This window comes from Bradyrhizobium sp. ISRA442, assembly GCF_038085055.1.
Lineage (GTDB): Bacteria > Pseudomonadota > Alphaproteobacteria > Rhizobiales > Xanthobacteraceae > Bradyrhizobium.
The window spans coordinates 1-113,273 of sequence record NZ_JALGCN010000001.1; the positions used below are offsets into that span (position 1 = coordinate 1).

103 protein-coding genes, 1 tRNA gene, 1 other RNA gene and 2 pseudogenes (1 of these 107 running past the window's edge) are annotated in these 113,273 nt (G+C 63.9%); 35 read left to right on the plus strand and 72 right to left on the minus strand.

Annotated features, from left to right (window positions below):
- Nucleotides 1-944 precede the first annotated feature (944 nt).
- The 5 genes from MTR72_RS00005 to MTR72_RS00025 form a co-directional block, all read right to left on the minus strand.
- Nucleotides 945-1,020: transfer RNA gene (locus MTR72_RS00005), tRNA-Lys, on the minus strand.
- 178 nt (nt 1,021-1,198) lie between these two features.
- Nucleotides 1,199-1,813 carry a Spy/CpxP family protein refolding chaperone gene (locus MTR72_RS00010; protein WP_280965683.1) on the minus strand — a complete coding sequence of 205 codons (615 nt, stop codon included), beginning with the start codon at nt 1,811-1,813 and terminating at the stop codon, nt 1,199-1,201.
- 181 nt (nt 1,814-1,994) lie between these two features.
- Entirely contained in the window at nt 1,995-2,996 is a 1,002-nt protein-coding gene (locus MTR72_RS00015; RefSeq protein ID WP_341509879.1) for a TRAP transporter substrate-binding protein, read from the minus strand.
- 220 nt (nt 2,997-3,216) lie between these two features.
- A complete protein-coding gene (locus MTR72_RS00020) occupies nt 3,217-4,779 on the minus strand; it encodes a 2-isopropylmalate synthase (protein ID WP_280965685.1) in 1,563 nt (520 codons plus the stop codon).
- A 1,422-nt stretch (nt 4,780-6,201) separates the two neighbouring features.
- Entirely contained in the window at nt 6,202-6,444 is a 243-nt protein-coding gene (locus tag MTR72_RS00025; protein WP_341509880.1) for a hypothetical protein, read from the minus strand.
- Between the two features lie 332 nt (nt 6,445-6,776).
- Here MTR72_RS00025 and MTR72_RS00030 point away from each other — a divergent pair, with 332 nt between their 5' ends.
- The gene (locus MTR72_RS00030; RefSeq protein ID WP_341509881.1) at nt 6,777-8,000 is read left to right on the plus strand and encodes an SMP-30/gluconolactonase/LRE family protein; all 1,224 of its coding nucleotides are present in this window, start codon (nt 6,777-6,779) and stop codon (nt 7,998-8,000) included.
- A gap of 69 nt (nt 8,001-8,069) precedes the next feature.
- Here MTR72_RS00030 and MTR72_RS00035 read toward each other — a convergent pair whose 3' ends face one another.
- Complete coding sequence (locus MTR72_RS00035; RefSeq protein ID WP_341509882.1) at nt 8,070-8,873, minus strand: isocitrate lyase/PEP mutase family protein; 804 nt, start codon at nt 8,871-8,873, stop codon at nt 8,070-8,072.
- A 69-nt stretch (nt 8,874-8,942) separates the two neighbouring features.
- Nucleotides 8,943-9,842, minus strand: a complete 900-nt coding sequence (locus MTR72_RS00040; RefSeq protein ID WP_341509883.1) for an alpha/beta fold hydrolase — start codon at nt 9,840-9,842, stop codon at nt 8,943-8,945.
- 226 nt (nt 9,843-10,068) lie between these two features.
- Between MTR72_RS00040 and MTR72_RS00045 the strand changes: the two genes are divergently transcribed.
- Together MTR72_RS00045 and MTR72_RS00050 are read left to right on the plus strand one after the other, a co-directional pair.
- Complete coding sequence (locus tag MTR72_RS00045; RefSeq protein WP_341509884.1) at nt 10,069-10,530, plus strand: MarR family winged helix-turn-helix transcriptional regulator; 462 nt, start codon at nt 10,069-10,071, stop codon at nt 10,528-10,530.
- Between the two features lie 94 nt (nt 10,531-10,624).
- A complete protein-coding gene (locus MTR72_RS00050) occupies nt 10,625-11,725 on the plus strand; it encodes an NAD(P)/FAD-dependent oxidoreductase (RefSeq protein WP_341509885.1) in 1,101 nt (366 codons plus the stop codon).
- Here MTR72_RS00050 and MTR72_RS00055 read toward each other — a convergent pair.
- Complete coding sequence (locus MTR72_RS00055) at nt 11,722-12,714, minus strand: ribonuclease Z (protein ID WP_341509886.1); 993 nt, start codon at nt 12,712-12,714, stop codon at nt 11,722-11,724. The two genes, MTR72_RS00050 and MTR72_RS00055, sit on opposite strands and share 4 nt — an antisense overlap.
- A gap of 348 nt (nt 12,715-13,062) precedes the next feature.
- Between MTR72_RS00055 and MTR72_RS00060 the strand changes: the two genes are divergently transcribed.
- The 6 genes from MTR72_RS00060 to MTR72_RS00085 all read left to right on the plus strand — a co-directional run bounded on the left by MTR72_RS00060 (nt 13,063) and on the right by MTR72_RS00085 (nt 20,481).
- Nucleotides 13,063-14,310, plus strand: coding sequence for an ABC transporter substrate-binding protein (locus MTR72_RS00060; protein WP_280965693.1), 1,248 nt, complete (start codon nt 13,063-13,065; stop codon nt 14,308-14,310).
- A 98-nt stretch (nt 14,311-14,408) separates the two neighbouring features.
- A complete protein-coding gene (locus MTR72_RS00065; protein ID WP_280965694.1) occupies nt 14,409-15,284 on the plus strand; it encodes a branched-chain amino acid ABC transporter permease in 876 nt (291 codons plus the stop codon).
- Nucleotide 15,285: 1 nt separating this feature from the next.
- On the plus strand, nt 15,286-16,212 hold the full coding sequence (locus MTR72_RS00070) for a branched-chain amino acid ABC transporter permease (RefSeq protein WP_280965695.1): 927 nt from the start codon (nt 15,286-15,288) through the stop codon (nt 16,210-16,212).
- Entirely contained in the window at nt 16,212-17,693 is a 1,482-nt protein-coding gene (locus MTR72_RS00075; protein ID WP_341509887.1) for an ATP-binding cassette domain-containing protein, read from the plus strand. The genes MTR72_RS00070 and MTR72_RS00075 overlap by 1 nt, the downstream gene beginning before the upstream one ends.
- Nucleotides 17,694-17,737: 44 nt before the next feature.
- A complete protein-coding gene (locus tag MTR72_RS00080; protein ID WP_280965697.1) occupies nt 17,738-18,979 on the plus strand; it encodes an ABC transporter substrate-binding protein in 1,242 nt (413 codons plus the stop codon).
- A 191-nt stretch (nt 18,980-19,170) separates the two neighbouring features.
- Nucleotides 19,171-20,481, plus strand: a complete 1,311-nt coding sequence (locus MTR72_RS00085) for an ABC transporter substrate-binding protein (protein WP_341509888.1) — start codon at nt 19,171-19,173, stop codon at nt 20,479-20,481.
- A 1,134-nt stretch (nt 20,482-21,615) separates the two neighbouring features.
- Here MTR72_RS00085 and MTR72_RS00090 read toward each other — a convergent pair.
- From MTR72_RS00090 to MTR72_RS00100, 3 genes are all read right to left on the minus strand, one after another.
- Nucleotides 21,616-22,785: a Gfo/Idh/MocA family protein gene (locus tag MTR72_RS00090; protein WP_341509889.1), complete on the minus strand. Its 1,170-nt coding sequence runs from the start codon at nt 22,783-22,785 to the stop codon at nt 21,616-21,618.
- A gap of 252 nt (nt 22,786-23,037) precedes the next feature.
- Nucleotides 23,038-23,349, minus strand: a complete 312-nt coding sequence (locus MTR72_RS00095; RefSeq protein ID WP_341509890.1) for a septal ring lytic transglycosylase RlpA family protein — start codon at nt 23,347-23,349, stop codon at nt 23,038-23,040.
- 103 nt (nt 23,350-23,452) lie between these two features.
- Nucleotides 23,453-24,298 carry a CmcJ/NvfI family oxidoreductase gene (locus MTR72_RS00100; RefSeq protein WP_341509891.1) on the minus strand — a complete coding sequence of 282 codons (846 nt, stop codon included), beginning with the start codon at nt 24,296-24,298 and terminating at the stop codon, nt 23,453-23,455.
- A gap of 623 nt (nt 24,299-24,921) precedes the next feature.
- Between MTR72_RS00100 and MTR72_RS00105 the strand changes: the two genes are divergently transcribed.
- Nucleotides 24,922-26,019, plus strand: coding sequence for a catalase family protein (locus MTR72_RS00105; protein WP_341509892.1), 1,098 nt, complete (start codon nt 24,922-24,924; stop codon nt 26,017-26,019).
- 6 nt (nt 26,020-26,025) lie between these two features.
- Here the strand turns inward: MTR72_RS00105 and MTR72_RS00110 are convergent, their stop codons facing one another.
- The gene (locus tag MTR72_RS00110; protein ID WP_341509893.1) at nt 26,026-29,097 is read right to left on the minus strand and encodes an AAA family ATPase; all 3,072 of its coding nucleotides are present in this window, start codon (nt 29,095-29,097) and stop codon (nt 26,026-26,028) included.
- A 99-nt stretch (nt 29,098-29,196) separates the two neighbouring features.
- On the opposite strand from MTR72_RS00110, the gene MTR72_RS00115 reads away from it, so the two are divergent.
- Entirely contained in the window at nt 29,197-29,481 is a 285-nt protein-coding gene (locus tag MTR72_RS00115) for a hypothetical protein (protein WP_280965704.1), read from the plus strand.
- Complete coding sequence (locus MTR72_RS00120; protein ID WP_341509894.1) at nt 29,478-29,681, plus strand: hypothetical protein; 204 nt, start codon at nt 29,478-29,480, stop codon at nt 29,679-29,681. Before MTR72_RS00115 ends, MTR72_RS00120 begins: the two co-directional genes overlap by 4 nt.
- A gap of 27 nt (nt 29,682-29,708) precedes the next feature.
- Here the strand turns inward: MTR72_RS00120 and MTR72_RS00125 are convergent, their stop codons facing one another.
- On the minus strand, nt 29,709-30,149 hold the full coding sequence (locus MTR72_RS00125; RefSeq protein ID WP_280965705.1) for a hypothetical protein: 441 nt from the start codon (nt 30,147-30,149) through the stop codon (nt 29,709-29,711).
- Between the two features lie 384 nt (nt 30,150-30,533).
- On the opposite strand from MTR72_RS00125, the gene glgC reads away from it, so the two are divergent.
- From glgC to MTR72_RS00140, 3 genes are read left to right on the plus strand one after another with little or no spacing between them, the layout of a single operon-like run.
- Nucleotides 30,534-31,793: a glucose-1-phosphate adenylyltransferase gene (glgC, locus tag MTR72_RS00130; RefSeq protein WP_341509895.1), complete on the plus strand. Its 1,260-nt coding sequence runs from the start codon at nt 30,534-30,536 to the stop codon at nt 31,791-31,793.
- The gene (glgA, locus tag MTR72_RS00135) at nt 31,790-33,247 is read left to right on the plus strand and encodes a glycogen synthase GlgA (protein WP_341509896.1); all 1,458 of its coding nucleotides are present in this window, start codon (nt 31,790-31,792) and stop codon (nt 33,245-33,247) included. The genes glgC and glgA overlap by 4 nt, the downstream gene beginning before the upstream one ends.
- A 52-nt stretch (nt 33,248-33,299) precedes the next feature.
- Nucleotides 33,300-33,560 (plus strand): SemiSWEET transporter, encoded by a 261-nt coding sequence (locus MTR72_RS00140; RefSeq protein WP_279375809.1) that lies wholly within the window; start codon nt 33,300-33,302, stop codon nt 33,558-33,560.
- Nucleotides 33,561-33,776: 216 nt separating this feature from the next.
- On the opposite strand, the gene MTR72_RS00145 is transcribed toward MTR72_RS00140, so the two are convergent.
- Nucleotides 33,777-34,571 (minus strand): DODA-type extradiol aromatic ring-opening family dioxygenase, encoded by a 795-nt coding sequence (locus tag MTR72_RS00145; RefSeq protein WP_341509897.1) that lies wholly within the window; start codon nt 34,569-34,571, stop codon nt 33,777-33,779.
- A 159-nt stretch (nt 34,572-34,730) separates the two neighbouring features.
- Here MTR72_RS00145 and MTR72_RS00150 point away from each other — a divergent pair, with 159 nt between their 5' ends.
- Nucleotides 34,731-34,910 (plus strand): hypothetical protein, encoded by a 180-nt coding sequence (locus MTR72_RS00150; protein ID WP_280965709.1) that lies wholly within the window; start codon nt 34,731-34,733, stop codon nt 34,908-34,910.
- A 22-nt stretch (nt 34,911-34,932) separates the two neighbouring features.
- On the opposite strand, the gene MTR72_RS00155 is transcribed toward MTR72_RS00150, so the two are convergent.
- Both MTR72_RS00155 and MTR72_RS00160 read right to left on the minus strand, forming a co-directional pair.
- The gene (locus tag MTR72_RS00155) at nt 34,933-36,402 is read right to left on the minus strand and encodes a carboxylesterase/lipase family protein (protein ID WP_341509898.1); all 1,470 of its coding nucleotides are present in this window, start codon (nt 36,400-36,402) and stop codon (nt 34,933-34,935) included.
- A gap of 86 nt (nt 36,403-36,488) precedes the next feature.
- Nucleotides 36,489-36,698: a hypothetical protein gene (locus tag MTR72_RS00160; protein WP_280965711.1), complete on the minus strand. Its 210-nt coding sequence runs from the start codon at nt 36,696-36,698 to the stop codon at nt 36,489-36,491.
- A gap of 238 nt (nt 36,699-36,936) precedes the next feature.
- On the opposite strand from MTR72_RS00160, the gene MTR72_RS00165 reads away from it, so the two are divergent.
- The 3 genes from MTR72_RS00165 (at nt 36,937) to MTR72_RS00175 (ending at nt 40,447) form a co-directional block, all read left to right on the plus strand.
- Nucleotides 36,937-39,627: a flavin-containing monooxygenase gene (locus MTR72_RS00165; RefSeq protein WP_341509899.1), complete on the plus strand. Its 2,691-nt coding sequence runs from the start codon at nt 36,937-36,939 to the stop codon at nt 39,625-39,627.
- 137 nt (nt 39,628-39,764) lie between these two features.
- Nucleotides 39,765-40,040: a hypothetical protein gene (locus tag MTR72_RS00170; RefSeq protein WP_341509900.1), complete on the plus strand. Its 276-nt coding sequence runs from the start codon at nt 39,765-39,767 to the stop codon at nt 40,038-40,040.
- Nucleotides 40,041-40,141: 101 nt separating this feature from the next.
- Nucleotides 40,142-40,447, plus strand: a complete 306-nt coding sequence (locus tag MTR72_RS00175; protein WP_280965714.1) for a hypothetical protein — start codon at nt 40,142-40,144, stop codon at nt 40,445-40,447.
- Between the two features lie 78 nt (nt 40,448-40,525).
- Here the strand turns inward: MTR72_RS00175 and MTR72_RS00180 are convergent, their stop codons facing one another.
- The 11 genes from MTR72_RS00180 to MTR72_RS00230 all read right to left on the minus strand — a co-directional run bounded on the left by MTR72_RS00180 (nt 40,526) and on the right by MTR72_RS00230 (nt 56,991).
- Nucleotides 40,526-40,681 carry a hypothetical protein gene (locus MTR72_RS00180; RefSeq protein WP_198024679.1) on the minus strand — a complete coding sequence of 52 codons (156 nt, stop codon included), beginning with the start codon at nt 40,679-40,681 and terminating at the stop codon, nt 40,526-40,528.
- Nucleotides 40,682-40,782: 101 nt separating this feature from the next.
- Nucleotides 40,783-41,322, minus strand: a complete 540-nt coding sequence (locus MTR72_RS00185; protein ID WP_341509901.1) for a septal ring lytic transglycosylase RlpA family protein — start codon at nt 41,320-41,322, stop codon at nt 40,783-40,785.
- A 162-nt stretch (nt 41,323-41,484) separates the two neighbouring features.
- Nucleotides 41,485-41,649 (minus strand): hypothetical protein, encoded by a 165-nt coding sequence (locus tag MTR72_RS00190; RefSeq protein ID WP_341509902.1) that lies wholly within the window; start codon nt 41,647-41,649, stop codon nt 41,485-41,487.
- A gap of 33 nt (nt 41,650-41,682) precedes the next feature.
- The gene (locus MTR72_RS00195; RefSeq protein WP_341509903.1) at nt 41,683-42,930 is read right to left on the minus strand and encodes a DUF1501 domain-containing protein; all 1,248 of its coding nucleotides are present in this window, start codon (nt 42,928-42,930) and stop codon (nt 41,683-41,685) included.
- A 2-nt stretch (nt 42,931-42,932) separates the two neighbouring features.
- Nucleotides 42,933-44,420 carry a DUF1800 domain-containing protein gene (locus MTR72_RS00200; RefSeq protein ID WP_341509904.1) on the minus strand — a complete coding sequence of 496 codons (1,488 nt, stop codon included), beginning with the start codon at nt 44,418-44,420 and terminating at the stop codon, nt 42,933-42,935.
- A gap of 180 nt (nt 44,421-44,600) precedes the next feature.
- The gene (locus MTR72_RS00205) at nt 44,601-47,123 is read right to left on the minus strand and encodes a M56 family metallopeptidase (RefSeq protein WP_341509905.1); all 2,523 of its coding nucleotides are present in this window, start codon (nt 47,121-47,123) and stop codon (nt 44,601-44,603) included.
- Nucleotides 47,120-47,512: a BlaI/MecI/CopY family transcriptional regulator gene (locus MTR72_RS00210; protein ID WP_063704958.1), complete on the minus strand. Its 393-nt coding sequence runs from the start codon at nt 47,510-47,512 to the stop codon at nt 47,120-47,122. Before MTR72_RS00210 ends, MTR72_RS00205 begins: the two co-directional genes overlap by 4 nt.
- Before the next feature lie 413 nt (nt 47,513-47,925).
- Complete coding sequence (locus MTR72_RS00215; RefSeq protein WP_341509906.1) at nt 47,926-49,587, minus strand: NAD-dependent malic enzyme; 1,662 nt, start codon at nt 49,585-49,587, stop codon at nt 47,926-47,928.
- A 723-nt stretch (nt 49,588-50,310) separates the two neighbouring features.
- Nucleotides 50,311-53,061, minus strand: coding sequence for a hypothetical protein (locus tag MTR72_RS00220; RefSeq protein WP_341509907.1), 2,751 nt, complete (start codon nt 53,059-53,061; stop codon nt 50,311-50,313).
- A gap of 474 nt (nt 53,062-53,535) precedes the next feature.
- Nucleotides 53,536-54,549: a tripartite tricarboxylate transporter substrate-binding protein gene (locus MTR72_RS00225; protein ID WP_341509908.1), complete on the minus strand. Its 1,014-nt coding sequence runs from the start codon at nt 54,547-54,549 to the stop codon at nt 53,536-53,538.
- A gap of 102 nt (nt 54,550-54,651) precedes the next feature.
- On the minus strand, nt 54,652-56,991 hold the full coding sequence (locus MTR72_RS00230) for a mechanosensitive ion channel domain-containing protein (protein ID WP_341509909.1): 2,340 nt from the start codon (nt 56,989-56,991) through the stop codon (nt 54,652-54,654).
- Nucleotides 56,992-57,712: 721 nt separating this feature from the next.
- Here MTR72_RS00230 and MTR72_RS00235 point away from each other — a divergent pair.
- Nucleotides 57,713-58,603: an MBL fold metallo-hydrolase gene (locus tag MTR72_RS00235; protein WP_341509910.1), complete on the plus strand. Its 891-nt coding sequence runs from the start codon at nt 57,713-57,715 to the stop codon at nt 58,601-58,603.
- Here MTR72_RS00235 and MTR72_RS00240 read toward each other — a convergent pair.
- The 12 genes and pseudogenes from MTR72_RS00240 to MTR72_RS00295 all read right to left on the minus strand — a co-directional run bounded on the left by MTR72_RS00240 (nt 58,579) and on the right by MTR72_RS00295 (nt 69,089).
- Entirely contained in the window at nt 58,579-58,860 is a 282-nt protein-coding gene (locus tag MTR72_RS00240) for a DUF3551 domain-containing protein (RefSeq protein ID WP_341509911.1), read from the minus strand. The genes MTR72_RS00235 and MTR72_RS00240 overlap by 25 nt on opposite strands.
- Nucleotides 58,861-58,873: 13 nt before the next feature.
- Entirely contained in the window at nt 58,874-59,911 is a 1,038-nt protein-coding gene (locus MTR72_RS00245) for a patatin-like phospholipase family protein (RefSeq protein ID WP_341509912.1), read from the minus strand.
- Nucleotides 59,908-60,837: a polyphosphate kinase 2 family protein gene (locus MTR72_RS00250; RefSeq protein WP_341509913.1), complete on the minus strand. Its 930-nt coding sequence runs from the start codon at nt 60,835-60,837 to the stop codon at nt 59,908-59,910. Before MTR72_RS00250 ends, MTR72_RS00245 begins: the two co-directional genes overlap by 4 nt.
- Nucleotides 60,770-61,817, minus strand: a pseudogene (locus MTR72_RS00255) (branched-chain amino acid ABC transporter permease). The gene MTR72_RS00250 and the pseudogene MTR72_RS00255 overlap by 68 nt, the downstream one beginning before the upstream one ends.
- Nucleotides 61,814-62,695, minus strand: a complete 882-nt coding sequence (locus MTR72_RS00260; protein ID WP_280965728.1) for a branched-chain amino acid ABC transporter permease — start codon at nt 62,693-62,695, stop codon at nt 61,814-61,816. The pseudogene MTR72_RS00255 and the gene MTR72_RS00260 overlap by 4 nt, the downstream one beginning before the upstream one ends.
- Nucleotides 62,696-62,710: 15 nt before the next feature.
- Nucleotides 62,711-63,415 carry an ABC transporter ATP-binding protein gene (locus tag MTR72_RS00265; protein WP_341509914.1) on the minus strand — a complete coding sequence of 235 codons (705 nt, stop codon included), beginning with the start codon at nt 63,413-63,415 and terminating at the stop codon, nt 62,711-62,713.
- Nucleotides 63,416-63,419: 4 nt separating this feature from the next.
- Nucleotides 63,420-64,187 carry an ABC transporter ATP-binding protein gene (locus tag MTR72_RS00270; protein ID WP_341509915.1) on the minus strand — a complete coding sequence of 256 codons (768 nt, stop codon included), beginning with the start codon at nt 64,185-64,187 and terminating at the stop codon, nt 63,420-63,422.
- A gap of 15 nt (nt 64,188-64,202) precedes the next feature.
- The gene (locus MTR72_RS00275) at nt 64,203-65,513 is read right to left on the minus strand and encodes an ABC transporter substrate-binding protein (RefSeq protein WP_341509916.1); all 1,311 of its coding nucleotides are present in this window, start codon (nt 65,511-65,513) and stop codon (nt 64,203-64,205) included.
- Nucleotides 65,514-65,607: 94 nt separating this feature from the next.
- Nucleotides 65,608-66,312 carry an NUDIX hydrolase gene (locus MTR72_RS00280; protein WP_341509917.1) on the minus strand — a complete coding sequence of 235 codons (705 nt, stop codon included), beginning with the start codon at nt 66,310-66,312 and terminating at the stop codon, nt 65,608-65,610.
- A gap of 30 nt (nt 66,313-66,342) precedes the next feature.
- A complete protein-coding gene (locus MTR72_RS00285; protein WP_341509918.1) occupies nt 66,343-67,371 on the minus strand; it encodes an ABC transporter substrate-binding protein in 1,029 nt (342 codons plus the stop codon).
- Between the two features lie 111 nt (nt 67,372-67,482).
- Nucleotides 67,483-68,271 carry an ABC transporter permease gene (locus tag MTR72_RS00290; RefSeq protein ID WP_280965734.1) on the minus strand — a complete coding sequence of 263 codons (789 nt, stop codon included), beginning with the start codon at nt 68,269-68,271 and terminating at the stop codon, nt 67,483-67,485.
- Nucleotides 68,271-69,089 (minus strand): ABC transporter ATP-binding protein, encoded by an 819-nt coding sequence (locus tag MTR72_RS00295; RefSeq protein ID WP_341509919.1) that lies wholly within the window; start codon nt 69,087-69,089, stop codon nt 68,271-68,273. The genes MTR72_RS00290 and MTR72_RS00295 overlap by 1 nt, the downstream gene beginning before the upstream one ends.
- 133 nt (nt 69,090-69,222) lie before the next feature.
- Between MTR72_RS00295 and MTR72_RS00300 the strand changes: the two genes are divergently transcribed.
- Together MTR72_RS00300 and MTR72_RS00305 are read left to right on the plus strand one after the other, a co-directional pair.
- Nucleotides 69,223-70,005: an ATP-binding cassette domain-containing protein gene (locus tag MTR72_RS00300; protein ID WP_280965736.1), complete on the plus strand. Its 783-nt coding sequence runs from the start codon at nt 69,223-69,225 to the stop codon at nt 70,003-70,005.
- Nucleotides 70,002-71,561 (plus strand): glycine betaine ABC transporter substrate-binding protein, encoded by a 1,560-nt coding sequence (locus MTR72_RS00305; RefSeq protein WP_341509920.1) that lies wholly within the window; start codon nt 70,002-70,004, stop codon nt 71,559-71,561. The genes MTR72_RS00300 and MTR72_RS00305 overlap by 4 nt, the downstream gene beginning before the upstream one ends.
- A 136-nt stretch (nt 71,562-71,697) precedes the next feature.
- Here MTR72_RS00305 and MTR72_RS00310 read toward each other — a convergent pair whose 3' ends face one another.
- The 13 genes and pseudogenes from MTR72_RS00310 to miaA all read right to left on the minus strand — a co-directional run bounded on the left by MTR72_RS00310 (nt 71,698) and on the right by miaA (nt 86,290).
- Nucleotides 71,698-72,660 carry an ABC transporter permease gene (locus MTR72_RS00310; protein WP_341509921.1) on the minus strand — a complete coding sequence of 321 codons (963 nt, stop codon included), beginning with the start codon at nt 72,658-72,660 and terminating at the stop codon, nt 71,698-71,700.
- Complete coding sequence (locus MTR72_RS00315) at nt 72,650-73,636, minus strand: ABC transporter ATP-binding protein (RefSeq protein ID WP_341509922.1); 987 nt, start codon at nt 73,634-73,636, stop codon at nt 72,650-72,652. The genes MTR72_RS00310 and MTR72_RS00315 overlap by 11 nt, the downstream gene beginning before the upstream one ends.
- On the minus strand, nt 73,633-74,799 hold the full coding sequence (locus MTR72_RS00320) for a COG1470 family protein (protein ID WP_280965740.1): 1,167 nt from the start codon (nt 74,797-74,799) through the stop codon (nt 73,633-73,635). Before MTR72_RS00320 ends, MTR72_RS00315 begins: the two co-directional genes overlap by 4 nt.
- A gap of 241 nt (nt 74,800-75,040) precedes the next feature.
- Nucleotides 75,041-76,753, minus strand: a complete 1,713-nt coding sequence (locus MTR72_RS00325) for a sulfatase-like hydrolase/transferase (protein ID WP_341509923.1) — start codon at nt 76,751-76,753, stop codon at nt 75,041-75,043.
- A 355-nt stretch (nt 76,754-77,108) separates the two neighbouring features.
- Nucleotides 77,109-77,294 (minus strand): annotated as a pseudogene (locus MTR72_RS00330) (oxidoreductase); the annotation flags it as partial.
- 547 nt (nt 77,295-77,841) lie between these two features.
- Nucleotides 77,842-78,861: a ketol-acid reductoisomerase gene (gene ilvC, locus MTR72_RS00335; RefSeq protein ID WP_063705004.1), complete on the minus strand. Its 1,020-nt coding sequence runs from the start codon at nt 78,859-78,861 to the stop codon at nt 77,842-77,844.
- A 132-nt stretch (nt 78,862-78,993) separates the two neighbouring features.
- Nucleotides 78,994-79,596 (minus strand): LysE family translocator, encoded by a 603-nt coding sequence (locus MTR72_RS00340; protein WP_341509924.1) that lies wholly within the window; start codon nt 79,594-79,596, stop codon nt 78,994-78,996.
- 7 nt (nt 79,597-79,603) lie between these two features.
- Nucleotides 79,604-80,479, minus strand: coding sequence for an EamA family transporter (locus tag MTR72_RS00345; RefSeq protein WP_341509925.1), 876 nt, complete (start codon nt 80,477-80,479; stop codon nt 79,604-79,606).
- 61 nt (nt 80,480-80,540) lie between these two features.
- On the minus strand, nt 80,541-81,230 hold the full coding sequence (locus tag MTR72_RS00350) for a class I SAM-dependent methyltransferase (protein WP_341509926.1): 690 nt from the start codon (nt 81,228-81,230) through the stop codon (nt 80,541-80,543).
- 3 nt (nt 81,231-81,233) lie between these two features.
- The gene (ilvN, locus tag MTR72_RS00355; protein WP_014493064.1) at nt 81,234-81,776 is read right to left on the minus strand and encodes an acetolactate synthase small subunit; all 543 of its coding nucleotides are present in this window, start codon (nt 81,774-81,776) and stop codon (nt 81,234-81,236) included.
- Nucleotides 81,777-81,928: 152 nt separating this feature from the next.
- Nucleotides 81,929-82,912, minus strand: coding sequence for a threonine dehydratase (locus MTR72_RS00360; protein WP_341509927.1), 984 nt, complete (start codon nt 82,910-82,912; stop codon nt 81,929-81,931).
- Between the two features lie 153 nt (nt 82,913-83,065).
- Nucleotides 83,066-84,841 carry an acetolactate synthase 3 large subunit gene (locus tag MTR72_RS00365; RefSeq protein ID WP_341509928.1) on the minus strand — a complete coding sequence of 592 codons (1,776 nt, stop codon included), beginning with the start codon at nt 84,839-84,841 and terminating at the stop codon, nt 83,066-83,068.
- 507 nt (nt 84,842-85,348) lie between these two features.
- Complete coding sequence (miaA, locus tag MTR72_RS00370; protein ID WP_341509929.1) at nt 85,349-86,290, minus strand: tRNA (adenosine(37)-N6)-dimethylallyltransferase MiaA; 942 nt, start codon at nt 86,288-86,290, stop codon at nt 85,349-85,351.
- Nucleotides 86,291-86,301: 11 nt separating this feature from the next.
- Between miaA and serB the strand changes: the two genes are divergently transcribed.
- Complete coding sequence (gene serB, locus MTR72_RS00375) at nt 86,302-87,207, plus strand: phosphoserine phosphatase SerB (RefSeq protein ID WP_280965748.1); 906 nt, start codon at nt 86,302-86,304, stop codon at nt 87,205-87,207.
- A 138-nt stretch (nt 87,208-87,345) separates the two neighbouring features.
- Here serB and MTR72_RS00380 read toward each other — a convergent pair whose 3' ends face one another.
- The 12 genes from MTR72_RS00380 to MTR72_RS00435 all read right to left on the minus strand — a co-directional run bounded on the left by MTR72_RS00380 (nt 87,346) and on the right by MTR72_RS00435 (nt 98,042).
- On the minus strand, nt 87,346-88,857 hold the full coding sequence (locus MTR72_RS00380; RefSeq protein ID WP_341509930.1) for a Do family serine endopeptidase: 1,512 nt from the start codon (nt 88,855-88,857) through the stop codon (nt 87,346-87,348).
- A 141-nt stretch (nt 88,858-88,998) separates the two neighbouring features.
- Entirely contained in the window at nt 88,999-89,205 is a 207-nt protein-coding gene (locus MTR72_RS00385; protein ID WP_279375764.1) for a DUF2065 domain-containing protein, read from the minus strand.
- A gap of 78 nt (nt 89,206-89,283) precedes the next feature.
- On the minus strand, nt 89,284-90,186 hold the full coding sequence (gene hflC / locus MTR72_RS00390; protein WP_280965750.1) for a protease modulator HflC: 903 nt from the start codon (nt 90,184-90,186) through the stop codon (nt 89,284-89,286).
- Nucleotides 90,183-91,319 (minus strand): FtsH protease activity modulator HflK, encoded by a 1,137-nt coding sequence (hflK, locus tag MTR72_RS00395; RefSeq protein WP_341509931.1) that lies wholly within the window; start codon nt 91,317-91,319, stop codon nt 90,183-90,185. Before hflK ends, hflC begins: the two co-directional genes overlap by 4 nt.
- Nucleotides 91,320-91,479: 160 nt before the next feature.
- Complete coding sequence (locus MTR72_RS00400; protein WP_280971073.1) at nt 91,480-91,989, minus strand: dihydrofolate reductase; 510 nt, start codon at nt 91,987-91,989, stop codon at nt 91,480-91,482.
- The gene (locus tag MTR72_RS00405; protein WP_341509932.1) at nt 91,989-92,474 is read right to left on the minus strand and encodes a GNAT family N-acetyltransferase; all 486 of its coding nucleotides are present in this window, start codon (nt 92,472-92,474) and stop codon (nt 91,989-91,991) included. The genes MTR72_RS00400 and MTR72_RS00405 overlap by 1 nt, the downstream gene beginning before the upstream one ends.
- Nucleotides 92,475-92,479: 5 nt before the next feature.
- Nucleotides 92,480-93,274, minus strand: a complete 795-nt coding sequence (locus tag MTR72_RS00410; protein WP_280965753.1) for a thymidylate synthase — start codon at nt 93,272-93,274, stop codon at nt 92,480-92,482.
- Nucleotides 93,275-93,443: 169 nt separating this feature from the next.
- Nucleotides 93,444-94,424, minus strand: a complete 981-nt coding sequence (locus MTR72_RS00415; protein ID WP_280965754.1) for a tripartite tricarboxylate transporter substrate-binding protein — start codon at nt 94,422-94,424, stop codon at nt 93,444-93,446.
- Between the two features lie 122 nt (nt 94,425-94,546).
- A complete protein-coding gene (locus MTR72_RS00420; protein ID WP_280965755.1) occupies nt 94,547-96,061 on the minus strand; it encodes a tripartite tricarboxylate transporter permease in 1,515 nt (504 codons plus the stop codon).
- A gap of 7 nt (nt 96,062-96,068) precedes the next feature.
- Entirely contained in the window at nt 96,069-96,818 is a 750-nt protein-coding gene (locus tag MTR72_RS00425; RefSeq protein WP_280965756.1) for a tripartite tricarboxylate transporter TctB family protein, read from the minus strand.
- A gap of 94 nt (nt 96,819-96,912) precedes the next feature.
- Entirely contained in the window at nt 96,913-97,443 is a 531-nt protein-coding gene (locus MTR72_RS00430) for a chromate transporter (protein ID WP_341509933.1), read from the minus strand.
- A complete protein-coding gene (locus MTR72_RS00435) occupies nt 97,440-98,042 on the minus strand; it encodes a chromate transporter (RefSeq protein WP_341509934.1) in 603 nt (200 codons plus the stop codon). Before MTR72_RS00435 ends, MTR72_RS00430 begins: the two co-directional genes overlap by 4 nt.
- 84 nt (nt 98,043-98,126) lie before the next feature.
- On the opposite strand from MTR72_RS00435, the gene ssrA reads away from it, so the two are divergent.
- The 11 genes from ssrA to MTR72_RS00490 all read left to right on the plus strand — a co-directional run bounded on the left by ssrA (nt 98,127) and on the right by MTR72_RS00490 (nt 106,447).
- Nucleotides 98,127-98,506, plus strand: a transfer-messenger RNA (tmRNA) gene (ssrA, locus tag MTR72_RS00440).
- Between the two features lie 118 nt (nt 98,507-98,624).
- Nucleotides 98,625-99,143: an SspB family protein gene (locus MTR72_RS00445; protein ID WP_280965759.1), complete on the plus strand. Its 519-nt coding sequence runs from the start codon at nt 98,625-98,627 to the stop codon at nt 99,141-99,143.
- Nucleotides 99,144-99,243: 100 nt separating this feature from the next.
- The gene (fumC, locus tag MTR72_RS00450) at nt 99,244-100,662 is read left to right on the plus strand and encodes a class II fumarate hydratase (RefSeq protein ID WP_445819534.1); all 1,419 of its coding nucleotides are present in this window, start codon (nt 99,244-99,246) and stop codon (nt 100,660-100,662) included.
- A gap of 281 nt (nt 100,663-100,943) precedes the next feature.
- Nucleotides 100,944-101,132 (plus strand): DUF4169 family protein, encoded by a 189-nt coding sequence (locus tag MTR72_RS00455; RefSeq protein ID WP_280965761.1) that lies wholly within the window; start codon nt 100,944-100,946, stop codon nt 101,130-101,132.
- A complete protein-coding gene (locus tag MTR72_RS00460) occupies nt 101,129-101,383 on the plus strand; it encodes a ribbon-helix-helix domain-containing protein (RefSeq protein WP_280965762.1) in 255 nt (84 codons plus the stop codon). The genes MTR72_RS00455 and MTR72_RS00460 overlap by 4 nt, the downstream gene beginning before the upstream one ends.
- 116 nt (nt 101,384-101,499) lie before the next feature.
- The gene (locus tag MTR72_RS00465; RefSeq protein ID WP_280965763.1) at nt 101,500-101,775 is read left to right on the plus strand and encodes a FeoA family protein; all 276 of its coding nucleotides are present in this window, start codon (nt 101,500-101,502) and stop codon (nt 101,773-101,775) included.
- Nucleotides 101,776-101,796: 21 nt separating this feature from the next.
- Nucleotides 101,797-103,665, plus strand: a complete 1,869-nt coding sequence (gene feoB, locus MTR72_RS00470) for a ferrous iron transporter B (RefSeq protein WP_341509936.1) — start codon at nt 101,797-101,799, stop codon at nt 103,663-103,665.
- 309 nt (nt 103,666-103,974) lie between these two features.
- Nucleotides 103,975-104,406, plus strand: a complete 432-nt coding sequence (locus MTR72_RS00475) for a hypothetical protein (RefSeq protein ID WP_341509937.1) — start codon at nt 103,975-103,977, stop codon at nt 104,404-104,406.
- A gap of 156 nt (nt 104,407-104,562) precedes the next feature.
- Nucleotides 104,563-105,228: an HAD hydrolase-like protein gene (locus tag MTR72_RS00480; protein WP_341509938.1), complete on the plus strand. Its 666-nt coding sequence runs from the start codon at nt 104,563-104,565 to the stop codon at nt 105,226-105,228.
- Nucleotides 105,229-105,416: 188 nt separating this feature from the next.
- The gene (locus tag MTR72_RS00485) at nt 105,417-105,899 is read left to right on the plus strand and encodes a hypothetical protein (protein WP_341509939.1); all 483 of its coding nucleotides are present in this window, start codon (nt 105,417-105,419) and stop codon (nt 105,897-105,899) included.
- Between the two features lie 188 nt (nt 105,900-106,087).
- Entirely contained in the window at nt 106,088-106,447 is a 360-nt protein-coding gene (locus MTR72_RS00490) for a hypothetical protein (protein ID WP_341509940.1), read from the plus strand.
- An 80-nt stretch (nt 106,448-106,527) separates the two neighbouring features.
- On the opposite strand, the gene MTR72_RS00495 is transcribed toward MTR72_RS00490, so the two are convergent.
- The 6 genes from MTR72_RS00495 to MTR72_RS00520 all read right to left on the minus strand — a co-directional run bounded on the left by MTR72_RS00495 (nt 106,528) and on the right by MTR72_RS00520 (nt 112,120).
- Nucleotides 106,528-107,223: an ABC transporter ATP-binding protein gene (locus MTR72_RS00495; protein WP_341509941.1), complete on the minus strand. Its 696-nt coding sequence runs from the start codon at nt 107,221-107,223 to the stop codon at nt 106,528-106,530.
- Nucleotides 107,223-107,972: an ABC transporter ATP-binding protein gene (locus MTR72_RS00500; protein WP_341509942.1), complete on the minus strand. Its 750-nt coding sequence runs from the start codon at nt 107,970-107,972 to the stop codon at nt 107,223-107,225. The genes MTR72_RS00495 and MTR72_RS00500 overlap by 1 nt, the downstream gene beginning before the upstream one ends.
- Nucleotides 107,969-109,267, minus strand: coding sequence for a branched-chain amino acid ABC transporter permease (locus tag MTR72_RS00505; RefSeq protein WP_280965771.1), 1,299 nt, complete (start codon nt 109,265-109,267; stop codon nt 107,969-107,971). Before MTR72_RS00505 ends, MTR72_RS00500 begins: the two co-directional genes overlap by 4 nt.
- Complete coding sequence (locus MTR72_RS00510) at nt 109,264-110,211, minus strand: branched-chain amino acid ABC transporter permease (RefSeq protein ID WP_341509943.1); 948 nt, start codon at nt 110,209-110,211, stop codon at nt 109,264-109,266. The genes MTR72_RS00505 and MTR72_RS00510 overlap by 4 nt, the downstream gene beginning before the upstream one ends.
- 123 nt (nt 110,212-110,334) lie before the next feature.
- Complete coding sequence (locus tag MTR72_RS00515; RefSeq protein WP_341509944.1) at nt 110,335-111,567, minus strand: branched-chain amino acid ABC transporter substrate-binding protein; 1,233 nt, start codon at nt 111,565-111,567, stop codon at nt 110,335-110,337.
- Nucleotides 111,568-111,892: 325 nt separating this feature from the next.
- Nucleotides 111,893-112,120 (minus strand): hypothetical protein, encoded by a 228-nt coding sequence (locus MTR72_RS00520; protein ID WP_280965774.1) that lies wholly within the window; start codon nt 112,118-112,120, stop codon nt 111,893-111,895.
- A 195-nt stretch (nt 112,121-112,315) separates the two neighbouring features.
- On the opposite strand from MTR72_RS00520, the gene MTR72_RS00525 reads away from it, so the two are divergent.
- The gene (locus MTR72_RS00525) at nt 112,316-112,561 is read left to right on the plus strand and encodes a hypothetical protein (RefSeq protein ID WP_280965775.1); all 246 of its coding nucleotides are present in this window, start codon (nt 112,316-112,318) and stop codon (nt 112,559-112,561) included.
- A gap of 110 nt (nt 112,562-112,671) precedes the next feature.
- On the opposite strand, the gene MTR72_RS00530 is transcribed toward MTR72_RS00525, so the two are convergent.
- Together MTR72_RS00530 and MTR72_RS00535 are read right to left on the minus strand one after the other, a co-directional pair.
- Entirely contained in the window at nt 112,672-112,908 is a 237-nt protein-coding gene (locus MTR72_RS00530; protein WP_280965776.1) for a hypothetical protein, read from the minus strand.
- A 35-nt stretch (nt 112,909-112,943) separates the two neighbouring features.
- Nucleotides 112,944-113,273, minus strand: partial view of a DUF2336 domain-containing protein gene (locus tag MTR72_RS00535; protein WP_280965777.1) — the final stretch only. The gene runs 795 nt beyond the window's last position; the window shows 330 of its 1,125 coding nt (coding positions 796-1,125); its start codon lies beyond the right edge, outside the window; the stop codon is at nt 112,944-112,946.

Here is a 113,273-nt window from a genome sequence, read left to right on the forward strand (position 1 = left end):
GGTTATGAGTCTGAACGTTGGGCTTCAACCGCACCATTTTCGCACCAGAAACAACGCGAACGAATGGCATAAACACAATCGAACTCCAACAAAAATGCAGCAGAAATCAACCTATCTGATCGATAGTCTGCCGCTCATAACGGTCCGATGGCAGGCTTGAATCCGTTGGAACGTTGGTGAAATCAGCAGACTGTCGCAACGCCGATCGTGGCCACCGCACCAGGTAACAGTCGGACTCCTGCTTCCCTTTCGTCTCATATTCATTACGCACGGACCGGTCCGATTCCGCTCCACACCAGCCGATTTCGCTATGCCCCGCCTTCTCCCCTTGTCGTGCGTTTTCGGTCTCGATCAATAAGAGTGCTGCCGAAACGCGGCATCAATCAGAGTATCGGCAGTGGGAGCACCGATGATCGAGCCCCGTGGCATGTCGAGAAAACAAGCTGCGGCTTACGCAGGATGCGAGTCGCTTTCAGCGTTTAACAATTGGGTTCGACGCGGGATCATGCCGAAGTCGATTCCGACGGTCGCGAAGGACCACGGTAAGATTGCTGCTGCTCAGTGCCTGAGATCGCCGCGATTACCGGACACTCCATGGCCACGGTGCAGCAGATACTCGATGCACACTATCTTGGTGGGCGTGTTGAACTTGCGGAGTCAGCAATCAAGAAGCTGAGCGTGGTCTACGGTTAGGAGCAGAAATGGGGATTTGGGATGTGGATTGTTCCAGGTGAAGACGTTCACCGGTCTCGCCAAGGCTTTTGCGTGCGAGAATGCTCCACGCCGCCGGGAACGAGATAGCCGCTGCGGTAACGCGCAGCCATCCCGAGAATCGTCGGGTAGATGGCCCGTCGATGAGCACGGAAATTGAACAAGAACTCCCAACTGACCTCCCAACTGAAAGGTCCGTTCTACGCGAGGTCTGGCCAAGTCTTTGAAAAGCTTGGTGGGCGCACCAGGGCTCGAACCTGGGACCCGCTGATTAAGAGTCAGCTGCTCTACCAACTGAGCTATGCGCCCGAAAGGCGGTCAAAGCCTTGCGAGGCCGGTCGTTTAGCAAAGCAGTTCGGGGATGGCAAGCGATGCGGCGAAGGTTTTCCAAGGCTTCGTCCAGAGCCCCCAAAAGGCGAAAAGCCGCTGGATTCCAGCGGCTTCGCGACGGCCAATTTCCGGGAATTCCCGGGAAATCCCGGGCCGCTCAGAGGCGGCCCTCCCGATCGCTGTCCGGCCCGCCGTCCCGGTCGAAACGATCGCCGCCATGGAAGCGGTCCATACCGTGTTCCATCATCCGGTCCATGCCGCGTTCCATGAAGCGATGGTGCCAGCCCCCCTCGCCGCCGCCGAATGGGCCCCGGTGGCGGGTCAGGACGGCGAGGCGCCGCTTCTGGCCCTCATCCAGCGTCTTGTAGAGCGGATCGGCGGCATCGGCGATCTTCTTCAGCGCCGCCGAGGTCGCACCCATGTCCTCGGCGCGCTGGCGCAGTCGGGCAACCGGATCCTCCGGCGTAGCGGTCTCCTTGGCGGCATCGCCCGGCCCGGCATTCATCCGCGCGTTGGCGCGGTCGATGCGCAGCTTGGCGAGCTCCCGCACGGCGGCCTCGACCGGCGGCCACAGCTTCTCCTGATCGGCGTTCAGCTTCAGCCCGGCATGGACGGCGGCAATCCGCGCGTCGACGAAGGCGGCGCGGTCTTCCGGGTTCATACGCATGTGGCGCATGTGCTCGGACATCCACGGGCGATGGAATTGGGCATAGACCGCGCCCGAACCGGCGATGCTGAGCACGGCGATGGCGGCGATGGTGAACTTCCTCATACGAACCTCCTCTGGAAGGATGCCCGTGAAGATGAGCGCCGCCCGACCCGCGCGCAACTTACAACTTGGACAGGGAGGCGCTCTCTGCGCGATGTAATGTGCAATCAGAAATCATTAGCAACAATGACAAAGGGCTCCCGCGCGATCAGCGTGGAAGCCCTTCATTCATGCGTCATTCATGCTAGTTCGTCGCGCTCTTCGCTTCCTTCTGGAACTCGTCGATCAGCGACTGGCCGACGCGGCTTGCGGCGTCCTTGTAGACCGGCTCCATCGCCTTGCGCATCGCCGCGTCCTGCTCCGGCGTGAGCTTGATGATCTCGCTCTTGCCGCTCTTCTTGATCTCGGCGAGCGCGTCGTCATTCTCCTTCTGCGACTGCGCGTTGTTGAAGTCGGTCGCTTCCTTCATCGCCTTCGAAAGCTGGTCGCGGATGTCGGCCGGCAGATCGTCCCAGAACTTCTTGTTCACGATCACGACGTAGCCGATGTAGCCGTGGTTGGTCTCGGTGATGTACTTCTGCACCTCGTGCATCTTCTGGGTGTAGATGTTCGACCAGGTGTTCTCCTGGCCGTCGACCACGCCGGTCTGGAGCGCCTGGTAAACTTCCGAGAACGCCATCACCTGCGGCAGCGAGCCAAGCGCCTTGAACTGGGCCTGGAGCACGCGCGATGACTGGATGCGGAACTTCACGCCCTGATAGTCGCCCGGCGCGACCAGCTTCTTGTTGGCGCTCATCTCCTTGAAGCCGTTGTCCCAATAAGCAAGGCCGGTGATGCCCTTGGGCTCGAGCAGCTTGAGCAGCCTGGCGCCGAGCGGCCCCTCCGTCACCTTTCGGAGCGTCTTCAGGTCGGGAAGGATGTAGGGCAGATCGAACACCTCGAACTCGCGGATGCCGAGCGGGCCGAATTTCGAGTTGGACGGCGCCAGCATCTGCACGCTGCTGAGCTGAAGCGCCTCGAGCTCTTCCTTGTCCTTGTAGAGCGACGAGTTCGGATAGACCTCGATCTTGACCTTGCCGCCGGTATACTTCTCGGCGAGCTCCTTGAACTTCTCGGCCGCCTTGCCTTTCGGCGTGTCGGTAGCGACGACGTGGCTGAACTTGATGATGATCGGCGATTGCGCCAATGCCGGCCCGGCGAACGCCAGCGCCATGATCGATGCCGCAGCCCAAACAACTTTTCGCATGCTTCCTCCCGCACGTCCCTAAGGGGGCACGGACCGCCGGCCCCGAGACTTTAAATTGAAGACTTGGACGCAGCATTATAGGGAAGACCGCCTCGGCGCTATTGCCTGTTAGCAGGGGTCCTCCTGCAAAAATGCGGTATCGGGTTTGATCGTCGTCCCTGCCAAACAAAAACGCGGCGCCGCGGGCGCCGCGTTCACTTGATGCCTCGAAGGGCCAGCCTCAGCTCGCCGCTGCCGTCGTCACCGTGTCGCGCTGGCGCTTCATGACGATTTTGTTGAGCGCGCCGAGATAGGCCTTTGCCGAAGCCACCAGCGTATCCGGATCTGCCGCACGCGCCGTCATCGAACGGCCGTCATGCGACAGCCGGACCGAGACCTCGGCCTGCGCGTCGGTGCCTTCGGTGACGGCGTGGACCTGATACAGCTCGAGCTTGGCCTCGTGCGGTACCAGGCGCTTGATGCAGTTGAACACGGCGTCCACCGGACCGTTGCCCTCGGCCTCCTCGATTCTAATCTGGCCGTCGACGTCGAGCTTCATCGTCGCGCGCTGCGGCCCATGGGTGCCGGCGATCACGGTCAGCGAGGTCAGCTTGATGCGGTCGTGCGCGGCAGCGATCTCCTCGTCGAGCAGCGCCTCGATGTCCTCGTCGTAGATATCCTTCTTGCGGTCGGCCAGCGCCTTCATCCGCGTGAAGGCATCTTCGAGCTGGTTCGGACCGAGCTTGTAGCCCATCTCCTCCAGCTTGTGCACGAAGGCGTGGCGGCCGGAGTGCTTGCCGAGCACAAGCGAGGACTGCTTCAAGCCGACCATCTCGGGCCGCATGATCTCGTAGGTCGAGGCATCCTTCAGCACGCCGTCCTGGTGGATGCCGCTCTCATGCGCGAAAGCGTTCCGGCCGACGATCGCCTTGTTGTACTGCACCGGGAACGAAGTCGCCGCCGACACCAGCTTCGAGGCGCGGGTGAGCTGCGTCGTGTCGATCTTGTTCCAGTACGGGAATTTGTCGTTGCGCACGTTGATCGCCATCACGATCTCTTCGAGAGCGGCATTGCCGGCGCGCTCGCCGATGCCGTTGATGGTGCACTCGACCTGGCGCGCACCGCCGACGATGCCGGCCAGCGAGTTCGCTACGGCCATGCCAAGATCGTTATGGCAATGCACGGAGAACACCGCCTTGTCCGAGTTCGGCACGCGCTCGATCAGCGTCTTCATGAAGTGGGTGTATTCCTCCGGGACCGTGTAGCCGACGGTGTCGGGGATGTTCACCGTGGTGGCGCCGGCCTTGATCACGGCCTCGACGATGCGGCAGAGGAAATCCATCTCGCTGCGGGTGCCGTCCTCGGCCGACCATTCGACGTCGTCGATCTGGTTGCGCGCACGTGCGACCATCGCAACCGAGGTCTCGATCACCTGCTCGGGGGTCTTGTTCAACTTCACCCGCATATGCAGCGGCGAAGTCGCGATCACGGTGTGGACGCGACCACGCTTGGCGAATTTCACGGCCTCGGCGCAACGGTCGATGTCGGCCGGATGCGCGCGCGACAGGCCGGCGATCACCGAGTTCTTGGAGCGGCGGGCGATCTCACTGACCGCCTGGAAGTCGCCCTCCGAGGTGATGGGGAAGCCGGCCTCGATGACGTCGACGCCCATGTCGTCCAAGAGCTCGGCGACCTCGAGCTTCTCCTCGAAGGTCATGGTGGCGCCGGGGCACTGCTCGCCGTCGCGCAGCGTGGTGTCGAAAATGATGACGCGGTCCTTCTCGGACTTGTTCACGGGGGCCATTTCAAATTTCCTTTTGAGCTTTCGCGCCGTTCAGGCCAGTTCTGGGCGCTTGAGGTGTCCGGTGATCTCGTACAACAACCCCTGAGTGCCCAGGCGCGTGGCGCCCAGCCGGCCCTCAGGGGCAGGTAAGAAGAAGCCCGTCAATAAGGAGGGTGGGCAGGCGCGCGGCCGGGATCGTGGCGGCGGCCGGAGCCACCTCCCCCGAAATCCCATCGATTTGGCCGCGAATCAGCATTGCCAGACCCTTTTGAGCCCAGGAATCCTCGGCCAAAACCATTGACGGTTCGTTGCCGGGTGGCTCGATGGGGCGTTTCTAGACGAGAAACGGCAGCAACTGCAACGCCAAAAGATGGTCAAGAGGACTGACCTAGTTGCCTCGGTGCCGGGGCTGGTGTCCCCTTGTGGTGAAATCAGGACCATAGGCCCTAGGGCGGAGTTTGGCGAACGTTCGTCACCTCGGCGCCGGCACCGTGCACACGATTGCGCGGCGTGGGTCCTGATCGTGGCCACGACGACTCTTGTGGCGGCATTTGGAATGCTGCTTCCCCAAACTCATCATTGCCAGCGCAGCGAAGCAATCCAGACTGCCGCCGAGGAGGGATTCTGGATTGCTTCGCTGCGCTCGCAATGACGGAGTGTGGGCACACGCATTGCTTTTTCAATTCGCATTTCCCTTGCAGACACACCATCGCATTCTCGCGGCGCATTTCGCCCGAGCTATGCTCTTTCCTTCACACCCTCTCCAAGGAAAGGGCGCAGGGAAGACCGGGCGCCGGCCGGCACCCATGAGCCTCTGTGCGATCAAATGCGCACACGCAAATGCACAGAGGAACGACAGGTGAAGCCGAAAACACCCGGCCTTCCCTGCGCTGTGGCTCTACGGCTTATGCCGCGCTCTCCCCGGAGCCGAGTTCTTCTGGCCTCCGTCACCCCGCAGAATGCACGAAACGTCGCCCCTGTTGAAGCAAACATCCGCCTCCGCAAAGGGCTTGACCGTAGCAACGACGGCCAGGACCACACGGTTTCGCCGTACGCAATCAGCGCCGTTCGTCATGCACGGCCTGCGATGCACTCACGAGGTCCAACTCGCCCTGCACGCCACAGCCCGCATCGACGCCACTCGCGTCCACCGCAGCCCGCCCACGATCCGTACGACTCGCGAACCGTCCCTTTCGTCGGGCGGGATGGACCTAAAATACGACAAATCCGAATTTCTGTAAAGGCGAATATTTGAGGCGAGCCGATTGACCCAGGGCTGGCGTGTTTTGCCCGACGGGCAACGCAAGGACTTGGGGATGCGTAGGGTAAGTTAGCGCAAGCGTAACCCACCACTTTTGTGGCCACAGAAGAGGTGGATTACGCCTTCGGCTAACCCACCCTACAAAGGACGAAAGCTGTTTTGCCTATCGGACAGTCTGGCCGCTATCCGGTGCGGCGGGCGCGGGCCCTGCTCTCCCAGCGGTTCAGCATCTGGCCAAGCTCGCCGACCGGCTGAGGCGCGGCTTCGTTGGTGTTGGCGTGTGCCGCGGTCCGCAGCCAGTCCGGCTGGGTATAGTCGCGCCAGCGGCGGGCTTCCGCGCGCCGTTTGCGCGACATGTATTCGCGCGTGAAATAGCCGGCCGCGTACGCGATCGCGAGCAATATGACGAGTATGACACCACCCACATTGAGCTCCGGCTTTAGGCCCCGGGCGAAGTTCTGCCAGCATCGCGCGCAAGGTCAAGGCTTGACATACACCGGACGCGTTGTCGTTTGAGGCTTTGCCGCAGGCAATTTTTGTTTGAGCGCGCGGAACATTCTTTGGCTTTGGTAACGACGCAATTTGCACACAACCGCGCCGCGGCAACCAATCGGCACGCATGCGAACGTGACCGGATTGCGACGCGACATCACGCGCAGGATGCGATTCCGCCTCTCGCAACCGGCCGCGGACCGCATTAACCTGCTTCCTTGCTGGGCCGGATCAACCGGCCAGCGAACATGATCGGGAGGACGCGATGACACGCCACGAGCAGCGTGACCAAGATGCTGCGCTTTCACGACGAACGCTTGTTCAGGGGCTCGCGCTCGGCGCAGCCGCCACCATGGCCGGAGCAGGTCCCTCACTGGCCCAGACCGGACCTGCCGCGCCGCCGACCACGATCACCACGCCGCCGCGCGATTTCGGCCCGAACGGCGCGCCGACCACCTATTTCTGGGACCCCGACATCATCGCGGTCGATCCGTCCTTCAACGACCTCGCCCAACCAAACACCGCGATCAAGCGACTCTATACCGGCGTGTTGTGGGCCGAAGGTCCGGCCTGGAGCGCCCAGGGCCGGTACCTCTTATGGAGCGACATTCCCAACAACCGGCAGATGCGCTGGAGCGAGGACGACGGCCGTGTCAGCGTGTTTCGCTCGCCGTCCAACAACTCCAACGGAAACTCCTTCGACTTCCAGGGCCGCCAGCTCTCCTGCGAGCATCTGACCCGGCGGGTGACGCGCTACGAGCACGACGGCACCGCAACCGTGCTTGCAGATTCCTACAACGGCAAGAAGCTGAACTCGCCGAACGACGTCGTCGCGCATCCCGACGGCAGCTACTGGTTCACCGATCCGCCCTATGGCGGCCAGCTCTATGAAGGCGAGCCCGACGGTCCGGGCGGCCCGAGCAATGCAGGCGGCAAGCTCAATCCGCGGATCGGACAGCCGGCCGGCTTCACGCCGGGCAAGCGCGAGCTACCGACCAACTGCTATCGCATCGATCCTTCCGGCCGCATCGATCTCGTGGTCAGCGAGGATCAGGTGCCCGACCCCAATGGTCTGTGCTTCTCGCCGGACTTCAAGAAACTCTACGTCGTCTCGACCGGCAAGGGGCCCGGCGACACCGGACCGGGCGGCAAGGGCGAGATCTTCGTGTTCGACGTCGGCAGCGACAACAAATTGTCCAACCAGAAGCGCTTTTCCGATTGCGTGATCGACGGCGTGAAGTGCGGACCGGACGGCGTGCGCTGTGACGTCAACGGCAACGTCTGGGCCTCCAGCAATGCCGGCCGCTCGGTCGGCTATAGTGGCGCGACGGTGTGGTCGCCGGAGGGCAAGCTGCTTGGCCGCATCCGCCTGCCCGAGGTGTGCGGCAACATCTGCTTCGGAGGTCCCAAGCGCAACCGCCTGTTCATGGCCGCGAGCCAGTCGCTCTATGCCGTCTTCACAGCGACGCAGGGCGCAGGGCCGGGCTGAAGCAGCGCAAGGCGCAACACGATAAGGCGCCGGCGTGCCCCGCCGGCGCCTTCCGTCTCTTCGTGACGCTCAGGCGTTCGGTTGCAGGAACGCACCGTACTGCTTGCTCGCGGCGACCTCGGCGGCGGCCTCACCAATGACACGCATCGCCGCGATCATGGGCCACGGCCCGAGACTCACCCGCCGAACGCCGATGCAGGCAAGATCGGAGATTTCGGGTACACCTTGCGTCACCATGATGTTGACGGGCAGAGGTGTGAGTTCAACGAACTTTTCGATGAGGGCGAGGTCGGTGAGGCCGGGTACAAAAATTCCATCAGCGCCGGCATCGGCATAGGCCCTCGCGCGCCTTGCCGCTTCGTTCAGGCATTCCTCCGGCGATCCGAATTTCAGCAGAAACGGATCAGTTCGCGCATTGATGAATAGATGAATTTCGAGTTCTTGCGCAGCGTCCCGCACTGCTCTGATCTTCGCTGCGTGCTGCTCGGGACTGACGAGTTGCCGCCTTCCCCCGGAGAGCCCGTCTTCGATATTGATGCCAATGGCGCCGGCTTTCAGCATCCTGGTCGCTGACTTCGCGGCGGCGTCCGGGGTGTCGCCATATCCTGCCTCCAGATCAATTGACACCGGGACCGACACAGAAGCGGTCATCCGTGACACCAGACCTGTCACCACATCAAGCGGTGCATTTTCTCCGTCCGCGTACCCAAGTGCGGACGCGACCGCCCCGCTGCTGGTCGCGATGGCCGGCGATGTCTTCGCAATGGCCTTGGCGGTGGCGACGTCCCAGGCGTTGAACAGGACGAGCGGATCGCCCTTCTTGTGAAGACCGTGAAACGTCTCGGCGTATTGCTGCTGCGTCTTGGCGTCCATCGCCCACACTCCTGGTCAGAGAACCTGAAAAATGTCGTACCCAAATGCGGCCGCTTGGTTGCGGCACATTCAATTAGGTGCGTGCGTCTTGAAACAGTTCATGATCAGACCGGTGACTTCGGCCTCACGCTCGAGGTGCGGGAAGTGGCCTACATCGGGCAGGACAACCCGCTCATGCGGCCCCTTGAAGAGCGGCTCCTCCTTCACCGAATACCTCGCTGTCGGGTCGTTGCTGCCATAAATCGTCAGCGTCGGCGTATGCATCTCATTTCTCGGCAGCCGCCCCGCACGTCCCGATTCGAACAGGCCGGCATAGTATTTGAGCGCCGCCGCCATGGTGCCAGGAGAGCTGAGCGTCTGCTTGATCGAGCGGAGATGCTCGTCATTCCTGAATGTCGGCGACCACAGCTTCCAGAGATAATCGACGAAGGGCAGTCCCTCGATATTGACCGCCGAGTCAGCGCCGGGGAGCTGGAAGAAATAGAAATGAAAGATCGATCGAACGGCCTCGGGATCCCTCCTGATGCTTGAAAATGTGATCGGGTGCGCGGTGTTCATGACCACGGCCGCCTTGATCGCCGATGGCGCCGTGGCGAGCGCCTGGAAGGTCGACGTGCCGCCCCAATCCATGCCGACGACGCGTGCCTGCCCGTCATCGCTCAGCGCCGCGATGAGCGCTGCGAGATCCTTGCCCAGTGCGATGGGGTCGAAAACCCCGTCCGCCGGAATCTCGGTTGGCGCATAGCCACGCAAGAACGGCGAGACCGCGCGATACCCCGCATCCGCGAAGACCTGCATTTGCTTTCGATATGACCAGGCATTGTCGGGAAAGCCATGCATGAACATGACAAGAGGCCCGCTCCCCTGTTCGAGATAGGCAAACCGGACGCCGTTGGCCTGCACATATTTCAGGACGGGTTCGCCCCCGACGGCATTCGGCGTTGTCGGTGCAGTGCTTCGCGTATTCATCGCTATTCTCCATGTCTCTTCGTGCTCAGGCGCGCATGGCGGGCTCAGTCACGAACCACCGTTTTGGCCTCGCCCTGCCCTGGCGTGAGGCGTCGTCGCTGACCTTGGCTAAATATGTGCGTAGCGCACATATCTGGTCAAGTTGTTTTTTGTGCGCTCCGCACATATCATTCATCGCATGGACACCGGAATCGCAAATTTGCTGGGGGCGCTTTCGCTCGCCGTCATGGATCGTATCGAGCAAGGCGCACGCGAGGTCGTCGGCCGCGGCGGCGAGACGCCTGCAGCGCTCATCGTCATTGGCTATGGCCAGGGAATGACCAACGACACGCTCCGGCGGATCCTTGGCCTATCGCATTCCGGAACTGTCCGGCTGGTGGACCGTCTGGTTTCGGATCAGCTTGTCGAACGCCGGCCAGGCAAGGACGGCAGGGAGGTCGCCTTGCACCTGACGGCCAGGGGCGCCGCAAGCCGGAACGATCTGTTGGCCTCCCGCATTTCAGCCGTTGGGTCGCTTCTGGATGTGCTGTCGCCGGCTGAAACCAAGCGACTTGGAACGCTGATACGCGAGTTGCTGGCAAGGCAGGACACGTCCGAACTGGATCGCTTCACGATCTGCCGGATGTGCGACGACAGGTGCTGCACGAATTGCCCATTGCCCACAAGCAAGAGCAAACTCGATCGCTAGCGCCGAGTGGTGCCTTGCCGGCGCGACGCAGCGGGCGAGACTGGATAGCCTCTGACGTCCTCGGATTGCAGAAGGGATCATCAAGGAAGAAGCCATGCGCGTTGTCATCTGCGGCGGTGGCGTGATCGGCGCCTGCACCGCTTATTTCCTCCGCCGCCGCGGCATCGACGTCACCGTCGTCGAGCGGACCGAGGTGGCTGCAGCCGCATCGGGCAAGGCCGGCGGCTTCCTCGCCCTCGACTGGTGCGCCGGCACGCCGCTCGACGCGCTGGCGCGGCGCAGCTTTGCGCTTCATGCGCGGCTGCCGGACGAGATCGCCAGCGATTGGGGCTATCGCCGCATGACCGCGTATAGCGGCTTTGTCGTATCCGACACTGACGCGCGCCGTGATGCGCCGGCCGCACTCGATTGGCTGGCGAACGGTGTCGCCATCGCACACCGCCTCGGCACCACCGAGACCACCGCGATCGTTCATCCCCGCAAGTTCACTTCCGCGGTGATGAACGCGGCGCTGGCGCAAGGCGCCGAGCTTCGAACCGGACGCGTCACAAGCATCATGCGCGATGCGAACGGCACTGCTCGCGGCGTCGAGATCGACGGCCGCACTCTCGAGGCGGATGCCGTGGTGGTCGCGATGGGGCCGTGGTCGCTGCTCGCCGCACAATGGATGAGCCTGCCCGCCGTCTACGGCCAGCGCAGCCCGAGCATCGTCTACGACACCGGCACGGACGTGCCTGCAGATGCGCTGTTTCTGGAGTATCAAGAGAACGGCAGCGCAATGTCGATCGAAGTTTTTCCGCGCGCGGACGGCAGCACGCACATCACCGCCTTCTCCGACGTCGCGCCGCTGCCGCTGGATCCGGCCGCCGTGACACCCGACCAGGACGCCATCGACCGCCTGCAGGCGACCTCCGAACGGCTGTCGCCCGCCTTTCGCGCCGACAGGATCATCGCGCGGCAGGCCTGCTTCCGCCCGGTCACGCAGGACGGCTTGCCGCTGATCGGCAAGGTGCCGGGAAGCCAGGGTCTCTACGTTGCGACCGGACACAATGTCTGGGGCATCCTCAATGCGCCCGCGACCGGCGAAGCGCTGGCCCAATTGATCGCGGATGGCTCAGCAGGCGATATCGACCTGTCACCGTTCGATCCCGCCCGGCTGCGTCCGCTCGATCCATCGCTGCTAACGGCGCGCTAAGCCGCGCCGGAAAACGCGGCCTCCGCCTCGCTGCGCAGCCGGTCCGGTGTTTCGAGATAGCGCGGCGAATAGTGAAACGTCGTCATCCGCTTCACACAAGCTGCGCGAGCGAGCTCGCCGGCTTGCGTGGCCGTCAGGTGGCGGCGCGCTTTGGCGATCTCGACATCGTCGCCGGCAAAGGCCGCCTCGATGAAGAGATGATCGACACCGCGCGCGAGCGCGATAATGCGCTCGGCATTTTCCGGCGTGAAGGCGGCGTCAGTCACGTAGGCAACGCGCTGTCCGGGCGCGACCTTGAGCGCATGCCGCGTGAGCTCGCCGAGCCGAATGGTGCGGCCCTCGTCGGCGCCGATCAGCATCTCGTCGTCGGCACCGCTGCGAACCGCGCGCTTGGCCGCGTTGAGCCATGGCCCGACCTCGAGGCCAAGCTGCGCCAATCCAACCGTCCACACATTGACCCTGCGCGTCTCCTGCAATGCAAAGGCAAGGCAAGGCATGCCGTGGTCGAGCGTAACGGTCTCGATGGAGAGATCGCCATCGTGATACAGCAGTCCCGGCGCGAGCGATGCCTCCCCGAGCGGCTCTGCGCGAAACTGATCTCTCGCAGAGAATCGCGTCCAGTCGCCGAGCCGACCATCGCAGAATTCGGCCGCCTCGATCACGAAGTCGGATGAGGTCGCATCGAGCAGATTCCAGCTATAGGCCGCAAGCTTGCCGCCGATGCCGGCAATGAGACCCGGTGGACCCGTTACGCGCAAACGGCCAGGCTGATGATGCCGAACCCGCAGCAACTGGTCGAAGCCGGCGAAATGATCCATGTGCCGATGGCTGACGAAGACGTCGCTGATGCGAAGCAGCTCGCGATTGGACAGGCCTGAGAGATCGCCGATGTCGAACAGCATCGCGCGGCGCCCGAACCTGAAGTCGACGAGCAGGCCGGGATCGGCGAACGGCTCGTTGACGAGGCGGCATTGAACCAACTGGGCCATGATCTTGGGACCTTCCCGCACGGCGCGGCGTTACCAACAACAACGCAGCTCGCTCGCGGCCGCATCGACGCCCGTGGCGGGCGCCGACAAGTCGCTGCTCGCAGGGCGAGCGTTTTGGACAGAACTGACGATCGCAAGGCCGGGCGCGCACAGCATAGCGATCGACGAAATCTGCATGCCTGATCCTGACGCAGCGCTTGCAACTGCAATACCAGCAGTTTGCGCAGCGCTAGACTTTAGTCCGGCTCTCACAATCCTGAATGCAGTTTCTCTTGCCGAGAATACCATCGCCGTTATAGTCCCGCCCCAATAGCTCATAAGAGGCTTATTAAAAGGGAGAAGAACAACATGAAAACCATACTCTCTGGTGCATTGCGAATGGTCCTCGGCGCGGCCTCGCTCGGTGCGCTGGTGACGGCGTCGGGCGCGGCACTTGCGGCAGACCCGATCAGGATCGGTGTGATCGCGGAGGCGCAGGCGATCGCCGGCGCATCGATCCCGCAGGCGGCGCAGCTCGCCGCCGAGGAGATCAACGCAAGCGGCGGCGTCGATGGCCGAAAGATCGAGATCATCTCTTACGACAATCACTCCTCGTCGGCGGATTCGGTGCGCGCGTTTCAGCGCGCGGTGAACGAGGACAAGGTCAACGCGGTCATCGCCAGCTACATCAGCGAGGTGGTTCTGGCGCTGGAGCCCTGGGCCTCGCGGCTGAAGACGCCGTTCGTGACGCCGGGCGCCGCCTCCAACGAGATCAGCAAGAGCGTCCACGCCGACTACGAGAAGAACAAGTACACCTTCCACGGCTATCTGACCTCGGCCGCGCTGGCGCTCTCAGTCTGCGACGCCGCCAAGGATCTACTCGTCGACAAGATGCACATGAAGTCGGCGGTGATCATGAGCGAGGATGCCGCCTGGACCAAGCCACTCGACGTCGGCTACGAGGAATGCCTGCCCAAGGTCGGGCTGAAGGTGCTCGACCACATCCGCTTCTCGCCCGACACCACCGACTTCACGCCGATCTTCAACAAGATCGAAGGCTCCAAGCCCGACGTGATCATCACCGGCATCTCGCATGTCGGCGTGCAGCCGACCGTGCAGTGGAAGAACCAGCAGGTGCCGATCCCGATGTTCGGCATCTCCTCGCAGGCGACCAACGAGACGTTCGGCAAGGACACGAACCAGGCCGCTGAAGGCGTGCTGTACCAGGGCGTCTCCGGCCCCGGCGTCGCGGTGACACCGAAGTCGGTGCCGTTCGCGGAGAACTTCAGGAAGAAGTACGGCAACTACCCGTCCTACGCCGGTTACACTGCCTATGACGAGGTCTACTACATCGCAGATGCCGCCAAGCGCGCCGGCTCGACCGACGCGGACAAGCTGGTCGCGGCGCTCGAGAAGACCGACTGGGAGGGCACGATCGGCCGCGTCCAGTTCTACGGCAAGGATGATCCGTTCACCCACTCGATCAAGTACGGCAAGGGCCTGATCACCGGACTGATGCTGCAATGGCAGGACGGCAAGCAGATCGCGGTCTGGCCGAAGGAGGTCGCCAAGACCGAGGTCAAGTTCCCGAGCTTCATCAAGCTCACAACGAACTAGCCGGAACAGCTCCCGGGCCTACTCCCGGGAGCTTCCACATGCGGCCTCCGCAGCACCGTCTCTCCAAGAGGCAGCCAAGACTGCCTGGCTAATCATAGATGCGAGCATTCCAGATATTGATCGATGGCTTTGCCATCAGCGCCCTCTACGCTCTCGGTGCGACCGGCTTCACGCTGATCTTCGGCGTCTCCGGCGTGCTCAACCTCTCCCACGGTGCCATCATGGTGGCGGCAGCGGTGGCGGCCTGGGCCGCCGCCAGCATCCTGAACGTCGGCACCTATGCCGGTGCGCTGATCGGGGTCGCAGTCGCCCTTATCACGGCCTTCGCCACCTACTTTGCGGTGGTGAAGCCGATCCAGGATTCCCGGCGCATCCCCAACGAGGAGAAGGAGATCTTCGTCCTCACCGGTACGCTCTTGTGGGGCATCATGATCCAGGAGCTGATCGCCTATTTCTTCACCAACAACGCCAAGACCGTGCTGCCGATCGTCGAGGGCGTCGTCGAGATCCTCGGCGTCCGCACGCCGACGAACGAGATCTTCACGGCGATCGTGTGCTGCCTCGTGATTGCGCTGCTCTGGCTGCTGGTGAACCGCACCCGCACCGGCAAGGCGGTGCTGGCGGCGTCGATGAATCCGCGCGGCGTGACCCTGCTCGGCCTCGAGCTCACCAACATCTTCATCGTGGTCTGGGCGATCTACGGCATCCTCGCCGGCATCGCCGGCGTGCTGCTCGGGATGTTCCTCGGCGTCAGCTCCTACAGCGTCGGCCCGCTGACGGCGAGCGCGTTCTCGATCGTCGTGCTCGGCGGCCTCGGCAGCGTCTCCGGCTCGCTGATCGCGGCCTTCGTGGTCGGCTATCTCGAAACCGTCACGGCCTATCTGGTCTCGCCGGCCTATCGCACCATTCCGGCGCTGCTGCTGCTCGTCGTGGTGATGTACATCCGGCCCCAGGGCCTTCTGGGGAGGCGCTGAGATGTCCACTTTCTTCACCTCGCGCCTGTTCTTCGTCTCGCTCGCGCTGGTCGTGATCGCAGCAACGCTGCCGCTCTACGTTTCCGGCTATGTGCTCGGGCTCCTGACCGTCGCGTTCTATTTCGGCGTGTTCGCGATGGCCTGGGACCTCCTGTTCGGCTTCGCCGGCGAGGTCAATTTCGGGCCGACCTTCCTGATCGGCGTCGGCGCCTACACCGCCGGCATCCTGAACAACCAGTTCGGCTGGTCGGTCTATCTCTGCATCGTGCTCGGGGCGCTCGCCTCCGTCGTCGCCGGCCTCGTGCTGGCGCTGCCGGCGCTGAGGGTGCGCGGGCCGTATTTCGGCCTGACCACGCTGGTCGCCGTCCTGATGCTGCAAAACTTCATCGTGGTGTTCGCCGATCTCACCGGTGGCGAGATCGGCCTGACCATTCCCGACGTCATCACCATCAACGCCGGCGCCAACTACTGGATCGCGCTCGGCTTCATGACGATCTCGGCGGCGATCCTGTACGGCCTGTCGCAATCGCCGATCGGCCTCGTGCTGCAGGCCAGCGGGCAAGACCCGGTGCAGGCCGGCGCGCTCGGCTTCAACATCGTCAAGCACAAGCTCGCCGCCTTTGTCGTCAGCGCGTTCTTCTCCGGCCTCTCCGGCGCGCTGCTGGTGTTCTATTTCGGCACTGCCTCGGTCGGCACCGTCGTCGACGTCGCGGTCGGCGTCAACGTGATCGTCTCGGCCGTGCTCGGCGGCCGGCGCACCGTGCTCGGCGCGGCGCTGGGCGCGATCTTCCTGATCGTCGCCGGCGAGTTCCTAAGGCCGACCGGCGAGCTCGCGACCTTCATCGTCTCGGCGGTCGCGCTCCTCGTCGTGCTGTTCTTCCCCGGCGGCTTCCTCGGAGCGGCCCTCTCGCGCGAGGCTCGCTCGTGATGGATCAGAGACTAGCAAACCGGCCCGTGCTCAAGGTCCGCGGCCTGACCAAACGCTTCGGCGGCCTGACCGCGGTGAAGAACCTCGGCTTCGATGTCAACGCCGGCGAGATCTTCGGCCTGATCGGGCCGAACGGCTCGGGCAAGTCGACCGCGATGAAGAGCGTGATGGGCATCGAGCGCCCGACCGCGGGCGAAGTGATCTTCGAAGGCGAGAACGTCGCCGGCCTGCCCGCGCACAAGATCGCGCGCAAGGGCTTTGGCATGGTGTTCCAGCATTCGCGGCCGCTGAACCGGCAGACCGTGCTGGAGAACATCATGGTGGCGCTGCTGCCGGACAGCCTGTTCATGTTGTTTCCGGACAAGGCGCTGGTCGATCGCGCCAAGTGGATCGCCAACCGCGTCGGGTTGGGTAGCGTGATGAATCGACGGCCGCCGACGCTGCCGTTCGCCGACCTGCGCCGGCTCGAGCTCGCCAAGGCGATCGCGCGCGATCCCAAGGTGGTCCTGGTCGACGAGCCCTTCGCCGGCCTGACGCGGGCCGAGGTCGACGTGTTCTCCGATCTGATCCGCAGCTTTCGCGACGAGGGCCGCGCGGTGATGCTGGTCGATCACAACGTTAAGAGCGTCGCCGCGCTGGTCGATCGCGTGCTCGCGATGTATCTCGGCGAGGAGATCGTCACCGGCAAGGCCGACGAGGTGATGCAGAACGAGACCGTGCGGCGGGTCTATCTCGGCGGCGCGATCGAGACCCATGCGCGGCCGGAGACCAGCTTCAAGGACAAGGTGCCGCTGCTGCAGGTCGATAACGTCAGCGTCCATTACGGCAAAGCGCAGGCGCTGGAGGACGTCTCGGTCCACGTGCATGAGGGCGAGTTCGTCTCCATCGTCGGCCTCAACGGCGCCGGCAAGACCACGCTGTTCAACACCATCTGCGGCTTCCTGCCCTATAGCGGCGAGATCCTGCGCGGCGGCGAGAAGCTGCGCGGCACCAGCCCGGCGAAGATCGCGCGCGGCGGCCTCGTGCAGTGCCCGGAATCGCGCGAGCTGTTCGGCGAGATGACGGTGCGCGAGAACCTCGATCTCGGCGGCCAGCATCTCACCGACGAGGCCCGCGCGGCGCAGCTCGCCTGGCTGTTCGAGCTGTTCCCGATCCTCAAGGAGCGGCAGGCGCAATTGGCGCAGACGCTGTCCGGCGGCGAGCAGCAGATGCTGGCGATCGGGCGCGCGCTGATGATGCAGCCGCAGATCCTGATCCTGGACGAGCCGACGCTCGGCCTCGCCCCCGTCATCCTCGAGCAATTGTCCAAGGCGCTGGAGAAGCTGCGCCAGACCACGTCGATCACGGTGCTGCTCGGCGAGCAGAACGTGACCTTCGCGCTTCCGCATGCCGACCGTGTCTACGTGCTCGAGCATGCGCGGATCGTCTGGGAGGGCGACCCTGGCCGCTTCGCCGCGGAGGCCGGCGCCGGGTATCTCTGAGACAGTTCATAACGACAACAAAACAAAACGAAAGGGAAACGACCATGCGATCATCGACGATAGTGAGCCGTAGCCTCCTTCTCGCCTCGGCGCTGGGACTATGCCTCACTGCCCCGGCCCACGCGCAGTCGAACGATCCGATCAAGATCGGCGTCATCGCCGAGGTGCAGTCGATCGCGGGTGCGGCGACCCCGGGCGGCGCGCAGATCGCCGCTGATGAGATCAACGCCAAGGGCGGCGTGCTCGGCCGCAAGGTCGAGATCGTCACTTATGACAACAAGAGCTCGTCGGCGGATTCCGTGCGCGCCTTCCAGCGCGCGGTGAGCGAGGACAAGGTCTCCGCCGTGATCGCGAGCTACATCAGCGAGGTCGTGCTGGCGCTCGAGCCCTGGGCGGCGCGGCTGAAGATGCCGCTGATCACCCCGGGCGCTGCCTCCAACGAGATCACCAAGGCGATCCACAACGACTACGAGAAGAACAAGTACACCTTCCACGGCTACTTGACCTCGGCGGCGCAGGCGCAGCTCGTCTGCGACGCAGCCAAGGATCTCCTCGTCGACAAGCTCAAGTTCAAGACGGTCGCGATCATGAGCGAGGACGCGGCCTGGACCAAGCCGCTCGACGTCGGCTACGAGGCCTGCCTGCCCAAGGCCGGGCTGAAGGTCGTCGAGCACGTTCGCTTCTCGCCCGATACCACCGACTTCACGCCAATCTTCAACAACATGGAGAGCAAGAAGCCGGACGTGATCGTGACCGGCATCTCGCATGTCGGCGTGCAGCCCACGGTGCAGTGGAAGAACCAGCAGGTGCCGATCCCGATGTTCGGCATCAGCGCGCAGGCGCTGAGCCCGACCTTCTGGAAGGACACCAACGGTGCCGCCGACGGCGTGCCGTCGCTGGCGGTCGCAACGCCCGACGTCGCGGTGACCTCCAAGACGAAGCCGTTCGCGGCCGCATTCAAGGCCAAGTTCGGCACGCCGCCGGCCTACACCGGCTATACCGCCTATGACGAGGTCTACATCATCACCGAAGCGATCAAGCGCGCGGGCTCGACCGATCCCGACAAGATGGTCGCCGAGATGGAGAAGACCGACTACGAGGGCACGATCGGCCGCATCCAGTTCTATGGCAAGAACGACGAGTTCACCCATGGCATCAAGTCCGGCCCCGGCGCAGTAACCGGCCTCGTCTTCCAGTGGCAGGACGGCAAGCAGATCACGGTCTGGCCCGAGAAGATCGCAGAAGGAAAGCTCAGGTTTCCGAACTTCGTGAAGCTGTCGCAGTAATCCGCGCCGGCCGACATCAAAGCCCATCGCTCCTTCCGGAGCGGTGGGCTTTTCTTTGCCCTTCGCAATTGCGTGTTGCGGCGCGGCCGGGACATATCGACCTTGGGCGATGTTGACTTTCCATCTGCCGCTCTGAATACTTCGAAAAAAATAACAAAACCAATCATACGACGGTTCAGAGGGAGGATAGGATGCCGACTTCACGCAGGACGCTGCTGAAGACCTCGGCGGCTGCCGCCGCCGCAATCAGCCTCGATTGGACGCGCGCCCGGGCACAAGCCGAGACATTGCGCATCGGCCTGATCTATGACCTGACCGGCCCGTTTGCCGCCGGCGGCTCGGTCGCCTCCTCGGTCGGCGCGCAAATCGCCATCGATCTCGTCAACGAGAAGGGCGGCATCGGCGGCAAATACAAGGTCTCGCCGGTGGCCGCCGACTCCCAGAGCAAGCCCGACGTCGCAATCAACGAGGCCGAACGTCTGATCAACCAGGAGAAGATCGACATTCTCAACGGCGTCTATGCGAGCTCGCATGCAGTGCCGCTCGCAGCCAGGGTCGAGCAACAGAAGAAGATCCTCTGGATCACGACGGCCGTTTCGACCGCCGTGTTCAAGGACAAGAATCTGCAATACGTGTTTCGCGCGCAGATCCACTCCGATCAATATGGCCAGGCCTTTGCGAGCTTCATCAGCGAGCATGCGAAGGCGAAGCTCGGCATGGATCCCAAGGACGTCAAGGTCGCGCTTATCCATGAGGACGGCCCTTATGGCGTCGGCGTCGCCGCAGCCGACGAGGCCTATGCCAAGCAGGCCGGCATCCAGGTGGTGCTGCGCGAGGGCTATTCGGCGTCCGCGCCCGATCTCTCGGTGCTCGTGACCAAGATCAAGCGCGCCAAGGCCGACGTGATCTCGCACGCGGGATACAACCCCGACATCACCCTGTTCCTGCGCCAGGCGCGCGAGAGCGGGTTGCGCTTCAAGATGCTGTTCGGCGCCGGCGCCGGCTACAGCCAGCTCGACAAGCTGCGCGCCACCTTCGGCACCGACATCGACAATTTCTGCAACATCGATCCGGTGCCCGCGCAACTGCTCGATCCGGCGAAGCTCGCGCCGGGTATGGGCGATCTGATCAAGACCATGGTCACGCGCTACCAGGCCAAGACCGGCGCCACCGACGTGCCGCCGCACTGCTCGATGGGCTTCAACCAGACCTGGGTGCTGCTCAACAACGTGCTGCCGGTCGCCAAGGAAAAATACGGCAGCTTCGAGCCCGAGGCGGTGCGCAAGGCCGCGCTCGACGTCGACATCCCCGCCGGCGGCACCATCCAGGGCTACGGTGTCAAGTTCTTCCCGCCAGGTACTCCGCTGTCAGGCCAGAACGAGCGCTCGACGCCAGTCGTAATGCAGAACGCCGGCGAGCACATCTCGGTGGTGTGGCCAACGAATATCCGGACGCAGGACCCGGTGTTCCCGCTGCCGAAGGGCTCGACTTACGGGGCTTAGGATTTAGGACGAACGGGCGGTGCACCCTCTCCCCTTGTGGGAGAGGGTGGCTCGCCGCACCAGCGGCGAGCCGGGTGAGGGGTCTCTCTCCACGAGCGGACGTTTGAATTCGCGGAGAGAGACCCCTCATCCGGCGCTTCGCGCCACCTTCTCCCACAAGAAGGGGAGAAGGATTGGCTGCGTGCACGCGGCTGACCAATCAGCACCGCAACGATCTACAACGCTGGCGGCGTTGCAGCCGACCGTGCTTGCATCCAGCGGTAAGTCATTTCGCGCTGTAGTTGGATTTTTCGCCGCGGGGCCGCGCTCTCAGGTTGTCCGACGAAGTTTTGCTGAAACACGAGCCTGCTATAGTGAGGTTTAGGTAATTGGCCCTGCTCCTTCTGCGCATACAAGCCGGTCAACCATTCGCGTATGAGCTTTGGGACTGGCGCAGTCGGCCAAGAGGCTCGCATTGGTGAGCCATCCAAGCGGGGCTCGGGAATTTCTAAAATAGTGACAGTCAACGATGGGGGTGACCATGCCCGCCATATTCGAACTGCTCTATCGCGAATATTGCCGCGCTCGTCTCTCTGAAATGCGGAGACAGCTCCTGATCAGGGCTAAGAGTCCGGAAGTCTTGCAAGCGGATTGCGACCCTGTTGATCGGAGTAGCGATGGCCGGACGGACACGCAGGGCGAAATCCGCCACGACGTGCCGAATTGAATCGCGCCACGAAACGGGGGCTCTCCTCGCCGCAGCAGCAATCAAGAACGCGGCAACAACTCGGGAGACAACATTGAATACGCCCGAATTCTATACTGCATCGATCGCTTGCGTCTCGTGCCTGACCATTTTTGTTTTAATAGCTGTCGGGGCTTGGTAGGCGACGGCAAGGCCACGGCGCCCTGCGAACGTGGCCAATCAATGCACTTGCGATGACGTGCAACACCACCCGCCACGGCGACGCCGCACACTCTCCCCTTGTTGTGGGAGAGAGTGGCTCGCCAGGTGAGCGGCGAGCCGTGTGAGGGGTTCTCTCCGCGGGTGAAGCTCTCGACATTTGAAATTCGTGGAGAGAACCCCTCATCCGGCGCTTCGCGCCACCTTCTCCTGGAAGGATTTGCTGCGAACGCGCGGCTAACCTGACAGCGCTACAACACCACCCGCCGTCCCTCCTCCGCCGCCCAATAGCCCGCGTAGTTGACCTTGATCGTCTCATACGCCAGCGCCAGGTCCGAGAGCGGCTGCCGTCCCGTCGCGGCGCATTCCATGAAATCCTGGATCTCCTGCAGATAGCCGCGCGTCCATTCTTCCTCGAGGCAGACATATTGCCAGCCGGTCTTGCGGTCGACTTTTTCGGTGATGTAGACGCTCGCGAGCTTCTCCTCGCTGGTCTGATAGCTCATCAGATGCGTGTTCGGCGTGATGTTGGCGAACAGTGAACCGCCGGAGGTATAGGTCTCGATCAGGTTGCGCACGCCGCCCATGATCATGTCGCCGGAGAACACGGTGGCCTTGGTGCCGTCGGAGAAGGTCGCGGTCAGCGTGCCCCAGTCCTCGACATCGACGGGGTTGGCCTTGATGTAAGTACGCTCCTCACGTCTGAGGCTAGCTGTGACGTTGCCGACATCGCCGGTGACACTGGCGACGCGAATGGTCTCGCCGCGCGCCTTGGCCTCGACCTGTTTGAGATAAAGCACGGCCGAGAGTGGATGGCAGCCCATGCGGATCAGCGAGCCGCCGCCCGTCATCGCCCACTGCGCGGCGTGGGCGGCGTGCGAGCCGGAATGGCTCTCTTCGCCCTTCATGAACAGGATCTTGTCCCTGGTTGCCGTGATGATCTCTGCGATCTTGGTCACCGCGGGCGCGTAGATCCAGTCCTCGGCATACATGAAGAGCTTCCCGGTGCGCTCGATCGCAGCGCGCGTCGCGGCCATCTCTTCCAGCACACGCTCATACATCAGTGCCTTCGGCACGTGCCTGCCGATCGGCTGCGTGTCGCCCTCACGGCCGAAATAGCCGGCGAACGGCTTTTCGCAGATGACGTGCTTGCCGGCCTGCATGGCGGCTACGATCATCTCGGCGTGGAGATTGGGCGGCGTGCAGATGTCGACGACGTCGAGCTCGCGGTCCGCGATCAGGTCGGCAAAGCTGCGATAGAAGCGCGGGATGTGATGGCTCCGGGCAAATTCGACGACACGTTCGCCGCGCGCGGCGACCGCCGCGACCTCGACGTCGACGCCGTAGACGCGGCGAAACGCATACATGTGCAGCTCCGACACGAAGCCGCAGCCCACCATTCCCACCCTGATCTTTGTCATCGCGAATTGCCCCCGCTTGTCGACGAGGAAGCACTATAGCGAATTCGGGCGGGGTGCGATCGCGATTTTGCCAAAGCTCGTGCGGCCTCCCCTCATCCCTGCGCAACGGCGAAGCCGTTGTCGCTGGGAGCGCGGAACGCGCGTCTCGAAGGATGAAGGGCCCGGCTCTCGGCCTCGCCCTTCGAGACGCCGCGCAAGAGCGCGGCTCCTCAGGGTGAGGAGCACCAGCGTCGTTCGCGGCAGTATGGAAGCTTAGTCCACCGAGACCCGCACCACGCCGGCGCTCATCATGCCGAGCGCGCGGGCGGCGGGGACGGAGAGATCGACGATGCGGCCGCGGATGAAGGGGCCGCGATCATTGACGCGGCACTGGATCGAACGTCCACCATAGGACACGGTGAGCACGCTGCCAAAGGGACGCGTCCGGTGCGCGCAGGTCATTCCGCCGCTTCTGGCGGATTTTCCGTATCCGTAATATGAAGCAAGTCCGCTTTCGGCATGAGCCAGAGAAAGACTGGAAAGACTAAAGGCAAGACAAAAGAATAGCGTCGTCAGCGCTCGCACGACACCGCTCCCGGTTGGCCCTGCCCGGTGCTGCAAACGTCGACTTGTTCCCTGAGTTCCCAAAACACTGCCGGGCTGAGCCCGGCAGCGTCGTCAAACATTGTTACCGATTGTGAAAGACAAGTGTGCGCAACTCGATGCTCTCGCGCGGCGGTGCGTCGGCCGGCGTGGTCGGGTCGACGAAGGCGGTGTGCGGCCCGAAGCGGGTGCGGCCGTCGGTTGCGGAGTCGTAGCACTTCAGCAACAACGCCTCGTCCGGCGTCATCTCGGGGAAATAGAACCAGCGGTGGTTCGGATTGTATTTCACCGAATAGGTCTCGCCGCTGCGGTTGGGATAGATCAGATCAGACGCGACGAGATCGTCGGGAGCCACCGTCGTGCCGTCGGCCATCGCGAGCGGTGAATCGCGCAAGGGGCCGCGGATCGGTCGCCACAGATTGATCACCTGCACACGCCCCTTGAGCAGCTCCTCGGCTTCGTCAGGCAGATGCTCGCGCACGCGGTTGGCGCCGGAGGTAATCGTCTGGTCGACGTGAACGCGCGTTGCGGGCTGGCGCGGCCCGGCGCCGCGAATGTCGGCAGCGCCATCGACGCGCTTGCGCACGGTGTGATCGAAGATGACGACGCGGTCGGCCTTCAGCGTCGCACGCAGGAAGGCCTCGACGACGGGATAGTAGACTGCCCTCACCTCTTCATCGTTGTAGAAATCCTTGACCCGCGTCGGATGGCGCACCAGCGCAAAACCCTCGTGGTCGAGCGAGAAGTGCTCGGCGATCAGGCGTGCATCGAAGATCGGGACCTGATGCGGCTCGGGCAGCGCCGTGCTCTTCGGCTCACCCGGCGGCGGATCGAAGGCGTAGGTGCGAGGCTTGGCCGTTGTCGGCGCGAGGTAGTTGAGTTCGGCGGTGACGAAGGGAAGCGATTCGATTTTTGTTTCTTGCAGGCCCATGGCCGGTCTCCCGATTTGCTCGTCTTCCTGATTTTTGACGGGGCGTAGTGCGCTGCAAGTGTGATGATGCAAATAGCAATGTGGCTGTTGCTGGAACAGGAGAATGCAGGAGGATCGTTTCGACGATGGCAGCCGGATGAGAAACGTCCTTCTCGCCTCACGGATGCTTGATGAAGCTGTGAGGTATCGTGCCCCGGACGCAGCGCAGCGGTTCTTCAGCGATGCGCTGCAGAGCCGGAGGCCCACTGAACGGGCGTGGCGAGATGCGCGGGCTTTCTCTCAAGGCCGGCCCGCTTCATCTCGCCGCGATCGTGCTCGCCCATCTGGCCTGTATGAGCCTAATCGTGTGGTCTCGCGCTAGCCGGCTCAGCCTGTGCGACCAGCAGCCTTAAGAAAAAGATCAGGACAACATAAGGGACACATAAGGACTTTGGGCGCGCCGTCGCACTAGCCTACAGGCTGAGATTTCGCCGGTAACGCGATGCCTCGCTCACGGCGCGGCCGGACCACCGGGACTGGCTCTCCGGTTGCCCATGTTGCGCTTACGGGCTTACAATGGAACCTGCCCAGCGGCCGCAAGCGTGCGCAATGGGAAGGCGACCTTCGGGCTGGAGATCAGCGCCATGTCAGCCGCTCAGTATCTGCGTTATGATCCGTCCGTCGAACAAGTCCGGCCGGACGAAGCGGAAGCCGTCGCTGCGATCGTTGCCTCGATCAAGCGGACCAGCGACTTCACCAGCAGCAAAGACGGACACCGGACCCGGCAGCAGCACGCTAAAGGCGTCGGCTTTCTCCGGGGCGAGCTCATCGTCTACGACGATTTGCCGGATCATCTGCGCCAGGGCCTGTTCGAAAAGGCCGGCACCTATCCGATCATCGTCCGCCTCTCCACCGCATTCAACAAGAGCGACCGCGTTCGTTCACCGAGAGGGTTCGCCATCAAGGTCCTCGGCGTGAGCGGCCCGCGGGCGCTCGATGACGATCACTCGACGAACCAGGATATCCTGCTCGTCAATCACGCCAGCTATTTCGCGGATACCAAGGCCTATCTCGACGGCGCACAGCGCAATTTCGAGCGCAGCCTGATCCTTCCGGATTTCCTGTTCAGAGCGGGCGGATTCTTCTCGCGTATCGCGGTCGCCTTGGCGGACAAAACGGGCATTCACATCCCGATGCTCTTAAGGGCGCTCGGCGATCCCGGCAACAACATCCTCGGAGAAACCTTTCACACCGAAGGTGCGCTGCGCTTCGGCGACCATGTCGCAAGGCTTCGCGTCGTACCGATGTCGGAATCGCTTCGCAAGCTCACCGGTCAACCCTGCCACGATGGCGACGATGTCGTGCTCAAATCCGTCGTTTCCTTCTTCAGCGACAATTCGGCCGAGTATGAACTGCGTGCACAGCTCTGCACCGACCTGAAGCGCACGCCGATCGAGGACGCCTCGATCGATTGGCCGGAGGACGTCTCGCCGCCGCAAGCCCTCGGCAAGATCGCTCTCCCACGCCAGGCCGCCGACAGTCCCGCGCGTCGCCTCTATGCCAATGAGGTGCTGTCGTTCGATCCGTGGCGATGCTTGGCGGCGCATCGGCCGCTCGGGTCGATCATGCGGCTGCGCAGGGATGCCTACCGCATGTCCCGCGCGCTTCGGCAGCAGCACAACCAAGGCATCGCCAAGCAGCCGCCCGGAGAGCCGCAACAGATCGCGGACTTGCCGGATTGAGCCCGATCACGTCCGTTCCGTGGTTTTGGTCCCGACGTCCCGGCTTGCGTCGAAAAGCGCCGCCGACAGCAACGGATCTCCCGGATCGAGCGACTGAGCCAGCGACGCGATCACCCGGCGGGCGCGGTCTTGCCACTTGGCTGCCTTTTGCGCGTGCCCGAGGCTCTCATAGAGCACCGCGGATGTGCGGTAGGCGCGCCACGCAGCGTTCGGCAGCCCGCCACGACGGACGATCGAAATCGCCGCCGACAGATGGTCTCTGGCCGTCTGCGTGTCGTGCTTCAGCAGCGCAATTCTCGCCATCGCGTCGTGAGACAGCACGAGAAACGGCCGGTCGGGCGCAGCGCTCGTCACCGCATGAAGCTGGCTCGCCCAACTCTGGGCGCGATCCAGATCGCCGATCGCGATCCAGTAGTCGCAGCAGGTCAAGAGATACTGAGGAATGACCAGCGATTCCATCGGAACGTGGTCTACCTCCATTCGCCGTTCCAGGACGTCGAGATGCTGCCGCGCCACGGCTAAGTTGCACATCCTGACGTGGGCGCGCGCGAGCAGGTTCCTGCCGACGAAGAAGCTGAACGGATTTGCCTCGATCATCGGGCCGAGCGCCTCCTCCCCGCGTCGCGCCGCGCTGCCATATTCCTCGGCCTCGGAATGCAGCCACCCGATCGTGAGCTGACATAGTGCGATGGCCTGCGGATTTGCATTCCGCTCCGAGATGATCAATGTAGCGGCGACGCTCCTTTGCATCCGCCCCCATTCGCCGAGATAGATCTGCGCAAAGGCCTCGACGGATTCATAGAGCGCGAACAGGTAGACGTCGCCGAGCAGCCGCGCGAGCTCCTTCCCCCTGGTCGTCGCTTCGCAGCAGGCCGGGTAATTCGATCGCAGGAACTCCAGCACCATCTCCATCGAGCAGCGCCGGAGCCGCATGCTGAGATCCTGCGAGTCCGTGATCAGCCTTGATGCCCGCTCGGAAAGCTCCGCATTCTCGCGGTCCCAGCCGCGCAGCATCAGCTTCAAATTGGCGAAGTTGCCCTGGACCAGCGCGCCGAACGCGGCGTCGTCAATCGCACGGCTCTTCGCCAGGGCCTGTTCGGCGAACGGTAGGCTCTGGCGCCGGTCGACGTAAAGACAGAACCTGCTGAGATCGACCAGCGCGTTCACCTCTTCACGCACGAGTCCGTTCTCCGCCGCATGTGCGACCACCGCGCCGAGGTCCTGGAGCGAATTCAGGAAATCGCCACCGGCGCGCCAGGCCCACGCCCGCTGGAGCAGCAGCTTCAGACGCGTCGCCACCTGAAATTCGGGCGGCAGATGCGGCACCAGCTCCAAGACCCGAGACAAATAGTTCGCGGCCTCGCGCGTGCTGAACCGCCGCGCCGAGCCCTCGGCAGCCATTCCCAGATACTGCATCGCCCTGGGGAAATCGCGGCCCAATTCGAAGTGGCGCGCGAGCACGGCAGCGATCTCCCGCGCCTGCGGCCCATATCCCCGCTCGAGGCCTGCCCCGAGGCTCGCATGGGTTTTGGTGCGGCGCGCGGGCGCAAGCCGCTGATACAGCGTCTCCTGGTAAAGCGCGTGCTGGAACGCATAACGCCCGGAGACCTCTCCGTTCGGCCATTCGGTGATGCCATCGACGACGATGATGCGGCCGGCCCGCACGAGGTCCTCGCACATTTGCTCGACCTCCAGCACGGGGCGGTCCAGCACGCCGGAAACCTGGAGCGCTGAAAACTCCGCACCCGCCGCGCTTGCGACCTCGAGCAGACTGCGCTGCTCTGCCGTGAGGTGATCGATCTGCTGCGTGATCATGCCTTCCAGATCACGCGGCATGCTGTCGTGCAAGGCGGCCTCTTCGCGGACCAGCCGCCATCCTGCGTCGTCCTCGACGAGCGCACCTTGCGCCACGAGGTGATCGACGAGCGACGTTACGAACAACGGCTGTCCGCCGGTCCGCGCGAAAATGCGCTCGACAAGGTCCCTGGCAAAATCGGTAGAGTTGAAGCGCAAGGCAAGATAGCGCTCGACGTCGACGCCGGTCAGCCGATCGAGCGCGAGCTCGGCGGCGTGCCCGTGAATCCGCAAGTCCTGGTGAACGGCACGGACGGGATGCCCGCCGACCACGACTTCCATGGGCCGATAGGTCGCCAGGACAAGGATCGCCGCCTTCCGATCCCGGCGCGCGAGCCGCGAAAGCACGTCGACGGTTGCGAAATCGCTCCAATGCAGGTCTTCGAGAATGATCACCCATGGGCGCACGGCGGCGAGGCTTTCCATGAGATCGGCGAATTCGCGCAGCATGCGCTCGCGCGTTGCGCCAAAGACTTCATGCTGGAAGGCGGCGCGATCTGCTTCGCCGAGGAATCCGGGCATCTGCGCGAGCCAGGTCGGCGCGTGGTCGCGTATGGACGCAAGCAACGACGCACCTTCGGTGCCGCGGCAGCGCTCGTTCAGCGCTTCGATGAGCGGCAGAAACGCCTCGTGGGTGCCAAACAGCTCGTTGCAGTTACAATGCAGCACGCCAAGTCCCTGCCGCTCGATCCTGTCGAGCGTCATTTGAACGAGTGTCGTTTTGCCGATTCCCGCCTCGCCGGTGATGAAGACGACCTGACGCTGCCCGGTCCGCGCGAGTTGCAACGCCTTGTCCAGCGTCTCGAGCGCGGCAGCACGCCCTACTCGCCATTGCCGGCGTCGATCGACGATCTGCTCGGCGGCGGAAGCCCCTTCCTCGACCACCTGTTCGACTGCAACCCGCTCGGCGGTCGTGACCGCCGCAATGAAGCGATAGCCGCGTCGCGTGACCGTCTCGATGTAGTTGGGAGACTGCCTGTCATCGCCGAGCGCCGAGCGCAGCGCGTTCATGGCGACGGCAAGGCTCGACTCGCTGACGTGCAGGTCGGACCAGACAGAATCGAGCAGCTCTTCCTTGGTGACGAGCTCGCCGGGGCGGCCGACCAGACAGCAAAGAACCTCGAACGGCTTCGGCGCCAGCGCGATCCGCTCCCGTCCTCGCCACAACAGCGCGTTCGCCCGATCGAGCCGAAATTCACCAAAGGCAAGCGCGTCCGTACGCATCGCTCCGACCTCCGGATGGTCCCCAATCTTAAGGGAAAGCTCAGCCAAATGTAAGGACGCGCTAAAGACCTGCTCCCCGCGCTGGCACTAGCATCGCGTGTGGTCATTTTGAGGGACGCCGGCAAGGCGCCGAACGGCCTTTCATCAAGCTGTCATTTCAGTCGGCGGGCGGTCGATGCCCGGATTTTTGGCAAGGAGTGGGCCATGAGCATTTTAAAACGCCAGGCGATTCCGCCTTTCGCATTCGTTATTCGCCATTACGACATCAAGGTCATGGTGGGCGTCGCCATCCTCAGCCGTATTTTCCTGATTGCGATCTATTTTGCGTCAGTTGGCCCCGGTCTGTCCGAAGCCGACCTCTCAACCGCGATCGCGCTGCCATGAGCTCCGGACCCGTGGAATGGTGCATCGATATTGCGATCATTGCCGCAATCTGCATCGGGATTTTCATGGGCGCGCATGCCCGCTTCACCGCGTCCGATCACGGATTCCGGCGCGCGCCGTCTGATCCGGCCGCCTGCTTTCAGCGGCCCGCGACCAGCGCAGACATCGGAGCGCTCCCGCAAGGCAAGCACCCCGTTTGACCCGGGTGCCCTGCCGGCGCGGTTCGATCACCAATAGGCGCGGTAATAGGGACGAGGATAGGCGCGCCAGGGCCGCGCGTAGCCGTAGTAATATGGACGGTAGGGGCGATAGCTGTAGTAGCGGCGGTAGCCGTAATAGCCGCCATAGGCCGGAGCGTAGCCATAGTAGGCCGGAGCGTAGCCATAATACGGGCCCGGATACCCGTAACCACCGTAATACGGACCGCCATAATAGCCGTAAGGCGCGGTGCTGGCGGCGATGGCGCCGCCGATGATGGCGCCGGCCGCGAGGCCGCCGAGGCCCCATCCCCAGCCGCCGCGCCAATACACCTGCGTGGTGTCATTGCCGGCCACGGCCTTCATGGCTGCGACATTGGTCGGCATCGGCGCCGCCGATGCCTGCTCCAACTGACCGGCGATCACCGTGACCGCCAGAGAGCCGGCAATTGCCGTTTTCCAGATACTCATCGTCTTAACTCCCTGTTTGACGTTTCGCTTGGAAAAGGATGACCCGCGATGATCGGGCATCTTTGCGCTGAGTCAAAGCCTCGATTTCGCGTGCAGCGCACAAGACACCCACACTTGCCTGAATCGTGATCAGGCCTCGCCGCAGACGTCGCGCCTTTCCAAGCCTCGATCAACACCTCTGTTTCCGCGCGCGGACATGACACGGCTGCAACAGGGGGCCCGCAGCAAGAGGCCAAAGCATTAAGCTTCCCGCGCGGTCGCAACCAACGACTACCTTTCCGATTTACTATTCGTACCGCTACTATCGGTTCCAATGGCGCCGGGCCGACAGGCTCCTCGCGACAAAAGGCCTCGGCCCGCGCCAGACGTCAGTGGGAGGATGACATGAATGCCGTGGGAAATGAGCCGCTCGCCCGTCAGGCGCTGGCATTCGTCCTGGCCGGCGGACGGGGAAGCCGGCTGCTAGAGCTGACCGACCGGCGCGCCAAGCCCGCGGTCTATTTCGGCGGCAAGTCGCGCATCATCGATTTCACCCTGTCGAACGCAGTGAACTCCGGCATCCGCCGCATCGCGGTCGCGACCCAGTACAAGGCGCACAGCCTGATCCGGCATTTGCAGATGGGCTGGAACTTCTTCCGCCCCGAGCGCAACGAGAGTTTTGACATCCTCCCCGCAAGCCAGCGCGTCTCGGAGACCATGTGGTATGTCGGCACGGCCGACGCGGTCTACCAGAACATCGACATCATCGAGTCGCACAACGCCCGCTTCATCGTGGTGCTGGCCGGCGATCACATCTACAAGATGGATTACGAGGTGATGCTGCGCCAGCACGTCGAGAGCGGCGCCGACGTCACGGTCGGCTGCCTCGAAATGCCGCGCGCGGAATCTTCCGGCTTCGGCATCATGCATGTCGACGAGAACGGCTGGATCCAGTCGTTCCTCGAGAAGCCCGCCGATCCGCCACCGATGCCGGGCAAGCCGGACGTCTCGCTCGCCAGCATGGGCATCTACGTATTCGACGCCAAATTCCTGTTCGACGAGCTCAAGCGTGACGCCGAGGATCCGAACTCGAACCACGATTTCGGCAAGGACATCATTCCCTACATCGTCAAGAACGGCCGCGCGATCGCGCATCAGTTCTCAACCTCCTGCGTCCGCTCCGGCAACGGTCGAGCCTACTGGCGCGATGCCGGTACGGTCGATGCCTATTGGGCCGCCAATATCGACCTCACCGACGTGGTGCCGGAGCTCGACCTGTTCGACCGCGCCTGGCCGATCTGGTCCTATGCCGAGATCACCCCGCCTGCCAAATTCGTCCACGACGAGGAGAGCCGGCGCGGCCAGGCCGTGAGCTCGCTGGTCTCGGGCGGTTGCATCATCTCAGGCGCGTCGCTGCGCCGCTCGCTGCTGTTCACCGGTGTGCGCGTCAATTCCTACGCCAATGTCGAGAACGCCGTTATCATGCCTTACGTGAATGTTGGCCGTGGCGCACGGCTGAAGAACGTCGTGATCGACCGCGGCGTCGAGATCCCCGAGGGGCTCGTCGTCGGCGAGGATTCGGAGTTCGACGCCAAGCGCTTCCGCACCACCGAGCAGGGCATCTCGCTCATCACCCAGCCGATGATCGACAGGCTCAATACATGACGCCTGTTCGCGTTCTCGCGGTCGCCTCTGAAGTCTACCCCATCGTCAAGACCGGCGGCCTCGCGGATGTCGCTGGCGCTCTGCCGGTCGCGCTGAAGTCGCATGGCGTCGAGATGCGCACGCTGATGCCGGGCTACCCCGACGTGATGCGGATGCTCACCGGCGCGGAGGAAATCCGGCGCTGGCCGGACTATTTCGGCGGACCGGGCCGCCTGCTCGCAGCCTCCCGCGACGGGCTCGATCTGTTCGTGCTCGATGTGCCGCATCTCTACGAGCGGCCCGGTAACCCTTACGTCACGGCCGAGGGCGTCGACTGGCCGGACAACGGCGTGCGCTTCGCGGCGCTGTCGCGCATCGCCGCCGACATCGGCCACGGCCTCGTCCCGGCCTTCGTGCCCGACGTGGTGCACGCCCACGACTGGCAAGCCGGGCTCGCACCCGCCTATCTGCACTATGACAACCGGCCGCGGCCCGGCACCGTGATGACCATTCACAACATGGCCTATCAGGGCAAGTTCGACCGCGAGCTGATCGGCGCCATCGGCCTGCCCTGGGCGTCGTTCAACCTTCACGCCGTTGAATATTTCGGCGGCATCAGCTTCCTGAAAGCCGGCCTGCAATTCGCCGATCGCATCACCACGGTGTCGCCGACCTATGCGCATGAGATCCAGAGCGACGAGGGCGGCATGGGGCTCGGCGGTCTCTTGCGCGAACGCGCAAGCGTGCTGAGCGGCGTTCTCAACGGCATCGACACCTCGGTCTGGAATCCAGAGACCGATCCGCACATCGCCTATCGCTTCAGCGCGCAGGAGCTGGCATTTCGGGCCGCGAACAAGGCCGCGCTGCAGCAGCAGTTCAATCTGGATTCCGCTGCGGAGACGCCGTTGCTCGGCGTCATCAGCCGGCTGTCATGGCAGAAGGGTCTCGATCTCCTGCTCGAGGCGATCCCGACCATCCTCGGCGAAGGCATGCAGCTTGCGTTGCTCGGCAGCGGCGACCGCGATCTCCAGGATCGCTATCAGGCCGCCGCGCGCGCGAATCCGGGACGGATCGCGGTCGTGATCGGCTATGACGAGATCCTGGCGCATCTGATCCAGGCCGGTTCGGACGCGCTCATCGTGCCGTCACGGTTCGAGCCATGCGGCCTGACCCAGCTCTGCGCGTTGCGCTATGGCGCCGTGCCCATCGTCTCCCGTGTCGGCGGTCTTGAGGATACCATCGTCGATATCGGCGAGGCTGACGCATCCGGCCACGATGCCACCGGCTTCAAATTCGCACCCGTGACAGCGGACGCCCTCGCACGCACGCTGCGTAAGGCCAATATCGCCTTCCATGACAAGCTGACGTGGCGGCGGCTGCAACTGAGCGGCCTTTCCACCGACGTCTCATGGCGCAACCGGGCGGGCGACTATGCCGCGCTCTACCGCGATCTCATCGCCGAGCGACATCCGTGATGCAATTCAAACTGACGCATCACCACCGTCGAATCCGTGCTATAGAGCCGGCATGGAACCGCTCGCCATCAAGCTGCTTGGCTTTGCTGCCGCAACCTGCACCACCGTCGCCTATGCGCCGCAATTCATCAAGGTTTGGAAGACCCGCTCGGCCCGGGACATCTCACTCGGCATGTTCCTGGTGATGGTGCTGGGCTTGGCGCTTTGGCTCGTCTACGGCCTCCTCAGCGGCGACGCCCCGCTGGTCGCCGCGAATGCCATCACCATGCTGCTCGCCGGCGGCATATTGTTCATGAAGCTGAAATACGGTTAGTGCGGCCTCCTCGTTGTCCATCCTTCGAGACGTCCGCCATAGCGGGCTCCTCAGGACGAGGTCGCGCTTCGCGGCGGAATCTTGGACCCTCATGGTGAGGAGCGCCGCTTGCGGCGCGTCTCCGGACGATGCTTTGCATCGCCAGGCGAACCATGAGGCCGAGGATTTTAGCACCACATGCGATAGCTCTCCCCGCAAGCGGGGAGAGGGAGAAGATCATCCGAACACGTACGACGCCATCGCGACGCTTGCGACCTCGTCGAGGAGCAGACGCTGGCCGACGTCGCTGCCGGCGGCACCGGCCGCCACCATCAGCGGCAGCAAATGATCCTCGCGGGGATGGGCAAGCCGCGCTCTCGGTGCGTTCTGCCAGTCGACCAGCATGGCGTTGCGGCGCGCCGCATCGGGTTGGCTGATCGCATCATTCAGATAGGCTTCGAACTCGTACGAGACCGGCTTCGACTCCGGCCGCCCGAAGCCGCGCATGTTGTGATAGGTGAGCCCGCTGCCCATGATCAGAATGCCTGCGTCGCGCAGCGACGCGATCGCCTGCCCGACCCTGACATGTTCAGCCGCGTCATAGCCGGATTTCAGCGACAACAGCACGATCGGCATATCGGCGTTCGGATACATTAAGCCGAGCGGCACGAAGGTGCCGTGATCAAAACCCTGATTGGCATCTTCGCGGCAATCGAGGCCGGCGCGCGCGAGCAACGCCTTCACCTCGGCAGCGAGCTCGGGCTGACCAGGCGCCGGATATTTCAGATGATAGGTGTGCTCGGGGAAACCGTAATAGTCATATACCATCGGTGGATGCGCGGACGTCGACACGGTGAACGCATCGGCCTCCCAATGGCCGGTGATGACGAGCACCGCCTTCGGCCTTGCCGGCAGAAGCTGCGGCAGGTGGCCGAACACCTCGGCGGTCTTCGCATATTGCACCCGCCTGTCCTCCATGAACGGCCAGGGGCCGCCGCCATGCGACAGGAAGAAGGTCGGAAATCGCATCATGGATGTCGGCTCGTCTGTTTCGCAACATGCGCGTGCGTTTGCCGCGCCACCGGCGGGGAGCATAGGCAAACCCGTATGGTTAGCAAGTCGTTAACGATTTGCCGCCCAAAATCCGTACCGTGGCCGAAGCACTTGGCCAGAAGACAAGCAGGACGGAAGATGAGGAAGTTTTCGCTGGGGGACGTCGTCAACAGTGACAAGGGCCGCCGCGGCGTGGTACGCGCAGCCTTCAAGTCGAAGGAAGGTCAGCAGTTCTACGCCGTCGAGAAAGACGGCGCGATGGACTACCTGGAGGAAGACCGCCTGACACCGGCGCCCCGCGTCGAACTCGCGGCATAACTTCAAATCTCCTTTCAAATCTCTATCGCGTGATCCGGTCCAGCCGCTCCTGCCAGGGATCCTCGCCGCTCGTGATGCGATCATTCGTGATCAGCAGCAGACGGTCGCGACCCGCGGCCGAATCCCAATGCGGCAGGTCCGGGCCGTTGGGATCACCGGATCTGGCGAAGTTGATCCAGTAGGCGCGCAGGCGACGCGCGACCTCGCGGTCTTGCCGCGAGAAGATTCCCGCGCCCGGTACGCCTTCCACGCCGAAGATGAACTGCAGCTCGCGGCCGTGCCCCTCCTCTGGACTTCCGCGCCGGGCTTCGGGAATGTAGGCGAAGCGATAGCGGAAAGTCGGCGCGCCACTCGCGGCATGCAGGCGCGACAGCAATCTCACGGGCTCGGAGTAGACTTTGTCGGTGTAGAAGCGCGCCGCGAGGTCCGGCGGCTTGGCCACATCAGGATAGAGCTTGCGCAGCTCGTCGCTGCCGGTGCCCGAGGATGCAAGCTCATCTTTCACATCGCGCTCGCTGTCGAAACGCGTCTCGTCGTCGTTCGAGCCGATGATCAGGGGAATCCGGCTTTCATGGCCGGCCGCAAACCCTGCCGCGATATCTTCCGTCGCCAGGACTCCATCGGCGATCGGCGCAAAGCCGTGCGCGGATTTTGCGAGCAGGCGTTTTGCGGCGGCAAGCAGGCGTCCGGGCTCGATCGCGCGCGGATCGGTCTCCCTGCCATCCTGCCCGAGCGCGGTAACGAACCGTCGGCCCAGGGTCTCCGCCTCCTGCTGTGAGCGCAGGCGCGCACGGCCCGGCACTGATTGAAGAATGGCTCTCTGGAACAGATCGCGCGCCTCTCTGCACAGCATCAGAAGCGCGATCGATGTCGCGCCCGCGCCGGAGCCGAACAGGGTGACGTTGGCTGGATCACCGCCGAACGCCGCGATGTTGTCGTGGACCCAATGCAGCGCCGCGATCTGATCCATCAGTCCAAAATTGCCGGAGCCACCTTCCGACAGCGCGGGATGAGTGAGCCAGCCGAGCGCGCCGAGGCGATAATTCACGGTCACAACGATGAGCCCGGCCTGCGCGAGCCTTGCGCCGTCGAACAGCGGATCGTTGGCGGTGCCTGAGACGAACGCGCCGCCATGGATGAACACCATCACCGGCAGCGGGCCGTCGACCCCGAAGGGACGAAACACGTTGAGCGTGAGGCAATCCTCGCTCGCGCCCGGCAGCGACGGCTGCAGACAAGGCGCAGCGTAGTCGTAGGCAGTGCGCATCTCCGAGCTTTCCGCCGTTGCCTCCGGCGGACGCCAGCGCAGCGGGCCGACCGGCGGCGCGGCGTAGGCAAGTCCCTTGAAGGAGGCCACCTCGCCTTCCACGGCGCCAAGCATCTGTCCTTCGCGCGTCAGGGCAAACGGAAACTGGCCGACCGGCTGAGCCGCGGCGAGGCCGGCGCAGCACAGGATTGCGGAAGCCAGAGCGAGCGCAAGCAAGGACCGCATCTTCGGGAGATCTCGATGCGCGGAATGGTTCTCCGAGAAGTTACGTCCGCGGCGGGCAGCGAGGCAAGCCCGGCGCGATGTCGTGCCTAGTTGCTCTTGCCGGTGAGCTCCGCGAGTGCACGCCGGGCGACGATGCCGAGTTCACCGAGCGTTGCGTGCCCGGATTGCGCTGCCTTGATCAGGTGCTCGGCGATGAATCTGCGGCTGTCGTGATCGCCGCCATGCGGCAATTGGCGGCACGTCTCCTCCAGGACGACGTCCATATTGGCTTTGGTTCGCTCACTCAATTCTGTCATGGCGCTGATCAATACGCATGGGTAACGAAAAGCGGAGCATACACAGAAGCTATCCGCCTGATTAGTCCGGAAAATCACGCATATGGCGCTGTTATGCGCCGCGATGCGTGTGTCGCGACGACATTCGCGTTGCCACTGTAACGCCGCAAACGGCTACCGAAGATTGAATTTGTCCTGATGACAGGACGGGCCTGAGGCGATAGCCTGCCGGCAAAACAAAACGCACGGGAGGAATGCCATGCCTGATGCAGTGGTCGCTGCGCGTGCTCCTGACGCCGCGAGCGGAACCATCCAGCAGATCGATGTCGCCGTGGTCGGCGCCGGCTTTGCCGGCCTCTATCTCCTGCATCGCCTGCGCAAGGCCGGCTTCTCGACGGTCGCCCTGGAAGAGGCCGGCGATGTCGGCGGCACCTGGTACTGGAACCGCTATCCCGGCGCGCGCTGCGACATCCAGACCATCGACTACAGCTACACTTTCGATCCCGATCTCGAGACCGCCTGGACCTGGTCGGAGAAATACGCGACCCAGCCCGAGATCCTGCGCTATCTCGGCTTCGTCGCCGACCGTTACGATCTGCGCCGCGACATCCGCTTCAAGACCAAGGTCACGGAAGCCAAATGGGACGAAGCGACCGAGCGCTGGCACCTCACCACCGACGACGGCGCATCCGTCGCCTGCCGCTATTACATCATGGCGACCGGCTGCCTCTCGGCACCCAAGCCGCCGGAGATCGACGGCGTCAAGGATTTTCAGGGCGAGATCTATTTCACCGGGCGCTGGCCGCATGAGGGAGTCAACCTTGCCGGCAAGCGCGTTGCGGTGATCGGCACGGGCTCCTCCGGCATCCAGTCGATCCCACTGATCGCCGAACAGGCCGCGCATCTCACCGTGTTCCAGCGCACGCCGAATTTTGCGCTGCCCGCACATAACGGGCCGGCGCCGGTCGACCGCATGAGCCTGTTGCAAGGCGACCGTGCCGCCTATCGCGAGCAGGCGCGCCAATCGATGACGGGCGTACCCTATCCGCAACAGATGGCCGTGAGCTGGCAATTGAGCGATGCAGAGCGTCGCGCGCGTTTTGAGGAGGCATGGAGCAAGGGCGATCTCGTCTACATCCTGACGCAGCTCTGGGCCGATCAGGGCGCCGACCTTGACGGCAACAACATCGTCTCGGACCTGATCCGCGAGAAGATCCGCGCCGCGGTCAAGGACCCCGAAACCGCGGCAGCGCTGACGCCGCACGATCATCCCTTCGGCGCAAAACGTCCCTGCCTCGACACCAATTACTACGCGACCTACAACCGGCCGAACGTCACGCTGGTCAATCTGCGCCAGGAGCCGATCAAGGCGATCAGCGCCAACGCCATCAGCACCGACAGGCGCAGCTTCGACGTCGACGTGATCGTATTCGCGACCGGCTTCGACGCCATGACCGGCGCGATCCGCGCGGTGCATCCGATCACCGGACGCAGCGGCAAGTCGCTGTCCGACGTCTGGGCACAGGGGCCGCAAACCTATCTCGGGCTGACGGTCGCGGGCTTCCCGAACTTCTTCATGATCACCGGGCCCGGTAGCCCGTCGGTGCTGTCGAACATGGCGGTGTCGATCGAGCAGCATGTCGACTGGGTGGTCGACCGGCTCGCCGCACTTCGCGACGCCGGCTTCTCCACCATCGAGGCCACCGAGACGGCGCAGGCCGGCTGGGGCCGGCATATGGCCGACTGTTCGATGCTGACGCTGCACCGGCTCGCCAACACCTGGTACACGGGCGCCAACGTGCCCGGCAAGGTGCATGCGCTGATGCCCTATACCGGCGGCGTCGGCCCCTATCGCAGCATCTGCGACGAGGTGACCGGCCGCGGCATGCTCGGCTTCCGCCTCACCGGCCCGAACCTCGCCGCACAGTGCAATGACGGCGAGATCGTGCGCCTGCAACCGGACGTGCGGCTGGTGCTGAACCTGCTCACGCAGTTGAACCTGCCGCCGATCGAGTCGATGGGCGCGCTCGGCGCGCGCGCCTTCGTCAGCGAGTTCAACAAGAGCCGGCCTGCGGGCCGGCCGATCGGCGAAATCGTCGACGGCATCCTGCCCGGCAGCGACGGCCCGCTGCCTTATCGGCTGTATCGGCCGGCGACGCCCGGTCCGCATCCGGTCGTGGTCTACTTCCATGGCGGCGGCTGGGTACTCGGCGACGAGCAATCCGACGATCCGTTCTGCCGCGACATGGTGCGGCGGACCGGCATGATCTTCGTCAGCGTCGGCTATCGCCACGCGCCCGAGCATCGCTTCCCGGCCGCAGCCGAGGACGGTTATGCGGCTACGCGCTGGATTGCCGAGCACGCCACCGAGCTCGGCGGCACGCCCGATCCCGTGCTGGTCGCGGGCTGGAGCGCCGGCGGCAACGTCGCCGCCGTCACCTGCCAGCTTGCGCGCGACCGCGGCGGCCCGGAGATCGCCGGCCAGCTCCTGGTGTGCCCGGTCACCGATTGCAGCTTCGACCGGCCGTCCTACAACGACAATGCGACCGGCTATTTCCTGACGCGGTCGCTGATGTACTGGTTCTGGGACCTCTACTGCTCGCCGGCAGACCGCACCGATCCGCGCGCCTCGCCGCTGCGCGGCAAGGTCGCAGGCCTGCCGCCGGCCTTCATCGTAACGTGCGAGTTCGATCCCCTGCGTGACGAGGGCATCGCCTATGCCGAGGCGCTCGCCGCCGCCGGCGTTCCGGTCGAGCAGCTCAAGGCGCACGGCCATTTCCACTCGTCCTTCACGATGGTCGATGTGGTGATCACCGGCGTGCCCGGCCGCGTACAGATGGCCGAGGCGTTGCGGCGCTTCGCGGGACTTCCGCCGGAGGTACGACGCGGCGACGAGACCAGCAATGGTGAGGCCAGGCCGGGGCAGAGAATCGCGGCGGCAGCGAGCTAACCGGCGATGGCCCGCCGGGAACCATTTTCCGGCAGCCACGTTGGTAACTCGTGGCATTGAGATGCAGCGATAGGGTGTGTTGGCCCCGGCACGCAAGAACGCGTGCTGGGGTTCTTTTTGCGTGAAGGGGGAAGAACATGGGAGACGCATCTACCAGGGATTCCAAGATTGATTTCGGTGCAGCCGCCGTGCTGCTCAAATGGCCTTCGCTCGGAAACCAGCGGCGGCCCGATCGTACCTCCTACCAGGTGATCGAGGGCACGCTCGACCAGTGCATCTCGGCCTTCATGGGCAAGCCCGCCGCGACGCGTCATCTCTATGAGATCCGCGCCACGCCGCAGCCGCCGCTGGTCACGGCAATCCTGTCGCCCGAGCACATCGCAGAATTGTCGCGCTTGCGGGAATTTCTCTGACCGCGCGCGGCAGTTCTCGTCTTCACGCGCACGACAAGTTGTAGGAACCCTCTGCCGGATTTTCCCGTTATCGGTCATCAGAAACGGCGTGAGTGCCTGCGATGCCTGAAGCGGGTCTATCATCCCCGATCGTGCCTTATGGCGCAGATCAGACCCTGTTCGTCGTAATCGATCGCCTCGACGACGCGACCGAAATCCGCGTCGAGCGAAACGACATCGAAGCTACGATCGACGAACTCGTCGCCGGCTGCTTCCACGATCCGATCTGCGTGATTTCATTCAACACGCTCGAACATTGGACGAGAGACATCTCGACCGAGATCGTCGGCGAAATCCGGGCGCGCTGCGATATCGATGGGGTGACGCTGCCCGACTATCTCAGCGACTTCGTCGAGAGCCACACCTGATCTTGCTGCCGCAAGCACAAAAAAGCGCCGCATCCGCGGCGTTTTTCGTGTGGCAACTCAGAGCATGGTTTGGGAGCGTTATGCGCGCTGGTATCTGCCGGCGATGACCTCGATCTCGCGGCGGCGTTCACCGGCGAAAGTCAGGAGCTGTTCGATCGTCCGCGTATCAGTGATCCGTTTGGCCAGCCGCTCGGCGCGCGCGGCCTGATCTTCGAGATACTGGATCGTGTTCAAGCGCCGCCTCCCCGAGAGCCCCGATTTGTTTGGGCACCCATGGTGCGCCAGAGCGGCTAACAGCCGGTTAAGCGCGACGCCTCGATGTCGATCGACCGGCCTTAATGCACGACGTCGAGCCTGACGTTGACGATGCCCTTGTCCACCATGCCGAGCGCCTCGGCGGCGGAATGGGAAACGTCGACAACGCGCCCGCGGACATAGGGTCCGCGATCGTTGACCCTGACGGTGACGGAACGGCCGCTGGAGACATCGGTGACGCGCAGGCGCGTGCCGAACGGCAGGGTCGGATGCGCTGCGGTCAATTCGTTCTTGTCGTACTTCTCGCCGCTCGCGGTCTCCGTGTCCGAGTAGAAGCTGGCAACGCCGTGCGAGCGGGCTTGTGCGGTGTTGCCTCTACCGTCCGGCGCGCGCGCCCGCCTGATCGGTCGCGGATGCAGGGCTGCAACCTTGTGAGGCCGCTCGACCGCGGCCTGACGGCTGGCCCCGCCAAATCCGGAGGCCGCCTGGCGGCCGGCCGGCGATTGCGCACATGCGGCGAGCGAGGCGGCCCCGATCGCGACGAGCAGGATGCGGGCCGGTTGGCGGCATGAGATTGCGTGGGAAATCCGGGCACTTTCGGCACGTGCAAAGCGAGACATGATACGCCCCTCCGAACAACCTTAAGTTCGGTCGGCAATGGGGGCAGAACCTTGTCGGAAGGAAAGCAGGCCTGCGGCGACGGCCGTTTCACGCTGGCTGTGACGATTCCACCACAGTTAATGTCCTGAATCGGGACAGATCCGCGCCGGATCGGCCCAAAATCAGCGCGAGACGATGCGCAACGTCACCGTGCGGTCGCCCAGCCGGGGCTTATCGGCCCGCACGTCCTCCTTGAGGATCCGTGCGAGCTCGCGCCAGTAGAGCCGCTGCCAGCGCGTCGTCAGGCTGGCCAGAAAGTCGAGGTCTCGTTGTGTCAGTGTGCACATGACGAACCTGATCCGGTTGGACACGTTACGCGGTCAGCCGACGAGACCTCCCATCGGCCTGACATCTGCGCTGTCGGGGAAGACGGCGCTGGCGAGCAGATTCTCCTCGACGCGCAGATGATCCCTGAGCAGGCCCTTCAGCACGGCGCGCAAGTCGACGGTGGGCTTGAGGTCGCGATCCTCGAAGAGCTGCGCCGGCTTCAGTCCCGGCCAGTCTGCAATCACACGGCCACCGGCGAGCGCGCCGCCGGCGAGGAAGGCGACCGTGCCGGTGCCGTGGTCCGTCCCCTGCGTGCCGTTGATGCGCGCGGTGCGCCCGAATTCGGTGACGACGGCGACCACGGTCTCGTGCCAGGTCTCGCCCATGTTGCTCTCGATCGCGGCCAGCGCGCCGTCGAGCGCGCCGAGGAGATTGAAGAGCTGGCCCGAGGCCGCGCCTTCGGCGATGTGCGTGTCCCAGCCGACGAAGCCCATGGCGCCGACACGCGGGCCGTCCGGCTTGGCGAGATAACGCGCGGCAGTGCCGGCGGCATCCGCAAAATAGGCGCGCACGCGCGCGATGCCGGGCGGCGCCAGCGTCGGATCGTCCGACATTGGATCGCCCATCGCGGGCGTGCCATCGAGCGAGGCGAGCTTCATACGCGCCTGGAGTACGCTCGCAAGCTTCGGGTCGGTGTGCCGGTAGAGATCGAGCAGGCGGTTCTGCGTATCCGCGCTCGCGGGCAACAGCTTCTGTGGCACCCATGTCATCACGGGTGCCGCGCCACGCACCACGAGCGGCGTCACCGAACCGATGCCGAGCGCGCGGCTGCCGTGCGGGTCGACGCGGCCGCCCGATTCCAGTGCGAGCAATGCGCGATTGAGCCATCCCGAACCGGTCGCGCCAGGTCTGGCGATGCCGCTTTCCAGCACGTCCTGGCCGTCGAAATGCGAGCGCTCGCGATAGGGCGTCGCCGTCGCATGCACGATCGAGGCCTGCTTGCTCTTGTAGAGCCGATGCAGGTTCGGCATCGCCGGATTGAGCGCGAACAAGGAATCGAGCGGCAGCGCGGGCGCCTTGCCGTCGAGCACCAGCGCACGATCGCCGCGCAGGGAGATCCAGTCGGGATCGCCGACCGGTGCGACCGCACCAAGCCCGTCGAGCGCGCCGCGCAGGATGATGACGAGCAGGCGCGGATCGCGCCCCTCGGCGCGCGCAAGCCGCGGCATCTGGCTCCAGGCGAACAGCGCACCGGAGCCGACCAGGAGCTCGCGCCGCGTGGGCAGGTGGATGATGCTCATGCTCACCTCCTCTGAAAATCCGCCGACATGAACAACAGCGCCAGCGCCTGCTGCCGGCTCTCGGCGCGCCCGACCGCCTGCTTCACCTCGGGTGAGATCTCGGACGCGAAGACGTTATCGATGATTGCCTGAGGGTCTGTGATGCCCGTCACGCGCTCGGCAAAATAGTTGGCGACGTCGAGCCGCCGTCCGACGCCGTCGATCCAGCTTGCCTCGTCGTCCGGATAGCCCTTGGGCGCGGACGGACGCCACAACCCCTCGCCGAGGAGATCCTGGCCCCCGGTGTAGCGTACCGGATCGACCTGCGTGATGCCGGTCGCGCGCACCATGCCGACGACCCACTCGCCGGGGCGCTTGAGCTTTGACGGCGGCCCGCGCCAAGCTTCGTCGGAGGACACCATCGCGATCGCGACCTGCTTGAGATCGCCTTCGGTGTTACGGAAGGCCTTCGCCATCTGTTCGACCAGCGCCGGCGGCGGCTCGTCGGCGACGAAATGGCGCGCGAGCTTGGTCACGACATGGGTCGCGGTCGCCGGATGCGCGGCAAGGTCGCGCAGCACGGCCCGGCCCTGCTCAACATCCTCCTGCTCGTAGCGTTTGCCGAGCACGGTCTGCCCCCCGGGCTCGTGCAGCCGCGGATTGAAAGTGAACTCGCCACCGTGCTGGGGATCGGCACCCGGCGGCACCAGCGTCCAGCCGGTCAGTACGTTGGCGAAGCTGATGACGTCGTCCTGGGTGTAGCCGGTGCGTACGCCCAGCGTGTGCAGCTCCATGATCTCGCGCGCAAAGTTCTCGTTGAGGCCGCGGCTGCGATTGATGCCGGCAGTCGAGTTCGCACCCATCGACTCGAGATTGTCGAGATAGAACAGCATCGCGGGATGGCCCTCGGCCGCCTGGAGCAGATCGACGAAACGACCGAGCACATTGGCGCGAATGACCTCGCGCTCATAGGCGCCGGACATGCTCTGGATTTTGTTGGCCGAGACACAGAAATGGTTGGACCAGAACCACACCAGGCGCTCGGCGAACCCGATATCGGCGGCAAGCGCGGCCTCGGTGCGCAGCTTGGCCTCCTGCAAGTAGATCGGCCGTCCCGGATCAGGAATGGCTTCGGCCGCCCTCTTCGCCGCCATCTCGGCGGCATCCTTCGCCTCGCTCTGACCCTGCGCCTGCCCCTGGATTTGCGTTTGGGCTTGCGCTTGAGTCTGATCTTCCGCCATGGCGGGCACCGCAGCCATCTGCTGCCTCTTCGCTTGCTGCTGGGCCTGCTTGGCGCGCGCGGTTCGCCGCGCATTGGCATCGGCTACCGTGCGGAAGGCCTTGGCGCTGGACGGAAGGGTGGCCGCGGCAGCCAGCGCGAGCGGTCGGTCGAGCTCGGCGATCAGGGCGCCGCGCGGGTCAGTCCCGACAGCCGCAATCGATCCAGGTCGCGGCCCCATCCCGAAGCGATGAAGGGCCAGCACAGCTTCGGCCTTTGCAGAATTGCTCATGGCGAACGCCCAATTCTCTGAGGCTATCGGACAGGCGGCGCAGGAGCCGCCCATCGGAAGTTACGAACCGTAATGCTACATATCGTAACACTAGTTTGTGGCCTCGCAAGCAGAGATTGAGACATCGCAGTCAAGAAATCGGGAGCCGCCCGCCCGCTTGACGGGCGGGCGGCGCGGCCCCTAGTAATTCGGCCCGAGCGCGATCTTCGTGATCGTGCCGTTCCGGACGCCGATGCGCCATTCCGCCGCGCCGTTGGCGAACTGGGCGATGTAGATGTCGCTGTCGAGCGCGGTGACGCCGCGGAACGAGACCGCGCGCAGCGCCCCGAGCCGCGCCAGGATCGCTTGGTCGAATGGAAGCTGCTGACGCGTGATATTTGCAACCTCAGTGGTCATGTGGTCGTAGTCGGGCTCACCTTTGCCGACCCCCTCGATGTAGCGCCGCAGCATCTCCTCACCATTGGCGATCGGAACGGCGCGGCGCGCGGCGCGCCCCGGCTTCGCTCCCACGGTCGAGGCCTCGACATTGTGGAAGCGCGTCTGCCGGCCCGGAAGCAGGATCTCAAGGCATCGCCCCGACTTGTCGGCAATGACCCACGGGCTGTTCACCGTGGTCATGTGGGCCCACGACATGTTGGCCCTGACGGGGCTCTCCGTCCTGCGATTGCCATCAGCATCGAGATTGAAGACCTGAATGTCGTCGCCCATTTCGTTATAGACCATGATCCTGATCGGCGACGTACCGGCGCGGCCGCGCACGCTTGCCTCTTCCGAACAGGCGACGATGCCGCCGAGCTCGTCATTGCCGTCAGGACGGAAGAGCACGTCGGCCGCCTTGCCGTCGGGCTCGAGCAGCAGGCGGAATTCCGCCGTGCCGTTCTCGAATTTCGCACCATAGATGTCGTAGCCGCCAGGACCGACGCCGCGGAAGAAGATCGACTCCACCGCGCCGAGCGCCAGGAACGTCGCGTGCAGCTCGTCGAGTTGCAGATGGATCTTCGCCGCAAGCGGCGCGCTCATGCGATCGTAGTTCGGCGTACCGCGGCGCATGTCCTCGATCCCGCGCAGGATCACCTCCTTGCCGCCGGCGGCGGGGACCTGCTCCCGGAAGCGATCCGGCACCTCGGCGATCCGGCGCGCGAAGTCCGCTTCGATCGCCCTGGCGACAGCGGCGTCGATCCGCGGCGCGAGGCGGGCGCCGGAAACCGTGTTCTGGAGCAGCACGCGCGTCACCTTCGCCTGCCCGTCACGCAGGAAGATCAGGAGATTGTCGCCCCGGATGGAGAATGCGTCAGCGCCTTCCGCGAGAAGCGCGGATCGGCCCAGTACGGTTTCCTGCACCTGAAGCCCATCGCCATCGCGCTGGACCGTGAGCACCCGGTTCGGCGCGAGCCGGTACCAGCCGACATATTGATCGAGCGGCGCCGCATCGGAGGCCGATGTCGGCATCTCCGCAATGCGGGAAGCGCGCACGTCGCGGCCGTTGAAATGCAGCATCAATTCGGACGATCGGCGTTCCGCATTGATCGGGAACGTAATCTCGCCAAACGTAGCCGGGTAGGATGCCGTGCCGTCGCTGGCAACCGTCAGCCGCAGCTTGCGCTGCCCGGTGATCTGTCCGTACAGCTCATCGCCCTCCCGGAAGATCGCAAATACCGAGGCGGGGCCCATGGCGTAGAAATTGACGAAGGGACGGTAGTGCTGCGCCGGCGCCTCGCCGAGGTCGGCGACAGCGGGCACCGGATCCTGCGTGCGATAGGCGATCATCCCGGTCGACACGATCACGGCCGGCACGATCGCGGCCGCGATCCACAGCCGCTTGAGCCAGCCGACTGCCGCCGGCAGCGCCGCCGCCGCGATGATGCGCTCGACACGGGCGCGCACGGTCGAGGCCCGCGCCATCGCGAGCTCCACCGGCCGCGGCTTCACGCTCGTTGCGACGTCGAGCAGGATTTCGGCGTAGGACAGCCGGTCGTCGATGACTTCGATCGCCTGGGCGTCGCTGATGATCTCGGCAAGCTCGGCGAGGTGCGCGAGCTGCCACCACGCGAACGGGCTGAACCAGAACACCGCACGGTTGAACGCGGCGAGCAGCAGGACATAGAAATCGCGATTGGCGACATGCGCGCCCTCGTGCGCAAGCACCGCGAGGCGCTTCTTCGCATCCCAGCCGGCGAATTGCGGCGGCACAAGGATGGTCGATCCGAAGGTGACAGGACCGCCGACGTCGCGGCTGATGCGCACGTCGGCATCGATCATCTGCGGACAGCCCATCGGCTTCGCCGCGCGCGCCAGCCGCCAGGTCAGACAGAGGCCGATGGCAAGCCGTAGCAAGAGCAGGCCGGCGACGCCGGCATAGACAATCGTCGCCACCAGCCACCAGTCGACCGACGGACCGCTCCTCGGCGGCGGTGCGACGGGAGTGCCGGTCACGACCGGCAGGGCCGGCTGCGGCGTTTCCAGCATCGAGATGTCAGCGGGCCAGAGATCGTCCGGCATCACCGCCACGGACACGGGCAACCGCGCGATGGTGAGCGTCGGCCAGTGCATGACGAAGGGCATCGCCAGCGATGCCAGGAGCACGACGACCCAGGCCGTCATGTGGACGTGCGGATTGTGTACACGAAACAGGTTGAGACCGAACCAGACGACGCCTCCAAGCACGAACGAGCGGAGTGCCGCCTCTGCCAGAGTTGCGATCATTCTTTCTTCACTCCCCTCGCCTTCTTCGCCTTGGCCACCTGGTCCGCCAACGTGCGCAGTTGCTGCTGGTCGAGCATCGCATTGTCCACCATGCCGACGAGGACCTCCTCGATCGAGCCGTTGCAGAACCAGTCGACGATGCGCTGCACGGCCTTGGCGGCCACGCGCGCGCGCGGCTCGGCGGCGTGATAGACGTAGGTGCGTCCGTCCACCGTGTGCCGCGCATAGCCCTTCTCCTCCAGCCGGCGCAGCACGGTGCGCACGGTCGATTCCTTCAGACGCCGCGACAGCCGCTCGCGCACGACCTCGGCCGTCACCGGACCGTGGGCCCAAACCAATTGCATGACCTCGCGCTCGAGGTCGCCCAGTTCGGGCAAACGATCGTCCATGGTGCCTGACCTTGCGGTTGGAAGCTTCTTGTAACGCTACAGACCGTCGCATATACGGACGCGCGGCGCAACGGCGATTCCACCTGAAATGGTATCGCCGTGCTGACCTAACCGCAGGCCGCCAGGGGGCGGCGTGATCACGCTATGCGAAACTTCAGGAGGTCGTCATGCCCGGGCTTGCCGTCTTCGCTGAAGCTTCGCCGGCCCAACATCGAAGGCCCGGCGAAGCCGTGGCGGAGCCGGGTCCCGGGCATCCACGTTCTTCTTTGTGCCGCGCGGAAGGCGTGGATGGCCGGGACATAGGCGAGCGGAAGCGACGCCGTCCTTCTGCCCGGCCATGACGATCGCGGAAGCGTCAGCACACTAAGTGAGTGCCCGCGTCACATGCGATTGCCCGACCGGGGCCGGGCCGCTCAGTAATGCGGCTCGTACATCTGGGAGGTGACCTGGCCCATCAGGTCGTTGGGCGCGGGTCCATCCGCCAGCCCGCGCTGGTAGGCCACTTGCGCGACGGCGGCGGCGATGCGCGCCGAGACCTCGCGGATGCGGGGCAGCGCCGGATAGAGGCTGCCCTGCGCGAGGTCCTCCTTGCCGACGCAATCGGCGAGCGAATGCGCAGCCGCCATGAACATCTCGTCCGTTACCAACCGCGATCCGCTGGCGATGACGCCAAGCCCGACGCCGGGGAAGATGTAGGAGTTGTTGCCCTGGCGCGGCACGAAGGTGCGGCCGCTGAGCGTCACGGGATCATAGGGGCTGCCGCAGGCGAACAGCACGCGGCCCTCGGTATAGCGATAGGCGTCCTCCGCCGAGCATTCGGCCTTCGAGGTCGGGTTGGAGAGCGCGAACACGATCGGCTGTTCGTTGAGCTCGGCCATCGCCTTGAGCACATCGGGCGTGAAGGCGCTGCCGACCGCGGCAACGCCGATGATCGTCGTCGGCTTCAGCGTCCTGATCGCGGTGAGGAAGTCGGCGATCGGCGCCTGGTCGGCATGGGCATAGCGCAGCTTATGGCCGGAGAGCCCTGCGCGGCCGTTGACGACGAGGCCGCGGGAATCGACCAGCCAGTTGCGCCTGAGCGCTTCGGCTTCCGAAGCGCCCTCCGCCATCATGGCCGAGACAACGAGATCGGCGATCCCGGTCGCCGCCTCGCCTGCGCCGAGGAACAGGATCTTCTGGTCCCTGAGCTTGCCGCCAGAGACCTTCAGCGCCGAGAACAGGCCGGCAAGCGCGACCGCCGCGGTACCCTGGATATCATCGTTGAAGACGCAGGCTTCGTCGCGATATTTGTGCAGCAGCTTGAACGCCGAGTGGTTGGCGAAATCCTCGAACTGGATCAGCACGCCCGGGAACGTCTTCCGTGCCGCCTGCATGAACTCGTCGACGAAGCTGTCATAGGCCTCGCCCGTGAGCCGCCGCTCACGCAGGCCGAGATAATAGGGATCGTTCAGGAGCTCTTCATTGTTGGTGCCGACGTCGAGCACGATCGGCAGGCATTGCTCCGGATGCACGCCGGCGCAGGCCGAATAGAGCGAGAGTTTGCCGACCGGAATGCCCATTCCGTTGGCGCCGAGATCGCCGAGGCCGAGGATGCGTTCGCCGTCGGTCACGACGATCAGTTTCGCCGGATAGGGCCAATTCTTCAGGATCTCGGCGATCTGGCCGCGATCGCGCGAGGAGATGAACATGCCGCGCGGCCGCTGGAAGATCAGGCCGTATTTCTGGCAGGCGAGTCCGACCGTCGGTGTGTAGATGATCGGCTGGATCTCGTCGATGTTGTCGCAGACGACGCGGAAGAACAGCGTCTCGTTACGATCATGCAGCGCGTTCAGCGCGACGTATTTCTCGAGGTCGGTCGGCAGCGTGCGCAGATTTGTAAGCACCCGCTCGACCTGCGTTTCCATGGTCAGCACGCAGGACGGCAGCAAACCGCGCAAGCCGAGCGCGCCGCGTTCCGCTTCCGTGAAGGCGGTGCCCTTGTTGAGCAAGGGATCGCGCAAGAGCGTCATGCCATGCAGAGCGGTGGAAGATGAAGATGATGTCGAGTGGGCACTGACCCGGTTAGGTCTATTCACGAATTCCCCCAGGGAGTTTCTTATTGGACCGCAAACATTGTCGGCCACCGCTGCATGTAGATCAAGGATGTTGCCACGCGTGCGTCGATTGTGATCTCGCACCGCAGCGAGAACTCCGTAAATACCGCAAATCGCGGGCGGCGAAAAAGTTAACGCCGCAAAGCTCCCACCCCTCATGGTGAAGAGCGCGGAACGCGCGTCTCGAACCATGAAGGCCCCGATCTCGCCCACGGCTATCCTTCGAGACGCCCGTGTGCCCCAAAGGCAAAAACGAGTCGGTTTAAGCCAATAGCGAGTCCGCCCACTCCGGCTTGCCGCACAGCGCCACAGCGCTACCCAGCTTCCTCAGTCCTTACTGATCTGGCCGTTGGCAAGCCAAGACCGGCGCAGTAAAAGCTAACGCCGCAAGTATGGCGCCCGCCGTTGCATAGAATTTGGTGGCGATCCACTGAGCGTGGAGGCATTGGATCAACGCCGTCCTGTGCCTCACGAACCGATGCCCCCCGCTTCACCAATCCGGTTAAGCGGCTGCTTCGGTTCTCTTGCCGGATATGCCACGTCAAATCTCCACAGGCAGAATCCGAAGGCTCCACCTAGGACTGCGCCAGCAATTGCGCTCGCGGCAACGAAATGAAGGTGATTTTGAAGATCAATTGAGTGACGAACCTAACGTAGGTGGTCAATGCTCCTAAGGGAGTCGGTTTAAGCGAATAACGCAGTCCACTAGCGCGCAAGTGGTTGGCTGCACTTAGTCGAAGCGTCGCGCTCATTTAGCTCGAATAGCAATGGCCCGCCGCTTGGTCCTTTCGCGATCATGCGACCGAGCCGTGGAAATGCCGCAAGGCCCGATACACCACGGGCAGAGTTAAAGTCTTCAATGATTTTCAGAGTTGCTCCGTCGAATGAATAACCTCCGAGTGACGTTTCGATGATGTTGAGCCCGGCGAATTTCGAAGCAACAATCTGGCGCACTGAACCGACAACTTCGTCAGAACCGTTAGCCACTTGCTCCACGCCGAGAGAGTCTTTTCGCACTACGAACAAACCTTCGTCGCCAACTGCCAAGATACCTTGATCTCCCTGTGCCTCGGCGAACGCTCTGATGGAACGCATTGGACCATGAATATCGTCTAGTCTTCTCGCTTGCCCTTGCTGACTGACTGAGTAGATACCGAGGTTAGTCCCGAACAGAACGTCGCCAGTTTCCGGTTCGAATGTCGTGAGCACAATTGCTTCCCGCGGCAGTCCCGCGACAAATCGCCAACGCCTGTCCGGCGTTATCATGAACCATCCATCGTTCCACACATAGACCGTCTGGAAGCGGCGGACGGAAAAAAAGCTTTTTGCCCCATAGGTGTGCGTCCGGTTTGAAAAATGGAAAATCCCAGGAAAATATTGCTTGATGCCCTCCGCGTCGAAGGGAGCCAGAGCGCCATCGTGCCGCATCAAGAACAGCCCGCGCCAATTCCCAACGATCGGACCTCCAAACCAAGGCGCATCAACGATCGCTTCAATGTCGCTCCTTCTAACCGGGGTATTCGTCCGGCGATAGCCGGTTCCCTCCATGCGGATCATTTTGATCGGCCCCCCGGAGTTGCCGTCCACAACCAGGACGGATTCTATCGACGGAAAGACCCCGAGAATCTCGCTGTACTGAAGGGTCGCTAGTTGCTGGACCGATAGATCTGAACTGATAACGCTTTCCAATGTCCCCCCGGCGACTACGCCCCCAGACCATGGCAATTGAACGAGATCGCGCGTGAACTGGCCGCCCCGACTTTCTAGTTGCCTGATTGTATCGTCCGGACCGAGAGAGAAGAGACCTTTCACAGTGTCGAACAACAATTGACGACCATCCGGCGCCTCGATCATCCGGCCCAAAGCGAAGCCGATCGACTCCCCGTCGGTGCCTGATATCGGCCTCAAGCAAAGGTTTGATCGCGAAATCTTGCTTTCGAGCTCTTGCTGATCACGACAGATATGGTCTCGACTGTGCTGGGAGTCGACCGCAAGAAACAGGCCGTATCGCCCTGTCAGGATCATTTCGCCGGTTGCAGGATTTGCTCCTTTGGAAAATCCCAGCCAGCCCAGGCCAATATGATCTCCACCGGCAACCGGCGTGGCGTTGAGGTTCGCATCCAGGCTGAACAGGCCAGCGCGCGTGGAAACCAGTGCCACGGCGGACTCCGGCCAATCCGCGATTTCAGCCATTGGCAAACCCTCGACCGGAAAGGGCATTGAGAGCGCGACCATGTTTCCCTCTGGCCGCAGTTCGAACCATCCGGATCTCGTGACGACCAAGACCCGCTTGATCGACGGTAGATCGTACACGCGTGGCAAATCACCAAGTCGATCTCGGCCGCCATCCACTACCGGCCTTATTGCCTTTCCGTCGTAGAGGAAAAAACCTTCAGGAGCTTCAATGAGACTTCGGCCAATGGTTGGAAGATCTTGTATTCGCCCATACCCGAAGAGATCGCGCCGAGGTAACCCGAGGCGTCCTCCCGGAACGTCTTCGAGTTGTCCATCACGCGCGATGCGCCGCCAGCGCATCTTTGCATCGAACCACCCGCCGGCGGCGTAGGTCAGGATTTGCCCGAACAGGCGAGATTCGGAGAAAGACAATCCGGCGCCGTTTGAACTGGTGGTTGCCAGAACCTCAGCCGAGAATTGCGGATCTCCCGTACTCACGTTTTTGCGGATCGCAACAACGGATTTTTGCGCTATGAGCAAGGCCACGCCGGCCGCTTCAATGAGACGTCCGTAGTCGTCCTTGCCGATGCTCCCGACGTCCTGCCATCGGCCGTCGTCGGTGACGATATGGATCTTCCGATCGAGATCAAGGATGACGGCAGCCGAAAGCAAAGGTGCATCATGAATGCTATAGATTCCGCGTATTCCATGAGCAGTCATTTGTTCTTCCGACATCCAGGTGCGGAGCGATCGGTCTTCCACGACCTTCGGTAATCCTTGGCCGGAGACGACGACCGTCAGCTTTTGCCGCGGCAACAGAAACGGACCTAGGCTTGCTTGGTCAGAGCGAGGGTTATCGTCCTCGATGGGAGCGAACTGCTCAGTATCCGGACGAAGGACCGAAATTCCGCCTACGTGGCTAACCGCTACGACACGCCGGCTCCACGGCTCAATGACAAACCGGCTCTTATCAAGAAAGTTGTGCGGAAAGGCGCCATGATATGGCACCAGCCTGCGCTCAGCATTGATTGTCCATTGTCCGCCCCGATTGACTGGAGTGAAGACAGGTCCAGGAAGACCTGGAATGAGAAATACATCTTCGCTTATTCGCCAGGCTTCATTGGCGTCCTTCTCTGTGGGAGCACCGTCCCTCACGGGGACGACGCAGAAACGGTCACTTGGCTGCGCCAGGGTAGCTCCCATTGGACAAGCGAGAATTAGCGCGGTGAGCAGGCCAGCCGCTCCACTCTTGTGACGATCTCTATGTGTCCTGCCGAGCATCTCTTAAGGCTCCTGCGCCATCAGTCACGGCTTGCCGCAGCACTCAATGCAGAGCCCCAAGGCCCCCCAAACCGATGAAAGCACCAGCGATGCGAGAACCAAGCGGGACGGCTGCTGGGCAGGCAAGAGAAGCGCGATCTGAGCGGCATGGCGGACTAATCACTGGAGATTTCCCGGATAAGTTGCACAGTCAATCATGGGAACACGTTAACCCGATGTCAGTTCTCCACTCCTCGCGAGGAAATGGTTACCGGGTAGCTATGCCGCTGTTCGCAATGTTCTTCAAATGCGGACAAATATGCCGCCGCCCCCTGCCGCTGCTCCATGAGTTTCGGCCGACGGAGCACAGCCGCGAAGTGGGGCTGAGCGAGACAGCGCAACTGCGGGCAATCCCGACCACGGACCAGCCGATTTCGCGACGCTTCAAGGACTCGCGCCGCTAGTGCCATGTTAGCTTCGGCTTGCGCGGCGATGCTACTCCGGCTTGATGTCCGCGGCCTTCACGACCGGCCACCATTTTTCGGTCTCGGCCTTCTGGAAGGCCGCGAGGGCTGCGGGCGATTGCTGCTCCACTGGCGGAATCTCCTGCCCCAATTCGGCGAAGCGCTGCTTGACAGACGGATCGGCAAGCGCCGCGATGATTGCCGCATTGAGTTTCGTGACAATATCTTTCGGCGTGTTCTTAGGTGTCCAGACGCCGTGCCAGTAGGAAATGTAGAGGCCGGGCAGGCCCGCCTCGTCGACGGTCGGAATGTCGGGCGCGGACGCAAGCCGCGTCGGTGACGTCACGGCAAACGCCTTGATCGCGCCGTTCTTGACCTGAGGCAGTGAATTGGTGGCCTGATCGAACATGATGTCGATCTGCCCGGCCACGAGATCGATCATGGCCGGCCCGGCGCCGCGATAGGGCACGAACTGGAAATCGGTACCGGTCTTGGTCTTGAAGAACACACCGGCGACATGCGCGCCCGTGCCGGCGCCGGCCGTCCCGGCGGTGGCCTTGCCGGGGTTTTCCTTGAGCCAGGCGATCAGCTCCCTGAGATTGTCGGCCTTGAGCGTCTTCCTGCCGACGATGAGCTGCGTCCCCATCGCGACCATCGCGACCGGCTCGAAGTCGGCGACCACGTCATAGGGCAGCTTGAAGATCGCGCCGTTCAGCACATGCGTGCCCCAATGACCGATCGTGATCGTCGTGCCGTCCGGGCTCGCGCGCGCGACGCGGGCCCCGGCGATGCTGCCGGAGGCGCCCGCCACGTTCTCGACCACGACCGTCACGTGCAGCTCGGCCGCGATCCGCTCGGACAGGATGCGCGCCAGCGTATCGGTCGGCCCGCCCGCGGCGAACGGCACGACCAGCGTGATGGGACGTGACGGAAACGGCTGGGCGCTGGCCGGCGCGGTCCACACCGCAGATCCGGTCACCGCGCAAACGATCAACGCACAAGTGATCACTGGGCCGCGCAATCCGGCCCACAGCCCCCGCGTCATTCTCTCCCCCACTCTTTTTGTCGCCCGCATGTTGGCAGCAGACTGGAGCCGGAGTGAACGCTGCCGCGTGGGCCGAGGCAAGCGGGAAATTTGACCGGGCGGCTATGCGGTCGCCCGGCGCGGCGTCGGATTCGCGGCCGCATCGGCCGGCGGCGCGATCTGCATCAAAATGGTCTGGACCGGGGATGCGATCTCGATACCGGACTGCTGGAAGCGGAGCTTCATGCGGCGGTTGAATTCGCGCTGCACCGGCCAGCGACCCGAATCCGTGCAGCGAATCTGGCCGACGATCGACACCATCGCGCCGTCGACCTTGTCGATACCCCAGAGCTCGAGATCGCCGCGGATAGCCGCGCGGAATTCCGGCTCGCGGCGCATTTCGTCGACGATCTCCTTGAGGATCTGTCCGGCGCGGTCGGTGTCTTCCTTGTAGGCGACGTTGATGCTGACCGACGCATTGCCGGCGCCGCGGCTGGAATTGGTGATGGTCGTGACCGCACTGAACGGCACGATATGCACGGCGCCGTCGCCGGCGCGCAGGCGGATGGTGCGGATCGAGACGTTCTCGACCACGCCGGTCAGACCCGAGACGCTGACGTTGTCGCCGACCTGGACCGTATTCTCCAGCAGCAGGAACAGGCCGGTAATGAGGTCTTGCACCAGCTTCTGGGAGCCGAAGCCGATGGCGATGCCGACGATGCCGGCGCCGGCAAGCAGTGGTGCGACGTTGACGCCGATCTCGCTCAGCGCGGTGAGACCGACGACGACGGCGATCACGCACAACAGCACCGTCCGCAGCATCGGCTGGAACGTGCGCAGTCGCGCGGCACGGGCGTAGTGCCCGTCCCGCGACAGCACGTTGATCTGGCGGTCCATCAATGCGTTGCTGGCTTCCCAGATTGCGGCGGCAATGACTGCGGCGATGCCGATCGTCACCACGGCCGAGATCAATCGGCTGCCGATCTGGCCGCCATAGAACCAGACGATGGCATCGACGCCCCAGACCTCGAGCACGGCCACCAAGCCGATGAAGGCGATGACGCTTGAGACGATTTTCCGCAGTAGTGGCAGATAACGGTTGGCACGAGTCTCCAGGCCGGGGAAACGCTGCAGGATCTCCGGATTGATGCGGAAGCCGCGGTCGATCAGGCTCAGCGTCACCATGGTGACGACCCGCGTGATCAGCACGACCGCGATGGTGCCGACGAAATATTGGAGCAGCAGCGAGTAGCCGTTGCGGATGTTCAGCGCCCAGACCGCCCACAGCGCGAGGTCGAGCGCGATCGCGAGATAGTGCCAGCCGCCGGCGACGCGGTTGCGCAAGCGGGCCGCAAGCCCCTGCCGGTCGGCGGGCGCGCGGATGGCCTCCGCAACCTGGCGACGGCACTGCAGGATGATAACGACGATGAAGAGATGCACGATCAGCATCACCATGCGCAGCAGGGCCGCATAGCCCGCGCGATGCAGGCCGAGCAGTAGCGCCACGTTGGCAAAGGCGATGCCGGTCACCCCGACGCCGACGATGCGGCGCGCCCAGATCTCGACATAGGCCGCGGTCTCGGCGCGAACCGGAAACAGGCCGTACGGCCCCGCCAAAGCGCGGACGAGGCAGATGAGCCCGCGCGAGAACGCGTAGGCGTTGACGACCGCGAGGATAACGAGGCGCACCGTTACAGGCTCGCCGATCTCCGTTCCCAGCAGCGCCGTGGCGAGACCGACGAAAACGCACACCGGGAGCAGTTCGAGGACCAGGCGTCCGAGCACGAAGGGCAGCCGCAGGAAGAGCTGCCAGGCCCGCGCCAGGGTGGCGCGGCGCCGGTACAGCTCAGGCGCGGCGGCGACATCGACGGCGGAGGATGGCGGATCGGCTATGGGCAGCGCCTGCACCGGCAGGCGCGCGGTCTGCGGCACCCGCGATTCCAGGAATGCGACCGGACGCCGGATCAGCCGGAAGATCACCCACTCGGCGCAGAAGGCGCAGCCGAACACCAACGCCAGTTTCCAGGCGATTTCGATCAGGAGATTATAGGCGGCGGGATCATTCGCCGTGCGCAAGAACCAGTAGTAGAAGGCCGGAAAGTGCGTCAGCGTCCGCGCGATCTCGGCGACCTCGCGCGAAATATCGCCGATCTCCTCCGACACGCTCAGCAAGAGCTGCGCACCGAGCCCATCGGCCGACAACGGAATCGGCGATTTCTGTTCGGGCGCGGCTGGCGCGGGTTGCTGCTGGTTCGATGCACCGGCGAGCGCGCGCAGCGTGTTGATCATCTGGGCGCGCTTCTGGTCGTCCTGGAGGGTTTCCAGCGCGCGCTTCGCTTCGTCCGGCGAGAGCGCCACGGTCCCGTTTGTTGCCGGCGCAGGCGGCTCGGCGCGGGCACCAGGGAAGGCCGAGACTGCAAGGAAGAGGACAGCGAGCAGCGCCGGGACGAGCTTGTGCGGCACGAAGATTCCCCAAGAAAAATAGCTGCGCCCGGCGGAGGCGAGAGTCGTCGCCGCCGTGGCGCATGCGTCATGTCGGGTTGTGCTATTCGCCCCGGTCCTGTGTCGGAAGTTTGCCTGCGAGACGACTTTCTCTTGGCATTTGCCGCGATGCAGGAATGGCAGCCGCTTGCCGCGCACGGGAGCAAAAAGCCGCTCCCCGTCATCCCTGGGTTCGGCCCGGGATGACGGCGAGGAGGAGAAGAGAGAGAAAGCAGATGTCAAACGCGTTGTGCGCAGGCCCCGTCACGGTCGCCCAACGCAATGAGCGGATTCCAAAATACAGCGCCGGGAAGGTAAGGGGCTTTGCCTCACTGATGCAGCCCGCTTAAACCTTGTCCCGGCGTGCCGTTCGCGGATTTGAGCCGCTATGCGATAGTCCGAACGAGCTCCATCGCAATCAACGCGGCTGGATTTGCGGAGGTGGCGTCATAAACCTCCCCTTGCTCTTGAGTTGGACATTGCGCGTCGCAGATTTGCGACCCGCGGAATGCTCCTCCCGCGACACAATAGTGTCAAGCGGGATCAAGGTCGCAGAGATCACATTTAAGGGCGTTTTGTTCCGCGGCGGCGATGGTCCGCGACTTGATGCAGCGGAATAAAATCTTCTCCGCAGCGTTTGTCTCGACGAGGATATCCGCCTCTCGCCCGCACTCCTAATTTAACTATTCTCAGAAAGCAAAACATGAAGATATCGACTTGCCTCACCGTGCTCACCGCGCTCGCTGCCGGAGTTGGATCGGCTGCCGCGCAGAGTCCGCCGCAGAGCTCGACCAAAAAGGTCGACGGCACCGAGAACGTCTACATCTTCCGCTATGGCGGCCATCAGTCGATGTTCGTGGTGACGCCGCAGGGCGTGATCGCGACAGACCCGATCTCGTATTTGCGTCCGGCAAAGCCCTATATCGACGCCATCAAGTCGGTCACCGACAAGCCGATCAAATACGTCATCTACAGCCACCACCATTACGACCACATCGCCGGCGGGCAACCCTTCAAGGACCTCGGGGCCACCTTCATCGCCCACCGGCGGACCAAGGAGCGCTTGCTCGAGCTGAAGAAGCAGAATGCACTGCTGGCCGACGTCGTGATGCCGGACCAGGTAGTCGACGACAAGAAAACAATCACGCTCGGCGGCACCACGCTGGAGCTGAACTATGTCGGTCGCAATCATTCCGACAATTCGCTGGTGATGCGACTGCCGAAGGAGAAGCTCGTCTTCGTCGTCGACTTCGCGCCGATCGAATCCGTCCAGTTCCGCAACATCCCGGACAATGCGTCGCCGCTGGAATACATCGCCTCGCTGAAGAAGCTTGCCGCGCTCGACTGGGAGCGGATGATTCCGGGCCATCCCTATGCCGGCGGCCGCCTCGGCACCAAGAAGGACGTCGAGGACGACATCGCCTACATGGAGGACCTGTCGGCGGAGGTTAAGAAGGCGGCCGATGCCGGCAAATGCTTCGACACCGCGATGAAGGAAGTGAAGCTGCCGAAATACGAGAAATGGGCGAACTACGAAGCGAGCCTGCCCGCCAACGTGGAGCGCTTCTGCTACTGGTGGGGCCGCGGGTATTGAGAGGGCATCGGCCTCACCCCGCTCCTGCGGGGACCGGCTTGCGCGAAATACGGGTTCCTCAGACACGTCGCCGGGCGGCCCAATGCGCTCGCCTGGCACTGGGCGAAGGAGGGGAAAATGCAGTCCATCCGCTCGCCCTCCAACTCGCCGAAGACGCGCAGGCAGACCGGCGAGCCGCCAGCATAGGTCTGGGCGCGCGCGGAACCAGCCACCAGGAGCGTGACGAGCGCGGAAATGGCGACAATCGGCTTCAACATGACGACCTCGGAATCAGAGGAACATGTCGGTCAAATCGACCGTAGAGGAATTGCCGATCCGGTCAAAGTTTTGGGTAAGCCAGCTTCGCGCGGCCTCGCGCCCCTCGTCACGCAGGCGGCACAAGAGGCTCCATTCAGGATGAAACTGCGTGGCCGTTCCGAGCTGCGACATCAACTGATCATTGCCAATCCAGTGCATGAACATGCGGCTGTGCGTATTGCTGTCGAGCTCCCCATTGTCGATCAGTCGGGTGGCAAATGCAATGGCGCGCATCTCCCGCATCAGCGACGAATTGAAGCTGATCTCGTTGATGCGGTGAAGGACGTCGGCGGCGCTCCCCGGCAGCTCGTTGCGCCGGATCGCGGTGACCTGCACGATGATGACGTCGTGGCTGCCCTTGCGATAGATCAGCGGAAAAATCGCGGGATTGCCGAGATAGCCGCCGTCCCAGTAGTGCTCGCCATCGATCTCGACCGCCTGGAAGTACGGAGGCAGACAGGCCGAGGCCAGCACGGCGTCCGCACTGAGCAATGGCGTCTGGAACACCTTGATCTTGCCGGTACGGACGTTGGTGGCGTTCAGAAAGAGCTGCGGAGCCTCCGGCGACGAATTGAGCCGGTCGAAATCGACCACCCGTTGCAGCACGGACCGGAGCGGATTGAAGTGGAAGGGGTTGAGCAGGCTCGGCGGCAGCGTGTGCGTCAAGGTGTGGATGAAGGCATGAACCGGATGATATTCCGGAGGCAGCCTGAAGGCCTGGATCCACTGGTTGAGCGGCGAAAGCAGGTCATAGACCTGATCCATCCGCGAGACTTCGTACCAGAACGCATGCAGGTTCTGCCGGGCCGCCTCGGCCCCGCCGATGGCCATGCCCGAGGCCAGCGCCACCGCATTCATCGCACCGGCGCTGGTGGCGCTGATCGCCTCGATTGCGAGCCTGCCGTCCTCGAGCACCTGGTCCAGCACGCCCCAGACGAAGGCACCATGCGCGCCGCCGCCCTGGAGCGCGAAATTGACATTCTTTTGGTTGCCGGTCCCATCTGCGGTCACTTTGCGCGCTTCCTGCCTCCCTTCCCCTCGTTCTCCAGCGCTTCCCGCACCGCCCCGAACTCCCGCAGCGAAGCCTTGTCGGCACGCGGAAATCGCAGGTCCAGCTTTTCAAGCGCTGCGACGATCACCGAGCCGATCACGACCCTCGCGAACCATTTGTGGTCGGCCGGCACGACATACCAAGGCGCATGAGGCGTCGCAGTATGCCGGACGATATCCTGGTAGACCGCTTGATAGCGCGGCCACAGCGCGCGCTCCTCGATATCGCCCATGGAGAACTTCCACTGCTTGGCCGGATCCTCCAGCCGGTCGAGGAAGCGCTGGCGCTGCTCTTCCTTGGAAAGATTGAGGAAGAACTTCAGCACCACCGTGCCGTTGCGCGCCAGGTACCGCTCGAAAGCGGAGATGTCCTCGAACCGCTCTCTCCAGATGTTCTTGGTGACAAGCTTTGGCGGCAGTTTCTGTTTGGCGAGGATCTCCGGATGCACGCGCGTCACCAGGCATTCCTCGTAATGGGAGCGGTTGAAGATGCCGATATGGCCGCGCTCGGGCAGCGCGAGCACATGGCGCCAGAGGAAGTCGTGGTCGAGCTCCTTGCTGCTCGGCTGCTTGAACGGATGAACCTCGCATCCCTGCGGGTTGATGCCCTCGAAGATCGCCTTGATCGCGGAGTCCTTGCCGCCGGCGTCCATGCCCTGGAGCACGATCAAGACCGACCAGCGGTCCTGGGCGTAGAGCTTCTCCTGGAAATCGATGAGGCGCTTCTTGTTGGCCTCGAGGATCTCCAGCCCCTGCTCCTTGTCGAGGCCGCCTTTCTCGTCGGTCTTGTGCGCCTTGAGGCGAAACTTGCCGGACCCGTCATGGCGGAAGGGTGTGATGTATCTGTCGAGTTGTTCGGCGAGCGATTCTGACGGCTTCTTGCTCATGAGCTCGGGGATACCTTGCGTTGCGGCTTCAATCGGTCGAGCACGCTACCAAGGATGCCCTTGGGAAGGAATATGATGAAGAGGACGAGCAGCACGCCGTAGACGAGGTTGTCCCAGCCGACTGCCTTGGTGCCGAAGCCGATCCGCAAGGTCTCCGCGAGCAGGATGGTGATGATGGCGCCGACGGTCGGACCGAGCGAGACGAAGAGGCCGCCGACGATGGCCGCGAACACCATCTGCAGCGACACCGCGATGCCGCTGACGGTGTCTGGCGTGATGAACATCTGGTATTGGCAGTAGATCGCGCCTGCGAGCGCAGTCATCAGCGCGCTGATCAGCGTGATCTTCAGCTTCTCGGCGGTAACGTCGACGCCGGCGGCCGCCGCAGCGTCCTCGTCTTCCGAGATCGCTTCCAGCGCGTAGCGGCTCATGCTGCGGTCGACCAAGTGCCATACCAGGAGTCCGGCGAGCCAGACCGCAAGCGCGATCAGGTACCAGGTCGTCTTGTCGTCGAATTGCAGCGCCAGCAGCTTGTTTGTCAAGGCGCGGTTCGGCGTATAGCCGAGCGAGCCGCCAGTATAGTCGCGCGTCGCCGTGATGACCTGGAGCACGATGCCGGAGAGCGCCAGCGTCACCAGCACGAAATAATGTCCGGTGATGCGGAAGCGGAAGCAGGGATAGCCGACGACCAGCGCCAACGCGCCGGCCGCGACCATGCTGACGGGAATGCCGATCCAGGGCGACAGGCCGAGATGATTCCAGAGCAGCGCGGTGACATAGGCGCCGATCCCCATGAAGCCGCCGTGGCCGAGCGAGACGAGGCCGAACCGCCCCATCATCGACCAGGAGGTGTAGGCGAACGACCAGATCAGGATCAGCACGAGGATGTGCAGATGGTAGGGATCGCGATAGACGAAAGGCAGCGCGATCAGTGCCGCCAATCCGACCGTCCACGCCGCAAGCCGGCCCTGCCGCATCATCGGCGCCTCGTAAGCAGGCCCGCGGGCCGGATGAACATCATGACGATGAAAAAGGCGAAGGCGAGCACATAGCCCCATTCGAGATCGGAGAACAGTCCGCCGAGCGAGATGATCTCGGCGAACACGAAGGCGGCGACGAAGCCGCCGATGAAATTGCCGAGCCCGCCGAGCACGCAGATCAGGAAGGTGATCGGCCCGAACGACAGGCCGACGAAAGGATGTACGTCGTATTGCAGCACCAGGAGGCAGGCCGCCAGCCCGGCCAGTGCGCCGCCCAGCGCCGAAGTGATGAGATAGATCCTCTTCGCATCGACCCCCATCAGCGCCATGATCTGGCGGTCCTGGGAGATGGCGCGGATCGCGGTGCCAGTGAACGTGCGGGTCATGAACAGATAGACCGCCACCATGCCGACCAGCGCGGCAAGGAACGAGAGCAGTCGCGCGTAGCTGAAATTCATGTCGCCGAAGGCCAGCACTGGCAGGCGGATGCCGAGATTGCGGAAATCGATGCCGAAGGCGACGGTGGCAAAGCTCTGGAGCACGAACAGCACGCCGCCGGTCGCGAGCAACTGGTTGATCGGCGGCGCAGTCAGCAGCGGCGCGATCACGAGGTAGTGCAACAAGGCGCCGAGTAGCGCAACCAGGAGGATGGTGAACGGCGCGGCGATGAAATAGCTGACGCCGTAATACTGCACCATGAAATACATCGCGTACATGCCGATCATCACGAGCTCGGCATAGCAGATCCACGTCACGTCGATGACGCCGAAGATCAGGTTCAACCCGAGCGCGAGCAGCGCCAGCACGCCGCCGAGCAGGATGCCGTTGATCACGGCCTCCAGCAGGTAGATGTCGAAGATATCAAGAAATGCCTGCATGTGCCGCGCCCACCTTCACACCCCGAGATACGCTTCCTTGACCGTGTCGCTTTCCAGCATCTCGGCCGACGTGCCCGAGCTGCGGATCGTACCCGCCTCGATCAGGTAGGCGCGGTCGACCACGCGCAGCACCTGCTGCACGTTCTGCTCGACGATCAGCACCGTCAGGCCGCTTGTGCGGATCCGTTTGACGAGCTCGAACACCTGCTGCACCACCACCGGTGCGAGCCCCGCAGAGGGCTCGTCGAGAAGCAGCAGCTTCGGATTCGACATCAGCGCACGGCCGATCGCGCACATCTGCTGCTCGCCACCGGACATGGTGCCGGCCATCTGATGGCGGCGCTCCTTCAGGCGTGGAAACAGCTCGAAGACGAAATCGAGCCGCTCGGCGTATGTCCGGCGCGACGCCTTCATGAACGCGCCCATCTTCAGATTGTCGTCGACCGAAAGCCGCGGAAACAGCCGCCGGTTCTCCGGCACATGCGCAATACCGAGTCCGACGATGCGGTGTGCCGGCGTCGTCAGCACATCGACGCCCTCCATCCGGATCGATCCGCGCGAGGGGCGGATCAGGCCCGAAATCACGCGCATCAGCGTGGTCTTGCCGGCGCCGTTCGGCCCGATGACGCCGACCGCCTCGCCGGCCCTCACGTCGAGATTGACGTCGAACAGCGCCTGGAAGCTGCCATAGCCGGCATCGACGGAACGAAGCTCCAGCATCGCGCTACACTCCGGCCCGGCGGCGCGCTTCTGCGGCCGCCGCCTGCGTGGTCTCGGCATCGGTGCCGAGATAGACCTCGATCACGCGCGGATCGCACGCAACCGCGCTCGGCAGTCCCTCCGAGATCTTCTCGCCGTGATCGAGCACCATGACGCGGTCGACCACGCGCATCAGGACGCCCATGATATGCTCGACCCAGATGATGGTGATGCCGAGTTCGTCGCGGATCTTTCGCAGCATCTCGGCGGCCTGGTCCATCTCGGTCTCGTCGAGGCCGCCTAGGCTCTCGTCGGCGAGCAACAATTTCGGCGCGGTCGCGAGCGCCTTCGCAAGTTCGAGCTTCTTCAGGCCGGCTGCCCCTAAGCCGTCGACAGGTGCATGCCGATCGGTCGGAAGGCCGACCATCGCGAGCGCGCGCTCCGCCGCCTCCTCGGCCTTGACGCGGCTGTGGCGGCCCTGGCCGTAGAAGCCGGCGAGCGCGACGTTCTGGAAGATGGTCAGGCGACGAAACGGCCGCGGAATCTGGAAGGTGCGGCCGATGCCGCGGTTGATGATCCGATGCGGGGCGAGGCCCGCGATCTCGTGCCCGGCGAACACGATGGATCCGGCGGTCGGAGGAAGCGTGCCGGAGAGCATGTTGAAGATCGTGCTCTTGCCCGAGCCGTTGGGCCCGATCAGGCCGAGGATCTCGCCCTGATCGACCCTGAACGACACATTGTTGACGGCCTTGAAGCCGCCGAACCGCTTCACCAGCCCGCTGACCTCCAGCACCAAAGCTCTCCGCCGCTACTGGTTGCTGTAGGTGGTGCCCTTGGGCAGCGGCAGCACGGCCTCGCGCTGCGCCTGGCTCTTGGGCCACACCACATAGGACTTATCGTCGAGATACTGGATGACGACGGGGAACGATCGCTCGTTCTGGCCGGCCATCGGCGTCCCCTCCCCATAGAACTTGACGCCGAAGCCGAGCATCGTGCCGCCTTCCGGGATATCGGTGTCGAGCGCCGCCTTGCGCAACGCATCGGGATCGACGCCGCCATACTTCTTGATCGCGCGCGGCAGCACGTCGTTCATGAAGACGTAGGTGTTGGAGGCGCCGATGCCGACATGGGCCGAGCGGATGGCGACGCCGGGCTTGATCTTGTCGAACTCCTCGCCAACCATCTTGATGACCGGCGCGAGCTTCGGGTCCATCGTCTTCTGGTTGGCGAGCCAGATCGAGATCGGATCGGTGTTGAAGATGTAGGTGGCGTCCGCGCCGAGACCCTCCTTCAGCTTCTCATAGACCCCGTAGCCGGCGCCATGTCCCATCAGCGCGCCGAACTTCAACCCCTGCTCGCGAGCCTGGCGCAGCAACAGCGTGATGTCCGGATTGTAGCCGGTGTGGAAGATCACGTCGGGCCTGGCGCGCTTCAGCTTGGTCACCAGCGCCGACAGGTCCGGCGCGGTCGCCGAATAGCCTTCCTTCAGCACGACGTTGAAGCCGGCCTTCTTCGCGCCGGCCTCGTTGCCCTTGGAGACGTCGACGCCGTAGGCGCCGTCCTCGTGGATGATGGCGACGCGCAGGTCCTTCGGCTCCTTGCCGAACTTCTCCTTCGCGTTCTGCGCGATGAAGTCCATCGTCATCATGCCGAACTGGTCGCCGCTCGCCTGCGGGCGGAACACGTATTTGTAGTTCTTGTCGTTGAACACGGCGGACGAGATGCAGGTCGTCATCCACATGAACTTCTTGAGCTGCTCGACGCGGGCGGCTACCGGCACGCATTGCGCCGAGGAGAAGAAGCCGAGCACCATGTCGACCTTCTCTTGCTCGAGCAGGCGGACGGATTCGTTGATGGCGATGTCAGGCTTGCTCTGCGCGTCGGCGTAGACCGCCTCGACCTTGTAGCCCTCGACGCCGGTCTTGCTGAACTGGTCAAGGATGATCTTGACGCCGATATATTCGAGCTCCGACCCGCCGCCGGCGAGCGGCCCGGTCAGGTCGAAAATCACGCCTATCTTGATCTTTTTCTCCTGGGCCTGGGCGGACACCGCCAAGCCCATTGCCGCAATCGCGACGAACAGCCCACGTACCAAGCGGGCAGCCATGCGCAGGCGCATCTAAACCTCCCTGGACGATTGTGCATTGCAGTCTTCTTGTTTTGCTTTTTTGCCCATCACATGGGCTGAGCGATGCGATGTCAAGCCTTGCGCGTCAGCGCGCGGCGAACTGCTGCTCGATAAAGGCCGTGACAAAACGCGGCATGCTCGGCGTGAGGTCACTCGTCCCGCGCACGAGATGGATGGCCGAAAGCTCGGGCTCGGCCTGATCAGCGAGATTGGCTTCGATCCGGGCGCGGACTGCCTCGCCCGGCATGTCCAGGTGGAGGATCTTCAGCATCGCAATCGCTCGCCCGGCGACCACGCAGTGCCAGTCGGCCTCCGCCTCGTAGTCGGCGGCGGTCAGGCCGGTCTCCTCCTCGATCTCGCGGACGACGCTGCCGGGGATGTCGAGCGCGCCGTCCCTGACATCGTCGAGGTCGGGCGTGCCCGAAGGGAAATAGATGCGGCCCGCATTGGCCGTATGCTGCCCCATCTCGCCCATCACGAAGGCGCCATCCGAGGCGCGAAGCGCGCCCATGCCGAAGCCGTTGAACACGCCTGCGTCGGGAAAACCCCAGTCGCGCCAGGCAAGGAAGCTGGCAAAGCCTGTCTCGAAATAGGTTGCGGCGAAATGGCCGTCCGAGAACGCGGGGTCGCGCCCAAGCAAGACGCGGCCGTTCCATATCCGCGGCCGTTCGCGCTGCTTGTCGGCGAAATGCGCATCGATCTCGGCGCGCCGCTCCTGCGCGAACGGCCACGGAAGCGGACGCACGGCAAGATCAAGCGTCGTGACGCGATGAATGACCAACGATGTCATGACGGATCGACTAGCACGCCTTCACGTCAGTTATTTGGCATTCGCTCCGGTGGTCTTCTTGGCCTGGTCGACAAACTTGTTGGTGAAGGTGTTGCTGACGTCGATCTTGGCGTTCGCTACCTCCGGCGAGCCGACGCTGAACACCGCGAGCACCGCGTCGGCGCCCTTCGGGTCCATTTTGCCGGTTTCTGAGAACATCGGAATCGTGTTCTTGAGGGCGGCGAGATAGAGATCCTTGTTCTTGCCGACCATCTCCTCCGGCATCTTCGCCATGACTTCCTCCGGCGAGTGCGAATGGATCCAGGCGAGCGTGCTCAGGATGGCATTGGTGAGCGCCTGCGTTTCCTTCTCGTGGCCGGCAACCCAGGCCGCCGTCGAGTACAGCGCGCCGCCCGGATATTCGCCGCCGAACGTCTCGAGCGTATCCTTTTGGGTGCGGGTGTCGCTGAGGATGCGCAGGTCCTTATGGCTGCCTTGGAGCACGGTCACGGAGGGATCGAGCATCACCGCCGCATCGATCTGCCCCTGCTCCATCGCGGCGACGGCGGTGGCGCCGAGGCCGACGCCGATCACGGCGGTGCCGGCGGGATCGAGCCCGTTCTTCTTCAGGAGATACTTCAGGAAGAAGTCGGTGGAGGAACCTGGCGCACTGACGCCGACCTTCTTGCCGGCGAGATCCTTGACCGACTTGATGTCGTTCGTGTGCGAGGGCGCGACCACAAGCACGAGGCCGGGGTAGCGGTCATAGACCACGAAGGCCTGCAGTTCCTGCTTCTTGGCCGCCAGATTGACGCAATGGTCGAAATAGCCGGAGACAACGTCGGCGCTGCCGCCGAGCACGGCCTTGAGCGCATCCGAGCCGCCCTTGAGATCGACTAATTCGACATTGACCCCGGCCTTCTCGTATTCGCCGAGCTGCTTTGCCAGCACCGTCGGCAGGTAGCACAGGCAGGCACCGCCGCCGACCGCTATGGTCACCTTGCTTTGCGCTGCGGCAAGACCGGTGGTGAGCGTCAGCGCGAGCAGCGCGCCGGCGAGCCTGGCTATCGTGTTCTTCATTGGTTTCCTCCGTTCGGCTGCGGCACCATAGAGCAGCGCGACAGGCTTGAGAAGCGCCGGACGGCGCACTGTGTCCACGGCTCGCATCGATTCATTCAAGCCTTGTCACTTCTAGGCTCGCCCGTCCGCGGCGGCCGGCCGCCACACCAAAAGGCGTCGTTCCACCAGCGTCACGCCCATATCGATCAGGATAACGAAGGCCGACAGCACGAACATGCCGGCGAACACGCCGGCGACGTCGAACACACCCTCGGCCTGCTGGATCAGATAGCCGAGGCCCGCCGCCGATCCCAGATATTCGCCGACCACGGCGCCGACCACGGCGAAGCCGACGGAAGTGTGCAACGAGGAGAACATCCACGACAATGCGGACGGCCAATAGACGTGCTGCATCAACTGCCGCTCGCTCATGCCGAGCATGCGGCCATTGTCGAGCACGGTGCGACTGACCTCCTTCACGCCCTGGTAGACATTGAAGAACACGATGAAGAACACGAGCGTCACGCCGAGCGCGACCTTGGACCAGATGCCGAGGCCCAGCCACAGCGCGAAGATCGGCGCCAGCACCACCCTCGGCAGCGCGTTGGCCATTTTCACGTAGGGGTCGAACACCGCGGCGACCAGCGGCTGGCGCGCAAACCAGAAGCCGACCAGGACGCCGCCGAGCGAGCCGATCACGAAGGCGAGGATGGATTCCCAGAGCGTGATTGCGAGATGCTTCCAGATCACGCCGCTCGCAAACCACTTCACGATCTGGCTGAACACGTCGACCGGGTTGGAGAAGAAGAACGGCGGCAGGAGGATCTTGCCGAACACGGGCACAGTCGACAATACCTGCCACAGCGCGATGCAGACGATCGCGACCAGGACTTGCAGCGCCAGCAGCGTCACACGCGACATCAGACCGCCTCCGCCGCTTGGGTGGATTGCGCGTAGCCCTTCATCACCTCGTCCTTGAGCACGCTCCAGATCTCGCGATGGAGTGCGTGAAACTCCTTGTCCAGCCGCACCTCGAAGATGTCTCGGGGGCGCGGCAGCGTCACGCGCCAATCGCTGATGATGCGTGAGGACGGCCCCGCCGACATGATCACGACGCGGTCGGCGAGGGCGATCGCCTCTTCGAGGTCATGGGTGACGAACAGCACGGCCTTGCGATCGGCGTTCCAGAGGTCGAGCAGCAGATTGCCCATTACCTGCCGGGTCTGAGCATCGAGCGGCCCGAACGGCTCGTCCATCAGGAGGATTTTCGGATCACGGATCAGGACCTGCGCCAGCGCGACGCGCTTGCGCTGGCCGCCGGAGAGCATGTGCGGATAGCGGCCCGCGAACGCCCCGAGGCCGACCGATGCGAGCCATTTCTGCGCGCGCGGCAGCGCCTCAGTGCGCGGCGTGCCCTTGATCTCGAGCCCGATCGCGACATTGTCGAGCGCCGTCTTCCAGGGGAACAGCGCATCGGCCTGGAACAGGTAGCCGGCATCGCGATTGAGGCCAGCCAGCGGCCGGTCGAATATCTTGACGCTGCCGGCGGCCGGTTTCAAAAGGCCTGCCGCAACGTTGAGCAGCGTGGATTTCCCGCAGCCGGTCGGACCGACGATGGCGACGAACTCGCCCTGCGCCACGGTGAGATGGGCCTTCTCCACCGCGGTATAGACCCGCCCGTCTCCCAGCCGAAATGCAACCTTCGCATTCTCGAGCGCCACCGCCGTGGGCGTTGTCATGTGTGTCCTCCGAACCTCGATCGATGGCTTAGCCTCTCGCGCGGCCAAGTTCAATCAAGCCGCCAGGCGTGGTACGCATAAGGCTCGTCATTCCCTCCCTTCCAGGGCGGGTTAGCGAAGCGAGTCTCGCCAGATGCCCTCCAGGCCCATGATCGGCTATGCGCACGTCACCAAGAGCTTCGGCCCCGTCACCGCCGTGGACGGCGTCTCGCTCGACATCGCCGAGGGCGAGTTGGTGGCTGTTGTCGGCAGCTCGGGCTCGGGCAAGACGACGCTGCTTCGGCTGGCCAACCGGTTGATCGATGCGAATGGTGGCACGATCACGGTCGAGGGCGAGGATATCGGCACGGTCGATCCGGTCGCGCTGCGGCGGCGGATCGGTTACGTTTTCCAGAGCGGCGGGTTGTTCCCTCACTTGAGCGTCGCGGATAACATCGGGATCACGCCGAAACTTCTGGGCGTGTCGGCGCCGGAGATCGCATCGCGCGTCGATGAGCTGATGGGGCTCGTGCAGCTCGACCGCGGCGCCCACCGCGACCGGCTGCCCGAAGCGCTCTCCGGCGGCCAGCGCCAGCGCGTCGGCGTGGCGCGGGCGCTCGCGGCGCGGCCCCGCATCGTGCTGATGGACGAGCCGTTCGGGGCGCTCGACCCGCTGACCCGCGACGCGCTTGGCGATGACTACCGGACCCTGCATCAGAAGCTCGGGCTGACCACCGTCATGATCACCCATGACATGACGGAGGCGATCCTGCTCGCCGACCGCATCGCGGTGATGCGCGGTGGAAAGCTGCTGGCGCAGGGCACGCCAGCCGAGCTTGCCGGCAGCGGCGATGCCTATGTGCTGGAGCTCCTGCGCACGCCGCGGCGCCAGGTCGAGCGGCTAAACGCGCTGTTGCCACACGGCGGTGCGGCATGAGCCTGCTCACAGATCCACGCTGGGGCGAAGCGCTGTCGCATCTGCCCGACTATCTCGGCAACCACGTCCGGGTGAGCCTCGCCGCGCTGGCGCTGGGGCTGATCGTCAGCCTGCCGCTGGCGATCCTGACGCGCAACCGCCCGGCGCCACGCGGCGTCCTGCTTGCGCTCGCCAGCATCGTGCAGACCGTACCCGGACTGGCGCTGCTGGCGCTGTTCTATCCGCTGCTGCTTGCGGCTGCCGCCGTGACGCTCGCCTGGTTCGGCGTCTCCTTCTCGGCCTTCGGCTTCCTGCCGGCGATGCTGGCCTTGGCGCTCTATTCGATGCTTCCGGTGCTGCGCAACGGCATCACCGGGCTGAACGGCATCGACCCGGCCCTGCTCGAGGCCGCCAAGGGCGTCGGCATGACCGCGCGACAGTCCCTCGTGATGGTCGAGCTGCCGCTGGCGCTGCCGGTGATGATGGCAGGCATCCGCACCGCCGCGGTGTGGGTGATCGGGACGGCGACGCTGTCGACACCGATCGGACAGACCAGCCTCGGCAACTACATCTTCGCCGGGCTGCAGACCCAGAACTGGGTGTTCGTGTTGTTCGGCTGCTTTGCTTCTGCACTGCTGGCGCTCGCCGTCGACCAACTGCTCGGCCTGATCGAGAGCGGCCTGCACAACCGCAGCCGCCTGCGCGCCGGGCTCGGCGGCGTCGGCCTTGCGGCGCTGGTGGTTGCGACGCTGGTGCCGTCGATGGGGCGCTCCTCTTCGAGCTATGTCGTCGGCGCCAAGACATTCGCCGAGCAATATGTCCTGTCGGCCCTCATGAGGCAGCGCCTCGAGGCCGCAGGCCTGGCTGCGACCTCGCGCTCCGGCCTCGGCTCGAACGTGATCTTCGAGGCGCTGAGGGCCGGCGACATCGACCTCTATGTCGACTATTCCGGCACACTCTGGGCCAACCAGTTGCACCGCACGGATATCAAGTCGCGCGGGGAGCTGTTGTCGGAGTTGAAGACGGCGCTTGCGAGAGACAACATCACCCTGCTCGGCGAGCTCGGCTTCGAGAACGCCTATGCGCTGGTGATGCCGAGAAAGCGCGCCGAGGCGCTTCATATCCGCACCATCGCCGATCTCGCCGCACATGCGCCGCCCATGTCGATTGCCGGCGATTACGAATTCTTCTCACGTCCGGAATGGGCAGCGCTGCAACAGGCTTACGGGCTCACCTTCCGCGCCCAGCGCCAGATGCAGCCGGACTTCATGTACGCGGCTGTCGCAAGCGGCGAGGTCGACGTGATCGCCGGCTATACCAGCGACGGACTGATCGCGAAATACGACCTCATCGCGCTCGACGATCCCAGGCATGCGATCCCGCCTTACGATGCCATCCTGTTGCTCGCACCGAAGCGCGCCGGGGACGAACGGCTCAAGGCGGCCTTGAAGCCGCTGATCGGCAAGATCGACATCGCCACGATGCGGGACGCAAACCTGCGCGCCAGCGGCAATGATGCGAATTCGTCGCCCGAGGCGGTGGCGAAGTGGCTGTGGGAGAAGGTCGGGACGAAGTAGTGTAGCCCCAAATCCAACTCTCTCCGTTCCCTCCCCCCTTGCGGGGGAGGGAGCCGCAGTGTGCTCAAGGCGCGCTTTCATCGCGGCACACTTCAATCGTGCACACAGCGTCGCAGACGGTCCGCTCCGCGCTCCCTCACGCCCTCACCTCCTGTCGCTGGAACAGCACGTAGCCGAATGCAAACAGCACGATGGTGCCGGCGATCAGGCCGACGGTCTGCGGCCAGGCGATCATGACGCTTTCGCCGAAAGGCAGCGGCGCACCCATGACGGCGCCACGGAGCTGGTCGAGGAAGACCGGGCCGAGCGCGCGTGTGGTCGGCGACAACACCGCGAGCATGGCCTCGCCGAACAGATCGTTGGGCGACAGGCGGAGCAGCTCCTGGGTCCAGACCGTCGTCGCCGGATCGTTCAGGCCAAGCAGCGCGTAACGCGGATCCGCCGGTGCGATCGCCTGCGCGACGGCGGGGGCGAGCATCGGCCAGAGCACGGTCAGGAACAGCCAGATACCGAGCGAGACCAGCGCCGCCGTCGCAGGCGAGCGGAACACGATCGAGAGCAGCATCGCAAGCGAGAGCCAGACGCCGGCATAGAAGATCGCCACGACCAGGAACACCAGCGAGCGCGCAATCTCCTCGCCGCCGGGCGGCACGCCGAGGAAGATCAGGCCGAGGCCGATCACCAGCAGCCACAATGCGGCGAGGCTGATGCCGATGGTGGCAAGGGCTGCCAAAAACTTCCCCATCAGCAGCGCATCGCGATAGATCGGCTGCGCCAGGATGCGCGACAGCGTCCGCCGGTTGTGCTCGCTGTTGACGGCATCGAAGCCCAGCCCGATCGCCATCAGCGGAATGAGGAATCCGAGCACGGCGACAAAGGACGGCATCGGCGCCTGATCGATGGTGAAGAGCCGCAGCAGCAGGAAGGGATCTTCGGCGGTGTTCTGGCGCAGGCTGTTAATCGCCTCATACAGCGCGGCGAGCGCCGTGAAGACGATCAAGAGCTCCAGCATCAGCATGCGGATGCTGGAGACGTGATCGGCCAGCTCCTTGACGAACACGGTGGACAGACCCTGGAACGGTGATCCCTCACGCCGCATGACGCACGTCTCCCGTGGGCTGGGCCTGGAAATAGCGCGCGTAGATCGCCTCCAAGCTCGGCTCGTCGACCGACAATTTGCGCAAGGCTCCATCGACGGCGACGACGGCCCGCGCCGCATCCGGCCGCACGTCGCGCTCCGCGGTCATGCGGAAGCGATCGGTGGCGAGCGTCTCGACCTGGGTCACGCCGGGGATCATCGCGAGCCGCCGGGCGATGCCGAGCCCTTCGGCCTCGACTTCGACGACAAAGCCCGCACCGAGCACCTTCACCGCCAGCTCCGGCACCGCACCCATCAGCACGATGCGACCGGCCTTGAACAGCGCAACGCGATCGCAGATGCGCTGCACCTGGTCGAGCATGTGGGACGACAGCAGCACGGTGACGCCTTCGGCCTTCAGCTCCCCGATCAATCCGAGGAATTCCTGGGTCGCCTGCGGGTCGAGCCCGGAGGTCGGCTCGTCCAGGATCGCGATCTCGGCGCGCTTCATGATGATCTCGGCCAGTCCCAGCCGCTGCCGCATGCCGCGCGAGAAAGTCGCGACCCGCCTTGAGGCAACGTCCGCAAGGCCGACGCGCCACAGCGCCTGCTCGATCCGGCGCGCGCGCTCGGTGCGCGCGAGGCCCATCAGCTTGGCGGTGTAGGCGAGGTTCTCGGCGGCGGTGAGCTGGTCATAGAAGCCGACCGCATCAGGCAGATAGCCGACGCGCCGCTTGACCTTCAGCGGCTCGCGCGCCGGATTGAAGCCGAGCACGCTGACCTCGCCCGATGAAATTTCGGTCAGGCCGAGCATCATCAGGATGGTCGTGGTCTTGCCGGCGCCGTTCGGGCCGAGCAGGCCGAACACCTCGCCTCGGGCGATGTCGAGGTCGATGGCATCAACGACCGCGGTGTTGCCGTAGCGCCTGGTCAGGCTATGCGCGCGGATGACAGGAACGCACGGCGGACTCTTGGTCTCGCTCTGTTGCTCGCTCATCGCCGTCCGAACCTCGCGACTGCGCCCAGCATCAACAACAGCGCGACGCCGATGACGCCGGCGCCCGCCACGCCCCACACCGTCGAGGTGCCGACGGTGATCCGGAACTGGCTCGAAGCGTTTTCACCCTTCGAGGTGGCGCGGATGGTGGTCTGGTAATCGCCGGCCAGCGACTTTTCGCTGGGCGTGAGCAGCGCCTGCACCTCGCTGTCCTTGCCGGGGACAAGCCGATCGATCGTCGCCGGCTCGAACGTCACCTTCCATCCGCTCGGCGCGGTGCCGGCCAGCGCAATGTTCTCGGCCGGCGCCGTGCCGGTGTTGGTCACGACGATCGGGATCGAGCTCTGCTTTCCCGCGACCGCGCGCGCGCTCAACAGACCGTCGCGGCCGGAGATCTGGAGCTGCGGCTCGCCGACCACGTCGAGCGCGAGTTCGGTCGAGGCCGAGGCATCCTCCGCCTTCACCGTCACCTTCACCGGGAAATGTCCGGCGTCGACCGTGCTGGGCGGACGCACTTTCAGCTTGATGTCCTTGGACTGACCGGCATCGATCGGAATCGAGGACAGCTCCTGCGTGCCATAGGCTTCGGTGAACGAGGTCTCGAAATTGGCCGGCGCTTCGGCGGCGAAGCTCGTGACGAGGTTGCGGCCCGAATCGTTCTTGATCGAGAGCGTGTAGTCGAAATTGGATTTCGGGCTGCCGCGCAGCGACGGCAGGCTGGACTTCACGGTCAGCTTTGCGGGCAGCTCCTTGGCGAGCGACACCGCGATCGGAAGCTCGGCGGTCGTGCCCTGCCCCTCGGCCTTGACCGTGAGCGTATGCCCGCTGAGATCGCCGCCGGCGGGAACGTCGAGCCTGAGCTGGAGTGCGACGCTGCCGTCGGGCGCCGGCATCGCAGCCCCGACCGGCTGGCCGCCGCCGAGCACCGTCGCGGTCCAACCGCTCGGCACGCCTGCGACCGAAAGCTGGTAGCGCTCCGGCGCGAGACCGTAGTCCTGCAGGCGCAGCGAAATATTGGTGGTGGTCCCCGGCCGCACCGTGACCGCCGGATAGTCGGTCATGAGATAGAGGCCCTTGATGTCATGCGCCGGCTCGGCGGCATGGACGGCGGGGCCGAGCAGCATGAGGGCAAATGCAAGACGCGCAGCATCAAGCGCTCGCATGGATGATACTCCTGCAAGGAAAGGTGGACCAGGGACGGACAACGCGCCGCCGAAAAGACGAAGGTGGCGGCGGGTCGGATGATGGAAGCAATCGTGACAAAGTTTGGGAAACGAAGCGCCGCGCCAATTACAAGTCGGTGATTTCAGGCGCTTTCGCCTCAGACTTTAGTTTGAAATCAGGCCATGCGGTCGGCAGATTAAAATATCGTAATACGATATAATCCGCAGTGGACGCGAGGGGCTAGAGCCCGTGGATCATGCCGGCGTCGATCAGGAGGCGGTTGAGGCGGCGCGCCTCGGTGCCGCCATTGCAGCCGTAGAAAACGCCGTTGCAGCGGAGCATGATCTCCTTCTGCTCGGCAAAGGACGGTTCGAGCGGAATGCCGGCGGCCTCCTGGATCACCAGCGGCAGATACGCACCGTCGATCGTGTCCATCACGGCCTTGCTCTTCACCGGCTCGAAGTTGACGGCATCAATCGCGTAGTAGGTCGCGTAGAGACGCGGGTCATAGGCGTCGAGCTTCTTGCCGATGCCGCCTTCGTCCAGCCCGGGCTCGAGAATCTGCGGCGCGAATTCCGGCTGATGGTCGCCGTAACGCACGATCAGGAAGGGTTCGCCCGGGAACGTCTTCTTGAGGCCAGCAACGAAGGTCTTGTACTGCTCCGCGCTCATCGCCTGCCGGCGCAGATATTCGTCGATGGCCGGCGTATTGCCCGGCGCGCGCCAGTTCGGCATCAGGTCCGGACGGAAGCGCGTTTCCCAGGGGAAATGATTGGCGCCGAGATAGATGAAGGTGAACAGCGGCTTGTTCGGCGGCCGCTCGCCCATCAACTGAAGCGCCTTGTCGTAGAAGAAACTGTCGGGCTCGACGTCCCTGGCGCCGAGATCCTTCGCATCGTAGAAGCGCTCGATGCCGGTCGTAAGCTGGAAGCTGCGCGCGCTCATGAAGGCGCCGAAGGCCGGATAGAGCGACATGGTATCATAGCCGCAGCGGCGGAGCGCCAGCGGCAGGCCGCGCTCGACGCGGCCGGATGCCAGGCGGGTGACGAAGTAGGCGAACCGGCCGAACGAGCGCGAGGAGAGGCCGGCAAGCACGTTGTACTCGGTGAACCAGCTCGGCCCGCCATTGCTCTCGGCAAGGAAAGTACGCTCCTTGCCGTCATAGGATTTGAAATGGCCGCCATAGCCGGGCGGCACCTTGATGCCTTGCGCGGCACGAATGTCGAAGCTCGATTCATCATGGATCATGATGATGTTCGGCCGCCGGCCCGCGGGATGACAGGCGTCGACCAGCGGCATGTTGAGCCGCTCGCTGGTCGCGCCGGCCGACTCCATGAAGCCGTATTGGACGAAGTCGGACACAGCCGTAACGCCGGAGCGGAAAAACTTCGAGAGATAGCCGTCGTCGTAGTAACCGCGCCAGGCTTCATCGGGATGGCTGACCGAGTAGCCGACCAGTGCTGCGAGACAGGCGAGCTTGCAGGCGAACGCCGGCAGGCGACGGATGCGGAACGGATCGAGCCACCACAGCGCATACATCAGCGGCAGCGTGACGAGGCCGGCTCCGATCACCGACCAGCGCAGGTTCGGAAAGATCGTGAACAGGAACGCGACGGTGTCGCGGTCAATCATCATCAGGTCGATGAAGTTCACCGTCATCTGCACGACGTCGTGCTTGAGCCGTGACAGCAGCACGAGCACGACGACCAAGGTCAGCGACAAGGCGCCCGACAGCGCGGGGCGCCGTAGCAGCGTGATCCAGAAGAAGTTGAGGATTCCCCAGGCGAGGACGAAGGAGAGCCGCGAGCCGAAATCCGACTCGGTTTTGTACATCAGCGCAAGCGCTGCGAGATGTGGAGCGGCGACCGCCAGCAGGCGCCAGATGCCGAGTGCGGCGACGCTCGCCAATACGGCAGTGGCGGCGGAAGGACCTGGATTGGGCGCGGACGCCATCGACACACGCTGAACACGGTCCGGCGCGGTGATGCCCCCTCTAGCCGGCCTGCTGACCGCCAGGGCGTCCGGCGCAGCCGGAGCGCGCCGTGTCATAAAACTGTAATGGAACGATCAGGGAGAGGCAACGCAGGCAGCACTGCGACCTTCGCTTAATGTGAACGGGCGGCGAAGGGCCGCATACCTCGCGCGCCCGGACCCACTCTATCCCCCCGCCATCCTCTCACCCTGAGGCGCCCGCGAAGCGAACGTCTCGAAGGGCGAGGCCCGGATCGGCAGTCACGGCCTGCATGGCTCCAGCGGCGATGCGAACAGTGGGCGAAGTAGCTGATCCCGGCCGGCTAGAGCGCTCGCCTTACCGTCGCAGCAGGCCGAGTTGCTTGCCGGTGATCTGGTCGAGCGCGCGCTTGGGCAGCGTCGCACCCATCAGGTGTCGCATCGGGTCCGGCGTGATCTGGTATCGCACCTTGGGCCTCGCGGCGGTGAGCGCCTCAAACACGATTTCGGCGATCCGCTCGGCCGGCAGGCCGTTTTCGGCGAGCTTGCCCAATCATGCAGCGGAAAGGGAACCGGGCGCAACGCTGCCCGCCGCTGGGTGAACCGGATGCAGACCCTCGCGCGTCCGCAACCAAGACCAAGAAGCGCGATCGAACGTCAGCTCTTAAGATGATGAGCCGCACAAAGCCGCCTTCGCGCACTTCTTGCGCACGATCACGGCGAAGATGAAGAGTCGAATCCTAGACTCTGAAGTCGCTGATCTTTTAGGGATTCTAGAAGTGAGGCAAAGGCCTCGGAAACAGCGCACGACCAAGAATGTGCTTTAAGCGTCAGTTCTTGATCTTGAGGATGCGCTTCAACATCGAAGAATTTGATTGAAGCACCAGCGCTTATGCCGGGAAGGAAGCGCGAGACCGTGGTCTGCGATCTCGCGCCGGTTGTAGTCGCGAAGACTTAAGATTTGGTTTGGCGAGTGAAGCTCTTGTTTCACCCGTCATTCCGGGCCGCGACGCAGTCGCGAACCCGGAATCTGGAGAACGTGGAGCGAGATTCCGGGCGCGCTTCGCGCCCCCGGAACGACGGCGTGGCCGTTAGTTCTTGCTCTTGTCGACCAGCGCGCCCTTCTTGATCCAGGGCATCATGTCACGCAGCTTGGCGCCGACTTCCTCGATCGGGTGGGCGGCGAGCTTGGCGCGGGTCGCCTTGAACGAGGTCTGGTTGACCTTGTTCTCGAGCATCCAGTCGCGGGCGAACTTGCCGCCCTGGATGTCGGCGAGAACGCGCTTCATCTCGGCCTTGGTCTCCGCGGTGACGATACGCGGCCCGGTGACGTACTCGCCATACTCGGCGGTGTTGGAGATCGAGTAGTTCATGTTGGCGATGCCGCCTTCATAGATCAGGTCGACGATCAGCTTCACCTCGTGGAGGCACTCGAAATAGGCCATCTCCGGCGCGTAGCCGGCCTCGACCAGGGTCTCGTAGCCGCCCTTGATCAGCTCGACCAGGCCGCCGCAGAGCACCACCTGCTCGCCGAACAGGTCGGTCTCGCACTCCTCCTTGAAGGTGGTCTCGATGATGCCGGCGCGGCCGCCGCCGATGGCGGAGGCGTAGGACAGGCCGAGGTCATGGGCGTTGCCCGAGACGTCCTTGGCGATCGCGATCAGGCAGGGCACGCCGCCGCCGCGCTGATATTCCGAGCGCACGGTGTGGCCGGGGCCCTTCGGGGCGATCATCAGCACATCGAGGTCGGCGCGCGGGTCGAGCAGGTTGAAGTGGACGTTGAGGCCGTGCGCGAAGACCAGCGCTGCGCCCTTCTTCATGTTGTCATGCAGGTGCTCGCGGTAAATGTCGCCCTGGAGCTCGTCCGGGGTGAGCATCATGACGAGGTCGGCCCATTTGGCGGCCTCGGCGACTTCCATCACCTTGAAGCCGGCGTTCTCCGCCTTCTTGGCCGAGGCCGAGCCCTTGCGCAGCGCAATCGCCACCTCCTTGACGCCGGAGTCCTTCAGGTTCAGCGCATGGGCGTGGCCCTGGCTGCCGTAGCCGACGATGGCGACCTTCTTGCCCTTGATCAGGTTCAGGTCGGCGTCGCGATCGTAATAAACACGCATAGTCGTTTCCTCATTGGGGGCCGGAATCGGCCGTTGGTCAGGTCTCGGACGGTGAAATTTGCGGATTTCGGGGGCTGTCTAGAGCATTTTGGGGCCCCTGGGAAACCCGTTTCTGCATGGACAAGTGCGGCATCATGCATCCATGAAGACGGGGTAGAGCGAAGCCAGCAGTAGGACCGCCATCAGGATATTGAAGGCGCGAACCAGCCGCTCGGAGGTCAGGACCGGCCGCAGTGCGGTCCCGAACAGGGCCCAGACCACCGTCGAGGCCGTGCCCACGAGCAGGCTGATCAGGGTCTGGATGGCGATGTTGAGTGGAAACTGGGCGATGGCGGCATAGGCGGTGATGGTGCCGATCACGATCACCCAGCCTTTGGCATTGATCCACTGGAACATGGCCGCGCCCCAGAAGGTCATCGGGCCGCGGCGGCTCTCCTCGCCCGGCTTGGCCGGCCCGGACAGCGCGATCGCCGCGGCGAGATAGATCAGGTAGGCGGCGCCGGCATATTTCAGGATGGTTTGGAGGATCGGATAGGCCAGGAACACGGTGCCGAGCCCAAGACCCACCGCCCCGACCATGAAGGCGAAGCCGATGGTGATACCGGCGATGTGCGGGATGGTGCGACGGAAGCCGTAGGTCAGCCCCGACGACAACAGCATGATGTTATTCGGCCCCGGCGTGAAGAACATCACGACGGCGAAGATGATGAAGGCATAGAGCAGCGACTGGGACATCTGCGCCTCACGCTGTCTTCGGCAAATTCTGCGGACGCCCGGCCAGCAGCATCACGGCGATGCCGCCGATAACGGTAAGCATGCCGGCGAGGCGCAGCGGTCCGAATGTCTCGCCGAATGCGATGCTGGAAGCCGCCGAGCCGACGAACGGCACCAGCAACGCGAACGGCACCACCTGGGCGGCGGGATAATCGCGCAGCAGCCGGCCCCATAGCCAATAGGCGATGCTGGTGGAGATGGCGCCGACCATCAGCAGGCAGACGAGGCCGGTCAGCGACATATGAATCAACGACTGCCAGGTCGGCACCGGCCCGTTGACAACCAGGGCGAGGGCGAACAGCGGCACCGCGGAGGTGAGACACAGCCAGGCGAACAGGTCGAACATCGGCACACCGCGGGCACCACGCAGCAGGAGATTGCCAACGGCGAAACAGATCGGCGAGATCATCAGCACCGCGAAGGCACCGACGCTGAAATCATGGCCGACGGTGCCGCAGATCATCAGAAGGCCCGCCGCGGCGATGCCGACGCCAAGGGCCTGCATCGGCGTCGGCCGCTCGCCGAACGCGATCGCGGCAAAGCCGATGGTGAACAGCGCCTGGCTCTGCACGATGACGCTGGTCAGCCCCACCGGCACGCCATGGGCGATGCCATAGGCCTGGGCAAGGAACTGGCCGAGGAACAGCGTGAAGCTGATTGCGATCAGAAGCGACCAGGCGATCTTCGGCTTACGAACGAACAGGCACGGTACCGCTGCGATGATGAAGCGCATCGCCGTCATCAATTCCGGCGAAAACTCGTCGAGCGCGATCCGGCTCGCCACGAAGGCAAGGCCCCAGATAATCGCCACCAAGACGGCGATGAGGATGTCGGCCGGCTTCATTGTTCTTGTTCTGCTCTGTCGCGCCGCTGTGTTGTGCTCGTCCAGGCTTATTCGCCGGCCATTACGTAGAAGAATTGGGTTTGCTCAGGAGATAGGTGCCGTGCATGGGGGCGTGGTAGTCGGCCGAGACCAGCGTGAAGCCGACGTCGGTCAGCATCCGCTCCATGACCCAGCCGAAGGTGGAATATTCGTCGCGCATATGCGTCACCACACTCTCGCGCGAGAAATCGTGGTTCTTGATCTGGAAGTCGGCCCATTGCTCGACGTCCCGCTCGAGCGCATCAGGCGTCGAAGCGAAGACGATGTCGCGCAGATAAAAGCTCGCGCCCGGCTTCAGCGCACGATAGATCCGCGATATCGCCACCGCCTTCCAGAAATCCGGCAAATGGTGCAGCGTGAACTCGCTGACGATCAGGTCGTAGGATTCCGGCCGGTAGGAGAAGCTGAGCAGGCCCGCCGATTGCGTCGCGACCTTTGCCTTGCGGTCGCGGGCATAGATCTCGGCGAGCGCCAGCATCGCCGGCGAGATGTCGATGGCGTCGACTTCCGCACCCATCAGCGCGGCTTCGGTCGCGAGCACGCCGTTGCCGCAGCCGATGTCGGCGATCCGCCAGCCCCGCTGTACCCCGAGCATTTTCAGCGCGGCGCGCGCGCGCAAATCGGCATCGTCATGACTGTCATAGATCGAAGCCACCGCGGGCTCGATGCCCATCCGGTTCCGCTCGTTGTAGTACCAGTCGCGCGCCAGCATGGTTCACATCCCTTCAGGCCCGCGACCGATCGCGGCAACGCCGGTGCGCGACACCTCGACAAGGCCGAGTGGACGCATCAGGTCGATGAATTGATTGATCTTGTCCGTGTTGCCTGTGATCTCGAACACGAAACTCTCGGTCGTCGCGTCGATCACCCGGGCGCGGAACGCGTCCGCCAGCCTGAGCGCCTCGACCCGGTGCTCGCCCTGCCCACGCACCTTCACCATCGCCAGCTCGCGCTCGATCGAGCGCTTGGTCAAGGTCATGTCGACGACGCGATAGACCGGGATCATGCGGTCGAGCTGATGCTTGATCTGCTCGATCACCATCGGCGTGCCAGTGGTGACGATGGTGATGCGCGAGAGATGCTTCTGGCTCTCGGTCTCCGAGACCGTGAGGCTCTCGATGTTGTAGCCACGCCCCGAGAACAGGCCGATGACGCGCGCGAGCACGCCGGGCTCGTTCTGCACGAGCACCGAGAGCGTGTGCGTCTCGTTGGGATCGTGACGATCCTCGATGAAATAGGCGGATGCGGGCTGGTTCATTGTCGTCCCCTCTATTCTTTCTCGTCATGCCCCGCGAAAGCGGGGCATCCAGTAATCACCGGCGCCAGAGATTCTCACGACCGCCGCGGCGTACTGGATCGTCCGGTCAAGCCGGACGATGACAGCGGAATTCCTGCTGAGTGCTCGGCTCATCATGCAACCACCCTTTGGCTCGCCGTCGACTCCGCCATCACCCACCGCTGGAACAGGTCGAAATCGATATTGCCGCCCGAGAGCACGAGACCCACCCGCTTGCCCCCGAGCTTGCTCTTTTCCTGCAGCGCCGCGGCGAGCGCGGCCGCGCCGGCGCCTTCGGCGAGATTATGCGTGTCGGTCCAGTAGGCGCGGATCGCGGCGGCGACCTCGTCGTCCATGACCTCTACGATGCGTGAGGCGCCCTTGCGGATCAGCGCCAGCGCTTCCGCATCCGGAATGCGCGTCGCCATGCCGTCGGCCAGCGTGTTGCTGGTTTCGGTCGTCACGATCGTGCCGGCTGCGAACGACAGCGCGTAGGACGGCGCTTCCGTCGACTGCACGCCGACGATCTCGGTCTTCAGGCCGAGGAGGTCGCGGGCCATGATGCAGCCGCAGATGCCAGAGCCCTGCCCGATCGGCACGTAGAGGATGTCGAGATCAGCCGCGGCCCTGAACAGCTCGAGCGCATAGGTCGCCACGCCCAGGACCAGGTCGGCGTGGAACGACGGCACCATGTGCAGGCCGGCGAACTGCGCGCGGCGCTCGGCCTCCTCGCGCGCGGCCTGGAAGTCCTCGCCGTGCTCGACCAGCTCGGCACCGAAGGCTTTCATCGCCCGGTTCTTCTCGACCGAGTTGCCGCGCGGCACGTAGATCACGGCCGGCACGCCGTGCCGGCTTGCCGCGAACGCAAGGCTCTGGCCGTGATTGCCGCGCGTCGCCGAGATGATGCCGGGTGTATTCGGCCGTTCGCGCTTCAGCCGTTCGAGATAGACGAGGCCGCCGCGCACCTTGAAGGCGCCGATCGGCGTATGGTTCTCGTGCTTGACCACGACCGGCGTGCCGAGCCGCTGGCTAAGCAGCGGCCAGGCGTGCGCCGGCGTCGCCGGCACCGCCTGCCCCACGATCGCATGTGCGCGCTCGAGCTCGCGGAGATCAAACATATTGGCTTCCCGTCGGCCTTCTCTCATTTTGGTCATCCCCGCGAAGGCGGGAATCCAGTATTCCAGAGACGCCCGAGATCGATCGAGACGCCGCGGCGTACTGGATCGCCCGGTCAAGCCGGGCGATGACAGTGGAATTTGTGTCCGGCCTCATCACACCAGCGCCTTGCCGCCGGCGAACGCGGTCGCCGTGGCTTCGTCGTTCGCCTGCTCCGGCAACAGCATCTCGTTGTGCGCCTTGCCGGAGGGAATCATCGGGAAGCAATTCTCGAGCGCGGCGACGCGGCAGTCGAACAGCACCGGGCGCTTGACCGAGATCATCTCCTTGATGGCTCCGTCGAGATCGGCGGGCTTGTGCGCCCGGATGCCGACGCCGCCATAGGCTTCCGCGAGCTTGACGAAATCCGGCAGCGCTTCGGAGTAGGAATGCGACAGCCGGTTGCCATGGAGGAGCTGCTGCCATTGCCGCACCATGCCCATGTACTGGTTGTTCAGGATGAAGATCTTGATCGGCAGCTCGTACTGGACCGCCGTCGACATCTCCTGGATCGTCATCTGCACCGAGGCATCGCCCGCGATGTCGATGACGAGGCTATCCGGGTGGGCCACCTGCACGCCGACCGCAGCCGGCAGGCCGTAGCCCATGGTGCCGAGACCACCCGAGGTCATCCAGCGGTGCGGCTCCTCGAAGCCGAAGAACTGCGCCGCCCACATCTGGTGCTGGCCGACCTCGGTTGTGATGTAAGTATCCTTGCCGCGCGTCAGTTCGAACAGGCGCTGGATCGCATATTGCGGCAGGATGACGTCGTTGCTCTTCTTGTAGAACAGCGAGTTCCGGGCGCGCCACTGCGCGATCTGCTGCCACCACGCCTTGATGTCGGGCTTCTTGGCCTCAGCCTTGAACACCTGGAGGATGTCGCCGAGGATGTTGCCGCAGTCGCCGATGATCGGCACGTCGACGCGGATGTTCTTGTTGATCGAGGACGGGTCGATGTCGATGTGGATCTTCTTCGAGCCCGGCGAGAACGCATCGACGCGGCCGGTGATGCGGTCATCGAAGCGCGCGCCGACGCACAGCATGACGTCGCAATCATGCATGGTCATGTTGGCTTCGTAAGTGCCGTGCATGCCGAGCATGCCGAGCCAGTTCTTGCCCGACGCCGGATAGGCACCGAGGCCCATCAGCGTCGAAGTGATCGGAAAGCCGGTGACCTCGACCAGCTCGCGCAGCAACTTGGTCGCCTCGGGACCGGAATTGATGACGCCGCCGCCGCTGTAGATCACGGGACGTTTGGCATTGGCGAGCAGCGCGACCGCTTTGCGGATCTGCGTCGCATCGCCCTTCACGCGCGGCGCATACGACCTGTGCACGTCGGACTTGCGCGGCGGATGATAGGTACCGGTCGCGAACTGCACGTCCTTCGGCACGTCGACGAGCACCGGACCGGGGCGGCCGGAGGTCGCGACATAGAAGGCCTCATGCAGCACCTTTGCGAGATCATTGACGTCGCGCACCAGCCAGTTGTGCTTGGTGCTGGGACGGGTGATGCCGACGGTGTCGCACTCCTGGAACGCGTCGTTGCCGATCAGATGGGTCGGCACCTGGCCGGTGATGCAGACCAGAGGGATGGAATCCATCAGCGCGTCGGTGAGCGGCGTCACCATGTTGGTGGCGCCGGGGCCGGAGGTCACCAGCACCACGCCCGGCTTGCCGGTCGAGCGCGCATAGCCTTCGGCGGCGTGGCCGGCGCCCTGCTCGTGGCGGACCAGGATGTGCTGGACCTCGCTCTGCTGGAAGATCTCGTCATAGATCGGAAGCACCGCGCCGCCGGGATAGCCGAAGACGTCCTTGACGCCATGATCGATGAGCGCGCGAACGATCATCGCGGCGCCGGTCATCTGGTTTGGATCGTGGCTCTTGTCGGTCATTGGCTTGCTCCGGATGCGCTGTTGTCAGCGGCTTCTTTCAAGTCTGTTCGGGAAATAAAAAAGGCCCCGAAGAGGGCCCATGCACACCGCCTGTCTTGTGGATGGCAGCTAGCCACCCCCGGCGGTGTGCCTGGGTACGACGGCGATAAGGAGTACGGTAATAATGTTACGCATAGCAGGCGCTCGGCTTCCCAAAGGTTGCGCGAAACATAGCGGCCAAAGCCTGGATGTCAAGGCAAAGCGGCCATTCCCGCGCGATTTTGGCAGTGTAGCGGCGTTCTTGCGGTTCGGCGAGAGGTAAATTGTGGCGCAGCCAAACAATCCTGCGTCATTCCGGGCGACGCGACGGGATCGCGCCGCGCGAAGCGCGACGCAGGAGCATCGAGACCTGATTTCATGACCACGGTCCCTGATGGGGCGCGAAGGGGCGGCCGGCGGTCGTTGCCACACAAACTTGGAGTTTTGGGTTTCGGGCTCACGCTGCGCGGGCTCCCGGAACGACTTCCATCAATTCCCGTCCCGCGCGGATTTGACGGCCGCGGCGAGCCAGCCCCTCGCCTCCTCCGGCTTCACCCACTCGAATTCCGGGAGCTGGTGCCGGAACCAGGTGAACTGGCGCTTGGCGTAGTGACGCGTGTCGGCGCGGCCGATGCTGGCAGCCTCTTCCAGGCTGAGCTCGCCGCGCAGATGTCTGATTAGCGCCGGCACGCCATGCGCCTTCATGGCGGGCAGCAGCGGATCGAGACGGCGAGCGGCGAGCCGCTCCACCTCCTTGAGCGCGCCGCCGCCCAACATGGCATCGAAGCGGGCGTCGATGCGGGCGTAGAGTTCGTCGCGTTCGGGCGCGAGAAACACCGCGCGGAAACTGTCCTTGGGCAGCAGCGGCGGATGGCCCTCGTGGTGCCAGTCGAGCAGCGAACGGCCGGTCGCCTCGACCACCTCGAGCGCGCGCGCAATGCGGGTGCGGTCGCGGACCTTCAATCGCTCCGCCGCGCGGGAATCGCGAGCCGCAAGTTCCGCATGCAGGGCCTCAACGCCGTTCCGCTCCAGCCGTGCGCGCACATCCTCGCGCACTTCGGCGGGGATCGGCGGCACCACGGAGAGCCCCACCGTCAGCGCCTTGAAATAGAGCCCGGTGCCGCCGATGAAGATCGGCAGGCGGCCCTGCGCCTGCGCTTCTTCAAGGACCTTCGCCGCATCGGCCACCCAAGCGCCAGCCGAGAAATTCACGGCCGCGTCGACATGGCCATAGAGGCGGTGCGGAGTGCGCGCCTCGTCGCTCCGCGTGGGCCGCGCCGTGATGATGCGCAGGTCGCGATAGACCTGCATGGAATCGGCATTGATGACGACGCCGCCGCCGGCAAGCGCAAGCTCGAGCGCCAGCGCCGACTTGCCGCTGGCGGTCGGGCCTGCGATAAGCACGGCCTTGCTCGGATGCTCCTCGCTCACGAAAACCTCAAATGTCCCTCGTCGCCACGCTGATCTGCAATCCCGCCAATCCCGCGCTCGACTCCACCATCGTCGACGGCGCCCGCGCCGTGCTGCCCAGGGCAGAACCGGCGCACTGGTTGTTCGACGGGGTCGCGGTCGACATTCCCTTCGGCGCCGACAGTAACCTCGAACGCGACCGTCACGCCATCGAACAGCGGTTGCGCGAAATCCGCGGCGACCTCCCCATCGACATCGTCGTGCAACCGGTCGGCTTCCGGCGCAAGAAGCTTTTTCTGGCCGACATGGATTCCACCATGATCGGCCAGGAATGCATCGATGAGCTCGCCGATCTTGTCGGGGTGAAGGCGCATGTCGCAGGCATCACCGAGCGCGCAATGCGCGGCGAGATTGAGTTCGAGCCGGCGTTGCGCGAACGCGTCGCGCTGTTGAAGGACCTTCCCGCCAGCGTGGTCGACGAGGTCCTGGCGAAGCGCATCACGGTGACGCCGGGCGGCAGCACGCTGGTCGCGACCATGCGCGCTCACGGCGCCTATACCTGCCTCGTCTCCGGCGGCTTCACGCTGTTCACGCGCGCGGTCGCCGCCAAGATCGGTTTCCAGGAGAACCGCGCCAACGAGCTGGTCGTGCGCGACGGCAAGTTCACCGGCGAGGTGAAGGAACCGATCCTGGGCCGAGCCGCAAAGCTTGCGACGCTGGTGGACTTGATGGAGTCGTTCGATCTCGACGACATCGACTCGCTGGTGGTCGGCGACGGCGCCAACGACCTCGCAATGATCCAGGCGGCGGGGCTGGGAGTTGCCTATCATGCGAAGCCTGCGGTCGCCGCGGGAGCGGCCGCGCGGGTCGACCACGGCGATCTCACCGCGCTCTTGTATGCGCAGGGGTATCGGCGGGACGAGTTTGTGGAAGCCTGACGCCCCCTCCGGCGTCGTCACCCGCGAAGGCGGGTGATCCAGTATTCCAGAGACAGTGCGAGATATTGAGAGGCCGCGGCGTACTGGATGCCCCGCTTTCGCGGGGCATGACAGTGAGTATGGGGCTGAGCGCCTTCCCTACTGCACGCTCAGCGCGACGAACCGCAGCTCGCCCTCGCCGTTGGAGACGAGCAGCAGCACCGACTTCTTGCCGTCCTTCCTGATCTGGTCGATGCGCTTCTGGACGTCGGCGCCGCTCGACACGGCCTCCTGCGCCACTTCGACGATCACGTCGCCGGCGGAAAGCCGCTTGTCGGCGGCATCCGAGTTGGCGTCGACATTGGTGACGACCACGCCCTTCACGCTGTCCTTGATCTTGTAGCGCGTGCGCAGATCCTTGCTCAGCGTCGCAAGATCGAGGCCGAGCGCCTTCTGCGTCACCGGCTTCTCGGGCGGCGGCTCCTCGGTCTTCACCGCGGCCTGCACCTTTTCCGGATCCTGAAGGCGGCCGAGCGTGACCTTCTTGGTGTCTTCCTGGCCCTTGCGGATGATGACGACGTCGACCTCCTTGCCCACCGCGGTGTCGGCGACGACGCGCGACAGATCCTTCGGGTCCTTGATATCCTTGCCGTCGAACTTGACGACGACGTCGCCCGGCTCGATGCCGGCCGGCTTGGCCGGACCCTTGTCGTCGACGCCGGCGACCAGCGCGCCGCGTGCGGGCTTGATGTTGAGGCTCTCGGCGATCTCGTCCGTTACGCTCTGGATGCGCACACCGAGCCAGCCGCGGCGCAGTTCGCCGAACTGGCGGAGCTGGTCGACCACGCCTGCGACCGTCTTCGACGGCACCGCGAAGCCGATCCCGATCGAGCCGCCGGAGGGCGAGATGATCAGCGTGTTGACGCCGATGACCTCACCCTCGAGGTTGAACAGCGGGCCGCCGGAATTGCCGCGGTTGATGGCGGCGTCGGTCTGGATGTAGCTGTCATAAGGGCCAGAGGAGATATCGCGGTTCTTGGCCGAGACGATGCCTGCGGTCACGGTGCCGCCGAGGCTGAACGGATTTCCGATCGCGACCACCCAGTCGCCGAGACGTAGCTTGTCGGAGTCGCCGAACTTCACAGCAACGAGCGGCTTGGTCGGCTTGAACTTCAGCACGGCGAGGTCGGTCTTCTTGTCGACGCCGACGAGCTCGGCCTTGATCTTGGTGCCGTCGTTGAGAATGACGTTGATCTCGTCGGCATCCGCGATGACGTGGTTATTGGTCACCACGATGCCTGACGTATCGATGATGAAGCCCGAGCCGAGCGAATTGGTCTTGCGCGGCGGCCCGTTGTCGCCGCGCTCGCCGCCCTTGCCGGCACCGGGGCCGCGGCGGTTCTTGAAGAAGTCGTCGAAGAATTCCTCGAAGGGCGAACCGGGCGGAAGTTGCGGCATGGTGTTGCTGCCGCCGCCTTTGGCTTCGACGGTCTGCGAGGTCGAGATGTTGACGACCGCGTCGATCACTTTTTCGGCGACATCGGCGATGCCTTCCGGCCCACGCGCGTAGGCCGGCGAGCCGAACGCGCTGAAAGCGCCGATGGCGAGCGCGGCCAGCCCAAGTCGCACGCAATGGCGCAAGCGGGTCGGGGCAATGGTGGCAGCGGTCATTGTGATCTCCAGAGAAAGAATTCGGCTCCAGACTGCGCTCGAACGGGGGGACGGCGCAAGCACGGAGGTTAACGGGCCTCAAGAGCCGGATAATACGGCGAAAAGCCGACCCAAGGCTTCACTTTGGCGTTGGCGCGGAGCCTAAATGGGGCGTCGCATAACCCAGATCAGGATCAACCCGGCCACCGCCGAAGCGATCCCGACTGCTCGCAGGATATGGTCGGGCGTGGCAAGCGCACTCTTCATGGCCTTGCGCATCCAGGCCGGACTTGCCGCGAACAACAAGCCTTCGAGCACGAACAGGATGCCTAAGCCGATGAGGAAGTCGGCGAACGCAATGGACCTCATCGGATTGGAACCTCCCCGCGTGCTGTTCTTGCTTCGACGAAGGGCGGCAGCCGCACCGCCCTTCGGCTTGCTCAGCCTTTAAGGTTTCGCCGGCGCCGGCGCCTCGCCACTCGGCTTGCCGCCCGGACTACTGAAGTACCGGAAGAAATCCGAGTCAGGGCGCAACAGGAATCGGGTGTCGTTGGAACGCAGCCCGTTCTCATATGCCGTCATCGACCGGTAGAAGGCGAAGAAGTCGGCATCCTTGCTGTAAGCCTCGGCAAACAGGCGGTTGCGCTCGGCATCGCCCGCGCCCCGGATCTGCTCGGACTGCGAATTGGCGTCGGCGACGATCACGGTCACCTCGCGGTCGGCCTTGGAGCGAATCTCCTGCGCCTTCTGACCGCCCTGCGCGCGGAACTCGGCAGCTTCGCGCTCACGCTCGGTCTTCATGCGCTGGTACACCGCCTGGCTGTTCTGCTCCGGCAGATCGGCGCGTCGGATCCGGACGTCGACGACCTGGATGCCATAGCCATCGGCTTCGTGATCGAGCTGGTCGCGGATGCGCAGCATCAGCTTCTCGCGATCGTCACGCACCACGTTGATGAAGCTGACCTCGCCGAGCACGCGGCGCAGCGCCGCGTTGAGCAGCGTGGTGAGCTGGAGGTTGGCGGACTGGATCGAGCCGACGCTCTGATAGAAGCGCAGCGCGTCCTTGATGCGGTAGCGCGCGAAGGCGTCGACCACCAGGCGCTTCTGGTCGGAGGCGATCGCCTCCTGCGATGGATTCTCGAGATCGAGAATCCGCTTGTCGATGTTGATCACCGAATTCCACGGCGCCTTGAAATGCAGGCCGGGCTCGGTGACGACGTCGACGGGTTTGCCGAACTGAAGCACGATGGTCTGCTCGGTCTGCTGCACCGTGAACAGCGACATGTAGGCCACGATCAGGACCAGGAGCAACCCGAGCAGCGAGACAATGCCTGTAACCGGAGACCTCATCGGGTGCCTCCGCTCGACTGCTGGCCGGGGGTGGGCGCCCGCTTGGGCGTCAGTTCGTTGAGCGGCAGGAAGGGCACGACGCCCTGGCCCGAGGAGCCGCCGTCATAGACCAGCTTTTCCGAGCCGCCGAGCACGCGCTCCATCGTCTCCAGATAGATCCGTTCACGCGTCACGTCGGGCGCCTTCTTGTATTCGTCGTATACCTTCAGGAAGCGCGCGCTCTGGCCCTTGGCCTCGGCGACCGCCTGCTCCTTGTATCCTTCGGCGGCCTGCAGGATCTGCGCCGCGCGCCCGCGCGCCTGCGGCACGACCTGGTTGGCATAGGTCTGCGCCTCGTTCTGCAAGCGCTCGGAGTCGGAGCGCGCCGCCTGCACGTCGCGGAAGGCGTCGATCACCTGCGCGGGCGGATCGACCTTCTGCATCTGCACCTGGGTGATGAGGATGCCCGAGCCGTAGCTGTCGAGCGTCCTCTGCATCAGCTCCTGCACGTTCTGTTCCGTGACGTTGCGGGCGCCGGTCAGGATCGGCTGGATCTGCGAGCGGCCGATGACCTCGCGCATCGCGCTCTCGGCAACCGCCTTCACGGTGCCTTCGGGGTTCTGGATGTTGAAGAGGAAGTCACCGACACCGTCCGGCTTGATGCGCCAGAGCACGGTGAAATCGACGTCGACGATGTTCTCGTCGCCGGTCAGCATCAGGCTCTCCTCCGGCACGTCGCGGATCGAGCGGCCGCGCCGCGTCGGATCGTCGATCAGCGTCATGCCGATGGAGATGGTGGAGACGCGCAGCGCCTTCGGCAGCAGCACGGTCTCGATCGGATAGGGCAGATGATAGTTGAGGCCCGGCTGCACGGTGCGGACGTGCTTGCCGAAGCGCAGCACGACGCCGAGCTCTTCGGACTGCACGCGGAAGAAGCCCGACAGCAGCCAGAACGCGAGGACGATCAGGAGGATCAGCGTAATGCCGACGCCGGAGAAATAGCCGCCGGGCAGAAGCTGCTGCAGGCGGTCCTGGCCGCGCCGCAGAAGGTCTTCCAGATCCGGTGGCCTCGGCCCGACCGGTTGCGGGCCTGAGCCCCATGGCCCTTTCGGACCCGAGCCCCACGGGCCACCGCCCTGATTCTTCCACGGCATTCGACAGTCTCCTCGGCGGGCCGGGACTAGAACTCATCCGGCCGGCATTTGTCCGGTCCGGCTTTATAGGGGACCGGCAGGCCCCTTACAACGCGCCCCTGACTGCCCCCCGAGCTATGCTTGGGCGCGGAAAAGTCAATGTAAACATTGGCGAATGCAGTTAATCTCGGGACCGCCGACGATATGTCACATAGGAGAAGTCCGCGCTGTCGTCGGCTCCCGCCGGATGGCGGACGCGGCTGGTTTCCTCCCACTGCGCCTTGTCGATCTCGAAACAAGTGTCGCCCGCCGGCCGCGCGTGCACCTCGGTGATTTCGAGGCGGTCGGCGCGATCGAGCCATTGCCGATAGATCTCGGCGCCGCCGATCACGGCGATTTCGGCGGCGGAACGCCGCAGGGCATCGCCGCGTGCGACCGCGCCTGCATCCGCCGCCGACGTCGTGACGATGGCACCTCGGGCGCGATAATCCGCATCGCGCGTGATGACGATGTTGGTGCGGTTGGGAAGCGGCCGGCGCAGCGATTCAAAGGTCTTCCGGCCCATGATCACGGGCTTGCCGATCGTGAGCGCCTTGAAGCGCTGCATGTCGGATTTCAGCCGCCAGGGGATCGCGCCACCAGCACCGATGACGCCGTTCTCCGCTATGGCGACGACGAAGACGATCTCCATCACGGCGCCTTCCCTGCAAGCTTTGCCAGCGCAGGCCCGGTGACGCGGCACAGCGTCCAGTCATCCATCATGACGGCCCCGAGCGATTTGTAGAACGCAATCGACGGCGCGTTCCAGTCGAGCACGGCCCATTGCAGGCGCGACCACCCGTTCTCGACGCATTCTCTGGCGAGATAAACCAGCAGCGCCTTGCCGAGGCCCCTGCCCCGATGCGACGGCCGCACATAGAGATCCTCGAGATAGATGCCGTGGCGGCCGCTGAAAGTGGAGAAGTTGAGGAACCAGACCGCGAAGCCGACCGGCTCGCCCTCCCATTCGGCGATCGCACAATAGAGCCGCGGATCGTCGCCGAACAGAGCGTCGGCGATCATCATCTCTGTCGCTTCCACCTCGTGCGAAAGCTTTTCGTACTCGGCGAGCTCGCGGATGAAAGCGAGAATGAGGCCGGCTTCGCCGGAGCGCGCGCGGCGGATATTGAGGGACATCTGCGCTAGACCGCGACTTCCGCTTTAATGTGCGGATGCGGATCGTAGCCGACGAGCTCAAAGTCCTCGTAGCGGAAGGAAAAGATATCCTTCACGTCAGGGTTGATCTTCATCACCGGCAATGGACGTGGTGCGCGCGTTAACTGAAGCCGCGCCTGTTCCAGATGGTTGGAATAGAGATGGGTGTCGCCGAGCGAATGCACGAAGTCGCCGGGCTTCAATCCCGTGACCTGCGCGACCATCATCGTGAGCAGCGCATAGGAGGCGATGTTGAAGGGCACGCCGAGGAACACATCGGCCGAGCGCTGATAGAGCTGGCAGGACAGCTTCCCGTTCGCGACATAGAACTGGAACAGGCAGTGGCACGGCGGCAGCGCCATCTTGTCGACCTCGGCCGGATTCCAGGCCGAGACGATCAGGCGACGCGAGTCGGGGTTGCGCTTAATCGTGTCGACCACGCTCGAGATCTGGTCGATGCTGCGACCGTCCGGCGCAGGCCAGGAGCGCCATTGATGGCCATAGACCGGACCGAGATCGCCATTGGCGTCCGCCCACTCGTCCCAGATAGTGACGCCGTGGTCGTGCAGATATTTGATGTTGGTGTCGCCCTTCAGGAACCACAACAGCTCATGCACGATCGCCTTCAGTGGCAGCCGCTTGGTGGTCAGCATCGGGAAACCGGCGGACAGATTGAAGCGCATCTGGTGGCCGAACACCGACAGCGTGCCGGTGCCGGTCCGGTCTGTTTTCTCGGCGCCGTCTGAAAGAATCCGCTCGAGTAGGTCCTGATACTGGTGCATGGGTCTATGGGCCTTTGGAGGACGGCGAACTTAACGGCCGGTCCCGCGCTGCGACAGCCGCGATTCGCTGTCCGCACTGATTATACCCGGAAAAGTGAGCGTTCCCGCCGCAAACGACAAGGGGCGGAACCGGTGTCCCGCCCCTCGCCTATCGGCTTGATTGTGCTTGTTAAGTTGCCGGTTTGAGCACCGGGCTCCACTTCGCGATCTCGGCTTTGACGAGGGCTGCGAGCGCCTCCGGCGTCCGCTCTGCAGCGCCCGGAATGACGCTGCCGAGCTCGAGCAGGCGCTTGCGCACGGTCTCGTCGTCAAGTGCCTTGGCGGCGGCCGCGTTCAGGCTCGCCAGGATCGCCGGCGAAGTTCCCTTCGGCGCGAACATCGCGTTCCAGGCCTGGGCCTGGAACGTGGGCAGGCCGGCCTCCGCCGTCGTCGGCACGTTCGGCAGCGACGGATTGCGCTCGGCCGTCGCGATTGCGTAAGCCTTGATGGTGCCGGCGTTGATCTGCGGCACGGCGTTGACGATCTGGTCACACATGTAGTCGACCTGGCCCGCCACCAGCGCGTTCATCGCAGGTCCGGTGCCGTTGAAGGGCACGCCGACGGGCTTGACGTCGAGGATGGAGTGCAAGAGCTCGCACGACGCGTGCGAGACGGAGCCCACGCCGGCATGTGCCGCGTTCACCTTCTCCGCGTTCGCCTTCACGTAGGCGACGAATTCCTTCAGGTCCTTCGGCGGGAAGTCCTTGCGCGCCAGGATCAGGATCGGCGTGCCCGCGAGCAGCGCGATCGGCTCGAAGTCCTTCTCGGGATGATAGGCGAGCTTCGGATAGAGCGGCACGGACGCGGCGTGCGTGCCCATGTGGCCGGTGATCAGCGTGTAGCCGTCATTGGCCGCACGCGCGGCACGCGTGGTCGCGGTGGTGCCACCGGCGCCGACTACGTTCTCGATGATGATGCTCTGTCCCAGCGTTTGCGCCATATGCGCAGTGACGATGCGCGAGATCACATCGGTCGGACCGCCGGCAGCGAACGGTACGATCATGGTGATGCTGCGCGTCGGATAGCTCTGCGCTGCGGCCGGTGCGACAAAGGCGCACAGCGACGCGAACGCTGCGACACATGCGCCCGCAAGCGCGCGAATTGAAGTCATCCCGATCCCCTCGGACACGAACAAAAAATGCCGGCCAAGCGGCCGGCATTTTCATTTCACGAAGCTGTCGCGCGAGTCGATTCGACTTCCGAATGCGGCGCGCCGACGCAGGGCGGCCGCGATCAGTTCTCGGACTCCGTGAACACCTCGTCGCGCTTGGCCCGCAATGCAGGCAGCACCGTGAGGACCAGGAGACCGGCAGCGATCGCGAGCAGCACGGCGGACAATGGACGTGTCAGGAAGACGCTCCAGTCGCCGCGCGAGATCAGCAGCGCCCGGCGCAGATTCTCCTCCATCAGCGGACCGAGCACCATGCCGAGCAGCAGCGGCGCCGGCTCGAAATCGTGCTTGATCAGCCAGTAGCCGACCAGGCCAAACACGCCGGCAAGAATGACGTCGACCGGCGCGTTGTTCACGGAGTAGATGCCGATCGCACAGAAGATCACGATCGAGGGGAACATCAGCCGGTAGGGCACGCGCAATAGCCGCACCCAGATTCCGACCAGCGGCAGGTTGATGATGATCAGCATCAAATTGCCGATCCACATCGAGGCGATCATGCCCCAGACGAGGTCCGGCTGCTTCTGCATCACCTGCGGACCCGGCACGATGCCGTGAATGGTCATCGCGCCGACCATCAGCGCCATCACCGCATTCGGCGGGATGCCGAGCGTGAGCAGCGGGATGAACGAGGTCTGTGCCGCCGCGTTGTTGGCACTCTCCGGCGCCGCGACGCCCTCGATCGCACCGCGGCCGAACCGCGACGGGTTCTTGGCGAGCTTCTTCTCGAGGGTGTAGGCCGCAAACGACGCGATCACCGCGCCGCCGCCGGGCAAGATGCCGAGGATCGAGCCGAGCACGGTGCCGCGCAGGATCGGAGGCGTCGAGTCGGCCAGATCCTTCCTGGTCGGCATCAGGCCGGTGATCTTCTGCTGCACGAGATCGCGGTTCATCTCGGCGCCGTGGTCGAGATTGCGGATAATCTCGGCGAAGCCGAACACGCCCATCGCCACCGTCGCAAAGCCGAGGCCGTCGGCGAGCTCCGGAATGTTGAAGGCCATGCGCGAGGCACCGGTCTCGATGTCGGAACCGACCATCGACAGCAGGAGGCCCAGCACGATCATCGCGATCGCCTTGAGCACCGAGCCCTTGGCCAGCACCACCGCAAAGATCAGGCCGAGCACCATCAGCGAGAAATACTCGGCCGGGCCGAACGCCAGCGCCAGCTTGGTCAGCGGCGCGCCGAGGATAGCGATCAGCACGGTCGCGACGCAGCCGGCGAAGAACGAGCCGATCGCCGCGATCGCCAGCGCCGGGCCCGCGCGGCCCTGCTTCGCCATCTGATGGCCATCGATGGCCGTGACGACCGATGTCGCCTCACCTGGGATGTTGACCAGGATCGAGGTCGTCGAGCCGCCGTACTGGGCGCCATAGTAGATGCCGGCGAGCATGATCAGCGCACCGACCGGCGGCAGCCCGAAGGTGATCGGCAGCAGCATTGCCACGGTTGCGATGGTGCCGATGCCCGGCAGCACGCCGACCAGGGTGCCGACGAGGGCGCCGATCAGGCACATCAGGAGATTGATCGGAGAAAACGCGACGACAAAGCCGTGAGCGAGGTTGGCAAAGAGCTCCATCACACCCTCACTGGACCAGGAAACGTGGGAACATCGGCATCGGCAACCCGAGCACGTAGGGGAACAGAAGCGCGCAGCCGAGCGTCAGGCAGGCGCCGACGATGACGGCCTCGAGCAAGCGGGTCTCGTGCGACCCCATCGCCGCAATGAGAAAGCTCGCGAAGGCCGAGACGACGAGGCCAAGCGGCCGGATCGCCAGCGCGAAGAACAGGATCGCGGCCATCACGAACAACGGCCCGCGCCAGGAATAGTGAGCCAGCGCCGGCCCCTCGGTCATGAGGCCCGTCAATGCGATGCCGGCAGACAGGGCGACCAGGAGCCCGCCGAACATGCGTGGCGCGGTCCCCGCACCGAAGGAGAAGCCGCGCATGCCCTGCAAGTCGCTCCCTGCCCATAGCGCGAACAAGGCGAGCGCCATCAGGACGATCCCGCCGACGTAATCCTGGGCCGACCTGATCGTCATGAAGAGCGTGAGGATCGCCACCACAAACAGCGGATAGGAATAGATCAGCGCCAACAGCACGTCGGACGACTTCTTGGAGTCGCCGGCGAGTATTGCACTGGGAGCCCCCACCAGTAGCGCTGTGGCGTGGCTGATCACGACTGTCGCCGGACCGCGGCCGGTGCCCCAGCCGAAGATCGTCCCGATCGACCAGACGAATTCGAAGATCTGCGGCGCAATCGCCAGCAGACAAAAGCCGAGCGCCAGCGACGTGTTTCGGGTGGCTGTCGCTGAGTGGCCCATCGTATCGGCCATGCTTGTCTCCTCCGCGACCTGTAAGTCACGAGCGTTGTTGTTCTAAATCGGCTGGAAAGGATCCCCCGCCCGCATCACTGCCTAGCGATTTTCATCACACAATGCCAGCAAAACCCAACAGGCCCCCGGCCAGCAGCAGCCATAGCGGATTGATGCGCGAGAGGGAGGCGATGATCGCAACGGCCGCGGTCAGGAACAGGGCAACGAGGCTGCGATCGGTCGCCTGGGCCAGAATTAAGGCACTTGCCGCCATCAATCCGATCGACAGCGGAACCAGTGCGGCCTGGATCAGGCCGGGCCAGCGCGATTGGCTGGGCCGGTTCAGGAGGCGGCTGACATAATAAGCAAGCAGCGCCGTCGGCAGGCACATCGCCAGCGTCGCCACCAGTGCCCCGGGAATGCCGGCAACGGCATAGCCGATCAATGTGACGATCAGGACGTTTGGACCGGGCGAGAGCTGCGCGATCGCATAGGCGTCGGCAAACTGCTTGTCGGTCATCCAGTGATGCACCTCCACCGCGATCCGGTGCATCTCGGGGACGGCCGCGGCGGCACCGCCGACGGCGAACAGCGACATCAGACCAAAGGTGGAGATCAGCGCCCAGATCGGGCTCTCGCTGGTCATACTGCTACCTTCCGCCGCAGGATGAAGGTCACGGCGACGCTGAGCGGGATCGCGACCAGCAGCACCGCCTGCAGCGGCAGGCGGAACACGCCGATGGCGGCGAACACCGCAAGCATCAGGATGAGCCCGGTGGCGTCCGGCCCCTTGAGCAGCGGGGTCATCATGCGGAAAACGACCGCGATCAAGAGCCCCACCGCGGCGCAGGAGATGCCGGCGAGGCTGCGGCGCAAAAGCTCCAGCTCGCCGAAATGGGCGTAGAGGACCGCAAGCACGGTCATGATCAGCGTCGGCGGCAGCAGCAGCCCGGTAAAGGCGGCAATGCCGCCGGCAATCCCGCGCAGCCGCGCGCCGAACACCATCGACAGGTTGACGATGTTGGGGCCGGGCAGGAAATGGCAGAGGGCGAAGGTCTCGTTGAATTCCTCGGCCGTCATCCAGCGGTGCTGGTCGACGATGGCTCGCCGGGCGAACACCAGAACGCCGCCGAAGCCGGCCAGCGACATCCGGGCAAAGGCGACAAACAGCGCCAGCAGGCCGGGTGGAATGCTTCTGGCTGAAAGGTCCGGCTCTTGGGCGGCCGGTGATGAATCCGACGACATGGCCGGACTTTAGAATAGGTGCGGCGGTACGGCCAAGACGCTGGGGAACCCTATCCAAAGGGAACAGCGACGTTGTCGCTCGAAACCCCTGTTTTTTGAAACGTTTGCCCCTATATTGTGGGTGCCGGTTCGCCGGCTATGGAAATAAACGGTCGTCGCAATAAACCATTCGGACCCGGGGGCGGTACCCGGCGCCTCCACCAAAGCCCACCCGGATAGCGGGCTTCCTGCCCGCGCAAAAAGCGGGTTTTGGCGGGGGCGAAATAGGATCGACGAGGGCGTAAAGGGCGTACTTTTTCCCGGTATTGTTCCGCCGTTATCGGGCTACTGCAATAGTTGCCAACGACAACTTTGCTCCGGTTGCTCAGGCTGCGTAACGCAGTTTGAAAGACCACTCTAAAGTCCTAGTGGGTTAAGCTCCGCTAGGCGGGGTTCGGAGGCACCTGGCAACAGAAGCCTCCACTTGCTTTTCATTTTATTTGTCCCGGCGGGGACTCCTGCTGACCCGTCAGGCGCGGTACCATTCCGGCTTGGCGAGTCGGGCCGGCAGGGCCTGGCTCTCGGGAATGCAACAGGACCACCATGGCAACCGATCATATCCGATACGATGTGCTGGCGCGCGACGCGCTGCGCGGCGTGCTGCGCAAGGTGCTGACCGATGCCGCAGCCCATGGATTGCCGGGCGAGCATCATTTCTTCATCACCTTCGTGTCGAAGGCCGAGGGTGTGAAGCTGTCGCCGCGGCTCTTGGCCCAGTATCCGGAAGAGATGACGATCATCCTCCAGCACCAGTTCTGGGATCTGACCGTGCTCGAGGACCGCTTCGAGGTCGGCCTGTCGTTCGGAGGCATTCCGGAGCGGCTGGTGGTGCCGTTCAGCGCCATCAAGAGCTTCCTCGATCCGTCGGTGAAATTCGGCCTCCAGTTCGACACCTCCGACGTCGCCGAGGATACGCACGCCGGACTTCCGGCGGCCCCGGCTGCATCGGCCGTCTCAGTGGCAACACCTGCCGCCGAGACGGCGGAGACCGTCGATGAGCCGACTCCGCCGAGCCAGGGTGGCGCCGAGGTCGTGCGGCTCGATCGTTTCCGCAAGAAATGATCTAGGACCGGGGCCCGCGGCCGCCACACGCGGCCAAACCGCCTATATAGGTGAGCAACCGCAAGGCCGCGCAGTCTAACGCGGCAGAATGGATATGCTCATGGACAAGACCACCCGCCCCTCGCACCGCGCCGCCACCCGCATCGAGACCGACAGCTTCGGTCCCATCGAGGTCCCCGCCGATCGCTATTGGGGCGCGCAGACCGAACGCTCGCGCCAGAATTTCCGCATCGGCCAGGACCGCATGCCGATCGCGCTCGTGCATGCGCTCGGCATCGTCAAGCTGGCCGCGGCGCAGTCCAACCGCGAGCTCGGGCTGCTCGACCAGCGCCGGGCCAACGCCATCATCCGCGCCGCGCGCGAGGTGATCGACGGCAGCCTCGACGATCACTTTCCACTGGTGGTCTGGCAGACCGGCTCGGGCACGCAGTCCAACATGAACCTCAACGAGGTGATCGCCAACCGCGCCAATGAGCTGCTCGGCGGCGAGCTCGGCGCCAAGAAGCCGGTCCATCCCAACGATCACGTCAACATGAGCCAGTCGTCGAACGACTCGTTCCCGACCGCGATGCATATCGCGGCAGCAAGCCGGATCACCGCCGACCTGATCCCCGCGCTGGGCGACCTGCACCAGGCGCTGCGCAAGAAGGAGAAGGAGTTCGCCAAGATCGTCAAGATCGGCCGCACCCACACCCAGGACGCGACGCCGCTGACGCTCGGGCAGGAATTCTCGGGCTATGCCGCGCAGGTCGAAAGCGGCATCGCCCGGCTCAAGGTCGCGGTGAAGGATCTCTATCCACTGGCGCAAGGCGGCACCGCGGTGGGCACCGGTCTCAACTCGAAGCCGCGCTTCGCCAAGCTGTTCGCCAAGCATGTGGCCGGCATCACCAAGCTGCCCTTCACCAGCGCCGCGAACAAGTTCGAGGCGCTGGCTTCCAACGATGCCTATGTGCTGGCGCACGGCGCGATCAACTCGGTGGCGACGGGGCTGTTCAAGATCGCCAACGACATCCGCCTGCTCGGCTCCGGCCCGCGCTCGGGACTGGGCGAGCTGATCCTGCCGGAGAATGAGCCCGGCTCCTCGATCATGCCCGGCAAGGTCAACCCGACGCAGTGCGAGGCGATGACCATGGTGTGCTGCCAGGTGTTCGGCAACAACACCGCAATCACGCTCGCCGGCAGCCAGGGCCATTTCGAGCTCAACGTTTACAAGCCGGTGCTCGCCTACAACATGCTGCACTCGATCCGCCTGATGGCCGACGCGGCGCGCTCCTTCACGGAACATTGCGTCAGCGGAATCCGCGCCGACGAAAAGCACATCCGCGAGCTGATGGAGCGGTCGCTGATGCTGGTGACGGCGCTCGCACCGAAGATCGGCTACGACAACGCGGCCAAGGTGGCGAAGACGGCGCATGCGAACGGCACGACATTGAAGGAGGAGGCGCTGCGGCTCGGCTTCGTGTTGGCGGACGAGTTCGACCGCTTGGTGCAGCCGGAGAAGATGACACGGCCGGGGTGATTTCCGAATTCCGATAGCCATCCGTAATGATACGGAGCCCAAAACAGCATATTTGTAGGGGCTTAAAGGGCAGGATTTGATTACCGTCAATGTCTCGGAGAGGAGGGATGCTATCCACCACCTCTCTCACCCTTCCCGGGGCCAAATTGATCGTTTGATGGTCCATCGGGCCGATTGACGAGGACGAGCAAATGACAATCAAATCTTATGCGGCACATTGCTGTGCCCGGTTTCTGAATGTTTCATCCCGCCCGCTGAGGATCGGGTGATGGAGACGCGACATGGGGAACGTCATCAACCTGAACCGCATCAGGAAGCGGGCCGAGCGGGAAGCTTCGGCCAAGCAGGCGGACGCCAACCGAACGAAGTTCGGCCGCACCAAGGCCGAACGCTCAGCGGAAGAGAAACGCAAGGCGCAAGCGAAGGAGCACCTGGACCAGCATCGGATCGACCGCGAGGAACAGCCATGAAATCGCCCGTTGTCAAACGATCGATCGTCGTCGCCGGCCACAAGACCAGCGTCAGTCTGGAAGAGGCGTTCTGGAACGGCATGAAGGAGATTTCCGGCCTCCGCAACATGACGCTGTCCGAGCTCGTGGGCGAGATCGACGGCAATCGCCAGCAGGGTAACCTGTCGTCGGCGATCCGCCTGTTCGTTCTCGACTACTTCAAGAACCGCGCTGCGGCCGTCCCGCCCGAGCACAAGGTCCCGGCTCAGTAAGCGCCAGAAGCGAGCCGGCAGCGTCGCGCCGGCTCGCACTTTATAATCACTCTAAGGTGCAACCCGGGCAGGCCGAGCCGGCTTGACCTCAGTGCCCTGCGTTGAAAATACAGGGCATGAGCGACGACAATGACACGCGCCCGCACCTGCCGCTGGGTCTGGCGCAGCGCGGCTACACCGGCATCATTCAGCACCTTTCCGCCAAGGACGCAGGCTCGGCACTGCCGGACATCGAGCTGGAGAGCCGCCTGATCGAGCTCGGCTTTGTCGAGGGCGCCAGGGTGGAGATCCTGCACGAGGGCATCGTCGGGCGCGACCCGATCGCCGTTCGCGTCGACAACATCACGATCGCGGTACGCCGTCGCGAAGCCATGGCCATCATCGTCGCGTGATGCGGCCGGACCTTTGATCTCATGGAAGCACCCCTGCTGCATCTCGCCCTGGTGGGCACGCCAAACAGCGGCAAAACCTCGCTGTTCAATGCGCTGACCGGCAGCCGGCAGAAGGTCGCGAACTATCCGGGCGTCACCGTCGAGCGCAAGGAGGGCTTCTTCGTCACCCCGCTCGGGCGCCAGGTCTCGGTGGTGGACCTCCCCGGCACCTATTCGCTGCGCGGCCGCAGCCCGGACGAGGAGATCACCCGCGATTTCGTGCTCGGCAAGGCCTCCGGCGAGCGCATGCCCGATCTCGTGCTGTGCGTGGCCGATTCGACCAACCTGCGGCTGACCATCCGCCTCCTGCTCGAGCTCAAGCGCACCGGCCGGCCGCTGATCCTCGTCCTCAACATGTTCGACATCGCGAGCCGCCGCGGTATCACGGTCGATGTCGCGCGCCTTGCCAAGGAGCTCGGCGTGCCCGTGGTCACCTCGATCGCGGTGCGCAAGGGCGGCACTGCCGAGCTGTTGAAGCTGACCGACGAGATCCCGGCGAAAGTTTCGCCCGAGGCTGAGAACAAGTGGCGCGCGCTCAGCGTCTCTGAACTGCGCGCCACCCAGCGAGAGGCCGACCGGATCATCGCCGACTGCGTCAGCCTGCCGAGCCGGCCCGACACCTGGACCGCGCGGATCGACGCCCTGGTGCTGCACCCCGTCGGCGGCCTGCTGGTGCTCGCGCTGATCCTGTTCGTGATGTTCCAGGCGGTGTTCGCCTGGGCGCAGCCGCTGATGGAGCTGCTCAATTCGGGCTTCGATGCGCTCGGCGAGTTCGTGCACGACACCCTGCCCGCCGGTCTGTTGCAGAGCTTCCTGCAAAACGGCGTGATCTCCGGCGTCGGCAGCGTCATCGTGTTCCTGCCGCAGATCATCATCATCTTCCTGTTCATCCTGCTCTTGGAAGATTTCGGCTACATGGCGCGCGCCGCCTTCCTGATGGACCGCATCATGGGCGGCGCCGGCCTGCACGGCCGCGCCTTCATCCCGCTGTTGTCGAGCTTCGCCTGCGCCATTCCCGGCATCATGGCGACGCGCGTGATCGACAACAAGCGCGACCGGCTGACCACGATCCTGATCGCGCCGCTGATGACCTGCTCGGCGCGCATTCCCGTCTACACGCTGATCATCTCCGCCTTCATTCCGGCGAAAGAGGTCTGGGGCTTCATCAATCTGCAGGGCCTCGTGATGTTCGGCCTATACGCGACGGGCATCATCAGCGCGCTTCTGGTCTCGTTCCTGATCAAGTTCTTCATGCTGCGCGACTATGCGCCAGCGCCGTTCATGCTGGAGCTGCCCGACTACAAGATGCCGCGCCTGAAATCGATCGCGATCGGCATCTTCACGCGGGCGAGGATGTTTTTGCAGCGCGCGGGCACCACGATCTTCTCCATGATGGTGCTGATCTGGTTTTTGGCCTCGTTCCCGCAGCCGCCTGCCGGGGCAACCGAACCCGCGATCGACTTCAGCCTGGCTGCGATCATGGGCAAGGCGCTCGCGCCGCTGCTCGCGCCGGTCGGCTTCAACTGGCAGATCGCCGTCGCCCTGATCCCGGGCATGGCAGCACGCGAGGTCGCGGTCGCGGCGCTCGGCACCGTCTATGCGATCGAAGGCGGCAAGGAGGCGGCCGAACAGATCGGCCAGGTTCTGGCGACAAAATGGTCGCTCGCGACCGCGCTGTCGCTGCTGGCCTGGTACATCTTCGCCCCGCAATGCGCATCGACGCTGGCGGTGATTCGGCGCGAGACCGGAAGCTGGACCTGGATGGCGGTGACCTTCGCCTACATGCTGGTGCTCGCCTATGCCGCGAGCCTCGTCACGTACAATGTCGCCGTCGCGCTCGGGGCCGGCTAGTCGTTTTCCGCCGAGCCCTAGCCTCCGCGACGCGTCCCGACAAAAATATCGAAAACAACCCCATGCAAAGTAGCCGAAGGCTACAGGTCATGATGGCTGGCACATCCTGAGGTTGACACGTCGGGCAAAACAGCGGCACCATGCCATCATCGAAGAATTGAGCGCTAGACGCTTCGCGATCGCACCATCCCGAAGATGACTTCGAGCGCTTGATCCAGATCAATCCGCTTCGCGCGGGTGAACCGATATTCGCTGAGACAACGTCGCAGGCTGGGCCCAGAGATCGCAGGGGGGCACGGAGCGACCAAAATGCCGCTGGCGGCATATTTCTGGAAGATCGGCGCGCTGTTGCTCGCGCTTTTGTTTGTTGCGGACTTTTATCTGCCCAAGGCGCCGGTCGTTCCGGGCGCGGCTGCGGACCGGCCGGCCATACGCATTCACTCCGAGCAAAAATTGCCCGAGCGGGTGGTCTTGGATACCTCGGCGGCGCCTGTCGTATCGAACATCGACACCGCGACCGCGCTCACCTCCACCCCGCCACCTGCCATCCGCGCAGACACTCCGGCGGTCGCGAATGCATTGGCGATGCTGCCGGATTCGCGTCCACCCGAATCCGCTGACCACAAGCGACAACGCAAACCGCAACACGTCGCGATCCGGCCGAAGCGACACGTGAAGCCGCAGATGGATCCGTGGGCGCGGCAACCACAGTACGCGTGGTTCGGATTCCGGCCCTGGTGATCGGTGCCGGCCGGCCGCCCGATATCCGGGCGAATGATCATGATCGCTTGACGTCCGTATCGGGAAATTGCGGCAGGCTTGCCGGCATTTCCCGTCGGTGGCGGGGCTCGAGTTTGCAGGCGTTTACCCGTCTGCTACCGGCGGCTATGTTCCAGCATGCCCCCACTCCGCTCCGTACTCCTGGATCTTGACGGAACACTGGTCGATTCCCAGCCGGGCATTGTGGCAAGCAGCATCGCCGCGCTGCGTGCGCTCGGATACGATCCCGGTGACACGCTCGACATCAAGCGCGCCATCGGGCCGCCGCTCGAAGAGATGTTGCAGGCTTTGCTGAGGGCGCGCGGAGACGACCGGCTCGATGAGGCTGTGACGGCCTATCGGCACCATTACAGCGAAAGCGGTCTCTTCGGAAGCGAACCCTACCCCGGGATCAGCGGCGCGCTTGAGGAAATGCAGCGAGCTGGCTTGCGGATCTACCTCGCCACATCGAAGCGTGAAGTCTTCGCCCGGCGCATCCTGGAGAACCTGAAACTGGCAACATATTTCGACGGCATCTACGGCTCAGTGCCGGGCGGCAAGCTCGATCACAAGCCCAAGCTGCTCGCCCATATCCTGTATGAACAGGATATATCCGCCTCGCGCAGTCTCATGGTCGGAGATCGCCGGCATGACATCGCCGGAGCGCACGCGGTCGATATGCGCGGTCTTGGCGTGCTTTGGGGATATGGCACCCGGGATGAGCTCGAAGCGGCCGGCGCAGACGAGTTGGTGGAACGGACGGATGATCTCGCTGGCACGGTTTTATCCATGTTGAACGGATAGCTCCTAGCCAGTCACCACTCGGACGAGACACGTAGCGCGTGAAATGGCCGCAGGTTTGATCCGGACAGCGTTAGGGTTTCGTAATGACCGCACGCCAAATGATATGTCTTCGGTTTTGGCTTTTTTTGTTCGCGCGATGCAAAGTGCGCGCGACCAGGACGCAGCCGGTCGGAAGACACGTCACATAGATGAAGTCGAAACTCGCCATCGCAGCATTGCTGGTCGTTATAGCGCTTGGCTATGCTTTCACACGTGGCTACTCGCCGTTCACCTCTCAGTCTGTGCAGACCTGCGAGAAGGCAATCCAGGAGCGGCTGGCTGATCCGTCCAGCTTTCAACGGATTGGTGTAGAGGAGTCCAGGAGATCGATCACATTCGACGAGTTTTTCACCGATCGGTTTCGGGCCGTATCTGAACCGACCAGAAAAGCCATGATCGAGGCCGCACGGGTCGCGCCGATTCAGTATGTCGCGCTGATCGACTACCAGGCGCACGACTCGATCGGCGCCATCATTCGAGAACGAGCGACATGCACCTACTACTCACTTGATGGCAGTGATGCGCCAACCCGTACGTCTTGGGTGAAGATCGACGGCGAGTACAATGTGGACTGGGTCGCAAGGCAGCCCAATGCCGCTGCCCTGCATCAGCGTTTGCTTAAAAACCTGTAACGCGGCGGGAGAGTGGAGAGCCGGACTTGCCGTGCCGCATCGGGCTGGACCAGCCGATCTCGCGTGACAGTGGACCGGCGCTTTGATCCGGGGCGGCACGCCTTCCCGCTGTCAGGTCATCAAGCTGCAAGGACCTTCGCACTGAAGTTTGAATCGCCTTCCCGCCGCCGATTGCTTATGGTCCGACCATGTCGCGCCTTATGTGTCTATCGATCGCCGTTGTTCTGTCGCTGCTGCCCGGCATCGCGCCGGCGGATCCGGTTCACAAGCGGCCTGCGCCGCGCTGGCATGGCTACGGCTTCCTGCCGGGCTATCGTCAGCCGCCGAGCAACAGCCAACCGCTCTATGCCCAGAAAGACCCGACATGGCGCGTGGCGCGCAACAACCGACGCCCGTGGTACATCGACCCGGTCCCCCGCTATTACTGGTGGGATGGCGACTGGCACTATTTCGGTCGGCCCGGCATTTACAACGGCCGCTACAATGGCGGCAGCTTCGGACCATGCTGGACACGGACGCCGATCGGACCAATCTGGAATTGCGGCTGATCAGCCGATCGCTCGAGGCTGCCTGATTGATCTGACGGCTCGCCTCGCCGCATCGGCGAGGTCCGATGTGCGCTGCGACCTCAGACCTCGAGCCACTCCTGGCGCACCGCGGCGTCGGCCTTGAGCTGGTCCGGCGTGCCTTCGAACACGACGCGGCCATGTCCCATGATGTAGACCCGGTTCGAGATCCGCATCGCGATCGAAAGCTTTTGCTCGACGAGCAGAATCGCGACGCCGGCCTGTGCGATGCGGGCGATCAGATCGCCGACCTGCTGCACGATCAGCGGCGCGAGGCCTTCGGTCGGCTCGTCGATCATGATGAGGTCCGGATCGCCCATCAGCGTCCGGCAGGTGGTCAGCATCTGCTTCTCGCCGCCGGACAGCACGCCCGCGGGCGTATCGGCGCGCGCGGCGAGATTGGGAAACATGTCGAGCATGTCCTGAAGGCGCCATTTGCCGGGACGGCGCGTATCCTTGATGCCGAGCAGAAGGTTTTGACGAACCGTCAGGCTCGGGAAGATGTCGCGATGTTCGGGAACATAGCCGAGTCCAAGACGGGCGATCCTGTAGCTTGGCAGGCCGGCGATGTCCTTGCCCTTGAAGCGCACCGTTCCGATCGGGCTGACCTCGCCCATGATCGCCTTGACCGTCGTGGAACGGCCCACACCATTGCGGCCGAGCAGACTCACCACCTCGCCGGCAGCGACATCGAGGTCGACACCCTGGAGAATGTGGCTCTTGCCGTAATAGGCGTGAAGATTCCTGACCTCGAGCATCAGTGCGCTTCCTCGCCGAGATAGGCTTCCTTGACCTTCGGATCGCGCCGAATCTCCTCGGGCGTGCCCGACGCGATGATGTGTCCGTAGACCAGCACCGAAATCCGGTCGGCGAGGCCGAAAACGACGCTCATATCATGCTCGACGATCACCAGGGTCCGCCCCTCGGTCAGTCGCCGAATCAGCGACACCGCGCGCTCGGTTTCGGCGTGGCTCATCCCTGCGGTCGGCTCGTCCAGCATGACGACGGTGGCGCCGCTCGCGATGGTGATGCCGATCTCCAGTTCCCGCTGCTCGGCATAGGTCAGGAGCCCCGCCGGAACATCGCGCCGGTGCGTGAGATGGATATCGTCCAGGATCTGGGCCGTCCTTTCCCGCACCTCGGGCAGGCGGTCCACATTCTTCCAGAATGCATAGCGATGCCCGGTCGCCCACAGCACGGCGCAGCGGACATTCTCCCACACCGTCATGCGGGCGAACACGTTGGTGACCTGGAACGAACGCGACAAGCCGCGCCGGTTGATCTCGAACGGCCGCAGGCCGGAGATCTGCTCGCCGTTCAGCCGGATCTCGCCTGACGTCGGTTTGATATGACCGCTGATCAGATTGAACGTCGTGGATTTCCCCGCGCCGTTCGGCCCGATGATGGCATGCCGCTCGCCTTGCGCGACGCTCAGGTTCAGATCGCGAATGATGCCGACATTGCCGAAGCGCTTCTCGACAGCACGAACTTCAATGGCTGCAGTCATGCCAGATACCCCCGATCACGGGCGACCGTGGCTGCCCGGTCCCACGCTGCGGCGACGCGACGCCAGGTCAATCGCGCGACGATGAAGCCGCCGACGACGAGGACCGCTGCGGTGACCCATGTCACCGGCGATACTGGATTGAACGCAATGGCGAACAGATTGATTGGGTTGCTCGCTCCACCGGAATAGCGTGCGATCGTCTCTATCGTCAGGATGATGCCGCAGGCAAGCGCAACCGTCGGCACGATCGCGACGAGATAGGACGGAATCACGGTCCACAGCGTTCCGGCGCGGATCAGCGGGCGATGCATCATCAGGAGGCCGGCAATGCCGCCCGGCGAGAACATCACGATGCCGATGAAGATGATGCCGAAATAGAGCTGCCAGACGCTGGTGACGTTGGTCAGCCCGAGTTGGAGATAGGTCACCAGGATCGCGCCGAGGATCGGGCCGAAGAAATAAGCGGTCCCGCCGATGAAAGTCGCGAAGAGAACGAGACCGGACTGGATCGCGCCGAGATAGGCGGAGTTCGCGATCTCGAAATTGATTGCGGCCAATCCGCCGGCGATGCCGGCGAAGAACCCGGCAAAGCAATAGGCGATGTAGCGGACGACGTGCGGATCATAGCCGATGAACTGGACGCGCTCGGGATTGTCGCGGACCGCATTGCTGATCCGCCCCAGCGGGGTCCTGGTGAGCGCATACATCGCGATGGCGGATATCACCAGCCAGAACGCGATCAGGTAGTAGACCTGGAGCTGCGGCCCGAATGTCCAGCCGAACATGTGCGGCAAGGCCGTACGGTCCGTCGTGATGCCGGCTTCGCCGCCGAACACCGAGCGCAGGATCAATGACGAGGACGCCACCAATTCGCCGATGCCGAGCGAGATCATCGCGAACACGGTGCCGGCGCGCTTCGTCATTACCCAGCCGATCACCAACGCGAAGACGAGGCCACCGACCCCACCGAACAACGGGATGAAGGGAAGTGGAATCGGCCAGTCGTGCGCCACCACCGCATTCATCATGTGGCAGGCCGCGAAGCCGCCAAGGCCGTAGTGAACGGCGTGACCGAACGACAACAGGCCGGTCTGGCCGAGCAGGATGTTGTAGGAGAGCGCGAAGACGATCGCGATCCCGATCAGGCTGAAGGAGGTGAGCGATCCACCCGACGGGAAGACCAGCGGCAGCACGATCAGCGCGATCGCGGCGATCAGCCAGACCCCGTAGAAGCGCAGGTTTTCGCCGGCGGACTTTGCCGCGACTTTCGATGTCGACGTCTTCTTGGTGGTCATGACTCGCGCGTCCCCATCAGGCCCATGGGGCGAACGATCAGAATGAGCACCAGGAGGACATAGGGTACGATCGGCGCGACCTGGGCGACTGTGACGTTCCAGACGTCCGAGAGGACGGACGGTCCCGCCGACGGATCGAGCGGGCCAAAGGCGCTGGCCAGCGAGCCGTTCAGCGCCACCGCAAAAGTCTGCACCAGACCGATGACGAGCGAGGCGATGAACGCGCCCGGCAAGGAGCCTAGTCCACCAAAGACGATGACAACGAACAGGATGGGTCCGAGCGAAGCGGCCATATCGGATTGAGTCACCAAAGCCGGACCGGCGATCACGCCGGCAAGACCGGCGAGAGCGCTGCCGACGCCGAACACCAGCATGAACACCCGCCCGACATTGTGACCGAGATGCGCCACCATGTGGGGATGCGTGAGCGCCGCCTGCACGATGAGGCCGACCCGGGTGCGCTTGAGCACGATCAGCAGCGCCACGAAGATCACGACCGACACCGCCAGCATGAAGATCTTGTAGGCCGGATAGTTGGTCGAGAAGACCGTGAAGGCCGGGAAGTCGAGCAGCGCCGGCACCCGATAGTCGAGCGGGCTCTTGCCCCAGATCATCGACACGATCTCTTCGATCGCGAAGGCGAGACCGAAGGTCAGCAGCAGTTCCGCGACATGGCCGTGCTTGTGCGTGTTGCGCAGGCCATAGCGCTCCACGGCCATGCCGATCGCACCCACGAGCAGCGGCGCGAGCACGAGCGCCGGCCAGAAGCCGATCCACTTCGTGAGCTGAAAGCCGAAGAAGGCGCCGAGCATATAGAAGCTGGCATGGGCGAAGTTGAGCACGCCCATCATGCTGAAGATGACGGTCAACCCGCTCGACAGCAGGAAGAGCAGCATGCCGAACAGCACGCCGTTCAGGGTCGAAATGACAATGAGTTCAAGCACAGCGCACTCGTGGCTATCCAGGGCCGCATGGCCCCGGCGGACATCGTTCAATCGGTCAAACGCATTCCGGTCGCCATCTTCCCGCGACCGATGACGGTCGCGGGAAAGCGACCTGCCCCGTGGTTACGGCCGCTTCATTTTGCAAGTCGTGGAAACCATGGCCTGCGGCGTATCGATCTTGGAGACCAGGTGCCAGCCCCAACCGGTGTTCTCCTCATCGAACGGCTCGTTCGCGGCAAGCTTGCCGAAGGAGGAGATGTAAATCGGTTGGAAGAACTGATGGTCGTCCTTGCGCATGACGCCGGTGCCGCCATCCAGGACCTCGAACTTGAGATCCTCGAGCGCCGCTGCGACCTTCACGGGGTCGATCGAGTTGGCCTTCTCGGCCGCGGCCTTGAACATGCGCATCTCGTTGACCGCGCGCGGATACCAGAGCGACATGTTGGCCTTGGCGCGGAACGCCTTCTCGAAGTCCATCGCGGCCTGGTTGCCCGAGTTGGCAAAGCCCTCGGTGATCTGGAAGACCTGGTGATCGAGACCGGTCTGCTTGATCGCCGTCGGGCCACCGGCGCCGCCGGCGTAGTAGGTATACCAGTTGACCTTCAGGCCGGCATCGGCGGCGGCCTTGAGCAACAGCGCGATGTCCTGGCCCCAGTTGCCGGTGACGACACTGTCGGCGCCGGACGCCTTGATCTTCGCGATATAGGGCGAGAAGTCCGTGATCTTCAGCAGCGGATGCAGTTCGTCGCCGACGATCTCGATGTCAGGCCGCTTCGCCGCCAGCATCTTGCGCGCATCGCTGCGCACCGACTGGCCGAACGAGTAGTCCTGATTGATCAGGTACACCTTTTTGATCGAGGCGGTTTCCTTCATGTAGCTGGTGAGCGCCTCCATCTTGATGTCCGAGCTGGCATCCCAGCGGAAATGCCAGTAGCTGCACTTCTCGTTGGTCATGCTCGGATCGACGGCGGCGTAGTTGAAGTACAGGACTTCCTTGCCAGGATTGCGCGTATTGTGCTTGGTGACGAAATCCTCGAGGGCCGCGCCGACGGACGAACCGTTGCCTTGCGTGATGTAGTGAACGCCAGCGTCGATCGCCTTCTGGGCCTGCACCAGGCTTTCTTGCGGATTGGTCTTGTTGTCGAGCGGCACGATCTCGACCTTGTGGCCGAGAATGCCGCCCTTGGCGTTGATCTCGTCGGCCAGATACTGGAATGTCTTTAAACCACCCTCACCGACACTGGCACCGCCTCCGGACAGCGGATCGATGTAGCCGATCTTGATCGTGTCCTCGGCCCACGCCGCGTGACCAAACAACGGCGCGACCACGGCAATGGCCAAAGCTAACTTACGCATTCTGTCGTTTCCTCGCTGACTGTCGACTTTAGTCGATGGGTGTATGCGCATATTGCCGCGCAATTTCAACGTCATACTGCGCGAACGGTCGATGCGTGACAAGCCGCGCCAGGACATGGCTTCTTCGGCCACTACGTCAAAAAGTAAAAGCAGTTTCGCAGAACATTCCGCGAGGAGAAATAGAACGCCAATGTGCGTTTCGCGCTCAGGACGATCGTACCATTCATCGCCCTGGTCTTGAGGCAGAAGAGGCCGCCTCACCGAGACGGCCTCTTCCCTTGTGGTCGACATCAAATCACTTGGCGCAGCCTTATTTGGTGTAGCCTTATTTGGTGTAGCCCTGGCTTGTGCACCACCACATGGCTTCACCCGCTGTCGCGCCATGCTCCACGACGTATTTCCGGCACGCTTCGTAATTGACAGCATAGCGTTTGGCGCACGGGACGGAGGAAATGCTTCCGCTGCTCCAGGAGCATTTGTACTGAGCATTTGCCGTCGACATTGACAGGGTTGCGACAGCGAGACTCACGACGACGAGCGACAAGGTCTTCATGGCTATCTCTCCTGCATTCCTGGGATAGCGAATGCTATCCCAGGTGGCACGATAGCACGCGTTCGACCGCGCCTGCCCGACGAGTGTCATTCCGCCGAAGCTGAACAGCCATTCAAGAAAGTTCCTGCCTGGTTCCTGCAACGGCTGATGCCAACGGCCGTTGACCCCCGCACGAACGATGCACAGGAGGAACGGATGAATAAGCTCACTTACGCTCTTGCAGCGGTAGCGACGCTTGCGGTCAGTGCCCCGACCATCGCAAATGCAGGCGGCTTCGGCGTCTATGTTGGCGGCGACAGGGACTATTACGGCGACCGCTATGACGGTCCGGGCGTGCGCATCTACGGTCACGACCGCGGCTGGCATCGTGGCTGGTACCATCATGACCGCGACTTCGATCGCGGCGTGGTGATCCGCCGTCACTACTGGGACGAGGACTAAAGGAGTCCCGTCATCGAGCTTGGAAGGCCTCGCGCAAGCGAGGCCTTCCTGTTTTGTGGTGACAGGACGTGCTTATCGGTTCACGCCCGTCAGCAAGGGGCTTTGCGCTCCTAGCGGAAGTACCCCAGCACGAGATCGAGGTCGGAGCGGCCGGCAACGGTACCGTTGAGCTCGGCGTCGATGACACGGCGGCAGGCGTCGACGGCGGCCTGGTCGCCGAGGTCGTTGGCGGCTTCCAGCACGAGCCAGGCCGCGTCCACCGACGCCTTCTCCGGGGCTGCGCCAGCATCGACGGCGAGACCCTTGTTGAGATTCTTGCGGATTGCGGTGCCGAATTGAGGCAACATTGCAAACACTCCCCTCTCGAATTCCGGAATGATGCTCAGTGCATCTGCAGCTCGGCCTGACGACCCGCGGCGGGATCGGCGGCCGCGCTGTTCTTGCGCGACTGGTAGAACTTCAGGATGCTGCGCGACGTCTCGATGTTGAGGCGGCCGAACTCGCGCTCGCTATCGTTGAGGTCCCGCGCCGTGATCAGATGATCCTTGGCGCCGAGAAACAACAGCGCCATGGTGGTGTCCCAGGAGAAATCGAGCGCCTTGCACAGGACCAGGAGCATCTCGCGATTGCGGTCCATCATCGCACGCTCGATCACGTCCACGGGAAGCGACGACAGCAGCGACAGGCCGATCTGCACCTCGTCGAAACGGTG

What these genes read in the sequence shown, in the direction of transcription:
- MTR72_RS00010 (WP_280965683.1), bottom strand. Translation starts at nt 1,813, where the DNA reads ATGAGGAAGTTCACCATCGCCGCCATCGCCGTGCTCAGCATCGCCGGT.
- MTR72_RS00015 (WP_341509879.1), bottom strand. Translation starts at nt 2,996, where the DNA reads ATGCGAAAAGTTGTTTGGGCTGCGGCATCGATCATGGCGCTGGCGTTC.
- MTR72_RS00020 (WP_280965685.1), bottom strand. Translation starts at nt 4,779, where the DNA reads ATGGCCCCCGTGAACAAGTCCGAGAAGGACCGCGTCATCATTTTCGAC.
- MTR72_RS00030 (WP_341509881.1), top strand. Translation starts at nt 6,777, where the DNA reads ATGACACGCCACGAGCAGCGTGACCAAGATGCTGCGCTTTCACGACGA.
- MTR72_RS00035 (WP_341509882.1), bottom strand. Translation starts at nt 8,873, where the DNA reads ATGGACGCCAAGACGCAGCAGCAATACGCCGAGACGTTTCACGGTCTT.
- MTR72_RS00040 (WP_341509883.1), bottom strand. Translation starts at nt 9,842, where the DNA reads ATGAATACGCGAAGCACTGCACCGACAACGCCGAATGCCGTCGGGGGC.
- MTR72_RS00045 (WP_341509884.1), top strand. Translation starts at nt 10,069, where the DNA reads ATGGATCGTATCGAGCAAGGCGCACGCGAGGTCGTCGGCCGCGGCGGC.
- MTR72_RS00050 (WP_341509885.1), top strand. Translation starts at nt 10,625, where the DNA reads ATGCGCGTTGTCATCTGCGGCGGTGGCGTGATCGGCGCCTGCACCGCT.
- MTR72_RS00055 (WP_341509886.1), bottom strand. Translation starts at nt 12,714, where the DNA reads ATGGCCCAGTTGGTTCAATGCCGCCTCGTCAACGAGCCGTTCGCCGAT.
- MTR72_RS00060 (WP_280965693.1), top strand. Translation starts at nt 13,063, where the DNA reads ATGAAAACCATACTCTCTGGTGCATTGCGAATGGTCCTCGGCGCGGCC.
- MTR72_RS00065 (WP_280965694.1), top strand. Translation starts at nt 14,409, where the DNA reads ATGCGAGCATTCCAGATATTGATCGATGGCTTTGCCATCAGCGCCCTC.
- MTR72_RS00070 (WP_280965695.1), top strand. Translation starts at nt 15,286, where the DNA reads ATGTCCACTTTCTTCACCTCGCGCCTGTTCTTCGTCTCGCTCGCGCTG.
- MTR72_RS00075 (WP_341509887.1), top strand. Translation starts at nt 16,212, where the DNA reads ATGGATCAGAGACTAGCAAACCGGCCCGTGCTCAAGGTCCGCGGCCTG.
- MTR72_RS00080 (WP_280965697.1), top strand. Translation starts at nt 17,738, where the DNA reads ATGCGATCATCGACGATAGTGAGCCGTAGCCTCCTTCTCGCCTCGGCG.
- MTR72_RS00085 (WP_341509888.1), top strand. Translation starts at nt 19,171, where the DNA reads ATGCCGACTTCACGCAGGACGCTGCTGAAGACCTCGGCGGCTGCCGCC.
- MTR72_RS00090 (WP_341509889.1), bottom strand. Translation starts at nt 22,785, where the DNA reads ATGACAAAGATCAGGGTGGGAATGGTGGGCTGCGGCTTCGTGTCGGAG.
- MTR72_RS00100 (WP_341509891.1), bottom strand. Translation starts at nt 24,298, where the DNA reads ATGGGCCTGCAAGAAACAAAAATCGAATCGCTTCCCTTCGTCACCGCC.
- MTR72_RS00105 (WP_341509892.1), top strand. Translation starts at nt 24,922, where the DNA reads ATGTCAGCCGCTCAGTATCTGCGTTATGATCCGTCCGTCGAACAAGTC.
- MTR72_RS00110 (WP_341509893.1), bottom strand. Translation starts at nt 29,097, where the DNA reads ATGCGTACGGACGCGCTTGCCTTTGGTGAATTTCGGCTCGATCGGGCG.
- MTR72_RS00120 (WP_341509894.1), top strand. Translation starts at nt 29,478, where the DNA reads ATGAGCTCCGGACCCGTGGAATGGTGCATCGATATTGCGATCATTGCC.
- MTR72_RS00125 (WP_280965705.1), bottom strand. Translation starts at nt 30,149, where the DNA reads ATGAGTATCTGGAAAACGGCAATTGCCGGCTCTCTGGCGGTCACGGTG.
- glgC (WP_341509895.1), top strand. Translation starts at nt 30,534, where the DNA reads ATGAATGCCGTGGGAAATGAGCCGCTCGCCCGTCAGGCGCTGGCATTC.
- glgA (WP_341509896.1), top strand. Translation starts at nt 31,790, where the DNA reads ATGACGCCTGTTCGCGTTCTCGCGGTCGCCTCTGAAGTCTACCCCATC.
- MTR72_RS00140 (WP_279375809.1), top strand. Translation starts at nt 33,300, where the DNA reads ATGGAACCGCTCGCCATCAAGCTGCTTGGCTTTGCTGCCGCAACCTGC.
- MTR72_RS00145 (WP_341509897.1), bottom strand. Translation starts at nt 34,571, where the DNA reads ATGATGCGATTTCCGACCTTCTTCCTGTCGCATGGCGGCGGCCCCTGG.
- MTR72_RS00150 (WP_280965709.1), top strand. Translation starts at nt 34,731, where the DNA reads ATGAGGAAGTTTTCGCTGGGGGACGTCGTCAACAGTGACAAGGGCCGC.
- MTR72_RS00155 (WP_341509898.1), bottom strand. Translation starts at nt 36,402, where the DNA reads ATGCGGTCCTTGCTTGCGCTCGCTCTGGCTTCCGCAATCCTGTGCTGC.
- MTR72_RS00160 (WP_280965711.1), bottom strand. Translation starts at nt 36,698, where the DNA reads ATGACAGAATTGAGTGAGCGAACCAAAGCCAATATGGACGTCGTCCTG.
- MTR72_RS00165 (WP_341509899.1), top strand. Translation starts at nt 36,937, where the DNA reads ATGCCTGATGCAGTGGTCGCTGCGCGTGCTCCTGACGCCGCGAGCGGA.
- MTR72_RS00170 (WP_341509900.1), top strand. Translation starts at nt 39,765, where the DNA reads ATGGGAGACGCATCTACCAGGGATTCCAAGATTGATTTCGGTGCAGCC.
- MTR72_RS00175 (WP_280965714.1), top strand. Translation starts at nt 40,142, where the DNA reads ATGCCTGAAGCGGGTCTATCATCCCCGATCGTGCCTTATGGCGCAGAT.
- MTR72_RS00185 (WP_341509901.1), bottom strand. Translation starts at nt 41,322, where the DNA reads ATGTCTCGCTTTGCACGTGCCGAAAGTGCCCGGATTTCCCACGCAATC.
- MTR72_RS00190 (WP_341509902.1), bottom strand. Translation starts at nt 41,649, where the DNA reads ATGTGCACACTGACACAACGAGACCTCGACTTTCTGGCCAGCCTGACG.
- MTR72_RS00195 (WP_341509903.1), bottom strand. Translation starts at nt 42,930, where the DNA reads ATGAGCATCATCCACCTGCCCACGCGGCGCGAGCTCCTGGTCGGCTCC.
- MTR72_RS00200 (WP_341509904.1), bottom strand. Translation starts at nt 44,420, where the DNA reads ATGAGCAATTCTGCAAAGGCCGAAGCTGTGCTGGCCCTTCATCGCTTC.
- MTR72_RS00205 (WP_341509905.1), bottom strand. Translation starts at nt 47,123, where the DNA reads ATGATCGCAACTCTGGCAGAGGCGGCACTCCGCTCGTTCGTGCTTGGA.
- MTR72_RS00210 (WP_063704958.1), bottom strand. Translation starts at nt 47,512, where the DNA reads ATGGACGATCGTTTGCCCGAACTGGGCGACCTCGAGCGCGAGGTCATG.
- MTR72_RS00220 (WP_341509907.1), bottom strand. Translation starts at nt 53,061, where the DNA reads ATGCTCGGCAGGACACATAGAGATCGTCACAAGAGTGGAGCGGCTGGC.
- MTR72_RS00225 (WP_341509908.1), bottom strand. Translation starts at nt 54,549, where the DNA reads ATGACGCGGGGGCTGTGGGCCGGATTGCGCGGCCCAGTGATCACTTGT.
- MTR72_RS00235 (WP_341509910.1), top strand. Translation starts at nt 57,713, where the DNA reads ATGAAGATATCGACTTGCCTCACCGTGCTCACCGCGCTCGCTGCCGGA.
- MTR72_RS00240 (WP_341509911.1), bottom strand. Translation starts at nt 58,860, where the DNA reads ATGTTGAAGCCGATTGTCGCCATTTCCGCGCTCGTCACGCTCCTGGTG.
- MTR72_RS00250 (WP_341509913.1), bottom strand. Translation starts at nt 60,837, where the DNA reads ATGAGCAAGAAGCCGTCAGAATCGCTCGCCGAACAACTCGACAGATAC.
- MTR72_RS00260 (WP_280965728.1), bottom strand. Translation starts at nt 62,695, where the DNA reads ATGCAGGCATTTCTTGATATCTTCGACATCTACCTGCTGGAGGCCGTG.
- MTR72_RS00265 (WP_341509914.1), bottom strand. Translation starts at nt 63,415, where the DNA reads ATGCTGGAGCTTCGTTCCGTCGATGCCGGCTATGGCAGCTTCCAGGCG.
- MTR72_RS00275 (WP_341509916.1), bottom strand. Translation starts at nt 65,513, where the DNA reads ATGCGCCTGCGCATGGCTGCCCGCTTGGTACGTGGGCTGTTCGTCGCG.
- MTR72_RS00280 (WP_341509917.1), bottom strand. Translation starts at nt 66,312, where the DNA reads ATGACATCGTTGGTCATTCATCGCGTCACGACGCTTGATCTTGCCGTG.
- MTR72_RS00285 (WP_341509918.1), bottom strand. Translation starts at nt 67,371, where the DNA reads ATGAAGAACACGATAGCCAGGCTCGCCGGCGCGCTGCTCGCGCTGACG.
- MTR72_RS00290 (WP_280965734.1), bottom strand. Translation starts at nt 68,271, where the DNA reads ATGTCGCGTGTGACGCTGCTGGCGCTGCAAGTCCTGGTCGCGATCGTC.
- MTR72_RS00295 (WP_341509919.1), bottom strand. Translation starts at nt 69,089, where the DNA reads ATGACAACGCCCACGGCGGTGGCGCTCGAGAATGCGAAGGTTGCATTT.
- MTR72_RS00300 (WP_280965736.1), top strand. Translation starts at nt 69,223, where the DNA reads ATGCCCTCCAGGCCCATGATCGGCTATGCGCACGTCACCAAGAGCTTC.
- MTR72_RS00305 (WP_341509920.1), top strand. Translation starts at nt 70,002, where the DNA reads ATGAGCCTGCTCACAGATCCACGCTGGGGCGAAGCGCTGTCGCATCTG.
- MTR72_RS00310 (WP_341509921.1), bottom strand. Translation starts at nt 72,660, where the DNA reads ATGCGGCGTGAGGGATCACCGTTCCAGGGTCTGTCCACCGTGTTCGTC.
- MTR72_RS00315 (WP_341509922.1), bottom strand. Translation starts at nt 73,636, where the DNA reads ATGAGCGAGCAACAGAGCGAGACCAAGAGTCCGCCGTGCGTTCCTGTC.
- MTR72_RS00320 (WP_280965740.1), bottom strand. Translation starts at nt 74,799, where the DNA reads ATGCGAGCGCTTGATGCTGCGCGTCTTGCATTTGCCCTCATGCTGCTC.
- MTR72_RS00325 (WP_341509923.1), bottom strand. Translation starts at nt 76,753, where the DNA reads ATGGCGTCCGCGCCCAATCCAGGTCCTTCCGCCGCCACTGCCGTATTG.
- ilvC (WP_063705004.1), bottom strand. Translation starts at nt 78,861, where the DNA reads ATGCGTGTTTATTACGATCGCGACGCCGACCTGAACCTGATCAAGGGC.
- MTR72_RS00340 (WP_341509924.1), bottom strand. Translation starts at nt 79,596, where the DNA reads ATGTCCCAGTCGCTGCTCTATGCCTTCATCATCTTCGCCGTCGTGATG.
- MTR72_RS00345 (WP_341509925.1), bottom strand. Translation starts at nt 80,479, where the DNA reads ATGAAGCCGGCCGACATCCTCATCGCCGTCTTGGTGGCGATTATCTGG.
- MTR72_RS00350 (WP_341509926.1), bottom strand. Translation starts at nt 81,230, where the DNA reads ATGCTGGCGCGCGACTGGTACTACAACGAGCGGAACCGGATGGGCATC.
- ilvN (WP_014493064.1), bottom strand. Translation starts at nt 81,776, where the DNA reads ATGAACCAGCCCGCATCCGCCTATTTCATCGAGGATCGTCACGATCCC.
- MTR72_RS00360 (WP_341509927.1), bottom strand. Translation starts at nt 82,912, where the DNA reads ATGTTTGATCTCCGCGAGCTCGAGCGCGCACATGCGATCGTGGGGCAG.
- MTR72_RS00365 (WP_341509928.1), bottom strand. Translation starts at nt 84,841, where the DNA reads ATGACCGACAAGAGCCACGATCCAAACCAGATGACCGGCGCCGCGATG.
- serB (WP_280965748.1), top strand. Translation starts at nt 86,302, where the DNA reads ATGTCCCTCGTCGCCACGCTGATCTGCAATCCCGCCAATCCCGCGCTC.
- MTR72_RS00380 (WP_341509930.1), bottom strand. Translation starts at nt 88,857, where the DNA reads ATGACCGCTGCCACCATTGCCCCGACCCGCTTGCGCCATTGCGTGCGA.
- MTR72_RS00385 (WP_279375764.1), bottom strand. Translation starts at nt 89,205, where the DNA reads ATGAGGTCCATTGCGTTCGCCGACTTCCTCATCGGCTTAGGCATCCTG.
- hflC (WP_280965750.1), bottom strand. Translation starts at nt 90,186, where the DNA reads ATGAGGTCTCCGGTTACAGGCATTGTCTCGCTGCTCGGGTTGCTCCTG.
- hflK (WP_341509931.1), bottom strand. Translation starts at nt 91,319, where the DNA reads ATGCCGTGGAAGAATCAGGGCGGTGGCCCGTGGGGCTCGGGTCCGAAA.
- MTR72_RS00400 (WP_280971073.1), bottom strand. Translation starts at nt 91,989, where the DNA reads ATGGAGATCGTCTTCGTCGTCGCCATAGCGGAGAACGGCGTCATCGGT.
- MTR72_RS00405 (WP_341509932.1), bottom strand. Translation starts at nt 92,474, where the DNA reads ATGTCCCTCAATATCCGCCGCGCGCGCTCCGGCGAAGCCGGCCTCATT.
- MTR72_RS00410 (WP_280965753.1), bottom strand. Translation starts at nt 93,274, where the DNA reads ATGCACCAGTATCAGGACCTACTCGAGCGGATTCTTTCAGACGGCGCC.
- MTR72_RS00415 (WP_280965754.1), bottom strand. Translation starts at nt 94,424, where the DNA reads ATGACTTCAATTCGCGCGCTTGCGGGCGCATGTGTCGCAGCGTTCGCG.
- MTR72_RS00420 (WP_280965755.1), bottom strand. Translation starts at nt 96,061, where the DNA reads ATGGAGCTCTTTGCCAACCTCGCTCACGGCTTTGTCGTCGCGTTTTCT.
- MTR72_RS00425 (WP_280965756.1), bottom strand. Translation starts at nt 96,818, where the DNA reads ATGGCCGATACGATGGGCCACTCAGCGACAGCCACCCGAAACACGTCG.
- MTR72_RS00430 (WP_341509933.1), bottom strand. Translation starts at nt 97,443, where the DNA reads ATGACCAGCGAGAGCCCGATCTGGGCGCTGATCTCCACCTTTGGTCTG.
- MTR72_RS00435 (WP_341509934.1), bottom strand. Translation starts at nt 98,042, where the DNA reads ATGTCGTCGGATTCATCACCGGCCGCCCAAGAGCCGGACCTTTCAGCC.
- MTR72_RS00445 (WP_280965759.1), top strand. Translation starts at nt 98,625, where the DNA reads ATGGCAACCGATCATATCCGATACGATGTGCTGGCGCGCGACGCGCTG.
- fumC (WP_445819534.1), top strand. Translation starts at nt 99,244, where the DNA reads ATGGACAAGACCACCCGCCCCTCGCACCGCGCCGCCACCCGCATCGAG.
- MTR72_RS00455 (WP_280965761.1), top strand. Translation starts at nt 100,944, where the DNA reads ATGGGGAACGTCATCAACCTGAACCGCATCAGGAAGCGGGCCGAGCGG.
- MTR72_RS00460 (WP_280965762.1), top strand. Translation starts at nt 101,129, where the DNA reads ATGAAATCGCCCGTTGTCAAACGATCGATCGTCGTCGCCGGCCACAAG.
- MTR72_RS00465 (WP_280965763.1), top strand. Translation starts at nt 101,500, where the DNA reads ATGAGCGACGACAATGACACGCGCCCGCACCTGCCGCTGGGTCTGGCG.
- feoB (WP_341509936.1), top strand. Translation starts at nt 101,797, where the DNA reads ATGGAAGCACCCCTGCTGCATCTCGCCCTGGTGGGCACGCCAAACAGC.
- MTR72_RS00475 (WP_341509937.1), top strand. Translation starts at nt 103,975, where the DNA reads ATGCCGCTGGCGGCATATTTCTGGAAGATCGGCGCGCTGTTGCTCGCG.
- MTR72_RS00480 (WP_341509938.1), top strand. Translation starts at nt 104,563, where the DNA reads ATGCCCCCACTCCGCTCCGTACTCCTGGATCTTGACGGAACACTGGTC.
- MTR72_RS00485 (WP_341509939.1), top strand. Translation starts at nt 105,417, where the DNA reads ATGAAGTCGAAACTCGCCATCGCAGCATTGCTGGTCGTTATAGCGCTT.
- MTR72_RS00490 (WP_341509940.1), top strand. Translation starts at nt 106,088, where the DNA reads ATGTCGCGCCTTATGTGTCTATCGATCGCCGTTGTTCTGTCGCTGCTG.
- MTR72_RS00495 (WP_341509941.1), bottom strand. Translation starts at nt 107,223, where the DNA reads ATGCTCGAGGTCAGGAATCTTCACGCCTATTACGGCAAGAGCCACATT.
- MTR72_RS00500 (WP_341509942.1), bottom strand. Translation starts at nt 107,972, where the DNA reads ATGACTGCAGCCATTGAAGTTCGTGCTGTCGAGAAGCGCTTCGGCAAT.
- MTR72_RS00505 (WP_280965771.1), bottom strand. Translation starts at nt 109,267, where the DNA reads ATGACCACCAAGAAGACGTCGACATCGAAAGTCGCGGCAAAGTCCGCC.
- MTR72_RS00515 (WP_341509944.1), bottom strand. Translation starts at nt 111,567, where the DNA reads ATGCGTAAGTTAGCTTTGGCCATTGCCGTGGTCGCGCCGTTGTTTGGT.
- MTR72_RS00520 (WP_280965774.1), bottom strand. Translation starts at nt 112,120, where the DNA reads ATGAAGACCTTGTCGCTCGTCGTCGTGAGTCTCGCTGTCGCAACCCTG.
- MTR72_RS00525 (WP_280965775.1), top strand. Translation starts at nt 112,316, where the DNA reads ATGAATAAGCTCACTTACGCTCTTGCAGCGGTAGCGACGCTTGCGGTC.
- MTR72_RS00530 (WP_280965776.1), bottom strand. Translation starts at nt 112,908, where the DNA reads ATGTTGCCTCAATTCGGCACCGCAATCCGCAAGAATCTCAACAAGGGT.